Here is a 115,343-nt window from a genome sequence, read left to right on the forward strand (position 1 = left end):
AAAGCGAGCAGGACATCCATAATGCGCATAATGGCATTATCGATCCACTTACCGAAATAGCCGCTGATGATACCGAGAGCGGTACCGACAACTGCACCAATTAAAACAGAAGACAGTCCGACGGCTAATGATATTCTCGCTCCATGAAGAATCCGGCTGAAAATGTCTCGACCGAAATCGTCCGTTCCAGCAAGGTGATCCATGGACGGAGAAGACAACAGTTGATTATAATCCGGTTCATTGGGTTCATATGGAGCAATATACGGTCCTAAGATCGCAATAAGAAACAGGAATAAAAGGAAGATTCCCGCAAAAAAGGAAACCTTCTGTTTCTTAAATGATTTCCAAAACTGCCGGAAGGGCGTCACTCTTTGCTCCGTCTGCTGTTGTTCTGCTGATTCCACCATTACGACCCCTCCTCATAACGAATTTTCGGATTCAAGAAACCGTACAAGAGATCTACAAGCAGGTTGATCAATAGAAATTCAAGAGAGAATAATAGAATTTCCGATTGAATGACCGGGTAATCTCTAGCAGTAATAGAGTTGATCAGAAGTCTTCCAAGCCCCGGCCAGCTGAAGATCGTCTCGGTTATAATGGATCCACTGAGCAGGAATCCGAATTGGAGTCCAGACATGGTCACTACGGGAATTAAGGCGTTTCTAAGTGCATGCCCATTAATGACTTTGAACTCTGACAGTCCTTTGGAACGGCCGGTACGGATATAGTCTTCTTTTAAAACATCCATCAGCGAGGACCGCGTAAACCTGGCGATAATGGCCGCCACCCCTGCTCCGAGTGTAATCGATGGAAGAATGTAAGATTCCAACCCTCCGATGCCGCCTGTCGGAAACCATCCGAGCTGGACAGAGAAGACTTGGATCAACATAAGTCCCAGCCAAAAGGAAGGGATGGATACACCGGAAACGGCAAGGAACATGGTGAGATGATCCTGCCAGCGATTACGTTTGACTGCTGAAACTACTCCAATAAGAAGGCCGAATAAGAGCGCCCAGAACATGCTGGCAAGCGTAAGAGTAAGTGTTGGACCAAAACGCTCCTTCAGCATATCCAGAACAGGTTCACCGCTGACGATCGAGGTGCCTAAATCTCCTTGGAACAGATTTGCCATATAGTTCAAATATTGTTGATAAAGGGGCGCATCAAGACCATATTTCACACGGATATTCTCGATTTCTTCCAAAGTGGCGTCCGCTCCGGCTATCAATCTGGCGGGATCCCCCGGTATCAAATGCACGAACAGAAATGCAATGACGGAAATGATGAAAAGCAGCGGAATCATACTGAGAATCCGCTTGATACTGTATTTAAGCATATTCTCCCTCCTTCATTTTTCGTTTCCTTCTCTTAATCAGTAAAGAGGCTGAGCGCTGTCCGCGCTCAACCTCTGGAAGTTATTCTGATACGATTTCAGCGTTTTTCAAGTCCAGGACTCCGGAAGATAACATAGTAATCCCCTTCACGTAATCCTGATGAGCATAGAGCAGGTCAGGAACCGCAAGGAATACCCAAGGTGCATCGTTCCAGATCATTTCCTGCGCCTCTGCATAATACTCTGCACGCTTATCATCATCGGCTGTATTTAATGCCTTCTGCAACAGCTCGTCTACCTGATCGTTCTTATAATAGGAAGTGTTATAAGACTCCGGCGGGAAAGATTCTGAGCTGAATAACGGACGAAGTCCCCAATCTGCATCGGCTGTTGAAGGAGACCATCCTCCGTTGTAAAGCTCGAGTTCCGTATCTTCCGGCTTCTCGACACCCCAGATGTTGTCTCCAAGTGTACCGCCTTCCATAGGGACGACGTTCAGCTTAATACCGACTTGGCTCAACTGCTGTTTATAGAACTGCATCATCTTCGTCTTGTCAGAACTTGTACCGCCCCAGATCGTCGTTTCAAATCCGTCCGGATAACCGGCTTCTGCAAGCAGCTCTTTCGCTTTCTCCGGATCATATTCATAGACTTCCTGACCAGAGTAGTGTTGTGTATCAGGTGCAATGGAAGACTCGGCAACAGTCGCATAGCCGTCATAGATGACATTGACATACGCTTCTTTGTCGATTGCATAGTTGATGGCTTGACGAACTTTTGGATCGTCAAACGGTTTCTTCATGGTATTCATAGAGAAATACTTAACGACAAGAGACGGCTTGTTCTCCACCGTTACACCTGCTTGATTCTCTAATGTATCCACCTGGCTTGTAGAAACAGGGAAGACGAAATCCGCTTCGCCTGTCTGAAGCATTGCGGAACGAGAGCCGCTTTCAGGAACCGGTTTGAATACAAGCTGGTCCACTTTGGGAACTTCCGGATCCCGGTAATCATCAAACTTCTCTACAGTCAGGTGATCCCCGCTCTTCCATTCTTTGAATTGGAACGGGCCTGTTCCTACAGGATTGCGGGCAATCTCCTCTTCGCTTTCTGAAATCGATTCCGGACTGATCATTGCTGCAGCCGGATGGGCGAAGTTGTTCGGCATGGCGCCGAACGGCTCTTTCAATGTAACTTTCACTTCGTATTCTCCGAGAACTTCTGTGCTGTCGACAAGCTCGAATAGAGAGCTTCTCCGCAACTGACTGTCAGGGTCGGCAAGCCGGTCGATATTCGCTTTGACCGCTTCCGCATTGAAAGGCGTACCGTCATGGAAAGTGATGCCTTCTTTCAGTTGGAAGGTAAACTCCGTAGAGTTCTCATTTGCTTCATAGCTTTCTGCTAATACCGGCACGATGTTCAAATCTTCATCGAACCCGAGCAACCCTTCGTACACAGCGGACTGCGCCGAATAGGACTGGTTGTCGTTCGTATCATGCGGATCCATGCTCGTGAAGTTGCCGTCTACGGCAATGGTCAAACCTTCTTCCTTAGAAGGCGCCTCCGCTTTTTTACTGCTGTCTGCTGTTCCATTCCCGTCTCCTTCTCCGTTACCGCATCCGGCGATAACAAGGACAAGGAGAAGGGAGAGAACCGGTAAAAAACGTGATAATTTCAATTTCTTTTCCCCTTTTCTCCGTTTTTTCTCTTGAATTCCTACTAACATCTTCCGTATAATTCGATAGTATGGAATCCATACCAGAATACTAGGATTTTAGTACAGAAAAATCTTTATGTCAAAGAAAATTTTATATAAATAGGAAGACAAAGGAGAAAAAATTACAAATGAGACCACTCATAGGCATATCAGGAAGTATTATAATCGACCAGGGCGGGCGGTTTCCAGGCTATGACCGCGCCTATGTTAACAACGATTACGTCCAGTCTGTCCTCCGCGCAGAAGGTATTCCATTCATCCTTCCCGTGCTGGAAGATGACGAAGCGGTTAAAGCACAGGCGCAGGCAATGGACGGCCTTATCCTTTCCGGGGGACACGATGTCCAGTCTCTTCTTTATCAGGAAGAGCCGTTACCGAAGCAGGGATCTCCCTTCCCTGAGCGGGACCATTCAGAGGGAGTGCTGGCAGTAGAAATGATCCGGCAGGGTAAACCTGTATTTGCCATCTGCAGAGGCGTGCAGCTTTTAAACGCTGTGTATGGAGGAAGTATGTATCAGGATACCTCCTATATGAAGGGAAATATTCTCAAACACGACCAGGTCCATACGCCCGCACAAGCGACGCATACAATACAAACAGAGCCGGAGAGCTTTATGCGTGAACACTTCGGTACAACGACGTTGACGAACTCCTTCCATCATCAAGCGATCAAAACGGTGGCGCCGGGATTTAAAGCAACCGCTTATGCGGCGGATGGCGTTATCGAAGCAATTGAAATGGAAGACACCACCGCTTTTGTCATCGGTGTACAATGGCACCCGGAAATGATGACAAAAAAACACGAGCGGATGCAGCGACTATTCGATCATTTTGTAAACCAAGCCTCCCTCACTAAACAACCGACACCGTAAATAAACGAAAAAATCCATACGCCCGGGCGGCGTATGGATTTTTTTCATTATACTTTGACACGTTTAATGAAGAAGGAAAGAATCAAACCTACCCCTGCAATAATCGTACCGAACCAGAAAGCACCTTGAACCCCTGAGGTGAAACCAAGGACCTGGTTCATCGGATCAGCCGGATTGTCGACCGTATTCATAAAACGGGCGGTTCCGGATGATAGAATAGAAATAGCAACCGCTGTTCCAATCGCACCGGAAACCTGCTGGAGCGTATTCATGATAGCTGTTCCATCCGGGTATAAATCAGCCGGCAGCTGGTTCAAACCATTGGTCTGAGCCGGCATCATAACCATGGAGACACCAATCATCATGACGATATGGAGGCCGATAATCCAAGCGGATGTCGTTTCCATATCGACAGTCGTAAACCCAAGCATTGCTGCGAGAATGATGACGAACCCTGGAATGACAAGGAACTTAGGACCGAACCGGTCGAATAATCCACCCATGATCGGAGAAATCAAACCATTGATAATTCCCCCAGGAAGCAGAAGCAGCCCTGCCGCAAACGTCGTCAATGCAAGGGAAGTCTGCAAATACAACGGAAGAAGAATCATAGATGATAGAATGACCATCATTGTAATGACAATAATAATCAAACCGACGGTGAACATCGGATAACGGAACGCACGCAAATCAAGGATCGGTTGTTCCAGTTTCAGTTGACGATGAATGAAGAATGCAAGCCCGATCGCTCCGACGATGAGCGGCAGGACAACGACCAAATGTCCCCATCCTTCGCTCGTGCTGCTGAAGCCATAGACGATTCCGCCGAATCCGAATGTAGAATAAACGATGGACAGAGCGTCAATTTTTGGCTTCGTTGGTTCTGTCACGTTCTGCATATAAACAAAACCGAACAAGAGCGCTGCGATTAATAGCGGAAGGGAGAACCAGAAAATCCAATGCCACGTGAAATTGTTAAGAATCAGTCCGGATAACGTCGGACCGACAGCAGGCGCAAACATGATCACCAACCCGATGACTCCCATAACTTTTCCGCGATTCTTCGGTGGAATGATGACAAGGATCGTGTTGAACATAAGCGGAAGCAGCAACGCCGTTCCAGCTGCCTGAACAACCCGTGCGATCATAAGAACTCCGAATACCGGGGCCAGTGCCGCAATTAATGTTCCTATAATCGACAGGATAAGAGATGCTGTGAAAAGCTGTCTCGTCGTAAACCATTGCAGGATCAAACCTGATATAGGAACAAGAATTCCTAGTGTCAACAGGTATCCAGTCGTTAACCAATGGACGGTCGTTTCCTGGATCCCGAATGTGGTAATTAAACTATTGAGCGCCATGTTAAGCGCCGTTTCACTGAACAGCCCCACAAAGCCTGCGACCACTAGTGAAATAATGATCGGCATCGGCTTTATGGCCTGTTTTGATGTATTCATTTCTTCCGATGCTGCTGCATCCATCTGCATTGCTTATCTCTCCTCTTTTTCTTTACTCAACAAATACGGCATTTGTCTGGCGATTGCTCGGAGCGGTTCTCCGTTAACCATCGTCTTCGCCAAAATAAACGCACCCTCAATCATGGCGTGGATGCTTATTCCCAAGTCTTCCGCACGCTCTTTACTGTAACCCGACGCTTCCAAAGCCTGCACATAGAAACGATTCCAATGTTGATAGGTCTGCTTGCATGCGAGCCTTAGGTTCTCATTGCAAATAGAAGTCTCTGAGGCAATCAGGCCGATGGGAACGCCCTCTCCAGGTTCCCCTCTTTCGAACATGTCGGCGATGTCCAGTATGTGCTGCTTCAAAGCTTCGCCGACATCCATTCCAGGCCTGAGGCTCTTCTCCAAGTCTTCCGCGACCGCAGTCCGCATCCGGGCAATGGCTTCCAATGCGATTTCTTCCTTCCCACCAGGGAAATGGTAGTACAAAGAACCTCTTGGAGCCCCACTTTCTTTTATGATCTGACTCAAACCTGTACCGTTATATCCTTGTATATGGAAAAGGTTGGATGATGTATTCAGAATGATTTCTTTCGTATCTGCATGCTTGCTCATTCTTACTCCTCCCTCAATAATTATGACGAACGGTCTATATAAATTTAATCGTATTTGAAGGCAAAGTCAATAAAAAAAGACCGTAACAAACGGTCATTTTAATCGATGGCTCTCAACACATCCAACAGCTGCTTTTTAAACCTTTTCCTGTCTACCTGCTCACAGACACGCACGTTCGGTGCCTTTCCGGAACGATTGTTAATATCGACAAGGCTGTATCCCCTCGTGAGCTCTCCTTTTGTTTCTATATCCACAAAATATTTATGCGACTTCGTCATCAATTCTTCGTCGGCTGCAACCGCCATAAGCAACGTATCCGGATGAGTCGTTCCTGTTAATCGGTGCACTTCTTTATTGAATTTCTTGACGACTTCGTTTATCTGCACGAAGAAGTCCGCCCCCTTCGTACCAAGCGCCGCTATCTCCTCATGATCGGAATCATCCATGATAGAATACTCCAAGCACATATCCCAGCCGACCATTGTAATGGGTATGCCTGAGTGAAGAACAATGCGCGCAGCTTCAGGGTCCACCCAAAAATTATATTCTGCTGCTGCTGTAATATTCCCAAGAGAATTATTTGTTCCTCCCATTATGTACAAGTGCGGGATCGCTTTAATAATGCTCGGATCCTTCTTGATCGCCAACGCAATATTCGTTAACGGCGCAATCGCAAGCAGTTCAATCTCGCCGGGGGAACGCTTCACCCGCTCAATAATGAAATCGACGGCATGTCCTTCCTCCGGCCGCTGCTCCGCTTTCGGAAAGTGCGCCCCGCCCATTCCATCTTCGCCATGTACATCCTCTACGGTGCGGTGACCAGCCTCCCCGTTCATTAAAAGCGGCCTCTCGCATCCCTTATAAACAGGAACATAGCGTCCGCCTCCGGACACCTCGATCGTATACAACGCATTTTCCACTTCCTGATCGAAGTCTACATTTCCTCCTGTAATGGTGACCCCTTCCACTTGAAAATTGTGAAGAGCCGTAAGAATAGCAATCGTGTCGTCTCCGGCTGTGTCTGTATCAATAATTACTTTTCTCATGAACAGTCCCCCAAGGTTTTCTTCTATGTACAACCTTTATTGTACACCAAATCCCCCTGACTTTTTCCAAAAAGCCGGGGTTCTTATAGATAAATCGGTGTACAATAATGATCGTATCCGGGCATGTCATTGCGAACCACCGCTTCATACATACGCTGGACGGCCAATGTGATGGAACCGGGTTCCCCTGTCCCCACCCTTCGTCGATCCACTTCAACCACCGGCTTAATACCGATGGCTGTACCTGTAAAGAAAACTTCATCAGCCCGGTACAGCTCGGCTCTCGCCAAACTCTGCTCTTTTACCTTGATCCCCATCTCCTTCCATAAAATCTCCATAACCGTAGCACGTGTAATTCCCGGTAAGATGTCATCCGCAACAGGAGGCGTCCATACACAGTCCCCTTGAACCACAAATATATTCTCTGTCGCCCCTTCACTCACGTTTCCGTCTTTCGTCAAAAAAATCGCCTCATCATATCCTTCTGCCAACGCTTGACTGACAGCAAGGGCTGAATTCAAGTATCCGGCCGTCGGCTTCGCCTGAGGGGGGATCATATTACTTCCAATCCTGTTCCAGGAAGAAACACAAGCTCTTAAAACCGGCTTCGGCTCATATTCCAAATAGCTTGTGAACACAGCCACTCGGTTGTTGACACCAGCTATATCCGGACGTAACATATCCGCCCCGTGGAAACAGAGCGGACGAATATAAACATCCTGTTTTACGTGATTAAGCACAAGCAGCTTCCTGACAATCGCGATCATTTCTGGTACGGCATATGGAATGGGAAGGAAGAGCAGTTTCCCGGATTTGTAAAAACGATCGATATGATCTGCCAACCGAAAAACATACAACTGCCGATGCTCCTCATTCCAAAAAGCCCGGATACCGTCAATGCATCCTAAACCATAATTCAGTCCTTTATTCCTGACATTCACCGTGGGAAGTGTCTCCTCTACAAAACGACCTTGATCAAACATAAATAGCATCTATCTCCACACCTTTACTATCAGCTCAGCAAAAGCCTGAGAATTGAAGTTGACGGATTAGTTTCGAGACATACTCTTCTTATATCTATCCTTTCCGGTCCTTTTTCAGAACCAGCCCCCCGACGCCTGTTATAAAGTCAGGATCTTTTGTACACTTTTTCCTTGCTTTACTTCATACATCAAATTGTCTGCTTCATTAATAACGGACAAGAGATCCTGCTCGCCTGCAGTGAAGCTGCACAATCCTATACTGACGTTTATACGCAGTTCTTGTTCATGAAAAAGGAGCGGTTCTTCCAAAGCAAGGTGGACCTTGCTGCGAACGTCATTCGTATCGGCATTCCCTTCATAAATGAGAATGAATTCATCTCCGCCGTACCGGTAAAGTGTACCTGCTTCATCCATAGTTTCGTGAAGAACAGCTACAAAATGTTTAAGGGCAGCATCCCCCGCCAAATGACCATGACGATCGTTGATTTGTTTGAAGTCATCCAAATCAAGAAAGAACAGGTGCATCCGTTCTCCTTTCTTAAGCTCCAATACATCTCTTTGGAGCGCTGAACGATTCAGAAGTCCTGTTAAATCGTCGGTCGTGACGAAACGCTGCGTCGTTTGAAGCGTATCCAACGTATCATTCACCCCGTTTGTGAATAACGCCAGTGACCCGGAGGAACGCATATGGGACCGTACGGACAGATCCCCTTCCTTGATAGATCGGAAAAGTCGTTTATGGTAATTCAAAAACCAGTGAATGAAGAAGTAGAATACAAAGAAATTGATTAAACCGAGCAGAAGGCCTGCTGTGATGGATGAGAATGTGAAGAACCATTGCAAATCCTGTGGAATCGGAATGACTTTGGGCATAAACTGCACAAACAGCCCTCCGATGATACAGCCGAGCACTAAGTAAAAAGCAAACATGATCCATAAATAGTTCCACTTCATCCTTTTCACCACCATGTCTTTATTCCTATATCGGCATCTTCCGAATAATATTATATACCCATGCCGGTTACAGAAGAAAACAATAAAAAGCACCTCCAAGCATATGGAGGTGCTTCCTATATTTCCAACGGAATCAAAACTGCCCGTTTAATTTAGGAAATAAACGCATGGCATTATTATAAAAGACGTTTTCTACATGAGCAGAAGGAAGAAAGGAACCGATGAATTCTGCGTACGGCTTCATCGGAGCGAGCGGCCAATCCGATCCGAACAACAGTTTCTCATAATGACCACAGTACGTAAGGGCGTGACGGACGTGGTCGAAATAATTATCTACCTGTTTCCCTGCAAGTACCGCTTTCGTGCCTACCACCCAGCCCGACAAATCCGCATACAAATTCGGATTCTTATAAACCAGTTCTGCCCCGGTCAGTACCCACGGATCACCAAGGTGAGCCATCATGAACTGGACATCTCTTCTCTGCACGGCCGTTTCATCAAGAGTCAGCGGGTGTGAGTATTTTAATAATCCTCTCTCTGAATACGTATCTCCTGTATGAAAAACTACCGGAACATCATAAGCCGCGGCCAGGTCATACACAGGTTGATAGACAGCGTCGTATGCATAGAAAGGATAATAGCCCAAATAGATTTTTATGCCAACCACGCGTGGTTCTTTCAAACGTTGTTCCAACTGGTCAAGAGCGGACGCATCGAGATGATAAGGATTTATCCCTGGACACTCCAAAACATTCGGAGGAAGCACTGGTTCCAAATCCAATGACATCGGCGTCTTTGTCCTGTGATCGGGAAACCCACCGGATTCTGATTCCGTCACCCCCATACCTATCGCATAGAGAGCATCGGCTTCTGCCATCTCTTTCTGTAGGCCGAGACCGGAATAATCGACATGGGAAAGCTCTTTTGCCGTTTGTTCAAAGCTCCGGATCGCTGAAAAGTGGATATGCGCATCAATAATCTGCATCGGCATTGTCCCTGAACGCTATTTTCGGAAACGAAGAACGATCTTTCGCTGCTATCTCCCCAAACATAAGCACAGAAGGATCGGTGGTCACCCTGCCCTTATCCGCCGCCCTCCAGCTCCTTTTCGCTGCTAATAGAAGCACCTCTTTATTCATATAAATATCCGCCCCTGACGCATCTTCCGGTATAACCATCGTCATCGAATTTCCAGTATCTTTCGAACCGATCCGTGCAATATCGGATACAGAGAGATCGAATTCCTCGACGCCTGCATAAAAGGTCTGCGGCGGACCATTCGTATCTATGACAGCATAACAGGAGTCCAGATTGTCCGATGGTTTCCAAAAGGATTCCATTGTCAGCTCATCTTCCGTAAATGTCCGACCAGAGTCTTGTTCTATATCGGCGTAGGCGGCTACCACCGGGACTTCCGGCAGTGTCAGCATATATTGATGAAGGGTGGTGCCCTTTCGCTCCTTATGCACCTGAAACGTAGTGCTTAAACAGATCCCTTCCCAAATGGATCCCTCCTGGTCTGTCCTCTTCACCTGCGTGACCCTTGTCTCTTCCTTTAATATTGAGAAAAGATTGACACCACGCAGGCTGTAGCGCAGTCCCCCTCCCCATGGATTCCACCAGGACTTCGGCTCGGCTTGAGGATATTGGTGGTGAAGGAACTCCCGTCCATCCACAACCAAGGAGAAAATGCCTGGGAAATAAGCAGAAGATGCCTTATAAGCCAGGACACCATTCTGTACAGTCCACACGCCGTCCTTTTCCGACACTTCGACTTGCTTCGCTCCCTTGACCAGTTCCACTTTATGAAATTCCGTCTCCCTGCCTGACGCCTGATAGAATCCTTTCACCTCATAAATGCCCGCCTGACGTGTTTGAAAGGAGAGGTCAGCCTCGTGCCTCTGATCCGCTTTGTCTATGGGTCTGCTTGCTATCTCCTGCCGTCGCTCCACTCGGAACGTTCCATCCAAATAAGAGTTCATCCGGGACTGCAATGTATAAACGACGTCTCCTCCTACCATTGCTGTCGAGTCTGCCTTCATATCAAATAAAGGTACAATCGGGAGGATCTTCCCAGTGCTTCCTTCCGAATACCGGCGCCATTCAAGCCAATCCCGATCTGTCTGAATGCCTATTTGAAGAGGTCCGATCCGGCACGCCTCACCGGGATGCAGCACGTCCGTATAAGACTCCAAACTGAATTTCCAATCATCCTTTCTTCCCTTCCAATCATCGGACCAGGCATAGCCTGTCGTTTCTCCTGTCCGAGGAGAAGTGAACAACCAGTTCTCAGAAAGATCTTTTATCGGAAGGTCATCGACGAAAGGCACGAGAGAATCATCAGCGGTTAGGGCACCATCAGCTACCGGCATCACCAACCCTTCGAACTTTGGATACACAGGCTGGAGTAGAGAGACAGCCTCCTTGGCTTCCAGTCCTTCATTAATTAATTCGTGATAGACTTTCACCAATCCATCCCCATGTAAATGCATGTACACATTCATCCGCAGCCCTGTCATACTGTCGGATATCATCGTTGTTTTCAGGACGATGCATTCCGGAAGCTCAATGAACTCGACATCATGAATCATTTTTTTCGAGAATTCTTCTGTGTAAGGGAGTCCCAGCTTTGGCGTCATCAGGACGACCGGCTCATTATCAGCGCCTGTCTTTCCGATTTCTACAATATGATTCCTCTTTTCCACTTTAAGGAAAAAAGGGCCGTTGTAGGCATACATATGTGTATCCGATTCCCCGCCGAATTTTGCCCCTTTTCCGGGAAAAGAAGCGTGGAGAAAGGAAGTGAACTTTAGACTTTCCCCATCAGGAGCTTCCATCGTCACATGGATGTTTCCTTCAAGACAGCCATTTCTTACAAGTCGGACAGGTACAGGAACAGAACAGCGGCCGTTCGCTTCCACAAACGTGCGGATTACCTTCTCCTCCCAGTCGATCAACGGCTGGTTCGGAAGGTGGATTGTCCAGTGGGAAGGCTCTTTCCATTCACTCTCTAAATCGAGATAAACGGTCTCTTCTTCCCCCGGCAGCCAATGGTCCTTAAGCGTCCGGACACGCACCCGGCCTGCTTTCACCGGAAAGAACCCCATCCGAAGCGGTGTCATACACCCATTTAATTCTATATCCATTCCGGCGACAGGGTGCGCCTGCCACGGGTTGGGAGCAACACCGGCCGCCTCGACGTCGAGCGGGACCGTTTCTTTCCACTCATCACTCACCTGTACATCCTTCTGCCATCCTTGCCGGACAGAGGTATCCCCGGCTCCACGCAAATGAACGGTGAGAGGCTCCGGATCATAATTCCGAATCCGGTATGTAATCGAACTGTCTCCTCCCTCCAGAACTCGAAAATCAGAGGCAGTCATTTCCACCAGTAAACGCTCTGTTTCCACCAGTCTGATTTTTCGCCCCGTCCGCTCAAATTGGACCCGTACATACGAGCCGTCTGCTTCCCACTTATATTCATAGCACGTATGTTTTCCCTCTTCGATGCCATCAGGTCTTACCTCAATGAGACGACTGCTCGTTTCGTACCAATCGTTCTTCTCGAAAAAGGGCTTCAGCATCTCCAACTGGAGGATGGACGGGAGGAAGTTCATCAAGTGAGTCGTATCATCCCTGTCCTCCCAAAAGAAACCGCACTTCTTGTACAACGGGACAGCTTTCGTATTTCCGGGCCATGTAAATAAGTCCAGTCGAGGCCAGCCGTAGGCAACGGTTTGGTCGATAGCTTTCTTCAGCAGCATCTTACCGATCTTCTTCCCATGATAATCGGGATGGACATTCAAGAGTGGGATATAGAGCGCTCCTTTGTCTTCTCTGTACTCGGATAGTCCGCAGTAACCGACGACTTCTTCCTCAATCACGGCAAGAAAAAGGTTGAGGTTCGAAGATTTCCCCTCTTTCTCCATCACATCTTCTTCCGTCGTTACAGCCGAATCTCCTCCCCATTCGTCTCTACTCTCATTCCACATCTTCGCAATCCCTGCGGCATAACGATCTTCATACTCCACGACTTTCACCTGATTTAGCGTCTGCATAACAGCATCCTCCATTTGGGAAAATTTACTTTTCTACCTATCAGTGTAGAAGTATCTAATAATAAAGTAAAGAATATTCCGTCAAATACACTCTTTAAACTGAACGGTGATTCATTTTATGGTAGACTATAGAGAAAAGGAGGCGGTCTTATGAAGATTGGAGACACATTCAGGAAAGAAAGAAGCTTTACGAAGGAGGAAGTGCTGGCTTTTGGTGAATTATCTAAAGACCAGGGAAGGCATCATCTGGAAGAGAACGAACAAGGACAGCTGATGGTCCACGGTTTACTGACTGCCAGCATCGGAACAGAAATCGGCGGCGACCTGAACTACATAGCGAGGAATATGGACAGCGAATTTCTGCGGCCCGTTTTCACAGGAGATCTCATTACGTGCGAAGTCATGGTGACAGATGTCGAAGTGCTTGACCAAAAGACAAGAGTGGCGATGTCGTCCGTTTATCGTAATCAAAAAGGAAAAGAAGTACTCGTGGGTTCCAGTAATGGAGTCATACTGAATCAGGCATAAAAAATAACAGCACGATATACGTGCTGTTATCCCTCAATTTTAGCGGAAGCGACACCAAGCAGAATGCCGAGGACAGCTCCTCCAAGCACCTCGACCGGCTGATGACCGAGGAGTTCCTTCAATTCTTTATCCCGTTCGACGAATTCAAGACTTGGGAAATCCCCGGAAAGCTGGGCGACGTTATCCTCGAGGTCATTGACAAGCTGGGCAATCTCTCCGGTATGACGCCTGATCCCTTGAGCATCATACATGACGATGACACCGAAGATTGTCGCGAGCGCCGTCTCCGTATGTCTCGAACCGCGGTTGGATGCGATATAAGAAGCAAGTGCCGCCACTCCGGCAGAGTGGGAACTCGGCATCCCCCCTGTCGTAGCGACCTGTTTCCAATCCCACTTCCCTGTCAGGCGCTTATGTGTCAATATCTTCAACCCTTGAGCAATTCCAATAGCTGAAAGGGCTGTAACGATTCCCCTGTTCATTTTCTGCATGATCGTCCTCCTTCACAAATACCACTCTTCTTTTCATTACCCGAAGCACAAAGTTTTATGCAGCAGACTCCCACTTTTTCATTAGAAAAGCCTGCTCCGGGGAGCAGGCTCTTTTGTTTCAGTGAATCGTATTCATTTCATAAATCTGCATGGATTTAATGGTGACCTCTCCATCTTTACTGTACATTTCCAATCCGTTGCTTTCCATGAACGGGAAGATCCGGTTCGTCATAACCTGCCGTCCGCCATTTGCGAATAGTTCCACAGAGGAACGATCGACAAACAAATGAAGCTTCACTGTTCCATTCTCTGCAGAAGAAGGAGCACGGTACACCCCGGGGAAGTTTTCATGGAAGTCTGTTTTCCCTGAATCCGCACGGTCTGTGAATACAAGATCATTTTTCGCATCGTAACCGACGATAGTGCCTTCTTTCAAATCATCCGAGTTGCGGACCCGGAATCCAAACTCTCCAGCAGACCCGACTTCAAATTCCGCTACGATTTCATACGTCTGGGATTCTATATCAGACAGAGGTTTCGCTCCACCCAATGTCTCATCCGTCGTTTCGTATAAAAGATCCCCACGCAGCTGCTCCAATTCCGGAGCCGGCTGTTGGACAAGCTGCACCTCATCATTCTTATCTTTCGTAAGCGTCACTTCTCGAGGAATGGACATCGCTCCGCGCCACGGGTCGGTCGGAATATCTGCCGCATACTCCCAGTTGCTCATCCAGGCCATCCAAACGGTGCGGTCGTCCATGCCGTTAAAGGCTTGGGCAGCGTAAAAGTCCTTGCCGAAGTCAACCCAGTTAATGTCGTCCGTCTTCTCCTGACGAATGAACTCTTTCCCGTTAAAGTCACCGAGGAAGTACTGCCCTCCTGATCCACCGGCGATGCTGCCGGGATTCATATCCACCTGAAGGACCCAGCGGGTGTCCTCTTCGTTACCGTCGACGGGCAGCTCGAACAGTTCCGGGGTTTCCCAGACACCGTCCTGGGCGCCGACATTCCCGAACTCGCTCAGGTACTCCCAGTCCACCAGGTTTTTAGATCCATAGAACATCACTTTCTTGCCGGCGGCAAGCAGCATGATATACTGCTCTGATTCTTCGTGCCAAACGACCTTCGGATCACGGAAATCCTCTATACCAGGGTTCGGGACGACTGGATTCCCCTCGTACTTCGTCCATGTTCTGCCTTTATCCGTACTGTAGGCGATACGTTGATCCTGCACGTCTCCTGCACTGGTGTAAAAAGCGATTAAACCGCCTTCTCCATCCGGGAAAAGTCCACTCTTATTGTTTTCATCAGCGATAATACTGCCCGAGAAAATCATTCCATTCTCATCAGGCGTCATCGCCACTTCTTCTTCTTTCCAATGGACAAGGTCTTTACTTGTCGCATGGCCCCAGCTCATATTACCGAACTGGTCCCCTTCCGGATTGTACTGATAGAAAAGGTGGTATTCCCCTTCATAATAAACCATTCCATTCGGGTCATTCATCCAGTTCTCTGCCGGAGTATAATGGAATTGAGGGCGGAATGATTGATCATATTCAGCTGGTATCTCCTGATTTCCAACTGGATTTTCCTGATTTTCCGATAGATCCTTGTTCCCCTCAGAGGAGATGTTGGCGATGAGATAGATGAGAAGGGCAATCAATAGAAGGACGATTCCTCCAAGTAAGGTGAATCGCATTTGTTTCGACATGTTAAACCTCCTGCCTTATTGTCAGACGTAACTTTAAATAAAGCCTCTCCACCTTAGTGAAGAGGCTCTATTTATGCTTTCAGACTGTTATCCGTTATGCTTTGGACCTTTTCCTTTGTGCTTCCCATTTCCTTTTTCATCCGAGATGACTCCAGGATCAAGGATGTCTTTGATTTTCGTCTTCTTACCACTCAACTGCAGCTCTACGGTCGGTGCCAAAGTCCCGCCGAAGTGATCGAACTGGTAAGCTTCGGACTGGCTGCCGATTTCATCGATGGTCAAGCCGTCCAAGTCCGCGAAGTTTGCGAAGCTGATGACTTTCCCGTCCGGCATTACGGTCCAGGAGTATGTCTGGTAAGGTTCATCTGCCGGGTTGGTCAACACGAGTCCACTTTCATTAAGCGGTTCGTAATCCCCTTGCAGGTCTTTGGCATAAAAGCCGTACAGGCCATCTTCTCCGCTGATTCCCGGAGCGAACTTATTCGTATGAGTGCTTGTGAACAAGTAATATTTTCCGCCTTTAACAACGATGTGCGGACGTTCCAGCTCCTGGTTGACCTCTTCTGCCTCCAGAAGTGGATCCTGTGCCTTGAATTCCGTTAATTCGTCGTTTTGTGCTTTAGCAATTCCGATGCTTCCGTTATAAAGAGTCGATTCGGACTGCTCTTTTCCGTCTTTCTCAGCGCGCTCTGCAGGAGTTCCACCGGAGTTCGCTTCAAAGAGAATATACTCTTCCTCTGTCTTAGGATCCTGGAAGAACCATGGATCACGGAAAGTATAAGCGATGTCTCCCTCTTCGGACTGTTCCATCGTCTGGTACGTTTCGCCATCCGGCTCGAGAATGACTTCATGGTCGGACCAGTTATCGAAAGAAATCTTTCCATATCTGGACTTGATATCTGCGGAAGCCGTCGCCAGTCTTTGCTCATACGACAATTTCTCTTCGCCTTTGCGTCCTGTCGCTGTATAGAACATGTGAAGCTCTCCGTCATCTACCATAGCAGAGCCGGCCCATTGACGGGAACCCAGTGCTTCACCGTCTTCAAAGACTTTACCGCCAAGCTCCCAGTCTCCTCCATCTTCACGATAGAAGTAACGGATTTCAGCAATGTCATGGCGCTTGCCAGGAAGGACATCCGCCGGTGCAGTCAGGGAGAAAATAATTTCCTTTCCATCGATTTTCGCAATGGATCCGTCACGTTCTCTCAGCGGCCATGTGTCCCAAATATGAAGGTCCGGAGCGATTTTCTTTATTTCTTTCAAATCGATTTCGTCGACCGTGTTATCCTTGGTACGCTTGAATTTATCTGCGTCTTCAGCAGACCATTCCGGTGTCTGCTCTTTCTCTTCGTTCTCGTCTTCCTCTTTGTTATCCGGGTACTGGATCTGCCCGTCTTCCAATTCGCCAACGATCTTTGTTTCGTCACCATCCAGATCCAATTGCAATGTAGGAGCAAAGGATCCTCCTACTTGATCTTCTCCGTTCTCATCCTTGTATTCATTCACGAATGAAATGACGTTCTCATTCGGAAGAACGGCCCAGGAGTATGCTTGGAATGGGTCATCTTCCGGATTCGCTACAACCAAACCGTTGTCATTAAGCGGTTTGTAATCCCCACGCAGGGAGTCATTAACAAAACCGTAAAGTCCGTCCGGCCCTTCCAGTCCAGGAGCGAAGGTGAATTTGTGACTGATGGTAAACAAATAATAATTGCCGTCTTTATAAACTAAGTGTGGTCTTTCCAACTGTTGGTTTACACAATCTGCTTCCAACAGTGGAGGCAGCAGTTCAAAATCACTTAAATCTCCGTCATCAGCAACGGCGATTCCCACGTTCCCATTATAATCTTCCGCACCTTCCGGAACATCATGATTCTTCTGGAAGGATGTACTTCCGATATCTCCAGCTTCACATGCTTTTTCCGTACCTCCGGAATTTCCTTCGAACAACAGATATTCTTTGCCGGATTTCGGATCTTTGAAGAACCATGGATCACGGAAAGAGTAGATGATATCTCCTGTCTTCTGTTCCTGTGTTTCATAATACTTTCCATCTGCTTCCAGCAGAATTTCATGCTTTCCGGAAGGGTTCGCTTCCACCCCGTTCTCATCTGTGTCGAAAGTCAACGTCGTACGAGCCAACCTCTGCTCATATGTAGTTTCCTCATCAGACTTTCTTCCAGTTGCTGTGTAGAACAAGTTGACCTTTCCGTCTTTCTCCATCATTGCAGATCCAGCCCATTGGCGGGAGCCGTATGCTTTGTCAGGATCATAAGCAAGGCCGCCAAGTTTCCAATCCTTGCCGTCTTTAGAGTAGAAGTAACGGATCTTCGCAACATCGTGACGTCCGTTCCATGTATAATCTTTCGAAGCCGTCAAAGCAAAAATGATTTTGTAGCCGTCGATTTCAGCCAGTGAACCATCGCGGTTCCTCAACGGCCATGTATCCCAAATCCAATAATCTGGTGCTACGTCCTTGAAGTTATCAATATTTTCCGGTGTATTTTCAGGCGTATTCTTATAGTTTTGCGCCATTTCTCTTGTCCAGTTTGCTGTATCATCCTGCTCTTTGGCAGAGACCTCTGTCTGTAACCCCACGAACAGACCGAGAAGCATGGTCAAGATCACACCGACTTTCGAATATGTCATTCCTTGTGAATGCATTCGAACATCCCCTCCTCAACAATTCTCGAAAAAGTTTTTTTACGTCCTCATATTACGGATTGTAATATAGTTGCGCAAACCCATAATCAAGACAGTCCGTATGGATTATGTCCGTTGACAAACCAAGGATGAAACCCTTTACTTTTCAATTGCAAACGGTTTTATGACAAAGTGAAAAAATTACCTGCGATCTATAATTGTAAAAAATTTATAGGGAATCGTTCACACATCGCTGTAAGTTTGTGGATGTTATGTAACAAGAGGAGGATAAGCTCGTTACATTGCGTCAAAACACCTGTTACATGATTGTAAAAAAACAGTCGGTAAAGAGGTTTTCACTCCTCTTCCGACTGCTTGTATCAACTTTCCTTCAACTCTCTGCGAATGAGATATAAGAAATATGGGACACCGATAATTGCCGTCAAAATACCAGCAGGAATTTCAATCGGCGGACGTATGGTCCTGCCTGCCGTATCTGCGACAACCAAAAGGATCGAGCCTAGTATCATGGATCCGGGAAGAAGATATTGGTGTCTTGATCCGAAGATCCCTCGTGCCATATGGGGAGCGACCAGACCGATAAAACCGATGGCGCCGATCGTTGCAACGGCCGCCCCTGCCAATGCCACTGCAAGTGTTAACAATAATAAACGCGTAGATCGGACGTTCATACCCAAACCGATAGACGCTTCTTCGTTCAGGCTGAGAATATCGAGCCTGCGATAAAGAAGGAGACAGGTTGGCAGCAGGACGGTCATCCAGGGAAGGAGACCATATACATCATCCCACCCTTTCCCCCATAAACTCCCGGCCAGCCACACAAGGGATTCATTCGCTTCCATCGGGTATTTTGTCAGAATATACTCTGTCAATGCCTGGAATCCCGCACCCAGACCTATTCCAATCAATGCAAGCGTTGCTGGGTTCATCCCCGATTTCCTCGCTAACGCTACAAGCAGGACGGCAACGAGCGCAGCTCCGAAAAAAGCGGCTGCCGGCAGGAGACCGATCGGTGCCTGTGGGAGCAGTATAAGAACAATGACAGCGAATAAACCGGCACCATTTGTCAATCCGACGACGTCCGGCGAGATGAGCGGGTTGCGGATCACTCCTTGGAGAATTGCTCCGGAAACAGCAAGTCCTGCACCTCCCAAAACAGCGATAACCGTCCGAGGCATGCGAAGATTATTAATCAAAAAGGAGAGCTGTTGATTCTCTTCTGTCCAAATGGCCAACGTTTCTCCGGGTGTAACATATACCGTTCCGAATCCAAGAGATAAGAAGGCGATCCCTGCTAGAAGGATGGTAAGAAAGACAAGTATCGCCTTCGACTTATAATCCCGACTTCTTTGTTGTTTCCTATTCATTGTTCCTCTCCTTTCCCGGCATTGTTTCTTGCGAGATACAGGAAGAACGGAGTTCCGATCAGCGCTGTTACAATCCCTACGGGTGATTCATAAGGATACGCGACGTACCGTGAGACGACATCCGCATACAAAAGCAGCACCGCTCCGGCAAGCGCGGAAACCGGTATTAAAATCCGATGGTCCTCGCCAACCAGCTTCCTGGTAATGTGGGGAACCATCAGTCCGATGAATCCGATTGCGCCTGCCACCGCTACCGCAGATCCTGCGAGCAGGATGACGGCGATACTCGCTGTGATTCTAATCCGTTTCATTCCTTGTCCCAGCCCGATTGCCACTTCTTCTCCAAGTTGAAAGATCGACAGGGAGCGTGACAGAAGAAACGCTGCGACAAGACCGATGATCGACCATGGCAGGATCACGCGGACGTCTCCCCAGGATGCTCCGCTGATGGAACCGGACAGCCAGGAGAGTACATCGGATATCTCCTCATTGAAAATAATCAACCCTTTCGTCATGGAAGAGAACAGCAGGTGAACAGCCATACCTACAAGAGCAATCTTGACATTGGTCATCCCCCGGGAAGAAGAAAAGGAAAAGACGACGAAACCTCCGAACAAGGCACCTGCGAAGGCAAAATAAACGAGGTTTGTGCTTCCGATCGACGGAAGGAAAACGATGGAGGCCACAACGACAAGCGATGCTCCGGCGTTTACACCGAACACTTGTGGAGATGCCAGCGGATTTCTCGTAATCGCCTGCATAATGACACCTGCTACAGCCAGGTTCGCTCCGAGCACGACGCTGAGTACCGCTCTCGGAAACCTGAGCGTCTGGAAAACGAGCAGCTCTTTCGTTTCCTCCCCCTGCCACCATTGCTTTATTATCGTTCCGGCATCAATTTTCGTAAGTCCAGTGAATAAACTGAGCGCTACTCCTCCAATCAAAAGGACAAGCAATAGCCCTACCGTCAGGCTGACTCTCTTTCCGGACGGGCGGTCATGGATACCTTCCATGTTCCATTCCTCCAATCTATACAAAGAAAAAAGCCAGACACAACATCTGGCTTTCCTCCCGCTGCCTATTTGTCATACAGGATTTCCGTCGCTTCATCTACAATCCGTTCCGCTGACTTTAAGCCTCGATAGCGCGTCCATAAAGCACGATCGACTTCGTAGATTTCTCCGTTCTTCACGGCCGTGATGTTGTTCCATAGCGGGTTCTGCTTCCACTCTTCCAGAAGCGCTTCATCTGCTTCCACCAGGAAGATGACATCCGGATCCCATTCCACCATCTGTTCCAGAGTGATTTTCACTGTCGGTTCCTTGGCATCTTTGATGGCGTTCGGAATACCGACCTGACTCAAGAGCTGGCCGTCAAAGGATTCCGCCCCGTGCGCACTCAAAGAATCAGAACGGAAGACGCCGAGCATAATTTCCCTGTCTTCGTCCGGATCGACTTCTGATTTATAGCTCTCAATCGTCTTCTTATGCTCCTCGAGACGTTCCTCTGCTTCCTTCTCTTTGCCTACAGCTTTACCGATTGTTGAGAACGATTCCAGATTCTCTTCATATGTAGAGTTCCTGCTCTTTAACACAATCGTCGGTGCAATTTCCTGCAGCTGATCGTATATCGCGGAGTGACGATTCTCATCGGCGATAATCAAGTCCGGCTGCAGCGAAGCGATCACTTCCAAACTTGGCTGCTGTCTAGTTCCGACAGATGTATAGTCGATTTTCTCACCAAGCAAACCTTCCACATCGTCATCGTTCTCATGAGCGATTCCAACCGGTGTAATACCAAGCTCCCATAAGCTGTCGACGAAGGAAAATTCGAGAGCAACTACACGCTCTGGAGTTCCTTCTATCTCCGTCTTTCCCAGCTGATGTTCAATCGTTCTTGTGTCTTCCTTCGAATCTCCTTGATCTTCCTGATTTGCGGATTCAGCGCCGCATCCAGCAAGAACAAAACCGGCGATACATAAAATAGTAACTAACCAAAACTTCGTTGCTTTCACTTTGACTACCTCCAACTTCCAACATCTATAATGATAATCATTCTTAATTAACTTCGTTAATTGTAGCAGTAATTCCCACCGTTGAAAAGCTTCCTTAGGAAAATTTTCGAACAAAAAAGCGGCCGCTTTCTTAAAAGGCCGCTTAGAATAAATCAAAGGAAAGCTGCTCCGAATCCACCGTCTCTCTTTTCCTTACACCCTTGCGAGAACCATGTTTCCTAAGCTGTTTGCCAGCCTCGTCTTCAGCTGTTTGCGACTCCTTCACAGCCCATAAGGTATCCCGTGCTTTCTTCGTTGCTGCTTGGATATCGATCATGGGAGCCGGATATTCCAAGGAGGCAAACGAAGGAAGCTTCCATGGCTCGTGAATGAAAGACGCAGGAATGCCGCGAAGCTCCGGAATATAAGTCCGGATAAAAGCCCCGCCCGGGTCGTGGTCGAGTCCCTGTTTGACAGGATTATAGACTCGGATGGTATGGAAACCTGTCGTACCAGCCTGCATCTGCATTTGGCTGTAATGGATTCCCGGTTCATAATCGAGGAACAACCCCGCCAGTGCACGGGCTGGTTTTCGCCAATCCAGTCTTAATGTATGACAGGCAAAGGAAACGACCATCGCCCTGGAACGAAAATTGATCCAGCCAGTCTCATGAAGGGCACGCATGGCGGCATCGATCATCGGGAATCCGGTACTTCCTTGATACCAGCGGCGGAATGCTTCTTCATTCCATTCCTCGTACACTTGATCAAAAGCAGGATTCATCGACTCTTCCGCGATTTCGGGCTCATCCTCCAAACGCTGGATGAAATGGCAGTGCCAGTAAAGACGGGACAAGAAATTCTCCAGCTGCTTTCTTTCTCCCGCATCGCTGCATGCCCTGATCTTCATCCAAGTCTGCTGGACAACGAAGCGGAGGGATATGTTTCCCCAGGCAAGATATGGAGACAGACGACTTCCAGATCGTGCTGATTTCAGTGGTTTCGATATGTGATAAGAATAGGAATGGAAGCGTACCCTTAAAAAGCTGTCCAACGTCCGATGTGCTTCTTCCACTCCTCCCTTCTGTCCTTTATCAAGCGTCGAACCGCCGACATACAGCGAGTCCAATTGGTCCAGATTCAACGTCAACACGGATTCCTTTTCCGGGACGCAAGGGATTTTTTCCGGTACAGGAAAGACCGGATGCTTCATGAACTGTTCCCAGCGCTCAGAAAATCCGTCCCTTGAGTTCAAGCCACGGAAGACTCCGAATGGTTGATCTTCTTTCATGGTTAACCCCTTTTGCTTCATCCACGACCTTACTCTCTGATCTCTTGAAAACGTGACCGGTGTTCCATTTTCTTCATGCGCATGCAGAGAAAACGGACCATATGTCTCGTATATCTCTTCCAGCACTGTTTCCATCTCCCCCACAGCGACGAATAACCGACCGCCTCTCTGCTTTAACTCCTTCTGCAGATCATGGAGGCTCTCTTTCACAAATTGATAATGGCGGGCAGACAGCTCCTGCCCCTGCCAGATGGAAGGTTCTGCAACGTAAAGCGGAAGAACCATGTCTCCCGACTGTACCGCATTATATAATGGTGCATGATCATGGAGACGAAGGTCCCGCTTGAACCAGACGACACGCAACAAAATAACCAGCTCCCGAGTAGTAATACCCTACATTCTACCTTTTCGATAGATTTTTTTCACCCGTTGATACTCGCCCCTCTCCATCCTTTTTCTAGAAAAAATTGTAGAAGAGCGGATTGACACCCTATTTTTCTCATGCTAGTATGCTTGTAATCAATCCAATAGCAATCTCTTATTCAGAGTGGTGGAGGGACTGGCCCTACGAAACCCGGCAACCGATCGATATGATTGTGGTGCTAATTCCAGCAGAGCAGATGCTCTGAAAGATAAGAGAGGTCCGTACAATCAGAACCTCTCATACAAGAGGTTCTTTTTTTATTATTCAACTGAATAATCTGTTCCACAGGTGCCGGGGTGTCCCCCGGCTTAAAAGGGAAGACCGGTGAAAATCCGGCACGGTCCCGCCACTGTAATTGGGAGCGGAGCTGCAGCAGCCACTATCATAGTCGATGGGAAGGCGCAGCCCGCCGTGATCATAAGTCAGGAGACCTGCCTCTGGAACCCGCACTAGGTCCTACGAGGAATAGGCAGGTGTTGACAACGGGATTCGTCTACCCTTTTTTCGACGTATCCTTCCCATGTCACTCCGTCGTCTCTCTTTGTAGGTAAGAGAGATTTTTTTATTGGATTGAAAAACAACTGCAGGAGGAATGGGAAATGAAACAAGCACGAAGTTCAGCAATTGGGTACCCGCGTATCGGGGAGAAACGGGAATGGAAGAAAGCTCTGGAGCGCTATTGGAAGAAAGATACGACAGAACAGGAGCTTGTGGAAGAACTGACTGCCCTCCGACACAAGGATTGGAAGAAACAAAAAGAAGCAGGGCTCGATTTGATTCCGGTCGGTGACTTCAGCTATTACGACCACGTTCTGGATACATCCATCATGTTCGGGATCATTCCCAAGCGTTTTCAGGATACGGAACCTACTTCACTGGAAACGTATTTCAACATCGCCCGTGGCACAGAATCAGCGGTAGCCTCCTCCATGACAAAATGGTTTAATACCAACTATCACTATATCGTCCCGGAAATTGAAAAGGATACAAAACCGGTGCTTCTGGAGAACAGGCCTCTCCGCTATTATAAAGAGGCGAAGGAGCAGCTCGGCATTGATGGAAAACCGGTGCTGCTAGGGCCTGTGACCTACTTGAAGCTTGCCAAGGGTTTTGATAAGCAGCCGTTCGAACAAGTGCTGCAGACACTGGTACCGCTCTACATACAAGTGCTTCAAGAATTGGCCGCAGAAGGAGCAGCTTGGGTTCAAATCGATGAGCCGATTCTTGTTACTGACTTATCGGAAAAAGACCTCCGCTTCGTTCAATCGGTTTATGACACCATTTCTAAAGAAGTGAGCGGCATCAAGCTTTTGCTTCAAACATACTTTGAAGCGGTGGAAGCTTATGATTCCGTCATTCAACTTCCTGTAGATGGCATCGGCCTTGATTTCGTGGATAATAACGGCCAAACCCTGTCCCAGCTCGCTGAACACGGCTTTCCGAACGATAAAGTATTGGCGGCGGGAGTGATTAACGGCCGAAACATCTGGCGAAACGATTGGAAACACACATGGCAGATCACGGATGCTGTCAGAAAGATCGTGCCGGAAGACCGCTTGATTCTCCAGCCTTCCACCAGCCTGCTTCACGTGCCGGTGACGACCGAATCGGAAACGAAGCTGGCATCTGACCTGAAACAGGTCCTTGCCTTCGCTGATCAGAAACTGGAAGAAACGGTTCTTCTGACGAAGGGCGTCAATCAAGGAAAAGCAATCATCCTGCCGGAGGTGGAGAAACATTCCCGGAACTGGAGATCCTTTGCGGATTCCGAAGGCCGCTCGAACGAGAACGTACAGCAGGAAGTAAAACGTTGGAAAGACAAACATCCGTCCCGTGCCTCCGAATTTTCCAATCGAAAGAAGGTACAGGAGGAAAAGTTCGCTCTGCCTCTGCTCCCGACAACGACGATCGGCAGCCTGCCCCAGACAACAGAAATCAGAAAGGCCCGCGCCAACTTCCGAAAAGGTGCATGGAGCGAAGAAACATACGATGCATTCGTAAAGGAAAGGACGGCCGAATGGATCGCCAACCAGGAAGAGGTCGGCCTCGACGTCCTTGTTCACGGCGAATTCGAGCGGAATGACATGGTAGAATATTTCGGTGAGAAGCTGAACGGTTTCGCCTTTACGGAATACGCCTGGGTGCAGTCCTACGGCTCCCGCTGTGTGAAGCCTCCCATTATATTCGGAGATGTATCTCTACCGGCTCCTATGACGGTGAAAGAGAGCGCTTATGCACAGTCATTGACCAACAAACCGGTCAAAGGGATGCTGACTGGGCCGATTACCATCCTGAATTGGTCATTCGTGCGGGAGGATATCCCTTTTGCAGAGGTTACGGAACAAATTGCTCTTGCTCTCCAAAAGGAAATCCGTGCTTTAGAAGACGCAGGCATTGGAATGATTCAAGTAGACGAGCCGGCACTACGTGAGGGGCTGCCGCTGAAATCCAATAAACAAGCGACGTACCTTGACCAATCTGTCCGCGCCTTTTTACTTGCGACCGCTGCAGCGGCAGATGAAACGCAAATCCATACGCACATGTGTTATTCGGAATTCGGCAGAATCATTGCCACGATTGACAAACTGGATGCGGACGTCATTTCCATTGAAACTGCCCGCAGCCATGGGGAACTGATTGAAGCTTTCGAAACGTTCGCATACGATAAAGGTATCGGACTCGGCGTTTACGACATTCACAGCCCGCGGATTCCAAGTGTGGAAGAAATGGAACAAAGCATCCGTCGTGCTCTGAAAGTGCTCGATCCACGCCAGTTCTGGATCAATCCCGACTGCGGATTAAAGACACGCGGGATCAAGGAAACACTTGCTTCCCTTCATCACATGCAGCAAGCTGCTCAAAACATACGCGAGCAGCAAAAGACAACCATTCTCCAATAATATAGAAGAAACCAAACGGCACACCTTCCATCGGTGTGCCGTTTGGTTATGCCTCAAGCGTCCCTTTCGTCAGCTGCTGCTTAAGGGACGCTGCTTTCTTCTTAATTTCTTTTTTCTTCTCTTCCTCCCGCTTCTGCCATTGACTGTAGATCAATTTCATTCTTGGATTATCCTGCAGCTTATCGGCATGCCTGTCCAGGAAATCCCAATACATCGCGTTGAACGGACAGGCATCATCTTCTGTTTGATGCTTGACGTTAAACTCGCAATGCTTACAGTAATTACTCATTTTCTTAATGTAAGACCCTGAAGAAACATACGGCTTCGTCGACAGCAATCCTCCATCAGCATAAAGAGCCATGCCGAGCACATTCGGAAGGACAACCCAGTCATAGGCATCGACATACATTTCATTGAACCAATCCGATACCGCCTGCGGAGAGATACCGAACAAATTGGAGAAATTCCCGATGATCATCAACCGTTGGATATGATGGCCGTAACCTACATCGATCACAGGACGGATCGCTTGTTCCATGCATTTCATTTTCGGCTTTCCTGTATAAAAAAATGCCGGTAGTTCAGCCTCGTGACCGAGTTCGTTTACAGAAGCGTAGCCGGGCATTTTCTTCACGTACACAGCACGCATATATTCCCGCCACCCAAGTATCTGTCGGATGAAGCCCTCCACGGCGTTCAGCGGTGCTTCCCCTGCAGCATAGGCAGCTTCTGCCTTTTCAATTACTTCCTCAGGATTCAGAAACCCTATATTAATAGAAGAAGAAAGCAGTGAATGGGACATGAACGGATCATCCAACAGCATGGCATCCTGATACGTTCCGAATGTCGGGAGCCGCTCATCGATGAATTGATTCAGCTTCTTCAGCGCCTCCTTACGCGTCACCGGCCATGGAAATGCATCGAGATTCCCGGGGTTATCACCAAAATCCCGTTCCACTTCCTTTATCACCTGTTTCGTGATGTCATCCGGACGAAAGGTCCTTGGTTTCACAAAAGCCGTATCTTCATCCGCAGGCTTCCGATTATCCTGGTCAAACGACCACCTTCCGCCGACAGGATTCCCATCTTCCATCAATATGTCTCTTTCTTTTCTTAACCTTCTATAGAAAGCGTCCTGCTTCCACGGCCCTTCCCCTTTCAGCCGGTCGACTGCTTCCTCTTCTGAGAGCAGGAACAGCGGCTTCTCGGAATGGTAATGAACCGCTACCTCGCCGTTTAGATTGTTTTCCCATTTCTTCAGCGCCCGCTTCATCCTGTGATCGGTTACGGTTGTTACGTGTACTTCATCCGGGTGATAGCGCTCCCGGTGGCTTTCCCAAGCTTCCGTAAAAGATTCCGCTTTGCGGTAATCGACGGTGAAGCCTTTTTCCTCCAACTCTTCTGCGAAGTGGCGCATGCCGGAGAAGATCAGGACGAGCTTCTGTTTGTGGTAGGACTGCCAAAGGGAACGCGATTTCGCTTCAACCATCAGAATGACGTCGTTTTGCTTGTCCGCTTCGTTCAATAAAGGCAGCTGATGACACAGCTGATTTCCGAAAATCCACCTCGTCTTCATCTCATCACCTCTGAAAGATAAGTACCACAAAAGGTACGTTGTGAATCCTCCCATAAAAAAACCCCGTCACAACGACAGGGATTTCACTCTTTTTCCGACTGCATCCGCTCTGCAAGCAGCTGTTTCACTTCATTGTAGGACCGCCCGGATTCCGCATTAAGACGTTTGACTTTCTCGATGTCCGTTCCGGAGCTTGTTACAGATTTGTGTTCCTCCGACACCGCTCATCACCTCCTCCTGTTAATCTCCGCTGCTGTTCTCGATATTATACATGCAGAACAAAGACTATATGCCTGAATCTAAAGATCCAATGAAACAGATTAAAACCACTCACCCAAACAAAAATATGGTACTATACTCTTAAAAGTCTAATCAAAAAGGAGTCCGGGTAAATGAAGTGGAAAGCACTCCAATCAGAACGTGGTGTCACCCTTCTTGAAATCGTCGTCTCTATGACCATCCTATTCATCGTATTAATCGTTGCTTTCCCTTTGTTCACCCAATCTCAACGGTCCTCTTCCGTATCATCAAACATGCTAGATGCGACTTATATAGCACAGAAGAAGATGGAAGATGTTTATCACTTAAGTACATCGATTCCTTTCCAACAGGTAGAAACGGCGCTCGCCCCTATGAAGCGAATGGCGGAAACAGAAAAGACACTTCAAATGGAAGAAGCCGCTGACGGTTATTACATAGAGCTGACTTTGACGAAACCGGATGACGGGCTGTCCACCATAATCGTGAAGGTATTCCAGAATTCCGACAAGCAGGATTTGGAAGCGCAGATGGAGACGATCTACCGATGGGAGACAGAGGCATGAAGTCCTTTTTTCGGAAAGAAGACGGTGTCACGCTTGTAGAACTGCTTGCAGCCTTGAGTCTGGCAGGCATCCTCCTCCTCTTGATCAGTAACATCTTCTTCACAAGCCACCATCAATATGAGGTGCAGACAAAACAGATCGATCATGAGGCAGATGTACGCTATGCCATGAATGCCGTTACGAAGGCCGTTCGTAAAACCGACGAAGTGAGCATAGCCGATCAGCTTCTGAAAACGGATTCGTCCACTTTCGAACTCAGAGGATCCGAACTGTTACAGGATGATTCCCTCCTGGCACAGAACATCGACTCCTTCAAACTGGAGAAAAACGGAGACCAGATCCGTATCACAATTGAGAGCACATCCAATGGACAAGGAAGAACGACCTCTTTGACAACCGCTCTGTATATAAGGGAGTAACCATTATGAATGGGAAACGATTTACCAATGAACAAGGAATGATCTTCGTATTTGTCCTGATGGTTCTAATGATCCTTTCGATCCTTGGTTTGAGTCTGCTCGGCCTTGTTGCAGGCAACACCAAGATCAGCTCGACGGAGCGGGACCAGCAGTCTGTTTATTACATCGCGGAAGCAGGAGCGGTCCAGCGGCTGCAAGATATGGAGGAAGCCGTCGATTTATCGTACGCTGACGTTGATGACGAACGTTCTTTCTATCAAGTATTAGAAAAGAAGATGCTGGGGACCGTCGACATTCAATCGTTCACACCTGCTTTTGGGAAACAGCCGGAAGCGGAAGTCACGATAACCAGGGACCAGGAAAATAACCCTGGAAGTTACCAAATCACATCGACAGGGAGGATTGGGGCGCGGACGAGGACAGTCACCCAGTCGGTTCACATCCAATGGCAGGAAAAAGGCGGCATGACCGTACCGAACGCGATGGCCGTCTTCACAGAAGAAACGATTACCTTATCCGGCGGAGCTCTTGTTAAAGGGAATATCGGAACGAATTCAGAAGCGGCAAACACCGTGTCCTTTAATGGTGGAGCGAGCGTAACCGGAGACATTTACGTTCCATCAGGCGCAGAAGATCAAGCAGTCAATGCTCCTGCCTATATGAATATTCCACCACCGATTCCGACTAATACGCACGTTCCGTTCGAGCTGCCCCCCTTCCCGGTCTATCCGGACTATCCGGTTCCTGATGACGAACGTCTTCAAAAGACCGAATGGAACGGCTATGACGTCATCAAGGACGGGAAGCTGAAAATCGACAACTATATTTCTGATGGATACACGCTCCATCTAACAAACGATATCCACTTCAAGGAAATCATCCTTAACAGCAACTACACGTTGACCATTGATGTCGGGGACACGGACAAAGCTATCGTCGTCGACCACCTGAACGTAAAGAACGGACATATAAACATAACCGGCACAGGGAAACTGACTTTATATGTGAAAGATACGCTTACGATGGGTTCCGGCAGCACCATCAACGAAAATGGTTCCATTGAGCAGCTCGGTGTTTATGTCGCTGATTCCGACGAAGCCCGACGTATTAAACTGGCAGGAAGCCAGAAAATCTTCGGCTCTCTCTATGCGGAAACAGCGGATATAGAATTGACCGGAGGCGGCGGATTTCAGGGACATATTTTTACCGGAGGCGGAAGCTTCATCATTTCCGGGGGAGCGAGAGCTTACGCGTCCCTCCTCTATGCTCCTCATGCGGACTTCCGGATAACCGGCGGGGGTAAGGTCCTTGGTTCTATCTTATCGAAAACGTACCGTTCAGACGGAGGGGGGACGGTGGAATATCAACCGTTCGACATTCCCTCCATCCCATTCGTACCGGATGGAGACGGGAAGACACCGGACGATCTCCTCACTGCCGGCCCTGTAAGGGAAGCTTAATAAAAAGGAAAGAAGCAGAGATACTCCTCTCTGCTTCTTTCCTTTGCTGTCGAACGGTTAAGGTGAGTACAAGGAATCCTATTCTTTCTGCAGGAGCCCGTTCTCCAGACAGAAGGCAAGCATCAGCTCTTTATAACCAGCGCCATGAAACTCAATTCCGATCTGATCTCCTCCATAGGCCTTGATGATCCCTGTCCCGAATTTCTTATGAACAATCCGTCTGCCGATCTCGACCTCATCAAGCGTAAGCAGCCGTTCATCGGATAAGTCAACGTCCGCATGCTTCGGTCTCTTTTTAACAGTCGAACCCCCTGGCTGGATGATTCTGCGGACGTTCATGACGAAGAGCGATTCCGTCACGCGCTCGTTTCCTTTGTAGCTGTATGTCAGCAGTTGCAAGTCCTTCCGCGCTCTCGTCATCCCTACATAGAAGAGTCGGACCGCTTCTTCCATCGGCCCCTGATCCTGACTTCGGTACCGCTCCATGTCATCTTTGGAAGGCACGACCCCGTTGATCAAATCAATCATAAACACCTTGTCGAACTCCAGTCCCTTCGCGCTGTGAAAAGTTGTGAGCGTAAGCGGGCTTGTCCCTTTATTGAACTTGGACGTTTGAATCAGGTGCTCCAATTCTTTCAAGCGATCTGCGAAGCCCTTTAACGACCCGAGGCCCTGAGCAATTTCCTCCAGCGTATCAAGGATCCCGAACAACTGCTCCGCCTGGAACCCGAACTTCTCGACCATTTTTTGCAGGGCATGATCGTAGCCGAGCTTTTCGCGGATTGTCCGGATTGCTTTGTCCGGTTCCATTTCATTGATGGCGTGGAAATGTTTCTTCGCAAGCTTTAAATTCTTCTCCTGATAAGATGGAATATTGGTGTCAAGAAGCCTATCAAAGACAGAACCGCCCCCTGCCCTCTTTAAGTAAGCAACCTGCTTCTTCGATATATATCCGTTAAATTTCGTATGAATCCGATCCAACACATCGACGCGTCCATCGTTGTAAGAAAATCGCAGGAAATTAAGAATATCTTCGACGACCCAGTGTCTGAAGAACTTGGCGTCGATGTCCTTCATATAAAAGGAAACTCCCGCGCGGTCCAGCTTATCCGCCAGTGGGACGGCGGAAGCGTTATTCCGGTACAAGACCGCGACCTCTTCGGCAGAGCCGCTTTTCCTGATTTCTTCCGTCACATAATTCAACTGCTCCTCATAGTTTTTCAACGCTTTAATTTCTACTGGTTTCCCGGAAGGATTCTCTGTGAACATTTCTTTCTGGAAACGGTTCTTGTTGCGCTTGATGAATTGATTGGAAGCTTGGACAATTTCCTTGGAGGAACGATAATTCTGTGCCATCGTCATGACCGTTCCTTCCGGATACGCCTTCTCAAATTGCAGCAGCTTCGTCACGTCAGACCCGCGCCACATGAAGATGGACTGGTCATCATCTGCTACGACACACAGATTGTTCTGCGGTTTTGCCAGAAGTTCGATGATTTCATGCTGCACGACCGAATTGTCCTGACTCTCGTCTGTTAAAAGGTAAGAGAACCTCTGCTGGTATTTCTTCAAGATGTCGTTCTCTTCCAACAGCAGTTGATAGCCGTAAGTCAGCATATCATCAAAGTCGAGCAGCCGTTTCTCTGCACCTGTCTTCTTAAAACGTTCATACGCTAAGTAAATATCGGACGCATGCTTTACGGTACAGTCGACACTTTCCAGTTCCTTCCCTTCCACCATCCGGTTTTTAACGAAGCTGATATACGTCATAAGTTCATCCATTTCCTCCTCTGTAATCGCAGCCCCGTTCCGCTCTTCAAAGAGGCGCTTCAGAATGAATTTCTTATGAAGAGGAACGTCCGGGCCATCGAAGCCCTTCTTCCATTCTTCCTCACTGACGCTCCCTTCGATCAATTGAAAGTCCTCGCCCCGCTTCCTGAGAACTTCCCGAACCACCTGATACGCAAAGCTGTGAATGGTTGAGAAATGGACTTTCTGATCCGTCATCCCGGAAAAGAATCGATCGAAACGCTCCTCCATGTCCCTCGCAGATGCTTTACTGAAGGTGACAGCAAGAATTTGTTCCGGTCTCACCCGCTCCTCCAGTAGTAAATAACCGATTTTCATATTAAGGGTCGTCGTTTTCCCTGCCCCTGGGGACGCAAGCAGAAGAAGCGGTCCGTTTGTGTGGGTCACCGCCTGTTTCTGGACATCATTTAAGCGGACGCCCGTCTGTTCTTCCATTCGTGTAAAGAAGTCCATGATCGTGTTCCTTTCTTCTATATACTCAGCAAGAAAAAATAGATGGAAGAAGGCCGAAGTCCCCTCTTCCATCTATTCCTTTCCTCCGTAACAAAAAAGCCATCCTCCATTATAGCTTCTACAGCTCTATACATCCACCACGTATTTTCCTTTATTCGCTCCAAGCTTTATCGTATAGAAACGCTGTATCCCTCCATACTAACCATAATAATGTAAAAGAATGGGAGGGCTACCATGGGTAAAGGGCAACCATTAATTCCGGCAGACATCGCAAAGAAAGCGGTAGATAACTATGAGCTTTCCGGTGAATTATTGAAGGATATCCGTCAAATTGAACAATGCCTTGGAAACCCTCTTGACCTGGTCGTCAAAAAATATGCTTTTAAACATAATGCATTTGCTGTTCTTTATATTGATGGAATGATCAACATAGATGATTTGGATGTTACCGTCGTCCTGCCGCTGATGGAGTGGTTCAAAGAGAACAAGTCTCCGGAAGACTTTATGAAAAAGGACTTTCAGCAACACATACAGACGCCAAAGAATTTCAGTACGACAGCTGTTTTCTCCAACCTTATCGATCAGATTCTGGTTGGAAACGTCATTCTTCTTGTCGCGGGACGAAAGGATACCTATATCATCGCTGATCAACGAATGCAGACAAGGTCCATTGAAGAGCCAAGCTCACAGTTAATGGTTCGGGGGCCTCGGGAAGGGTTCGTTGAAACCTTGAATATAAACACGACATTGATACGGAGAAGAATTATGAACCCCGCCCTCCGTTTTATGACATTTAAAGTAGGAGAAGTTACGAAAACACCAGTTATTATCGCTTACGTAGAAGGGCTGGTGGATAAGAAAGCGTTGGAAATTGCAATTGAACGGATTTCCTCCGTTAAACCACCGGAAATATATGAATCAGGAATGCTGGAAGAATTGATTGATAACAACCATTACTCTCCCATTCCTACACTGACCAACACAGAACGGCCGGATGTCGTCTGCTCCGCCATCACCGAAGGCAGAGTAGCAATCCTTATGGAAGGGACCCCGTTTGCACTGATCGGGCCGGTTAACTTCATCTCCTTCTTCCAAACGGCTGAAGATTATTATAACCGGTTTGATATGGCTTCGTTTGTCCGGGTTATTCGCTTTTTAGCCTTTTGGGTCGCCTTCACTTTACCGGCCACATACATTGCTCTGACGACTTTTCACCAGGAATTAATCCCGACGGACCTGTTAATCAGTTTGACAGCACAACGGGAGGGTGTCCCTTTTCCGGCATTGCTGGAGGCATTAATTATGGAAACCGTTTTTGAGATCCTTCGCGAAGCAGGGTTGCGGATGCCCCGCCCGATCGGCCCTGCGGTATCTATCGTTGGAGCAATCGTTATTGGGGACGCTGCAGTATCGGCAGGGCTCGTATCTCCCGCTATCGTTATTGTCGTCTCTTTGACCGCCATATCAAGCTTCGTGAGCCCCTACTATTCTCTGGCCGGTTCTGTACGGATTTTACGTTTTGTATTGATGATCTTCGCTGCTACTACCGGAGTATTCGGTATGCTTATTTTCACCCTGGCTATGTGTATCCATCTCGTCTCTTTAAACTCTTTCGGAAGACCGTTCATGGCTCCTTTCGCGCCGCTTTCCGTCAGCGGATTGAAAGATACTTTTATTCGTTTCCCCTTATGGTGGTCCAGCCGTAAAAATAAATCCGGGGGTCAGAATCAATGAGGAAGAAACTTCTTCTCCTTTGCACGTTCTTCCTTCTCCTATGCGGATGCAATGCTCAAAACGAGTTGGATGAGCTGCTCGTCTTGACCGGTATTGGTATCGATGAATCAGAGGATGGAAATGTCAAACTTATCTTCCGTGCCGTCAACCCTCATGGAAGCAAAAGCGGGATGGAAGGAGGAAGCTCGAGTCAGAGTCCGAACTACACCTTCACCAGCGAAGGGAAAAATATCATAGAGGCATTTTCGAATATCCATTCCATTCTCGGCAGACAGCCGTTTTATTCTCATGTGACAGCACTAGTTATTGGAGAAGCGTTTGCGCGTAACAAAGGATTGAAGGATATCGTCAACTACCTGGAACGTCAGGATCAACTCAGGGACAGTTACTTACTATTCGTAGCCAAAGAAAGCTCGGCGGAGTCCATCATGAATGTGTTCACACCGATCGAGAATTCTTCCGTCTTTACCATGGAATCCATGTTTAATATTACCGGAGGGGCAAACACGATGGAGGACGGAATCAAGCTCGAAGATTTTATCAAGTGGGTGTACGGTGATGATCGCGCAGGCGCAGCCATGGGAGTCGAGAAGGTCGATACCCATTCATCATCGAATTTGGATACGCTGAATAATATTGATGGGAATATGAACGCCATTCGTTTGACAAGTCTGGGTATCTTTAATAAAAGCCGTTTGACAGAATGGTTGAGTATAAAGGATACGAGAACATTTGCCTTCTTGACGGATACTGCGAGTTCGCCTGCTCCCTATACGATTGCATGTCCGGAAGGGGAAGGATCCATCAGCTTTCTTTTGAAAGAAAGGAACATAAAAGCCGAACCAAAGTTGGAAGACGGCAGAATTGTTTATCACGTCGATTTGAAGGGCGGCGTCATTCTTGATGGTCTCACCTGCTCTCCATCTCTGGCCAGTCAAGATGGAATATCCAGCTTACAGAATTGGATTAAGGAATCGTTGAAACAAGACTTCCTTGAAGCCTTGGAAAACGCGAAAAAATCAAACCTGGATTACTATGGAATTAAGAACCACTTGTACCGTAACGACACGAGACAATGGGAACAAATGAAAGACAACTGGGAACAATTGTATGCGGAAATGGAAATCAAAGTGAACATCCGCGTCTTTATGGAATCCCCGGGTGCAAGGGTGGATAACAATGAAGATGAATCTTAAATCAAAGAAAACATGGTGGGTGGCAGGTCTTTGGGTTTTCACGAGTTATTACACCTTTGGATTTCTATCTGATAAACAGCTGTTCCCGATTACCGACTGGTTGAAAGCTGTCTATCTGCCCGTTTATCACACATGGTTCGGAGGTCCATGATGAATACACAAATCACTAAATACCAGCTTTTCAGCATTGTCACCAACTTCATCATCTTCAGCTCGATTCTGATGGCTCCGGCACTTACCGTAACAGCAGCTAAGCAAGATGGGTGGATCTCGATGCTTTTCGCTGTCATCATCGGTGTCCTGCTAAATGCGCTCTACTTGCAGCTGTTGAAAAAACACCAATACCCGACCCTTTTTTCTTTGATCGACCGGTCCATCGGGAAGTGGGTCGGCACCATCCTTAACCTGGTGCTGATCTTTTATGCTTTTCATTTAGCTGCTATGGTAGTCCGTAATTTAAGTAACTTCATGGTTGCAAGTGTCTTTCCGAATGCTCATCCATGGACGTTTCAACTATTAATTTTGTCCCTTTGTATGCTTACTGTCTTCTATGGGATGAACAACTTATTTTTAGTAAGCGAGTTGTTAACCCCTATCATTATCCTGACCGTACTCATATCAGTCTTCCTGGTAATCAAGGATTTTCAATTCATAGAACTCAAACCGATGTTCCACACACCGCCTGGCGACATTTTCGAAGGAACGTATGCCACCCTGGGATTTCCCTTCATCGAATCCCTGCTACTGGGCAATTTCATGCACTATGTCGCTGTAAAAAAAAGGGCCATGACCATTCATCTTGCAGCTATCGGCTCTGCCGGTTTAGTCCTTACAGCAGCTGTCTTCCTTATCGTCGGCAATGACGGTGCCTACATCGTCGCACGGGAAACGTACCCGACGTATTCGGTTCTTCGTGATGTCAAATTGTCGAGCATTATTGAAAGAGGAGAAATATTGATCGCTCTCGCCTGGCTTGTCGGACTGTTCTTTAAAATATCCATCTGTTTCCTTGTCATAATGGCCGGTTTTCAGCACTTGTCCGGCTCCAATAATTATAAGCCCTTCATTCTTCCAACAGCCATTCTCATTTGGGCAATGAGCAACCACCTTCATAAGACCGTTACGGATTTCACAGAATTCGTTACCAGCACCTGGACGTTGTACTGGTTTACTTTCTATTGTGTGTTGATCCTCGTCTTCACCATCGGTCTTTTTCGAACAAAGCCGCCTTCTCTGTCCACTAGTAAAGGAGGGAATTGACCAGTTTCAGCTGGTCTTTTTCCTGTACATCTTTCGTTACCCTGATTAGAACGCTGTGATAAAATAGAGAAATCACAGCCTGATTAGGAGTGGACAACGGATGGATAAAAAAGATATTGCCGGTATTCGCAGGCAGTTAAAAGTAGAAAATGACCTATTGAAAATATCCGATATTTTCAATGTATATATTATGAAGGAATCGACGGACATTTATCATCATCAAAGTCAGCCCTTTGATCTGCTCGATCAGGATCAGCAGGAGCTGTTCATGAACAATTTCAAGAAACTGCTGACAGGGCAGCTTGATGAGAAGCTGTTCGAATTGAAGTTTCAGCGCGAGGCGGAAGATCACACCCAGCTCCTTCTCCATAAAGGACTGCTGAGTACGGACGTAGAAGATTGGAAGGCGCAGATGCTGGCCATGACAGAGAAGATGATTCGCGACCGACCGAATGAAAAAGACACCGTCATCACCTTCATTCGAGCGGAATACCGAAAGCCGATGAAGGCAAGGAACGAAGAGGCGGAGGAAAGCGAACGGGATACCGTTTATTCGAACCCCTTCCTCCTCTGCAGCGTCAACCGGACGGAGGAACCGAAGAAAGCGATCCAATTCGACTACATAGAGAAGGAATTTAAATATAAAATCGAAGTGGACCCCGTCATCGATTTGAAGAATCCGATGACCGGCTTCTTGTTCCCATGCATTACAGACGGTGCTGCCGACGTTAATCACATCCTTTACGCAGCCGGTAAAGCCAACGAACCGGACTACACCTTCATCGAGGACGTGTTGAACGGAGAAGAGATTATGACGGCGAAGGAGGATAAAGCCGTATTCGAAGAAGTCATTAAAGATGTTGTCGGAAACCAGCTTAACCCTTCCACTCTTGCAAGCGTATACGGCGAGATCAACCGCGTCGTCGAAGAGAACGAAGAAGATGAGGCGCCGAAACTGGATTACAGAGACGTTGAGCGTGTCCTATCCCAGAGCGGGGAGCAGGTCGATTCCGAGAAGGTGAAAAGCGCCTTTGAACGAATTACCGACGATGGGGCTTATGAGCTGAAAGCAAGCAGCATCGTGCCACGCTACAAGTCAAAATCGATTAAGATCAACACAAAAGTCGCCAACATATCCATCAGCCCGCAGGACTTGGAATACGTCCGGCAGGTCAACTATAAAGGAAAACGGTGCATCATGATCGAAATTGAAGAAGATGCGGAAATCGAAGGTTTTAAAATGCTTCCGGAAGCATTCGGAGACCAATAAAAAAAAGCACGCCTGCCGTTTCTGCGGCAGGCGTGCTTTTTTCAATAAACATATAGAGGATGGAACAAACCTTTGCAGCATGCGCGAATCCTCGCTTCTTCCTTCTCTTTATATGTAACGACAAAGCACGTAGCAGGACCGCCTGACTTCTCGATATCCAAATCACAGTGGAAGGAGACATCCGACAAAAGGTTATTGTCCTCCAACAATCCCCTCGTCTCACCGGCAATTCCCTTGGACCCTACAGGAAGCACTTCATAGACCCCGTCCAACTGAAGCAGTTGATCGAACAAATGAAGCGGAGCAATGGATTCACGCTTCGTCCGTACCTCTTCTCCGACCAATGGCTCACCGATAACGGCAAATTTGGCGGTTTTCGGTGTCTTCCTCACTTTCTTACTTTCGGAATTCACCTGTCCAAGAATGGCAATAGCAAAGGCGGACTGAGGCAATGGAAAGTTCGATTCCGTACTCCCTGTAACCGGAAGATGATACCCCGTTTTCTTCCCCAGCTCTTCAATGGCGCCGGAAATCCTCCGCCACCCTTCTCCACCGGAGAAATCGTACAAAATCACCGATACAGGATCAGCACCGACCGCCCTGTTTTCCATATAAGCGACACGGAACAGCGCCTCGGCCACCACTTCATAAGGAGCTTTTACCTCATCCGCTTCCTTCTCACCGATAAACGCTGCATTATCCGAGCTGATCACAAGCTCCCGTCCTTCTCCTAAAGGAACAAAACTTACATCCCTCATGCTGCTTCCCCCTTTTATCCCTATCTTCCTAAGTGTACCTTACCACATCTCTGATTCCATCGTCCCTTGTTAGATAATCTTACAAGATTTATACTGGAATCTTTCCTATAGATTATGTCAACTATACAGGAGGTACAAATAACATGAACCATTTCACCTATCACAATCCTACGAAGCTGATTTTCGGAAAAAATCAGCTCGATGCATTGAAACAGGAAATACCTAAGTACGGCAAGAACATTCTCCTCGTCTATGGTGGCGGTAGTATCAAGCGGAACGGCTTATACGATCAAGTCGTGAAACAATTGAAGGAACTCGATGTCACCATTTCCGAATTGAGCGGAGTCGAACCGAACCCTCGTCTTTCCACGGTAAGAAAAGGAATCGAAATCTGCCATCAGGAGAACATCGACTTCCTGCTTGCCGTCGGCGGAGGAAGCGTCATCGACTGTACCAAAGCAATTGTTGCCGGCGCAGCGTATGACGGAGATGTTTGGGACATCATCAATAAGAAAGTGACAGCTGAGGAAGCCCTTCCGTTCGGAACGGTGCTTACCTTGGCTGCGACCGGTTCCGAAATGAACCCGGATTCTGTCATTACGAATTGGGAGACAAATGAAAAATACGTATGGGGAAGCCCCGGGGTCACCCACCCTGCCTTCTCTATTCTAGATCCCGTCCACACGATGTCCGTCCCGCGCGACCAAACGATCTACGGGATGGTCGACATGATGAGTCACGTGTTCGAGCAATACTTCCACAACGTCTCCAACACGAAGCTGCAGGACCGTATGTGCTTCTCTGTCCTGCAGACCGTCATCGAGACAGCTCCGAAGCTGTTGGAAGACTTGGAAAGCTACGAGCACCGGGAGACGATTCTTTACTCCGGTACCATCGCTTTGAACGGAACCCTGCAAATGGGCTATTTCGGAGACTGGGCTTCCCACACCATCGAGCATGCGGTATCCGCTGTCTATGACATTCCTCACGCCGGTGGACTCGCCATCCTGTTCCCGAACTGGATGCGCCACGTTGTCGACCATGATGCCGAACGGATGATGCGAGTGATGCTTGCGATGTTCGATATCGATACGACAGGTAAAACCGATAAAGAAATTGCACTGGAAGGAGTCGATAAGCTGAGCGCCTTCTGGTCCAGTCTCGGTGCCCCATCGCGCCTCGCCGACTATGAAATCGGCGAAGACCGTCTGGAAGAAATAGCAGAGATTGCAGCGAAAGAAATGCAGCACGGCGGATTCAGCAACTTCCGCAAGCTGAACAAAGAGGACATCCTTTCCATCCTGAAAGCATCGTTATAAAAATGCAGACAAAAGCCATGGCGGATCATTCTACCGCCATGGCTTTTTGTCACGAAAAAAAGGAGGACCAATGAATTGGTCCTCCCGTTCCTTCTTTATTTGTTCGAGCGTTTCAACACACTCTTATAATGAGTGAACGTATCAAAGCTCGCTTTTCCGTGGTACGCGCCCATGCCGCTGTCACCGACACCGCCGAACGGAAGATAGTGAGACGTCATATGGTTGATGGTATCATTGATCGCTCCGCCCCCGAAGGACAGATTGCCGAAGACGTCATCCTGAACCCCTTCATCATCAGAGAACAGGTAGAGAGCGAGCGGTTTGGGACGATCCATAATTTTCTCCACCGCTTCCGGAAGCTCGTCATAGGTCAGCACCGGAAGGATCGGTCCGAAGATTTCATCCTGCATGACCGCATCATCCCAGGAGACATTATCAAGAATCGTCGGCTCAATGAACAGCTGGGAACGGTCAGACCCGCCTCCTGCCGCTAACGTCCCGTTATCCAGGAACCCTTGCAGACGATCGAAGTGTCGTTCACTGACCACGTGAGGGAAAGTGTCCGCAGATACTTCCGTCCCGTAGTTGTTCGTGATCACTTGTTTGATTTTAGCAATGAGTTCATCCTTCACACGGCTGTGTGCAAGCACGTAATCCGGTGCGACACATGTCTGTCCGGCATTAGCATATTTGCCGCGTGCAATCCGTGCGGCCGTTTCATCAAGATCGGCATCCTCGTGCACGATCACAGGGCTCTTGCCGCCGAGCTCCAGTGTCACAGGAGTCAAATGCTTGGCTGCCGCCTCTGCAACGATGCGGCCGACACCGGTACTGCCAGTGAAGAAAATATAATCAAAGTTTTCTTTCAGAAGCGCCGTACTTGTCTCTACTTCCCCTTCCACGACACGAAGATAGTCCTCGTCAAAATGGTCGTTGATCAAGGCTGCAAGCAGATGCGACGTGTTCGGTGTCAGCTCGGATGGCTTCAAGACGGCTGTATTCCCTGCAGCGATCGCTCCCGCCAATGGGTTCAATGCAAGCTGGAACGGATAATTCCAAGGCGCAATGACAAGGGCCGCTCCATATGGATCAGCCATAATGAAGCTGGACGCTCCCTCATGTGTCGCAGGCGTAGGAACTTCCTCCGGCTTCGTCCAATCCGACAGGTGCTCGAGCATGAAGTCGATTTCCGATACAACGAGACCGATCTCCGCCCGTTTCCCCTCTACTTCCGGTTTATTAAGATCCGCTTTCAGCGCATCAAGAATGTTCTGCTCGTTCGCTGTGACGAGGTTCTTCAATTTATTCAACGCCTGTTTACGGAATTCAACGGACTTCGTCTGTCCTGTCCGGAAAAAGGCTTTCTGTTTTTCAAGCAGTGATTGATAGTTTTCCATGATGTATTCTCCTCTCATCATTCTATTCAAAGGCAGCCGGTTCCAGCCGCCTCGTTTTGTGTGAATGACCAACAGAGCGTGGTCTTTGGTGTGCGCCATTAAAGATACGCCTCCTCAGGTAAATGGTCAAACCATTTGTTTCGGAAGGCGAAAGAGTAAATACCAACCATATCTCAGTTGAGAACCATTCCATACCCAACCAAAGTAACGAGCAGCTTCATTAAAAAATGTAAAAGATACTTTCTTTTCTGATAGTTTGTTAGAATGATAGTAACAACACACACTGCATTTACTACACAAACCTTTCAACCGCCTTGATAAACCCTTCCCTTGTCTACCAATCCTGTTATACTCTCAATTTTTTTCTGAATGTCAGAGGTTCTTTCTTTTATTTCTATTCTCTTTTTATTATAATTATAATCTGAGATTAGTTTTAATTATGTTCCTATTATATAGAGGAGGAGATTTGAACATGGATAAGAACGAAATGCACGACAGCAAAGCTGGCAAGTGTCCGGTATCTCATGGCAAAACGCAGGAAGAAAACGCCGTTACAACGACGAAAGTCGGTACGACGAATAAAGACTGGTGGCCGAACCAGTTGAACCTGCACATCCTTCGTCAGCACGACACGAAGACGACACCGATGGGAGAAGACTTCGATTATACAGAAGAATTCCAAAAATTGGATTACGATGCACTCAAACAGGACCTTCATAACCTGATGACCGACAGCCAGGATTGGTGGCCGGCCGATTACGGTCACTACGGCCCCCTCTTCATCCGTATGTCCTGGCATGCGGCAGGAACATACCGTACCGGAGACGGCCGTGGTGGTGGAGCAACCGGGAACCAGCGCTTCGCACCGTTGAACAGCTGGCCTGATAACGCCAACCTCGATAAAGCCCGCCGCCTGCTCTGGCCGATCAAACAGAAGTACGGCAACAAAATTTCCTGGGCAGACCTGCTCGTCTTGACCGGTAATGTAGCTCTTGAATCCATGGGATTGAAAACGTTTGGGTTCGGCGGCGGTCGTGAAGACATCTACCATCCGGAAGAAGACATCTACTGGGGTACGGAAACGGAGTGGCTGGGGGACAACCGCTATTCCGGTGATCGTGAACTGGAGAACCCGCTCGCAGCTGTACAAATGGGACTGATCTATGTAAACCCGGAAGGACCGAACGGCAAGCCGGATCCGTTGGCAAGCGCCCGTGACATCCGCGAAACGTTCGCACGAATGGGAATGAATGACGAAGAAACTGTCGCTTTGACAGCAGGCGGACACACCTTCGGTAAAGCCCACGGTGCCGGTGATGCCGAAGCACACGTCGGCGCTTCCCCTGAAGCCGCAGACATCGAAGATCAAGGCTTAGGATGGAAGAGCACTCATGGCAGCGGAAAAGGCCGCGATACAATTACGAGCGGTGTCGATGGTGCCTGGACAGCAAACCCTACGCAGTGGGACAACGGCTATTATGACTTGCTGCTCGGATATGATTGGGAACTGACGAAGAGTGCAGCCGGTGCCTACCAATGGAAGCCGGTCAATCCCAAAGAGGAACACCTCGCCCCGGACGCGGAGGATGCTTCCATTAAGGTGAATACGATGATGACGACGGCTGATATGGCACTCCGGGAAGACCCTGAGTACTTGAAGATTTCCCGCCGATTCCATGAAGATCCGGAATATTTCGCTGACGTCTTTGCACGCGCATGGTTCAAACTTCTCCACCGTGACATGGGACCGAAAGCCAGATACCTCGGCCCAGAGGTACCTGATGAAGACTTGATCTGGCAGGATCCGGTACCGGAAGCCGACTATGAACTATCCAGTGCAGAAACAGCGGAGTTGAAAGAGAAAATTCTTCGATCCGGACTGACGACGAGCGAGCTCATTACGACGGCCTGGGCTTCTGCAAGCACCTTCCGTGGATCAGACAACCGCGGGGGCGCCAACGGAGCACGCATCCGGCTTGAGCCTCAGAAGAACTGGGAAGTGAACGAGCCCGAACAGCTGGACCACGTTCTCTCCGTTTACGAAGATATCCAAAAAGACTTGGATAAGAACGTCAGCCTTGCTGATTTGATCGTCCTCGGAGGAAGTGCGGCGGTAGAAAAAGCAGCCAAAGAAGCCGGCTTCGAAATCACCGTTCCGTTCGCCCCGGGGCGCGGCGATGCTTCCCAGGAACAGACAGATGTCGAAAGCTTCGATGTGCTGGAGCCGATGGCAGACGGGTTCCGTAACTATGAGAAGAAGCGCTATACGCTGAGCCCGGAAGAGCTGCTTGTCGACAAAGCCCAGCTCCTCGGACTTTCCGCACCGGAAATGACGGTTCTCGTCGGCGGCATGCGCGTCCTCGGCGCGAACCACGGCGGTACAGAGCACGGCGTATTCACCGACAACGTCGGCACACTGACGAACGACTTCTTCGTCAACCTGCTTGACATGGGCATCGAATGGAAGCCTGCCGGATACAATGAATACGAAGGACGCGACCGCATGACCGGTGAACTCGTTCGGACAGCGACCCGCGTCGATCTCGTCTTCGGATCCAACTCTGTTCTACGCTCTATTGCAGAAGTATATGCGCAGGATGACAGCAAAGAAAAATTTGTCCAGGACTTCGTGAACGCCTGGGTCAAAGTCATGAACGCCGACCGTTTCGATTTGAAGAAGAAGAAAAACCTCGCCTATAACTGATAGGATCCCCCCCTGAAAGCATCGCGCTTTCAGGGGTTTTTTCAATCATTTCCCCTATACGAAAGAACCATCCCCTTCTTTTTTGATATAATTCCATTAATAGTAAAAAGAGAGGAGTCCCGCTTTTGAAAGAAATCATCCGCTTTGAGAACGTCACAAAGAAATATAAAGAAACCACGGCCATCGAGCCGCTGAATTTCCATATCGATCGTCAGGATATCGTCGGCCTGCTTGGACCGAACGGTGCCGGTAAAACGACGATATTGAAAATGATCGCTACACTCACCTACCCGACGAGCGGCGATATTTACATAAATGGAAAACCCAACAGAAAGAAAAACCCAATCATATCCTGCATCATGGAGGGAAACAGGAACCTCTATTGGAAATTGACGGTCAAAGAAAACATCGAATTCCTTTTGACCTTGAAAGGAACCAATTATAAAACGAAGCAGGATCAGATTACTACGCTGATGGACGAGTTTGCCCTGACATCGAAGCGTAACGAACTCGTCCAAAACCTTTCAAGAGGGATGCAGCAGAAACTTTCCATCCTGATCGCCCTCGTCGAAGATACGCAGATCATTCTCCTTGATGAACCGACGCTCGGACTCGATGTGTCCACACTGAGAGATTTAGAGAAACTGCTTCCTTCCATCCCTCATCAAATGAATAAGTCCTTGTTAATCACTTCTCATGATATGAGATTCGTCGAGAAGGTCTGTAACAGAGTTATGATCCTTCAAGAGGGAAAGCTTGTTGCCGAAAAACACGCCGAAGAACTCAAGACAATGATGGATGCGAAAACGGGGACGGTCACCGTAAAAGACATGGGAGGCATGGAAGGTGCGCTTGAGCAGCAATGCCTTGCTTTTGTGAAGGATAACGATGGACTTCACATCACATTTCACAACATGGAAGAGTTCATGGGCATTCTTGAGCTCGCCGGAGACAAAGGGGAAATCATAGCATTCCATTATGGTCAGACGGCGCTTGAGGACTTATTCTTGGAAGCCATCCAATAAGGGGGACAGGTTCATGATGTTATGGAAAGCTTACATAAAGAAAGAAGCCATTCTCGCTAAACGGTACATCACCGATACCATCGGCGGTGGAATCACGATCTTCCTCGTGTTCCTGCTCATCTTCTATGGATACTCCGGCATCGTCGGCTTCAACCTCGGAAGTGATACGAAGGAAAGTTTGATCCTGAGCTTCATCATCTGGATACTGGCGATATCGATTTATCAGAATATCACCGATTCCATTGAGGATGAAACACGGATCGGCACGATTGAACAACTCTACTTATCTAAATACTCCTTCCTCACGGTCATTACGTTCAAGTCATTCGCCATGCTGTTGATCGACTTCATTCAGATCTTTGTACTCTTAATGCTTATGATGCTCGTCACCCAGACGTTTCTTGATTTCCACAACATCGGATCCATCCTTCTCCTCACCTTCTTTGTTTCACTGAGCTTCTGGGGCCTCGGCTATGCCCTCGCCGGCGGCGTGCTGCTGTTCAAGAAAATCGGAACTTTCCTGCAGATCATCCAGTTCGTGCTGCTTGGACTGATGTTCCTTCCTGCCGAGGCAAGTCCGTTTTTCAAGCTGATTCCATCGGTTTGGGGATTGAATCTGCTGCGCGATGTGATGGTGCACGGTACGCAGCTTTCCGCCTTTGGATGGACGGATTATCTGTATCTGACCCTCCCAAGCATCGCTGCCCTTCTCGTCGGGATACTCCTGTTCCGCAAGTGCCTGACGAAAGCGACGGAGCAGTCCATTCTCGGTTTTCATTGATCAGGCAGGGGTTAAAGAGAGAAAAATAGAAGAAAGTCGTTTTATTCCAATAGAATCAGGATAAATATCCTACACCGAATAAAATGACAAAGCTGGTGATCCTTTTGACTGCTTCCATTAAAAAAGTAGGGTTGGTCGCTGCACCAGGCTACCCCGATAAGCTTGGAGCGATTCTCGAGAACGAACTGCCTGACATGCTTGCATACTATGTAGATGAAACAGCCGATTGGCAGGTGGAATACAAGGTCCTTTCCCTCACCGGAGCAACGGAAGATCCCCGGGAAGTACTGGAGGCGACACTTGACGAAAAGCAGGAACAGGGATGGACGTTCGCCATTGCGCTGACCGACCTGCCCCTCTTCCATGATAAGAAAACCTTGATTGCAGAAACGCTCGCCCGGGGGTGCACCGCCCTGATCAGTCTTCCCGGGTTAGGAGCTGCGCCGATGGTCAAACGCGTAAGGGAAGCGATTCTACAGCTGATCAACGAAATGTATTACGGAAGCTCAGATAAAGACAGGGAAAAAGCCGAGGAGCGAATCCAATCCAAGGACAAGGACAAATACCCCGAATTAAAAAACAAGAGTTCGACAAAGCTGATGCGGCGAAGAGGTCTGGAACTGTTTTCCCCGATTCTGCGGGAGGCACCGGTCGAAATGGACAGCGACGTCGACGTCCGCTTTACGATCCGCTCCCGCGTGGTAGGCCTGCTCCGGCTGATCACGGGAATGGTCCGGGCGAACCGTCCGTGGTCGATGTTCCCGGCATTCATGAAGGTTATTGTGCTCGCCTTCACCACAGGTGCCTATGCTCTCGTCTTTCCGACCTTATGGAAGCTTAGCGACCACTACAGTACGTGGCGCATGCTCCTCTTATCTGTCTTGTCAATTCTTGCAATGATCATCTGGATCATCCTTGCCCACCATCTGTGGGAACGGAAAAAAGATAAAGAAAACAGCCATCTGCGCCGGCTCTACAACACGGTGACCTTCTTCACGCTCGCCGTCTCCGTGATGCTCTATTACGCACTCTTATTCCTGATTTTCCTCGTCACCGTCTTTCTTCTTATTCCGAAAAGCATGCTGGAATCCCAACTGTCCGCCGATGTGGGCTACATGCAGTTTTTCTATATCGCCTGGACCGCCACAAGCGTATCCACCATCATCGGAGCACTCGGTTCGGCATTGGAGAATGAAGAAGTCGTCCTTTCCGCTACGTATGGATACAGACAGCGCCAGCGCTATGAGCAGATGAAAGAGGCTGAGGAGAATGAAGACAAGGAGCGTTATTAAAGGAAAAGGAAGGACTCGACCAGGCGATTTATGAATCTCTGATTATTAGGTATAATAGCCGTACCGGGTGAGGAAAAAACGAGTCTCCCCGAATAAAGGAGGCATGTCGTGTGGACCGCAGCCGTGAAGAAGCCGTAATTCATAATTATCAAAAAGGCGAAAAGATGATGATTCTGCTTTTTGCCCAGTGGTGTATCAATCATGAATTGGACCCTGCCGCCATCTATACAGAGGCCTATCCGTACCAGGATAAAAATAAAGAATTAGTGGAAGCTTTGGAGCTTACGGTAACGAAAGAAGAGTCGGACTTCATTGATTCAGGGATGCTGCTTGAAGCGCTGTCTCTCTATGGAAACGATGATCTCGCTTTTGTTGTGTCGGAGTTGGTAAGTAAGAAGAATTTGTAAGGACGTTTAAATGGGAAGAGGGTATGCCTTTAAGCATACCCTCTTCCCACTTTTATTTTAAGTGATAGATCGAAGTAAGAACTACATTCCATAACGAGTAATGCAGGAACTACGCAAAAAAAAAGACCCAAACATCGAAGTTCAGGTCTTGTTAGAAAAAGTATATCTTTTACTGGGAAAGGTTTATTTTAGTTAGACACCTTCTTCTCCAGCCACGTCACACACTCCACATGTCCGGAGTGTATGTGGCAATACAATGGGATGTCGGTGGGGTTATTGATATTCATACGTATGAATGAAATCCACTTCGACTATTTTAGCAGAATAGATCATAAAGCTCTTATTATACCTTTAGCTTTTTTTAGTTAGTGCGTTTTAAGTATTTTACCTTCACTAAAGCCACCCTTTAGTTTAAGACAAAGAATTCAAAAGTTAAAAGTGCTAACACGGCATCAAAAGAACTTCCATACAACAAGCTGTTGCCACCAGCCAAATTTATAAGGACCTCGATGTCTTCCACTTCACGTTTAACTTTTATAATTTGGGCTTACTCTTTAAATAAAAAAGCAATCCTTTTTGGGATTGCTTTTTTATTTAAAGAATATCCGTAACACCACTCTCAAGTTTCTCTCTTACATCTGAATAAAATTTAGTGTAGTCCGTTTCCCTTACTGCTAGAATAGCAAGTTGTGTATTCGTGTTTAGAGGCTTCTCTTCATCTAGAAAACTAATCATTTGCTTATTATTTTTTACCTCATTGTACATTGATACAAACCAATAATTTAAGAGAACAACTCTCACAAATTCTTTAAGTTCCTCGTATAAGGCGTTTGTTATTCTATCAGTTCTTTGTCCGTGAATATACTTCGATCGTTCATCATACAATTTTTTTATTCTTGAATAGATTTCATCTTTCTTATCTTCATCAAAATTTAACCTACTTGTATAAGTTGAAACTTTTTCAGGAATTTTCTCTTTGTCGTAATTAAATAATGATTCAAGTGATGCGAATAGACATAAAAGTTTTACTGATGTGTTATTAACAGAAAAAGTCTATCAGATTGTAATTCCAAGTTATTTTTTGAAAACTGATAAGTAGGGTTCAAAGGTGAAAAATTTTGCATAAAAAAGAACCTTTCTTCTATAAAGTCCATTTCTTCATCGTAAACTTCAAGTTTTATTACTGGGATAAAAATATCAAGGTTTGTTACCAATCTAAGTACTTTTTCAAGGTATAGGAATTTATTAACTAATTCATTAAAGTTCTTTTCAACGTATTTTTTTATACAATTTTTTAATGCCCCAATTTTATTTGAAACCTCAATTTCAATTGGATTATCATTTTCAAAGCAACAATAATAATGTTTTTCATCGCCATTAAATTGCATACACCAAGAAAAGAGATTAGGATTCCTGTAAGTGTGGCGAATGGATAAAGGTGTGTATATTATATATTTGTCTCTCAAAGGACACCTTCTTGGCCTTACCTCAGTTGTTATATAGAAAAATTACCGTGTAGAAAATGCCCTCTTTATCTCATCATCACTTTTCTCATCTTCTTTTTTATCGGAGAAGTAGAAACTTAAATTGGGATCTGCAGAATATATTGAATAAAGTTCAGGACGAAGGATTTGTGCTTTATTACTATTACCTATACTTCGCTTATTTGGTTTGCCATCTTTTTTAGTTCCATTGCGACGCACATCGTAGCAGTAGATAGCATTGGGATTAGTTCCCTCTGCCCGACTTCCAACTAAACGTTTTTCAATTTCGCATTCCTTGTTAATTAATTTACTTTTTGGAATAAACTTTGAAAAGATTAGTGAAAAATCATCAAATAAATCTCTATTGGCATTTCCTATTTCAATATCAAAGAATGTACAAAATTCAGAGGCACTGTAAAATTTAACATTGTAAAAGTCTATATATCCCTTGATTGTTTTTGCTGTATTCTTCCATAATATAAATTCCACACTAGCTTTAGCATACTTGCTTGGCTTTCGCTCACTATTATTGTATAAAGTTAAAATCACTATATACTTTTTTCCTTTATATTGAAAAGGAAAAGAATCTATAACCCATCCTTTCTTTTTCATATCTTTCAGTAAAAAGGGTAGATTTTTAAAACGCAATTCAGTTTTATTATCATTCCCCACTAAAAACACTCTCCCCATTCAACAAAATAATTGCCATATGTAAATCTTACCATAAATAAAAAGCGTATTTTCCTCTATGGAAACTTCCATAAAAATTTTGCTTTGACATAAAACAACTTATTCATAAGATTAAAGTAGGTTGTAGAGTGTAAGTTCTCGAAATTTAGATATTATTACATTTAGAATCCAAAAAGGACGGCAAACCTATTATCAACTACCGGTTTACCGTCCTAACATTTATATATTTGCAATTTATTAAATTTCATTGAGTTTAACTCTTCTTGTAATACTAAATGGGTAACTATTTCCGTATGTCCGGAGTGTATATGAAAATACATGAGATGTTGGTGAGTTTACCTGTTATCAAACGTATGAATGTCTTCCATTAACTTCTCCTTTATATGAAGACTAGAAACCGAGATATCTAGAAGGAACGGTTACTTTATATCGAGGGTTCCATCCAAACATTCGTTCAATGCAGGCTTTTTTCCATCGATTCACTCCCAATTCATATACTCTTCCATTGAAATTGTTACAGCAGAGCTCACCAAGACTAAACATCTGCTTCAAAAAGACATCATCAACGCACAAGACGAATTAGTGGATCTGAAGAATAAAAAACAGGAATACGTAAATTTGTACACAAACAATGTGATATCTAAAGAAGAACTGTCAGAATATCGAGAGTTAACGGATAACAAACTAAAGGCGATACAACTCACCCAGGCTCAACTGGAGGAAAAATTGCAGGAATGCGAAAGTGAAAACTACGCTGTTCATATCGGTAAAAAACTTAAAGATGTTTTAACACTGAAGGAACTGACACCTAAAATCCTACACTCCCTAGTTGAGAAAATAACCTGCAGCCAAGATGGCACTGTTAATATCCAGTATAGCTTTGTTAATCCCATGCATCTCCAATAAAAAAGGCAACACCCAGAGGGTTAGTTGCCTTTTCTTTTAATGAGTTGCGAGACGCACTCCACATGACTCGTCTGCGGGAACATATCGACCGGCTGCACTTCCTTCGTTTCATAACCACCGTCTTCCAGCACCCGCAGATCACGCGCAAGCGTAGACGGATTACAGGATACATACACGATCCGCTCCGGCTCCATGTCGAGCATCGCTTTCAGAAGCTGCTCGTCACAGCCTTTACGCGGAGGGTCGACGACGATGACGTGCGGGCGAAGGCCTTGATTACGCCACCACGGCATGAGCTTCTCTGCTTCCCCGACGAAGAATTCGGCGTTGTCCATCTTGTTCAGACGGGCGTTCTTCTTCGCGTCTTCCACGGCTTCCGGAACGATTTCGACGCCGTACACCTTCTCTGCCTTCTGGGCGAGGAATAAGGAAATAGTTCCGATTCCACAGTAGGCATCGATGACCGTTTCTCCACCACGCAGGTCGGCATAAGAAAGTGCCTGGTCGTACAACGTCTTCGTCTGGGTCGGGTTGACCTGGTAAAACGATTTCGGGGAAATCATAAAACGGATATCTCCGATCGTATCGTAGATGTATTCTTCTCCCCATAGTACGTTCGTTTCTCTTCCTAAAATGACATTCGTCTTTGCACTGTTGATGTTGTGGACGATTGATTTTACATTCGGGAACGCATCGCGGATTTCGTCCATGATTTTTTCTTTATGGGGAAGTTTCTTCGTCTTCGTGACGATCACGATCATGATGTCCTTCGTCGTCTGTCCCGTCCGGACCATGATGTGACGAAGTACGCCGCGGTGCGTCTGTTCATCGTAGGCATCGATTCCGTATCTGGTAGCGATACGGCGTACCGTTTCAACCATCCGGTCATTCACTTCATCCTGAATCAGACATGTGTCCATATCGATGATGTTATGGCTTCGCTTCTGATAAAATCCTGTCATCAGTTCCCCGTCTTCCTTCTGGCCGACTGGAATCTGGACTTTGTTGCGGTAGCGCCACGGATCTTCCATACCGATCGTCGGATGTACCGGTACGTGCTCCAGGTGTCCGATCTTCTTCATGTTATCTTTGACCTGCTTCTGCTTCATGTCCAGCTGCATTTGATAACTCATGTGCTGAAGCTGGCACCCGCCGCACTGATAGAAAACATCACATGGAGGTTCCACTCTGTCTTCACTTGCTTCTTTCACTTCAAGAATCTTTCCGAATCCGAAGTTCTTTTTCACTTTGACGACCTTGACCGTTGCCGTCTCACCGGGAAGACCATAGGGAACAAACAGAGGATAGCCGTCCACTTTGCCGACCCCGTTCCCCTCATGCGTCAAATCCTCAAACGTAAGCTCGACTGTCTCATTCTTCTCAACCGGCGGTTTCACTTTCGCCATCATTCATCCGTCCTTTTTTTCTATATTCTATACGTAGTTTATCATATCTGACCACTAAGTGCGGAGTCGCCCTGATAGCTGCGACAAGCATAAGAACATTGATGGAGAAAAGCGCTCTTCCTTTTCGCCGTCGATGGACTTATGACCTCGAGCAGCTGGGCGACGCAGCCGGATAACACTAAGTGCGGAGTCGCCCCGGGAGCTGCGACAAGCATAAGAACATTGATGGAGAAAAGTGCTCTTCCTTTTCGCCGTCGATGGACTTATGCACCCATTCATGCCCCGGGAAATGCTCTCTCTTCCAACTGAAATTCCCAGAGATACACCGACCTTCATCCAACATGGAAAAAGCGCCACTGCTTTATACAGTAGCGCTTCCTATTATTCCTCCGTCTTGAAATGCTGTTCAGGCACGAAGAAATCCAAGTGACGGTATAAATTGACAAATTCCCCGGGCAATAATCCGCCAAATTCCCCGTCGATATTCAACTGCATCTTCTCGTCCGTCTTCACCTTCACGCGGCTGGCGGTGAGGTGGACAAACTTCGGATGGTTGAGGTGATTCCCTTGGATCGCAAGAGTTGCGAGCCGTACGAATTCTGCAATGTTCATTTTTTCAATGATCATCAGATCGAAAAGACCGTCATCCATACGGGCGGCCGGCGCAAGCTTCTCGAGCCCGCCGACGGAATTGGTGTTGCTGACGAGGAAGAGCATGATCTCGCCTTCGTACCATTTGCCGTCGTATTCCATCTCGACACGGGTCGGACGGATGGATGGCAGCATTTCGATCCCTTTCAAGTAGTAGGCGAGCTGACCGAGCATCGTCTTCAGCTTGCTTGGTACTTCATAGCTGATTTCGGTGATTTTTCCTCCACCGGCAATGTTCATGAAGTAATGATCGTTGACGCGTCCGATATCCAATGGATGGGTATAATCCTCCAAAATGATGTCGACCGCTTTATGAACGTTTCTAGGTATGTGCAGTGCACGTGCAAAATCGTTGGTCGTCCCGACTGGAATGATGCCGAGCTTCGGTTTATGTTCTTGTTCGGCTAGTCCATTGATGACTTCGTTGATGGTTCCGTCTCCACCCGCTGCCACGACTACATCGAATTTTTGTTCGACGCAGTACTTCGCGGCATTGATCGCGTCACCTGCACAGGTCGTCGCATGGGCGGAGGTTTCGTATCCGGCTTGTTCGAATCGTTGCAGGATGTCCGGGAGAACCTTGCGTATGACTTCTCTTCCAGAGGTCGGGTTATAAATTATTCGGGCACGTTTCATGTTTTGACCCCCTCATCCAGATTGCTCCAATTATCATCATAGCTTGTTTTCCTCTTTTTGCAAACTGTTTTTCTAGTATATGACTGGATGTCCCAAGTCATACGAAAGCACGCACTCGCCGTCCGGTGCGTGCTTTCTTCCTTCTATATGGCTTTAGCGCTTCTCCATTTCAGAAAGGATGATCTTGTTGACCATCGGCGGGTTCGCCTGTCCTTTTGTTTCTTTCATCACTTGACCGACAAGGAAGCCGAGGGCACGGTCTTTCCCGTTCTTGAAGTCTTCAATGGATTGAGGGTTGTTATCCAGAATCTTCACGATGATTTCCGTCAGTTGACCTTCATCGGAAATTTGGACAAGCCCTTTCTCTTTAACGATCTTCTCCGGCTCGCCGCCGTTTTCTACAAGTTCGTTGAAGACTTTCTTCGCAATCTTGGAAGAGATCGTACCGTCTTCGATCAGCTGGATCATCTTCGCAAGAGAATCCGGTGTCAAAGCAAGATCAGAAAGCTCTTTATAATGCTTGTTCATGTAGGCAGACACTTCACCCATCAACCAGTTGGAAGCCTGCTTGACGTCGGCTCCCTGAGCGATCGTTTCTTCGAAGAAATCGGAAAGCTCTTTGTTGTTCGTCAGGACCATCGCATCGTAGGCAGGAAGCTCCAGCTGCTCGATGTAGCGCTTCTTACGGGCATCCGGAAGTTCAGGGATTTCCGCGCGGATACGCTCTTTCCATGCTTCGTCGATGTGAAGAGGAACGAGGTCCGGCTCCGGGAAGTAGCGATAGTCGTCGGATCCTTCTTTGATACGCATCAGGATCGTTTCCTTCGTCTGCTCGTCATAGCGACGTGTTTCCTGAAGGATTTCTCCACCTGCCATCAGTTCCTTCTGCTGGCGCTTCTCTTCGAATTCCAAACCTTTTTGTACGAAGGAGAAGGAGTTCAGGTTCTTAAGCTCCGTTTTCGTACCGAATTGCTCCTGTCCGATCGGGCGGATGGACAAGTTGGCATCACAGCGAAGGGAACCTTCTTCCATCTTACAGTCGGAAACGCCTGTATATTGGATGATGTTCTTCAATGCTTCCAAGTAGGCGTACGCCTCTTTCGGAGAGCGGATGTCGGGCTCGGATACGATCTCGACAAGCGGTGTACCTTGACGGTTGTAGTCGACAAGGGAATATCCGTCGTCGCTGTGCGTCAGTTTACCGGCATCTTCCTCCATATGAAGGCGCGTGATTCCGATCCGCTTCTTCTTACCGTCTACTTCAATATCGATATACCCGTTCTCACCGATCGGCTTATCAAACTGAGAAATTTGGTAGGCTTTCGGGTTGTCCGGGTAGAAATAGTTTTTGCGGTCAAACTTCGTATCTGTTGCGATTTCACAGTTGAGTGCCATCGCTGCTTTCATAGCGAAGTTGACAGCTTCTTCGTTCAGTACCGGCAGAACACCCGGGTACCCGAGGTCGATCGGGTTGATGTTCGTATTCGGATCATCCCCGAACATGTTCGGAGACGGACTGAAGATTTTAGAGTTCGTTTTCAATTCTACGTGGACCTCTAGTCCAATAATCGTTTCAAAGTTCATTAGCGCGCACCTCCAAGGGACGGGCGTTGTTTATGGAATTCTGTCGCCTGCTCAAAGGCGTGGGCTGCACGGTAAACGGTGCTTTCGTCGAAGTGTTTCCCGATGATCTGCAGACCGATCGGAAGTCCCTCGCTGGAGAAGCCGCAAGGAATGGAGATTCCCGGTACGCCGGCAAGGTTGACAGGGATTGTCAGAATATCGTTGGCATACATCGTCATCGGGTCGTCGACTTTGTCCCCTACTTTAAAGGCAGGAGTCGGAGTCGTCGGTCCGACGATCACATCATATTCTTCGAACACTTTCTCAAAATCGTTTTTGATCAACGTACGGACTTGTTGGGCTTTCTTGTAATACGCATCATAGTAACCGGAGCTGAGCGCGAACGTTCCGAGCATGATCCGGCGCTTCACTTCGTCCCCGAAGCCTTCCGAGCGGGAGCGCATGAACATGTCAAGCATCGTTTCTGCGTCTTCTGCACGCTTACCGTAACGGACTCCGTCAAAGCGGGCCAGGTTGGCAGATGCTTCCGAAGAAGAAAGCAGGTAGTACGTAGACAAAGCATATTTCGAGTGTGGCAGGGAAACTTCCTCCCATGTCGCACCCATCTTTTCATACTCTTTCAAAGCAGCTTGGACCGCTTCCTTCACTTCCGGTGCTACACCTTCAGAAAGGTATTCTTTTGGAACAGCGATCTTCAGACCTTTGACATCGCCTGTCAAAGATTCGGTATATTTAGGAACGTCTACATTGGCAGACGTGGAGTCCATTTTGTCGTAGCCTGCAATAGTTTCCAGAAGGAAAGCATTGTCTTCGACGTTTCTGGTGATCGGACCGATTTGGTCAAGGGAAGACGCAAAAGCGATCAATCCGAAACGGGAAACACGGCCGTATGTCGGCTTAAGACCGACGACACCACAGTAAGCTGCCGGCTGACGGATGGATCCGCCGGTATCGGACCCTAGAGAATAGGGAACTTCTCCTGCCGCTACAGAGGCTGCAGATCCACCACTGGAACCACCCGGTACGTAATCCGTATTCCAAGGGTTACGAGCAGATGCGTAGCTGGAGTTCTCATTGGAAGAACCCATCGCGAATTCGTCCATGTTCAGTTTCCCAATGGTGACGGCTTTCGCATCGTTCAGTTTGTTGACGACCGTCGCATCATACAATGGGTCCTCAAAGTTAGAAAGGATCTGACTTCCCGCCGTCGTGCGCAGACCTTTCGTCACGATGTTGTCTTTCACACCGATCGGCAGACCGAAGAGAGCCGCGTCACTGTTCCCCTGCTCTTTGTCCAGTGCCGCCGCCTGCGCTTTCGCTGCTTCTTTATTCAACGTGATGAACGCCTGGACTTCCCCGTCCACTTCATCAATGCGCTTGTAGGATTCTTCTACTAGATCCGTGACTGTGATTTCCTTGTTATGTAGCTTCTCTTGAAGCTCACGTAGTGAAAACTCAAATAAAGACATCGTCGTACCTCCTTATTCCAATATGGATGGCACTTTGAACTGACCATCCTGGTGGTCCGGTGCGTTCTTCAGCGCTTCCTCTTGTGTAATCCATTTCTTCGGCTCGTCCTTGCGAAGTACGTTCTTCAGGTCAAGAACGTGCGTCGTCGGTTCTACACCGGTTGTATCTAATTCATTCAATTGCTCTGCATAGGTGATGATATCATCCAGCTGCTTAGAGAATGTCGTTGCTTCTTCATCCGTGATCGCCAGACGCGCAAGATTCGCGACGTGCTTCACTTCTTCTTTACTGATTCTAGACATAATGCGACCTCCATTTCGATCTCACATAATATATGATCATACCAAAGATTCGAATCAATTATCAACGTTCGTTGCACATCTTTCTTATCTTAACATACCGGCCCCATCCATGTCTTTTCTCCAATAAGGAAGACAGGAATAAAAAAACCCCCGGCACATTGCCGGGGACCTTTGGTTTTATTAATGCTTCTTCGCTTCTTCGAAGAATTCTTCTGCGTTGGCCGGCGGGGTTCCGAACATACTTACAACAATGGTTGCAAGAGCACTCAGGATGAATCCTGGTACAAGTTCGTAGAGGTCGAAAATACCGCCGTTCAGTACATCAGCCCAGACAACGACTACGACAGCACCGACGATCATACCGGTGAGCGCCCCGTTACGGGTGATGCCTTTCCAGAACAGAGACAGGATGATGATCGGACCGAAGGCGGCGCCGAATCCTGCCCATGCATAAGATACGAGATCAAGGACCGTGCTGTCCGGATTTCCGGCAAGCAGAATCGCAATAAGAGCGATACCCGCTACTGCGATACGACCGATCCAAACCAATTCTTTCTCCGTCGCGTTTGGACGGAACAGTGCTTTATAGAAGTCCTCCGCCAGTGCAGAAGAAGATACAAGCAGCTGAGAGTCAATGGTACTCATGATTGCAGACAAGATCGCTGCAAGCAGGATACCTGCAATGATCGGATGGAACAGAATTTGAGAGAAGGTGATGAAGATCTTCTCAGAGTCGGCAAGCATCTGAATGCCGCCTTCTGTCATAACTTCTGCATTAAAGGTGGATAGATCCGTAACATCTGCTGTATTAATGTAAGCAAGTCCGAACAGACCCGTGAAGATTGCTCCGTAAAGACCAAGGATCATCCAACCCATTCCGATGAAACGCGCTTTCGGAACGTCTTTCGGTGAACGAAGGGCCATAAAGCGGACAAGGATGTGCGGCTGACCGAAGTAGCCGAGTCCCCAGGCAAGAGAAGAAATAATAGCCATCGCGCCTACGCCTTGAACCATGTTCAAGTGTGTCGGATCAATTTGAGCGACAGCATCTGTCGCTTTATCCCAGCCGCCCAGTTCGGATACGGCTACGATCGGTACGGCAATCAATGCAAGGAACATCAAGATCCCTTGAACGAAGTCCGTCCAGCTGACGGCAAGGAAACCGCCTAAGAAGGTATAAGAGATGGTGACGACTGCACCGATCCATAGTGCTGTTGTGTAGTCAATGTTGAAGGAAGCTTCAAACAGCTTCGCCCCGGCAACCATACCGGAAGATGTGTAGAAGGTGAAGAATAAAAGGATAACAGCTGCGGAAATGACTCGTAATGTATGGGATTTATCCTGGAAACGATTCTCCAAATAGTCGGGAACCGTAATGGAATCGTCCGCCACCTCTGTGAAGACACGAAGTTTACGGGCAACGAATTGCCAGTTCAAATAGGCACCGATAGCAAGACCTACCCCGATCCACGCTTCCGATAAACCGGATGCATAAATAGCTCCAGGCAGACCCAGCAGCAGCCAGCCACTCATATCGGAGGCTCCGGCGGATAAGGCGGCAACTCCCGGCCCCAGACGACGACCACCTAACACGTAGTCGGATAAATCACTTGTTAGACGATATGCGGCGAAACCAATTCCGAGCATACCGATCAAATAGACGATGAATGTTATTAACGTAGCAGTACTCATGTTTTGTTATTCGCTCCTTTCAGTGAATAGTGTAATGATGGATAGAATGATTAGTAATGGCATTGGGACAAATAACCAGAACCACGTTGCCCCGGAAATTGTTACGGATGATGCTGCAGCGAGTTCCAACACGTCGATCACCTCCCAAAACTGTAATATACAACTCTATACAACCATACCGTTTGTCGGATTCTCCTGTTGAATTCCATCGAAAAATCCAAATGCAGGTACAACTATATCATATAACTTTTGTTTGAACATTGCAAAAATTGATATAATTTACCTATTGTGAATAAATATTCACTAAAGTCGAATAGATATACATATATAGGTGTTTGAAGTAATAAACATTCACAAAAGTTTTTTAATTATTTTTCATGTTTCTGTCACAAACGACATCAATCTGTAACAGGACATACGAATAGTATGTTCCTTTTTCGCAAAATAATGAAACCCCTTTTTCCTCCTGCATCAGGAAAAAGGGGTTTGTCTATTTAGAGCATTTCCGATGTCGTTTTACCCTGCATATGGTGGATTAAGTAGTCCGGTCCGCCTGCTTTGGAGTCGGTTCCGGACATGTTGAATCCGCCGAACGGATGATATCCGACAATCGCAGCGGTGCAGCCGCGGTTGAAGTACAGGTTTCCGACATGGAAATCCTCGCGTGCTTTTTCTATATGTTCCCGGTTATTGGAAATAACGGCGCCTGTAAGGCCATAGTCCGTATTGTTGGCAATATCGAGAGCTTCATCGAACGACGAAGCTTTGGTGAAACCGACGACAGGACCGAAGATTTCCTCCTGCATGATCCGGGAATCCGGTGCGAGATCGGCAAAGACGGTCGGTGCGACGAACCACCCTTTAGAATCGTCTCCCTTGCCTCCTGTCATCAGCTTTCCTTCCTCTTTCCCGATACCGATGTATTCCATGATCTTGTCGTAGGCTCCCTGATCAATGACCGGACCCATGTAGTTGCTGTTATCTGTCGGGTTGCCGTAATTCACTTCTTCCTTCGTCTTCTGAACGACTCTGTCCAAGAGTTCATCATATATTTCTTCATGTGCGACGACCCGGGAGCATGCGGAACATTTCTGTCCGGAGAACCCGAAGGCAGAATAAGTGATGGCATCAGCGGCAAGCTCAAGATCCGCCTCCTTATCCACAACGATCGTATCCTTGCCTCCCATTTCAATGATCGTACGCTTCAGCCACTGCTGACCGTCATGGACCTTGGCCGCTCGCTCAAATATCCGGGTACCGACTTCCCTGGAACCCGTGAAGCTGATAAAGCGTGTCCGTGGATGATCGACAAGGTAGTCCCCGACTTCTTTTCCGCTGCCCGGAACATAGTTGATCACGCCGTTCGGAAGTCCGGCCTCTTCAAGTACCTCCATCATCTTATAAGCGATGACCGGCGTCGCGCTGGCAGGCTTGAGAAGGACCGTATTCCCCGAAACCATCGCTGCGACCGTCGTCCCGCACATGATGGCGAACAGGAAGTTCCATGGAGAAATGACGACACCGACGCCGAGTGGTATGTAATGGAACCGGTTGTTCTCGATCGGTCGGGAGTTGATCTCCACGCCTTTATCAATTTCCAGCATTTGACGTCCGTAAAATTCGAGGAAGTCAATCGCTTCGGCCGTATCGGCATCCGCTTCTTTCCACGGTTTTCCGCCTTCTTTGACTAAGTGCGCCGTAAATTCATGCTTACGGCGGCGGACGATTGCCGCGGCACGGAACAGGATATCCGCACGGAACTGCGCTTTCGTCTTTCTCCACCACTGGAACGTTTCGTCCGCTGCTTTATGTGCTTTTTCTGCAAGTTCCTGGTTCGCCTTAGAAACATATCCGATGACTTCTTTCTTATCTGCCGGGTTCACGACTTTGATCTTGTCATCTGTCATGATCCGCTCGCCGCCGATAATCAGCGGATACTCTTTCCCAAGGTCCGCTTCTACCTGCTTGATGGCAGATTGCAGTGCTTTCCGATTTTCTTCCACCGTGAAATCCGTGAATGGTTCATGCTTGTACGGGACTACCATACTTAAACCGCCTCCTTGAGATTAAATAGGTCGCACGCTGTGTAATTGTTTGAAAATTAACACTTCAAGCGTTTCCATCCATATTTTAGCATAGTGTGTAGGGGTTTAAAAGGAACAGAAGGAACAAAAAAACCGCCCGGTACACCCGGACGGTTGCTCTCCTTTATTTGTAGACATGGACAAACGGCTCTTCGTCTCCTGCTTTCTTAACGATCAAGCTTTCCGGTTCGTCCAGGCTATGAATGTTCACCTGCACAGAGTAGTGGTCCGGGAACATCTCATTTACAAGACTATACACGTACTGCGTAAATCCGACCACTTCCGATTCGGATTGGAATTGAATCGGTATTTCGATGGTAATATCATGCAGTTCGCCGTCTTTGTAAAATCCATTTCCGATCATTCCAACGAAGTTAGGGAAGTAATTCGATACCTGTGTACGGAATTCAGAGAAAATCTGGGATTGATCGAAGTGCTCCTTCTCTGCCTCACTCGATGGGAAAAGGACATGTTCTTCGTCGATATTATCCCAGCTACCGACACTACCCGAAGAACCTTTGACATAGGTCTTCGCAAGGAACTTGCCGGGAACTTTCGAACTCGCTTCCTCTTCTTCGTAAATAGCGAAGACGACAGGAACATCCTTGAGCTCTTCTTTGGCACGTATGCGGGTCAAGATTTCATCGGCATATTCTTTCCCTTTTTGAAGCAGCTCTTCAGTGGAGTGATCCTCTTCGAAGTTCTTTCCTTCCGTTGTGAACTTATAAACGGTACGGAGAGAGATACCAATGGTGACACCCTGCAGTTCGACGATGTTGTCGTCTTTCTGAACTAAGTAGTCCTGCTCAATAATATTGGAAATGTACCGAGGGCTTTCACGGAAATCCTCTTCCGATGCTTCATCTTCGTTCAATTCCGGATTCAAGCCTTCTTCTTTATCAGCGGACTTCCTGCTGAGCCAATCTAACAATGTCTGATCAGTGAGGTACTGTCCCGGCTGGAAATAATAATCCTCCGGATCGTAATATTCCTTAGAATGACGGCGCAGTCCGCTCTCAAATTCATCGATATCGAGCCGGTTCCCCATCTGGTTCGTCGTGATTCCTCTTGCTGATGAAACTTTCGGGCTGCTTTCTGTCAGAATCATCCGGTAGTCCTCGTCGGACATCGAGTAGTTCGGGACAATTGCTGCCTGGTTGTTCGTTTCGTCTGTCGTCTCCTGAATGACTTCTTCCTGATTATCAAATACAGGTGTACACGCGCTCATAAACAGAACGGAACTCAACAATAGTGCGTGCATCTTCCTCATGTTTCCACTCCCTTATCTTTAACAAGCGACAGGCCCGGACACGGGCCATGACGTTCTTCCTTCAGGATAAAGCGCTGCGAAACTGTGCTTCATCCCAAATTTCAATCCCCAAATCGGATGCTTTTGTGTACTTGGAACCCGCATCTTCCCCTGCAATCAGCAGATCGGTTTTCTTACTGACACTTCCGGTGACACTGCCGCCGAGTTCTTCCACGAGCTTCTTCGCCTCAGATCTGCTGTAGTGCTCCATTTTTCCTGTCAGGACGATTGTTTTGCCCGCAAATGGTGAATCTGCCGGCTGATCGCTTTTCTTCGCGCCTAAGTATTCCATGTTCAAGCCTAATTCTTTCAAATCATCAATCAATTCGATGACGTGTGGTTCATGGAAATAGCTGGCAATCGAATCAGCCATCTTACTGCCGATCTCCGGCACTTGCTCCAGCGTTTCGACATCTGCTGCGATCAACGCATCGATGTGCTCGAAATGCTGGGCGAGGGTGCTTGCCGCTTTCGATCCTACATAACGGATTCCAAGTCCGAATAACAGCCGCTCCAAAGAGTTCTGTTTCGATGCTTCCAAAGCGTTCAATAGATTCTGTACCGACTTCTCCCCCATACGCTCCAACTGAAGGAGCTCTTCCTTGTCGAGTTTATATAGATCCGCGATATTGTGGATGAGGGACTCCTGGAAAAGCTGAGCGATCACCTTTTCCCCAAGGCCGTCGATATCCATAGCATTACGGGAAACGAAATGGATGAGTCCTTCACGAAGCTGAGCCGGGCAGTTCGGGTTGATGCAGCGCAGTGCCACTTCTTCATCCAGACGGACAAGCTCACTGCCGCACTCCGGGCATGTATCCGGCATCTGGTAAGGCTCTTCTTCCCCTGTTCTCTGCTCTGTCAATACACGCACCACTTCTGGAATAATGTCGCCGGCTTTCTTGATGACGACGGTGTCCCCGATCCGGATGTCTTTTTCCTTGATCAGGTCCTCGTTATGGAGCGAGGCACGCTGTACGGTCGTTCCTGCAACTTTGACAGGCTCAAGCACAGCCGTAGGTGTCACTGCGCCCGTGCGGCCGACGCTCAATTCGATATCTTTCAGCTTCGTAACCGCCTCTTCTGCCGGGAATTTATAAGCGGTGGCCCAACGCGGGCTTTTTGCTGTAAAGCCGAGGGTATCCTGCTGATCCAGACGGTCTACCTTGATGACGATGCCGTCAATTTCATAATCCAAATCAGGTCTCCGTTCGACCCAGCTGTGAACATAGTCGATTACTTCCTCGATATTGTTACATTTTTTCCATTCTGGATTCGTTTTAAGTCCATAGTCCTTCATTCTTTCCAGTCGTTCGCTGTGCGAGCTTGTCGGGTCTTCTTCCCAGACACCGACTCCGTAAAGGAAGACGTCCAAGTTCCGCTTGGCAGCAACCTTCGGATCAAGCTGACGGAGTGATCCTGCCGCTGCGTTCCTTGGATTGGCAAACGGTTCCTCACCATTTGCCTCTTTCGCTTCGTTCAGACGGATAAACGACTGCTTCGGCATATAGGCTTCTCCGCGAACCTCCAGTGTGACCGGCTCTTTCAAGCGAAGCGGAATGTTTTTGATCGTACGAAGGTTATTCGTTATATCTTCCCCTGTCGTACCATCCCCCCGGGTTGCCCCGCGGACGAACACTCCGTTTTCATACTTAAGGCTGACGGCAAGACCGTCTATTTTCAATTCACAGACATAGCTGACTTCTTCTTCTGTCCCGTTCCTTACACGACGATCGAAATCACGTAATTCCTGATCGTCGAATGCGTTCCCGAGGCTGAGCATCGGAATGTCGTGCTGCACCTTCCGGAAGGCGTCGAGAGGTTCGCCCCCGACACGTTGAGAAGGCGAATCCGGAGTCTTCAAATCGGGAAACTCCGCCTCTAAGTTCATCAACTCCCGCATCTTTTGATCATACACGGCATCCGGGACACTCGGTGTGTCCAACGTATGATACTCGTAGCTGTATGTTTCCAGTTCTTGTCTTAAAGCCTCTATGCGCTGCTGCGCTTCCGCTGCGTTCATGCTTTTCACTTCCTTAAGCTTTCGTTATCGGAGCAAACCGGGCTAACAATCGTTTAATGCCTGTCGGAGCAGGGAAAGCAATGTCCAGTTCCATGGAATCTCCTTCTCCCTGAACCTTCACAACTGTCCCTGTCCCCCACTTCTTATGCTCTGCTTTATCACCAGGCTGCCAGCCGATCTTCTCTCCACCAGTCGACCCTGGTTTCTTCTTCGCCGCCCGTTTCTTCGGTGCAGGCGCAGCCATCGGTTTCGAACCAAACGGCATACTTTCCCTCTTCTTGTTGAAGAACGGAAGCTCTTCCTTCTCTTCTTTTCCATCCAGAAGGTCATCTGGAATTTCGCCGATAAAGCGGCTGACCGGGTTCATATTCGTCCGGCCGTAAAGCGTCCGCATTTTCGCATGAGAGAGGTAAAGTTCCTTCTCTGCCCTTGTAATACCGACATACGCGAGACGGCGCTCTTCTTCCATCTCCGTTTCATCCATCAGCGCACGGCTGTGAGGGAAGACATTCTCCTCCATCCCGATCAGGAAGACGACAGGGAACTCCAGGCCTTTGGCAGAGTGGAGCGTCATCAGTGTGACCGTGTCATCACTATTAGGGTCTTCATTCATAGAATCAATATCCGCAATAAGCGCCAGGTCAGTCAGGAATGCGATCAGAGTCTTGTCCTCTGCACTCTCCTCGAAGTTCTTGGTAACGGATTTGAATTCTTCAATGTTCTCCAGGCGGCTCTGTGCTTCAATACTTTTCTCGTTCAGCAGCATCTCCTCGTACCCGGTTTTGTCGATTACTTCCTGAACCATATCGGTGGCGGACAGAAACTCCTGCTGACTCGTCCAGTTCTGGATCATCTTCCGGAAACCGATGATCGCTTTTGCCGCTTTTGCACTGACACCGACAAAGTCGACTTCCGCCGCCGCTTCATAAAGCGAAATGTCATGATCCGCTGCATAGGCAAGCATCTTATCCATACTCGTTTTCCCGACGCCGCGCTTCGGTTCGTTGACGACACGCTGGAAGCTGAGGTCATCATTCGGGTTCGCAATCAAACGGAGATAGGCGAGCATGTCTTTGATCTCTTTCCTGTCATAGAACTTCGTGCCGCCGACCATTTGGTAAGGGACGCCTGCTTTCACAAACGTTTCCTCGATGGTACGGGACTGGGCGTTCGTCCGGTAGAGGATGGCGATATCCTTGTAGCGGTATCTGCCTTGCCGGATCAGATCCTCGATCTTATCTGTGACGAACAGTCCTTCTTCCCGTTCCGTTCCAGCTTGATGGTAACGGATCTTCTCTCCACCTTTGTTGTCTGTCCACAAATGCTTCGGTTTGCGGCCGCTGTTGTTGTCGATTACATTGTTGGCAGCATTCAGGATCGTCTCTGTCGAACGGTAGTTCCGCTCCAGCAGAATGGTACGGGCTGTCGGATAATCCTGTTCGAAGTTCAGGATGTTCTGAATATCCGCTCCGCGCCATGCATAAATGGATTGGTCCGAGTCACCGACGACACAGAGGTTCTCATAACGGCTCGCCAACTGTTTGACGAGTTGATACTGCGCATGGTTCGTATCCTGATACTCATCGACGTGGATATATTGAAAACGGCGCTGGTAATATTCCAGCACTTCCGGTACTTCATCAAACAAACGAAGCGTCTGCATAATCAAGTCATCAAAATCGAGCGACTGGTTCTTTTTCAGTTTCTTCTCATAGCCTTTATAAATTTCAGCGATCTGCTCTTCATGGACGTTTCCTGCCTGTCGTGCATAATCAGCAGCCGTCATCAGCTCGTTCTTGCTGTTACTGATCGCACCAAGCATCGCCCGCGGGTCCCATTTCTTTGGATCAAGGTTGATTTCCTTCAGCACCTGTTTGATGACAGAAAGCTGGTCGCTGGAGTCAAGGATAGAGAAATTACGATCATAACCGATCCTGTCGATGTCCCTTCTCAACATCCGTACACACATCGAGTGGAACGTGGACATCAGTATCTTTTCTCCATCCTGACCGACAAGCGATTCCACACGTTCTTTCATTTCACGTGCTGCTTTATTAGTAAAAGTAATCGCCAGAATGTTTCTAGGCGCTACGTCTTTTTCGCTGAGTAAATAAGCAATGCGGTGTGTCAAAACACGCGTCTTTCCACTTCCGGCACCTGCCATGATTAAAAGCGGCCCTTCTGTGTGAGTAACCGCATTCCTTTGTTCTTCGTTCAAGCCTTGAATCAATGCGTTCAATGCCTGTGTCATAGGGGTCCACCATCCTTCAATGTATTGTTTTCACTGCTTCGACCGTCCCGATAGCAGATTCCATATCTTCATAAATCACATTACCGATGACGACGATATCGGCATGGGATGCCATCTCTCCGGCCTGTTCCGCCGAACGTATGCCCCCGCCGTATATCAGCGACGTCTTTTCCAATCGTTCTGATACTTGTCTAACCAGATCAGGATCGCCGTACATCCCGCTGTACTCCATATAAAAAAACGGCAGTCGGAACATATGCTCCGCCATCTCTGCGTAGGCAAGCACATCTCTGTCCTGCGGCATGGTGCAGTTAGTCCGCTGGAATACTTTGGCCTCCGGATTGAGAACACAATACCCTTCCGGCATCATATCCTCCCAAGCGATGGCATCCGCATATTCCACAATTGCCTGATGCTGCACGTCAATCATCCATTTCTTATCCTGGCTGTTCAACACCATCGGGATCAAGTATTTTTGAAAACCCGGCGCAATCGCTTCAATATCGGAAACTTCCAAATACACAGCTATATCATACTGCTGTACCCGGTCCTGAAGATCCGTTACATTCTCAAAAGTCACTCCATCCGTTCCGCCGATGATGATCCCATCCGTTCCCGACGTGCAGACCTTCCTCAACGCATCCTCCGACAAATCTTTGTTTGGGTCAAGCTTGAACATATGATGGCACGAGCGTTTTTTGTACATTTCCGTCCTCCAAAACAGTTATCCATTCACTCATTATAGCAAATTTTGAAGCGTGGGTTGAGTGTTTCCACAGGGAAAATTGTCGACTCCGTGACATCAGGACATACAAAAAGCCGCCCCTTAAAAGAAGAGGCGGCTGTAAAGGCTGTCGGGAAGCTCTATGTCATAAAAAAAGAAACCATCCCTTCCTTTTTGGATGGTTAAGTAAAAAGAAAGGAAACTATGTGAGCCTTCCCTTCATGGGAAGGTGGATTTACTTGATTACGTGTGGCAGCAGTCTGGATGACGTGAACAACATCGTGACGAGACCGACACTCATGATCGTCATAGCCGAAAGGAGCAGCGTTTCCAGGGAAAACAGGTAGCCGCTCGCCCCAATGATCAAGGCGTCCAGCAGAAGAATGATAAAGCCGACATTGACTTTAAACCAGTCTGCAATCATCTGCGCAAGGAGGTCGGTCCCTCCGGTACTGGTATGATGCCTGAGCATTAACCCGATTCCTCCCCCGACAAGAGCCCCGCCGATGATCGAACTGATCACCGGGTCGAGAGGCAGATGATAAAAGCGGAGACCGCTGAACAAATCAATGGAAAAAGAGGAGATTAACAATCCATGGAGGCTGTTATAGAAGTAGGGACGGTAAAAGAACCAGGCAAGCAGAAAGATGGGAATACTGCAGCAAATTATCGTCAGCCCGACCTGCAGTCCCCATATGTAGTTAAAAATCATACCAAGACCAATGATCCCCCCGTCCAGCACATGATCAGGGATGAGAAATAAGTTGATACCGACGGATAGAACCAAGCTCCCGATCACGATCATCATCCCTTTTACCCACATCTCTCTCATCTCCCCGTCCCCCTCCTCTAATACAGTCTATGCCTGTCCGGAATAGGTTAGAAGAACGAGAGAGAACCTTCCTACATCCTTTTTATCAGATTGTACCACGCGACTCCACCATGGACGGAATTTGACCTTCCACAATGGACATAACCAAGCTTCTCATAGAAAGATATCAGCTCTTCTTTGCACGTCAAGGTGACTCCCTCCCTTCCATTTTCCTTCGCCAGCCGCTCTATCTCATGGAAAAGGGAAGCAGCGATCCCCTGCCTTCTTGCTTGTTCAGAAACGGCGACACCGAGAATTGCCTGATACCCTCCGCGCGATGGATTCGTTGTAATTCTTTCAAACAAATCATCTGTAATGAACGGTTTGTCTATGACAGGGCCGTTGATGTAGCCTAGAACGACTCCTCCTTTTTCTGCTACCAAAAAGGTATCCGCAATTAAGTGGATCCGTTCCAGCATTGCCTGCTTCGTTGCAGCTTCTCCCTCTGTAAACCCTTCTCTTTCAATCGTCATAAGCGAATCCAAGTCCGTCTTCCGGACATTACGTATTTCCATGACTGATCCCTGCTCCTTTTGAATAAAAAAAGCTGCCGGGTTGTCGGCAGCCTTTCTCCTTTATTCTACATGTTTCGCCTGAACACGGTCGAGTGCCTTCGTGTAGGCATCGTTCCCATAGTTCAAGCAGCGCTTCACGCGAGAAATCGTCGCTGTGGAAGCTCCTGTTTGTGTTTCAATTTTATGATACGTGTACCCTTCTCTCAGCATGCGGGCAACTTCCAGCCGTTGTGCCAGGGACTGGACTTCATTCATTGTTGCAAGATCATCAAAAAATTCATAGCATTCTTCGAGGTTCTGCAGGGACAGCACCGCTTCAAACAGCTGATCAAGCGTCTTCCCTCTCAGTTTATCGATCTGCATTCCCGTTTCCCTCCTTAATCAAAACGGACCTCCACCGATGACGGGATGATGTTCACCCACGTTTTCCCCGGCAGGAAAGCAAGTGCTTTGCCGTCCGCAAAGGGGAGGAGGCGTCCGTCGATATTTCTCCATTGTATTTCTTTCCGGATTCCTTTTTGCAGAAGCCAGCCGTCTCCACCGGACTTCAAATCGACTGCACGCCGCCCTTTCGTATCTATTACTTTATGGCCGGCACGGATGACCAGGACATTTTCGACCCCGATGGCAGTTCCATCCGCCGCATCTATCGTCGTTTCTCCATCACTTGAGCGCTGGAATAAGCCGGATCGCTCTTTCCAATTAAATAGAACCTGCTGCGTCTCCGCATATCTAATGGCCATTCGATTTACCGGCTTCCCGTCCAGTTCCTGCTCAGAATCAAACGGCAGCGGTTCGTGTCTCTTGAAGGAGGTATATCCTTTATTTGAGGCAGCTTGCAGTATCCCATCTGTGATTAGATAGGAGTTGTGGGGCGCTTTCCTATCTGAAGTACGCTGGAAGAGCCAGCCGTTGTTATCGTAGATGGAACCGTTCAAGTAGGACACACCGCTCGCCGTCACTTGCTTCTGGATGGCAGTGGATGCCCCGTGATAGATATAGAGAGCATTCCACCCATCCGCAAGTTCAAGAAAGTAAGGCCTTGCACTTCGGACCGGACCTATTGTATCAGGAATATCACTGTGGAACAAAGCTAGGAAGCGAGTGATCGACCCTTCCGCCAGCGCTTCATAGACGACATCCGCCTTACTGAGCCCTGCTTGGGGTCTTGCATTCTGATGGTTGTTAATCATGACAGCTACAATTGGATCGTTCTGTTGATCCGGATTGATTTCTCCTGTCAACGGGAAAACGGTCTGCTCTCCTTCATTGATAATCACTCGTTCATCGTCCGCCGTCTGGTCTGTCACGGACCCTTCCTCTCGATCAACTCCGAACCAGCCGCAGGCAGCCAGCAGCGTGAGCACAAGTAAGAAGGTAAGTTTTCTCATGGAAGCACTTCCCTTTGTCCTATATTCCCTCTTCTATTTTAACGCATTATAGAAGGAAAGAGTACCTCTTTCTTTTTCACATCCATAATTCCAAGCGGTGTAATGCGGATATACGGCAGGTGCATGGATGATAGGAAAAGCAATGTGTACACCGGGTCCGAAAAGGAAAACCCGTGTTCGTTCAAGCATTGTTTCATCCGTCTCTCCTCCTTCATTAAGTGCTGCAAAGGAAGATCAGACATCACCCCGCCCAACGGCAGTGAAAGCTCGAACAGAACTTCTCCTTCATTAACAAATACGATACCGCCGCCGATTTCATTCATCCGTTGGAATGCTTTTTTCATATCGGTCCTTGATTTACCAATTACGAGGATATCCCCGGTATTGCTGAACGAGCTGACCAACCCGCCAAGGGACTGTGTGAATCCTTTCAGCAGAGTGTTGACCATCCATTCGCCATCTCTGTCCATCAACATGATGAATGCTTCCTTATTCTCATCAGACAAACGCTCCACGGAAGCATCCGTATCTATCGCATATGGTTTCATAATAACGTCATTTACCAGTTCAAGCCCGATCGGCATGGAGAACTGCATGTCCTTATCCGCGAGCTCCCAGTCGAGGGAAAGCTTCTCTATCCCGTTCTTTTCCCACGGAATCTCGATGCCTGTCGGGACAACCTCTCCCTCTTTCTTCACCCACTCCCCTTTGGCGATGACGGAGTGAGGGGTCGGATCTTTAGGATCTCTAAGGAAATTAAGGTGGGCGGCACGTCCTGCATTAAGACTGCCGACCCTGCTTTCGATTCCGAAGTGCCTCGCAGCCTGATACGTAGCCATCATATAGGCATCAATTTCAGGAACGCCCGCTTCTATAGCAATTCGAATGCACATGTTAATGATCCCCTCCTCATAAAAGCCGGGGGTGGATCCATCCGTCGTAAACATCATGTGGTCATACTGGGTATGCCCCATTTTCTCAAGTCCCTGTAAAATGTCAGGAAGATCCGGACGTATCGAAGAATAACGCAGCCCCGTATGGTAGCCGATCGACAGCCGGGTAATGACGTCCTCCGCCGTCATGGATTCATGCTCAGAATCCATCCCAAGGAGACGCATCTTCACTAACGTACGCTCCGATGCACCTGGAAGATGGGCTTCCAGCGGCTTCCGTGATCGTTTCGTTTCCTGCATCCAGTGCAGAATCTGCTCATTTCTTTCATATAGCACATCCGGCCAGGCCGTCAATTCCCCGCCCTGAATGACCGCATCATGCTCAATCCAATCCAGCACCTGTTCGTCGAAAGACTCTCTGTCTTCCTCCCTTAAAACCGTCTGAGGATCGAAGCGCGCCCACCAGTACATGGTTGCAGGAAGATGCATGAACTCTTCCAATAAAGAAAACGCTTTCTTCTTTTCAGTTAAAAAAAGCCACATAAGGTTATCATTGATCAGCGTGGTCGTACCCGTCTCCGCTGCATATTCAGCAAGGGTCTGGGGATTATATAATTGAAACGGATGGGCATGCGGCTCGATATAGCCCGGGACGATATAACTGTCCTTCCCATCGATGACTTCCGTATTTTCCATATTGGAAGGGAGCTCCTTACCCGTATAAATGATTCGGTCTTCGTAAATCCATATATGACCTGTCATCCATTGCTTTAAATAGACGTTCAGGTACGTAGTATTTTTTATCAATTTCGTCGGTGCCGCGTCACCGTCCAAGACAGATGCATGTACTCGCAACTGGCGGTTCCGCCACCGGAATCGTGCTTCATTCATGGAGGATCCCTCCCTTAATCAGATTATCTATTATCGTAACACAGCAGAAGCCATACTTGTAAGGAGGAGCTTATATGAGACAAAATATCGGCACAATTAACAGCATGATACGTATTGCGACAGGGTTGAGCATGCTCACCCTTCTCACAATTCGCGGATCCAGAGGTCATGGATCTTCCCATCCTTTTCTAATCGCTCTCGCATCCATGAAAGTAGCAGAAGGCATCGTGCGTTACTGCCCGATGGTTGAAGCAATCGAGAAGATGACCGTCGAAACAGACGGCAAAGAAGAAGGCTGGCAGCAAAACTTCCCTAAATAATCAACAAAAATGAAGAGCGGAAGCATAAGCTCCGCTCTTATAAGTAAAGGATGAGAATAATGGACTTCATGGAATACTTTACAGACGTAGGTTTCGTCATCGTAACCGTCATCGGCACAATTGCAGCCCTCTTACTCGTCGCTTCCAGAAGAAGACGTGATCGATGATCTGCCAATATCACGGCGATAGAAAAAATCTTCATTTGCATGTAACGGACGCAGCGCTTCATAAGCACAATCAAGCGCACGTGAAAGGTCATTCCCCTTGCTGCCAACAAGCAGGACACGTCCTCCGTCCGATACATAGGTTCCGTTCTCAAGTGCTGTACCTGCATGGACAAGGAAGGCTGAATCTGACGTTTCGAGTGCAGGAAGCGGGCGCCCTTTCACATATCCCCCCGGATATCCGCTCGATGCGACGACAACTCCTGCACACGATTCTTCCGACCATTGAAGTTCGGGGTCTTTTCCGTCCATGACATCCAAAAACACCTGCTCCAGGTCATTCTTCAGCAAAGGCAGGACCACCTGGGTCTCTGGATCTCCGAAACGAGCGTTAAATTCAATTACTTTCGGTCCTTTGTCTGTTTCAATCAGTCCGGCATAAAGAATTCCCGTAAACGGACGTTCTTCCTGGACCATCGCTTCAGCGACCGGACGTACAATCGATTCCACAGCTGTATCATAGGAAGACGAGGCCAGTCCCGGGACGGGAGCGAATGCCCCCATACCTCCTGTATTCGGTCCTTCATCCCCGTCGAATGCCCGCTTATGATCCTTTGCAGGAATCATTGGATAGACGTTCGGACCGTGGACGAAGGCCATCAAGGAGAATTCATCCCCTGCTAAAAACTCTTCCACAACGATTTCGCTGCTTGCTTCTCCGAACTGCCCTTCGCCGAGCATGGAATCGGCCGCTTCCAACGCTTGTTCCAGCGTTTCGGCGACAACGACACCTTTTCCAGCAGCCAGGCCGTCTGCCTTGATGACGATCGGAGCGCCTTTTCCTTTAATGTACGCTTTCGCTTCCACCAGGTCGGAGAAAGCCTGATATTCCGCTGTGGGAATATCATATTTGTCCATCATCTGTTTCGCGAAATGTTTACTTCCCTCGATCAGCGCCGCATCCTTGGTGGGTCCGAATACTTTCAGGTCATTCGCTTGAAAATGGTCGACGATCCCTTCAAGCAAAGGAACTTCCGGACCTACGACTGTCAGATGAATGTCGTTTTCCTTCGCAAAAGAAACGAGGGCATCATGATCCCCTTCTTCAATCGCCACGCAGACGGCTTCTTTCATACCGGCGTTACCGGGAGCTGCGTAAATTTTCTCTGTCTGTTTACTTGCTGCTAATTTTTGAACAAGGCTGTGTTCACGGCCGCCCCGTCCGATTACCATGATATTCATCGTCGTCCATCCTCCCTTGTTCTTAGTGCTTGAAATGACGCATGCTTGTGAAGACCATTGCGATGCCGTGTTTATTGCAGGCATCGATCGAGTCCTGGTCACGCTTCGATCCACCCGGCTGGATGATAGCAGTAACGCCTGCTTCAGCTGCCGCTTCTACCGTATCCGGCATAGGGAAGAACGCATCAGAGGCGAGAATACTGCCTTTTGCTTTTTCACCCGCTTGTTCAAAAGCGATTTTGGCTGCGCCTACACGATTCATTTGTCCGGCACCTACTCCAAGGGTACGATCCCCTTTCGCTACTACGATGGCATTCGACTTCACGTGCTTCACGACCTTCCAGCCGAGCTTCAAGTCTTCCAGCTCCTGTGCAGATGGTTCCCGTTCCGTCGCTACAGTCAAATCCACCCCGTCAAGATTCCCTTCATCCGTATCTTGAACAAGCAGTCCACCGTTGACGCTCGTCAGCTTGTGCGCAGGACGATCGGATTTCTTCAGATCGATTTTCAAGAGGCGAAGGTTTTTCTTCTTCGTAAGGATTTCGAGCGCTTCCTCACTGAAAGAAGGAGCGAGAATGATCTCCAGGAAAATCTCTTTCAGCTTCGCTGCTGTATCAGCATCGACTTCACGGTTCAAGGCGACGATTCCACCAAAAATGGAAACCGGATCCCCTTCGTATGCTTTGGTGAAAGCATCGTATAGATTCTCCCCTACTCCGACGCCGCAAGGATTCATATGTTTGACAGCTACTGCAGCCGGCTGGCCGAATTCAAGAACCACTTCCAATGCAGCATTAGCATCCTGAATGTTGTTATAAGAGAGCTCTTTTCCATTCAGCTGTTCCGCATTCGCAAGCGACGTCCCTTCCGCATTAGCCTGCTTATAGAACGAAGCGGTCTGGTGCGGGTTCTCTCCGTAACGCAGGGATTGTACTTTCTCATATGTTACGGTGTATGTCTCCGGATAAGCTTCCTCTGTAAGTTCCGAGAAGTAACCGGCAATCATCGCGTCATAATTCGCCGTATGGCGGTACACTTTCGCAGCAAGCCTGCGACGTGCTTCATAAGAAAGGCTGTCTGCTTTAAAGCCTTCGATCACCGCATCGTAATCGGAAGGATCGACAACGACAGCGACGTCTGCAAAGTTCTTCGCCGCCGCGCGGAGCATGGTCGGGCCCCCGATATCGATATTTTCGATAGCATCCGCCTCGGTCACTCCCTCTTTAGCGATCGTTTCCTTGAAAGGATACAGGTTGACTGCGACGAGATCGATCGTTTGGATATCCAGCCCATCCAACTGTTCCATGTGGTCGGCGTTGCCGCGCTTGGCAAGGAGGCCTCCATGGACCGCCGGATGAAGCGTCTTGACACGTCCATCCATAATTTCCGGGAAATTCGTCACTTCAGAAATAGACAGGACAGGAACCCCTGCTTCTTCGATCGCGCGCTTCGTTCCACCTGTGGAAACAAGCTCGTAATCTAGTTCGTGGAGTTGTTTAGCGAAATCAGCCAAACCTTCTTTATTGGATACGCTGAGTAGGGCACGTTTTTTCATTTGGATTCCTCCTTGGTGAATAATGACTCGATGACTTGCGGGTATAAGCGGTGTTCGACCGCCTGAATTTTCCGTTTCACTTCTTCCGGTGTATCGTTGTCTTCGATCGTCACCGCCTCCTGGGCGATGATCGGGCCTGTATCCATTCCGTCATCAACGAAATGGACGGTCACACCAGTCACTTTTACCTTTTTATCTATCGCCTGTCCAATGGCATCCTTACCGGGAAAAGCAGGAAGCAGGGACGGGTGGATATTGATGATCCGTTTCTCATATGGCTGAAGCAGCGTCGGGCCGACGAGACGCATATAACCAGCAAGAATGATGTAGTCAACGCCGCGCGAACGACAGTCTTCCAGCAAGGCGGCTTCATAGGCTGCTTTATTTTCGTAGACTTTTGGGTTGAAAACAATGGTATCCACGTCGTGACGCTGCGCTTTCTCAATGACAGGAGCGCCTACTTTGTCACAGACAAGCAGCTTGATGTCTGCATGGAGGGTTCCATTTTCGACGGCTTCGACAATGGCATCGAAGTTCGATCCTGTTCCGGAAGCAAAGACGGCAAGGTTGATCATGTCCACTGCACTCCCTCTTCGCCTGTCACTCGTCCAATGATGACACCATGTCCGATAGCTTCCGCTGCCTTCTCTGCGTCCGCTTCCGAAACGATGGCAATCATACCGATTCCCATATTGAAGACCCCGTACATTTCATCGGCAGGAATGTCTCCTTGTGCTTGAAGGAACGGGAAAATCGCCGGCACGTTCCAGCTTCCTTGGTTGATTGCCACACCCAGGCCTTCCGGAAGCGCTCTTGGAATATTCTCATAGAAACCGCCGCCGGTAATATGGGCAAGTCCTTTGATGCTCACCGCTTCCTTCAGCTGTTTGACAGCTTCGACGTAAATGACGGTAGGAGTTAGTAATACTTCCCCAAGCGGGCGGTCGAATCCTTCATAAGTTTCCTGGAGACTCAGCCCCTGATTATCGATAATTCGGCGGACAAGCGAGAAACCGTTGGAATGAACCCCAGAGGAAGGAAGGCCGATGATGACATCCCCTGCTTCTATTCCTTCTCCGGTGATCAGCTTCCGTTTATCTGCCATTCCTACAACAAAGCCGGCAAGGTCATATTCTTCTTCCTCATACATGCCGGGCATTTCTGCCGTTTCCCCGCCGACGAGCGCAGCGTGCGACTGCTGGCAGCCATCCGCGATGCCCTTGACGATTTGTTCGATGCGGGCAGGCTCATTCTTTCCACAAGCGATATAATCAAGGAACAAAAGCGGATCTGCTCCTTGTGCCGCGATATCGTTCACACACATAGCCACGACATCGACACCGATCGTATCATGCTTGTCCATTTCAAAAGCGAGCCGAAGCTTCGTCCCGACACCGTCCGTTCCAGTGACAAGGACGGGCTCTTCATAACTCATTCCGCTGATATCGAACAACCCGGCAAAAGAACCGAGACCGCCGATCACTTCCTTGCGCATCGTTCTGGCTACGTGCTTCTTCATCCGTTCGACCGCTTCATAACCAGCTTCGACGTCGACTCCTGCCTGTTTATAGGATTCACTCATCATTCTGCCTCCTCATCGTCACGCTTTCTCATACGGGTGGACCGTATTAGGATATATTTCTGTAGGATAATTGCCTGTAAAGCAGGCCATACAGCCGCCATGCTCCAGCGATTCATCCCCCTGATAGATGCTGTCGTTCAAACCATCCACGGATAGAAAAGCGAGACTGTCAGCCCCGATCAATTTCTCCATTTCTTCTACAGAGTGGTTTGCCGCAATCAACTCTCCACTGTTCGAGGTGTCGATTCCGTAGTAACATGGGTTCTCAATCGGCGGAGATGCAATACGGACATGCACTTCCTTCGCTCCTGCTTCTTTCAGCATTTTTACGATCCGCCGGCTTGTCGTACCCCGGACGATGGAATCATCGACCATGACGACACGTTTCCCTTCGACAATACCTCTTACAGCAGACAGCTTCATCTTGACCCCTTGTTCCCGCAGTTCCTGAGTCGGCTGGATGAACGTACGACCGACATAGCGGTTCTTGATCATACCAAGCTCATAAGGAATGCCGGACGCCTCTGCATATCCGATGGCAGCAGAAATACTGGAATCCGGTACTCCTGTTACGACATCCGCTTCGATGGGTGCTTCCTCCGCCAAGGCTTTCCCCATTCGTTTCCGTGATGCATGGACGTTTTTACCGTCCAGATTACTGTCCGGACGAGAGAAGTACACATATTCCATGGAACACAATGTACGTTGAATCGGGGCAGAGAAACGCTTCGTCTCTACTCCTTCATCAGAGATGATCAGCAGTTCACCAGGCTTAACTTCCCTGTCGTATTGGGCTCCGATCACATCAAACGCACACGTTTCCGAAGATACGACCCAAGCATCACCAAGGTGTCCAAGGCTGAGAGGGCGAAGGCCACGCGGGTCATTGGCAACGAACATCTTGTCTTCCGTCATCACAAGGAACGCGTAAGCTCCCTTGATCATGGACAATGCCTCTCCAATAGCCTGGTCAAGCGGGAGATGGCGCGCTCTCTTGATCAAGTGGGCAACTACTTCTGTATCGGAATTGGTCTGCAGAATGCTCCCTTGTGCTTCCAGCTGGCTCTTCAACGCGTGGGCGTTGACCAGGTTTCCGTTATGGGCAAGCGCAAGCCCCCCTGTCTGAGAACGGAACATCAGAGGTTGGATATTCTCATATGCACCGTCCCCTGCAGTTGCGTAACGGACGTGCCCGATGGAGGCGTGTCCTTGCAAGTCTTCCAGCTGATTTTCGGAAAAAACTTCATTGATCAATCCGTGTCCTTTAGCAAGCTTCAGATGGTCTCCGTCTGTTGTGACGATTCCGGCGCCCTCCTGCCCGCGGTGCTGCAGAGCGTGCAAACCATAATACGTCAGTTGGGCGGAGTCCGGGTGGCCCCAGACTCCGAAAATGCCACATTCCTCATTTAAGCCTTTGATTTCACCAAGCATGGAATAGCTCCTTTCCAAGTATCCTTCAACGTTGTTGTCTGCTCTTCCACTACGATTCGATCCTTATTGCTTACACGGTAGATGCCGTCCTCCGTCACTTTTCCGATCCGGACTGCGTCATTCACCGCTTGTTCGAACGCATCTTGCTGCTCAGGACTTACAGTTACAAGGAAACGGGACTGCGTTTCTGAGAACAAGGCTGCAAGGACATCCCCTTCTACCTGGACATCACAACCGAGTTCCTGATCGAAAAGCTTCTCTGCAAGAGCGACCGCAAGACCACCTTCTGCCAAATCATGAGCAGATTCGATCAGACCTTGTTGAATAGCGGATAGAAGAGCGTTCTGGCGCTTCGCTTCCACTTCCAGATCAAGCGCAGGCGCTTTGCCGAAGTGCTTTCCTTCCAACATCCCCTGCAGTTCACTTCCACCGAATTCCGGCTTCGTCTCCCCGATGACATAAAGGAGATCGCCTGCTTTCTTAGCGTGGGACTGGGTGATGTGAGCTACATCCTCAATCAGGCCGACCATGCCGACGATCGGTGTCGGATAGATCGCTTTGCCACCGAATGATTCGTTATACAAGGAAACGTTCCCTCCGATGACCGGTGCGTTCAGGACGCGGCACGCTTCACTCATGCCGTCGACGCTTTTCTCCATCTGCCAGAAGATTTCCGGATTTTCCGGAGAACCGAAGTTCAATCCGTCTGTGATTCCCAACGGACGACCACCGGAGCAGATAATGTTACGGGCTGCTTCAGCAACAGCGATTTGTCCGCCGACTTCCGGATCGACATAGATATAGCGGGAATTACAATCCGTCGTCATTGCAAGAGCCTTCTCTGTTCCACGTACACGCAATACGGCTGCATCAGACCCTGGAGCGACGACCGTGTTTGTCTGTACCATCGAGTCATACTGATCGTAAACCCATTCCTTGCTTGCGATCGTCGGCTGTTTCAACAGACTTTTCAGCGTTGCCGCATAATCGTCGACGACAGGCGCGTAATCGTCCATTGCCTGAAATTCTTCGTAATACGTCGGTTTCTTCGACGGCTTATGATAGACTGGAGCGTCTTCGGCAAGAGAATCGACAGGCACGTCAGCGACGACTTCTCCTTTATGTTCCAGGCGGAAGCGCTTCGTATCCGTGACTTCTCCGACAGCGACAGCTTCCAGATCATACTTACGGAATACTTCCGCTATCTCGTCTTCCCGGCCTTTTTCTACGACAAGAAGCATGCGTTCCTGTGACTCGGACAGCATCATTTCATAGGCTGTCATGTTCTGTTCCCGCTGCGGGATAAGGTCAAGGTTCATCGTCATTCCCGTACCTGCTTTACTCGCCATTTCACTGGCAGAGGAAGTGAGACCGGCTGCTCCCATATCCTGAATCCCGACAAGCGCGTCATGGTGAATGACGTCAAGGCAGGCTTCGATCAGCAATTTTTCCATGAATGGGTCGCCTACTTGGACAGAAGGGCGTTTTTCTTCGGACTCTTCCGACAATTCTTCTGATGCGAATGTCGCTCCGTGGATCCCGTCCCGGCCGGTCTTCGCACCGACATACATGACCGTGTTACCGATTCCGGCTGCAATCCCTTTTTGAATATCTTTATGATCAATTAAACCAACACACATGGCGTTCACAAGTGGATTGCCGTTATAGGCATCGTCGAACTGGACTTCTCCACCAATGGTCGGTACACCGACACAGTTTCCGTAGCCCGCGATTCCGCGTACGACTTCTTCAAACAAGTATTTCACACGAGGCTGTTCCAATGAACCGAAGCGCAAAGAGTTCAGAAGCGCAACCGGACGGGCACCCATGGAAAAGACGTCCCGAAGAATCCCTCCGACACCTGTTGCAGCGCCCTGATACGGCTCGACTGCAGAAGGGTGGTTGTGGCTTTCAATTTTGAAAACGACGGCCTGATCGTCACCGATATCGATGATGCCGGCTCCTTCCCCGGGACCTTGCAGCACGTGAGGGCCTTCTGTCGGGAATTTCCTTAGAAGCGGTTTTGAATTCTTATAACTGCAGTGTTCGGACCACATGACCGAGAACAAACCGATTTCTGTATAATTCGGACGGCGTCCCAGGATGGTTTTGACCGATTCATATTCTTCATCCGTCAGACCCATTTCCGCATAGACGCGCTGTTCTTCAATCGTTTCCGGGGTGATCTCAAGCATTGATGGCATGGTGTTCCCTCCAGTGTGTAAGAATGGATTCAAATAAGCGCAGACCGTCATCGCTGCCAAGCAGCGCTTCCACTGCCCGTTCCGGGTGCGGCATCATACCGAGGACATTCCCCTGCTCATTCATAATGCCTGCGATATCCCCTACAGAGCCGTTCGGGTTCTCTTCATAAGTAAAGACAATCTGATTATTTTCGCGCAGCTTCGCATATGTTTCTTCATCACAATAATAGTTTCCTTCGCCATGAGCGATCGGAATCTGGATTTTTGCTTTCTCTTCATAGTGGTGGGTGAAAAGGGTATCTGCATTTTCCACAGTCAGTGTTTCATAATGGCACATGAACTTCAGGCGTTCGTTCGCGAGCATCGCACCTGGAAGCAGCCCCATCTCAAGCAGGACCTGGAATCCATTACATACACCGAGAATCGGCTTTCCTGCTTCGGCAGCTTCACGGATTTGTTCGACAATCGGAGCCGTAGAAGCAATCGCTCCGGAGCGAAGGTAATCCCCGTATGAGAATCCTCCTGGCAGAAGGATGGCATCATAGTCTGCTAGATTCGCTTCCTGGTACCAAACCAAGTCCGCTTCCTGCCCCAAACCGTCCTTGACAGCGTGGTACATGTCACGGTCACAGTTGGAACCTGGAAAAACAACGACAGCAAATTTCACGTCAGCCTACCTCCTCGATCGTGTACGTATAGTTCTCGATGACAGGGTTGGCAAGTAGTTGATCACACATCTGATCGACCTGCTGATCCAGATTCTCCGAGTCTTCTAAAAGGACCTCCATGTATTTACCGACGCGTACGTCCTGGACATTGTTATATTCCAAAGACTTCAATGAGTTCTGAACAGCCTTTCCTTGTGGATCTAAAACGCCCTCTTTGAGTGTGATGTGGATCTTTACTTTGCGCATACGTTCTCCTCCAGTCGTTGTAGTATGTTCTCATAAACTTCGATCAGGCTGCCGATTTCTTCCCGGAATACGTCTTTGTCCATTTTCTGACCTGTTTTGATATCCCATAAGCGGCATGTATCCGGTGAAACTTCGTCCGACAATACGATTGTCCCGTCCGGCAGACGGCCGAATTCCAATTTGAAATCAGCGAGTTCCAAGCCTGCGGATTGGAATAATGCAATCAATTGTTCATTAATAATCATGGCTTGTTCTTTGATGAATGTGAGTTCTTGTTCTTTGACGTCTGTCAGATGATAGGCATGAACGTCGTTGATTAGTGGATCATTCAATTCGTCCTTTTTGTAGAACAGTTCGATGATCGGCGGGTGGAAGCGCGTCTTCTCTTCAATACCGAGCCTTTTCGTAATACTTCCGGCTGCTTTGTTCCGGACCACGACTTCCAGTGGAATGATCGTCGTGCGCTTTACCAACTGCTCTGTATCGTTCAGCGCTTCAATAAAGTGGGTGGGAATTCCTTGCTTATGCAAGTATTGAAAGACTTTAGAGGTGATCAAGTTATTAAGGCGGCCTTTGCCTGCAAACTCGCTTTTCTTTTTACCGTTGAATGCTGTCGCATCATCTTTATAGGATAAAACCAGACGCTCCTGGTCATCAGTCGTCACATACACACGTTTCGCTTTACCTTCATACAATAAGGAACCTTTCATGAAGAACACCTCACTCATGGGGATTGGCCGGGGATGTCCTCGACATCCCCGGATAAAACAGTTTACTTACAGACCGATACGGTCGAAAATACGATCCACTTGCTTCAGGTGATGCTTGTAATCGAAGCAGGCATCAAGCTGGGATTCAGACAGGGCAGCCGTAATCTTCTCATCTGCCTCAATCAGCTCACGGAACGGCACTCCACGCTCCCATGCTTCCATCGCTTTCGGCTGGACAAGGTCGTATGCTTCTTCGCGTACCATGCCTTCATCAATTAATGTAAGCAGAACACGCTGGGAGAAAATCAAGCCGTACGTTTTCTCCATATTTTCCTGCATACGATCAGGGAATACCGTCAAATTCTTCACGATATTTCCAAAGCGGTTCAACATGTAGTTCAAAGCAATCGTGGCATCCGGCAGAATAACGCGCTCTGCAGAGGAGTGGGAAATGTCCCGTTCATGCCAAAGAGGAACGTTCTCAAATGCTGTCAACATGTGTCCGCGGATCACACGTGCCATCCCTGTCATGTTTTCGGATCCGATTGGGTTACGTTTGTGAGGCATAGCAGAAGAACCTTTCTGTCCCTTGGCAAAGTACTCTTCCACTTCCCTTGTTTCCGTCTTCTGGAGACCACGGATCTCTACAGCGATCTTCTCGATGGATGTTGCAATCAAGCTCAGTGTGGAAACGTAATGAGCGTGACGGTCGCGCTGAAGTGTCTGTGTAGAAACAGATGCCGAATCAAGGCCCAGCTTCTCACATACATAAGCTTCTACGAAAGGATCGATGTTCGCATACGTTCCTACAGCGCCGGAAAGCTTTCCGACTTGAATATGCTTGATTGCAAGATCCAGGCGCTCCAGGTTTCGTTTCATTTCTTCATAGTAAAGGGCAAGCTTCAACCCGAACGTCGTCGGTTCTGCGTGGACCCCGTGCGTCCGACCCATCATGACCGTGTGCTTATGTTCCTTCGCTTTCTCACCAAGGATTTCAATGAAGTTGACAAGGTCTTTACGAATGATCTCATTCGCCTGCTTCAACTGGTAAGAGAGTGCCGTATCTACCACGTCTGTAGATGTAAGCCCGTAGTGCACCCATTTCCGCTCATCGCCGACCGTCTCGGACACAGCACGTGTGAACGCTACGACATCGTGACGTGTTTCCAATTCAATTTCATGAATACGCGCGATATCAAAGGAAGCTTTCTCACGCAGTTTCTCTACATCTTCTTTCGGGATGACTCCAAGCTCACTCCAAGCTTCACAGGCAAGCAGCTCGACTTCCAGCCATGCTTGATAGCGGTTTTCCTCTGTCCAAATGGCGCCCATTTCCGGTCTTGTATAACGTTCTATCATCGTCTTCCTCCTTGGTTTCTACCATAAATGTATCTGGTTGGTTTCCATGTATGTTGCAATTTCTTTTAGATCATTACCGATAAAAGTCAGGTGCCCCATCTTACGGTTGGTCCTTGCTTCTCCTTTACCGTAATCGTGAAAATGACAACCCTCATATTGCTCGATCTTGTCAATTAGTATCCCGCGGTGCTTGCCTAGGACATTGACCATCACTGCCGCTCCGAATGTATGCACCGGAAGAAGCGGAAGACCGCAGATTGCACGGACATGTTGTTCAAACTGGGATACGTTGCAAGCCTCGATCGTGAAGTGACCGGAGTTATGCGGCCTTGGTGCCATTTCGTTGATATAGATGTCGTCTCCTTTGACGAACATCTCCACTGCGAACGTTCCGACGACTCCGATCTCATCTGCCAGCACTCGAACCGCCTCGTCCGCTTTCTGACGGACGGCCTCTGATACGTTGGCAGGGACTCTTGTTTCATGAAGGATATGATTCTTATGGATATTTTCTGCAAGCGGGAAGGTCCGGATGATTCCGTCCATTCCTCTAGTGAATACTTGAGAGATTTCTAAATCAAATAGCAGCCACTGTTCGACAATATAGATGCCGCCCTCTTTAATGAAAGGAGATAGCTCGTCCAGGCTGCTCTCATCTTCCAGCTTCAGCTGTCCCTTACCATCGTACCCCCCGCTGATCGTCTTAACGACGGCAGGGTAACCGATGCTTTCCAATGCTTCTTTGCATTGGTCATAGGATTCGATAATCCGGTATTCCGGAACAGACAAGCCTGCGTCGACCGCTGCCTGCTTTTCTTTGGAACGGTTCTGCGTAACGGCGAGGGCCAGAGATCCTTGAGGCAGTTTGCCGGCTTCTTCAAACAGCTTGGCGACTTCAAGGTCGACATTTTCGAATTCGTACGTAATGACGTCACTGACTTCACTCAGTTTTTGAGCAGCTTCTTTATCGTCATAAGCAGCGATGATCTGCTCATCTGCAAGCGGTGCACACGGACAATCTTCCGCCGGGTCCATGACGGCGATTTTGTATCCCATGTGTCTGGCAGCGACCGCCATCATTCTTCCGAGCTGGCCGCCTCCAAGAATTCCGATCGTCTGACCTGGTCGAATAACCTTAGGACTCACGCAAATCCCTCCTCATTCCTTCTACTTTCTCCACCATCTGTTCTCTGTACACCGACAATCTGCCGGCCACCTCTTCATCGAAAGCTCCGATGATTTCTGCAGCAAGAAGACCTGCATTCTTTGCACCGGCACTTCCGATCGCTACAGTCGCCACAGGAACTCCTCCAGGCATCTGTACTATAGATAGAAGGGAATCCATTCCTTTCAATGCTTTTGATTCAACAGGGACTCCGATGACAGGCAGGGTCGTTTTAGAAGCAACCATTCCCGGAAGGTGGGCTGCCCCTCCCGCTCCGGCAATGATGACCTTCAACCCTCGTCCGCGCGCATCTTCTGCGTAAGTGAACATATCCTCCGGTGTCCGGTGAGCTGATATGATTTCCTTCTCGTATCCGATCCCAAGTTCATCAAGGACGGCACATGCCCCCTGCATTGTCTCCCAATCGGAAATGCTGCCCATGATTACGCCAACACTAGCCATTCATATTCATCCCTTTCTTCATAAAAAAACCTGCTCGACGCTCTCAACTAATGAGAGGAGTCGAGCAGGCACACGTGTCCCACTTGAAAGCATCCAAGCTTAAACTCCCCTCATAGTCCGGGAATTTACGGTTCCCAGGTAGAGACGAACGGGCCTTATTCCCGTCTTATATGAGGTCGCCTATGCAATTCTGCTTTCATCATATCAGGAGAAACTTGTCGATGTCAACGCAAAGTCGAACATTAAAGAAAATAAAAATACTAATCGTTCGGTTTTATTCTTTCACTGCGTGAAAAACAATCCTTTTCTCTATCGGTTCCATTACTTTTTCCCCATTTCGGGTTTCCTCCCGAAAAATCGGCTCCTCCGCCCGGCGGATCGGCGTGTAGCCTTCCCGCTTCATCCGATCGAGGCACTGGCCGATGGTTTCATTCTCCTGCACTTCAAAGCGCTTCTTGCTGTTCTTGCTGGGCATGACGTATCTTTCCTTTCTTAACGGATTTCACCCAGAACCCGCCATGGATCTGTTTCGGTTCATAAGCGACGATAAACGCTTTCGGATCGATATGACGAATCGTTTCATATAAGGAAAGCTCGTATTTCCTTGGAGTCAGAATCTGCATGGCCAGCCGATCCCCTTCCATTCCATAAGCATACCAACTCGTCACGCCGTACCCCTTATCCCGGAGCTTCCGCGTGAATTCGATATCCGGATCGGACGATATCACGTTCACTGTAATATAACCGAGAGCCAATTTCTCTTCAATCTTCATACCAACGATAACACCAAGACCATAACCAAGAGCATAGGCAAGGACATTCTCTATCTGATCCAGACGATCAAGGACGAGCCCAAGACCAAAGACGTAGGTAACTATTTCAAATGTACTGATGAACGCGGCAATATAACGACGGCCTTTCAACGTAAAAATCATCCGTAATGTAAAGAACGAAACATAGACAATGTTAACGGCTAAAATGATCACAATGAGCAATAATGGGTTTTCTAACATGGATGCATCCCCCTACTTATGTTGCAAATATAGACCCAAGAAATTCTTCTCGTCAATATTCATGCATACACTATAAACCATGGGAATGTCCATACACAATCTTTTTTTACCGCAATTAATGACAATTTACGGAGGCTGATGACATGAACCAATTCAAGGATTGGAAAACCAACATGGACCGCTTCTTCGGCCATGAATTCTGGGATGATTTCGACGGGATGATGAAGCCCCCCATTCCAGCTGTCAACATCTATCAATATGACCAGGAGCTCTTATGCTATGTGAATATTCCCGGAATGGATAAACCAAAGAACATCGACGTGCTTGTCGATCATACGACACTAACCTTAAAAGGGAAAATTTCGTTCAACAAGCGCGGCGGCAAGCAGGTCAAATCCGAAATTCCGGATGGCATGTTTGAAAGGACGATCGATCTCCCGTTCCCTGTTCGTCATGATAAAATCGACGCGACTTATCAGCACGGGCTGCTGATTATCAAGCTGCAACGTTATATCACAGATGCCACCAACCAGCGCCCTATCCAGATCCGCCACCTGGAAGAAAAGGAATAAAAGGAGAGAAGAGTATGCGGCAGCTCTCCGGATCTCCCCCTATATACTTGTCCGTATCGGGAAGGAACGAAAACCGTCTCACGGGAGCCCGCCATCACCTTTCAAAAGAAACCGCCAGCCTGCGGCTGACGGTTTCCCTCATCCTTTCTGCCTTACGCAAGGAAGATGAAGTACAAAATAAAGATAACGAACAAGAAGTACATGATCGGATGAATCTCTTTTGTTCTCCCTTTTAGAAGCATCGTAATCGGATAGAAGATAAACCCGATTGCAATCCCCGTCGCAATACTGTACGTCAACGGCATCGCTACGATTGTGAAGAAGGCCGGAACAGCAACTTCGAACTCGTCCCAATCGATGCTCTTCAAAGCAGAAGCCATCAATACACCGACGATGATCAAGGCAGGAGCCGTCACTTCAGCAGTCACGATGGACAAGAGAGGCGAGAAGAACAATGCAAGAATAAAGCACAAAGCCGTCACAACAGAAGTGAATCCGGTACGCCCGCCGGCCCCGACACCTGCAGTCGATTCGATGTAAGAAGTCGTCGTAGACGTTCCTACAATAGCACCTGCTACAGTCGCTGTAGAATCAGCAAATAGAGCTCTATCCGCTCTTGGGAGCTTGTTATCCTTCATAAATCCAGCCTGGGTCGCCACTGCTACGAGCGTTCCAGCTGTATCAAAGAAGTCAACGAACAAGAAAGTCAAAATGACGACAAGCATCTCCATCGTGAAGATATCTCCGAAATGCTCCAATGCTGCCCCAAACGTCGGCGCAACCGAAGGTGCAGAACCGACGATATCGCTCAACCCGGAAGGCGGTGCAATCAGTCCGGAAACCATACCCGCTACAGCTGTCAGCACCATACCGTAGAAAATACCGCCCTTCATCCCCAACGCCATCAAGATGACGCTGATGACAATTCCGAAGACAGCAAGCAGTACAGGGCCTGAAGTAAGATCCCCCATTTGAACAAGAGTCGCATCACTGTTCACGACAATTCCTGCATTCTGAAAGCCGATAAAAGCGATGTAGAGGCCGATTCCGGCACCTACAGCGAGCTTAAGGTTTCCAGGAATGGCATCGATGATTAATTGGCGTAGTCCTGTAAGAGTTAAAACGATAAAAATAAGTCCGGAAGCCAATACACCGGCAAGTGCCGTTTCCCAAGGAATTCCATAGCCAAGAACAACCGTATAGGCGAAGAAGGCGTTCAAGCCCATACCCGGAGCGAGAGCAATCGGATATTTCGCGAATACCCCCATGATTAATGTTCCGATAGCAGCTGCGATCGCAGTAGCTGTAAAGATAGCCCCTTTATCCATCCGCGTAACACCTTCAGGAAGCTGATCGATTCCATCCAACGCAAGCGTCGATGGATTGACGAACAAAATATATGCCATAGCCAGGAAGGTCGTTAGTCCTGCTATGATTTCACGACGATAGGTCGTGCCGTTCTCCTTGAATTTAAAATAATTGCGCACGTTCTTTTTCCTCCCTTTTCTTTCCCTGATCCTTCTTGAAATGCCCGGCATTCCAAGAACATGGTTGAACAAATAAAAAAGACACCCCGGGAGATTCCCGAGAGTGTCTACGAAAACGAAGGAGATGGACGAGGGCCCTGAAGTAAATTCACATAACCACAACATCCATCCACCAACGTAGTCAGACCAATTTACGGCGGTCTGGTAGAAACTCATGGGCCCTATCCCCAAAATTATACGACGGTGATACTTTATTATTTGATTCTATCTTACTAGGTCAGAAGAAGAGAGTCAAGCCTATTTCCGAACATTACACTTAATAAAATTAAAATCGTTCGCTTATTCCCATTCAATGGTTGCCGGCGGCTTGCTCGTTACATCATACACAACGCGGTTAATATGATCGACTTCGTTGACGATACGCGTGGAGATCCTCTCCAGCACATCCCATGGGATACGCGCCCAATCAGATGTCATACCGTCAATGGATGTTACGGCACGAATGCCGATCGTGTGATCATACGTCCGTTCATCTCCCATGACACCGACGGACTTGATGTTAGGAAGAACTGTGAAGTACTGCCAAATGTCGCGGTCAAGCCCTGCCTTCTTGATTTCGTCACGAAGAACAGCGTCCGACTCGCGAACGATTTCCAGCTTCTCTTCCGTCACTTCACCGAGGACACGGATGGCAAGGCCGGGACCAGGGAACGGCTGGCGCCAAACGATATGTTCCGGCACACCAAGTTCAAGCCCGAGCGCACGGACTTCGTCTTTAAACAACGTATTCAAAGGCTCAATTAATTCAAATTCCATATCTTCAGGCAGACCCCCAACATTGTGGTGGGATTTAATCGTCTGCGCTGTTTCCGTACCACTTTCGATAATGTCCGTATAAAGTGTTCCTTGAGCAAGGAAATCGATGTCTTTCAGCTTGGCTGCTTCATCATCGAAGACATAGATGAACTCGTTACCAATGATCTTACGTTTCTTTTCCGGGTCGGAAACGCCTGCCAACTTACTCATGAAACGTTCTTTAGCATCAATTTTGATAATGTTCATTTGGAATCCTTCTCCAAGGAAACGCATGACATCATCCGCTTCGTTTTTTCTAAGAAGACCGTGGTCAACGAAGATACAGGTTAATTGGTCTCCGATCGCGCGGTGAATCAAAGCGGCGACGACAGAAGAATCGACTCCTCCGCTTAATGCACAGAGCACTTTACGATCTCCTACCTGCTCACGGATTTTCTCCACTTCCATCTCAATGACGTGTTCCATCGTCCAGTCATCCGTCGCTTCACAAACGTCGAAAACGAAGCTGCGCAGAATATCGTTTCCATATTCAGAGTGACGCACTTCCGGGTGGAACTGGACGCCGTACATACGTGCATCATCATTGCTGATCGCTGCTACAGGACAGGAAGGACTTGTCGCGTCGACGCGGAAACCTTCCGGCGCTTCAATTACCTTATCACTGTGACTCATCCAAACGGTCTGCTCTTTAGGAGTTTTACGGAAGATGACCGGGCTCTCTTTAACAGTGATATCCGCTTTGCCGTATTCCCGTTCTTTCGCACGCTCTACTTTGCCGCCGAAGTGGTGCGTCATCAGCTGCATGCCGTAGCAGATTCCCAGTACTGGAATGCCTAATTCAAAGATCTGCTCATCGCAACGGAAGCTGTTTTCCCCGTATACACTGTTCGGTCCACCGGACAGGATGATCCCGCTGGGATTCAATTCCTTGATTTCTTCAATAGTCATTTTATGAGAATGAAGTTCACTGTACACTCCGAATTCACGGATTCTCCGGGTGATCAACTGGTTGTATTGACTTCCGAAGTCAAGCACTAGAATCATGCCTTTCACTTGTTCCATACTCTTCCACTCCTTATTTATGTTCGACTGCCTTCTTTCCTGCCGGCAATAAAAAAATGGATTCCCGCCTCGTCTAATATAAACGAAGGCAGAAATCCATCCCATGCCGAGACATGTCACGTGATTTCCACCTTCATAGTCAGGAAATTTACGGTATCCCGGTAGAGACTCTCGAGCCATATTCTCGAGGATATACGAAGGAAGAACGCATCTAATTGCCATTCATTCTATCAACCGCAACAAAAGTAATCAAGACAATGTCCTTTTAATTAAATTTTCCCATAATTCAGTGACTTCCGGCCAGCGCTTCATAGAGTCCCCTCCTCCATAGAGGAGACGTTCATAATGATTCGTCAGTCGGCGCATCTCGTTCGACTGATAACGCCGGTCCACCTCTTCCGCGTATTCCCGGAGGGTTTGATCCTGTTTGCGCTTCAGACCCTTATGGTGCAGCGCTTTTAACAGAAACGCATAGGCCTTCTCAAACGTATCTTCCTTATTCGTCTGACGAAGCCTGCGGATATAGAAAAAGGCAAGCAAACGATATCTCATCAAGAAAACGAGGACAGCGGCCAGAATCACAAGGACAAACAGTATGATCCAACCCCACATTCCGTTCTGCTCGGAAGATGTACCTTCCAGCGCAGCAGAATCCGAGCTGTTCTCTTCCTCTTCCATCTCCTGAGGATTGCCGGCTCCTTCTTCAGGAGTCGTCTCCTGCTCACGAGCATCGCTTTCTTCCGTCTCCGTATCCTGCTCGATATCTGTATAAAAATCGGCGTTATTGGAAAACCCTTGCGTCGGTTCGAATGGAACCCACCCAATTTCAGGGAAATAAACCTCCACCCAGGAATGGGCATTGGCACTTGTCACTTCATAAACGTTCTGGACTTCGTTTTCTGCGAAAGGATTCTCCTCCGCACCGAGACGCTCCCCACCAGTGAACCCTTTCACCCAACGGGCAGGAATCCCTTCCGACCTCAGCAGCACCACCATCGAAGTGGAGTAGTTATCACAATACCCTACTTGTGATTCAAACAGGAATTGATCGACATAGTCCTGATTATCTCTCGGAACGGCAACATCCGTCGTCGAATATTCGAACCCGTTTGCTGCAAAGTAGGACTCTACCGCTTTGGCACGATCATACCTGTTGTCTTCCCCTTCGACAATTTGGGAGGCAAGATTCCTGACTCTGTTCGGAAGATTATCCGGAAGCTGCAGGTAATGGTCCTGAATCTCTTCCGGATCTTCCCCGTCTGCTTCCCGCAGCTGGTTGTATTCAAAGGAAGGATAGTCATAATTGAGCACATACGTATTCATCTTCGCTTCCGACCCGTTGTAAATCGTATCCATTTCCCCGGTATTTTCATGGACTGCAAGGTTATATTGCTCCGGATACTCTACAAGTCCGGTAATTCCGTATGGATAGACGAGCTTACGGAAAGGAGCATCCTCCGTCATTTGCACGAGAGCACTCTGTTCTTCGGATTCCACGGCGTTCGTGAACGTTTCAAAAGGAATCGAGGATGGGTTTACCGTGTCCACAGGCTCAGCGAGTGTATCTTCCCAGCCTTTTCCTGTGTAAGTATCCTTCGATTCGATTCGCCAATAACGATCTCCGTCCACCGTAGCACGGAACATCGGTGTATCATCCTGGACGAAGGAACCACCAAGCGAGCTGTCATCTTCCCCGTACCCTACTTTCCGGACCGTTCCACTGCCACCCTCACCGCCTGTCGCACTCTGCAGGTATGGAAGTGGATCGGGCCACTGAGGGGAAAGTTTCGGAGCTGCGTATCCTATTGCGGAAGACAGGAGGATAATTCCGATCAGGGGAAGGATCCAGACATTCGCACGCCTGAAATCCTTGAAAGGAATCTCTTCCCTGTCCATCTCTCTGGAGAAACTCGAGACACCGAGTGCCGCCATTCCAAGAATGAAGGTTCGTATGATAGCCCAATCAGCTTCATACGTTGTAAACGTATCGGTTACGGTTATAAACACTAAGGTAAGAACAACGAAAAAGAACATACGTCTTGCAATAACGAACCAGTAATACAATAAGTAACTCATTAACCACAGAAGAATAAGGAACAACAAGCTGCGAAACAGCGGCGTCATCTGCCACCATTCCTGGGAAAGCATCATCTCAAAATTGAAAACGGTTTGATCATAGAGGACCAAAAACCACTCCGGCGAGAAAATTCGTTCCGCTATATACATCCCGTCGAGAATAAAGGCAAGTCCCAATCCTTTCAGCGGGACTGAAATCCACCAAGGCACCTGCAGAAAAGAGAGGAAGAAGCAGAATCCCGCATAGAGGAAGAAGATCCTCGTATCATTCGTTTCCGAAATTTCTTCCAACGGCCGCAACCACTCACAAAACAGTAAAAAACCAATTACATATAAAGCCAGCCGATAGTAGAACGTCTGCCGGTCCTGCATCATGTACTCACCTCAAATCCAGGCTTCACAAGCTGCTCTTCCGTCAGCAGTTCCACCGTCACACCTTCTCTTTTCAACTGCTTTAACGTCTGGTGCTCCTGAAGTCCGATTCGATTGTATGGATGTACGTAGTAAAAGAGGAGGCGCTTGCTCTTCTTAGCCAGTTTGACAAGAGCTACCTGCAGATCTTTATCCAGATGATGGCTGATAATCATCATCATAATTCCAGCCGGCACCTGTTTCTGTCCCCGCTCCAGTTGTTCAGCAAAAGAAGCACTCTCCATCGGACGGACTTTCGCCAAATGTGCCTGTATCTGGCTGTGATGGGAATGGTCCTGGTGAAACGGAAAGTACTTCCTCTCTCCCCCGAGAGTCATAAAAGCGAGGGGAGCGGCTTTTTTGTGGAAGGTATTCAACAGAGATGCTGTAAACTCTACAGCTCCTTCAAAGCTCAGCTCGTTCATTCCTTCTTCCCGGACCGTATTCAGAATGAGCACCATGTCGACGCTCTTCTCCTGTTCAAATTCTTTTGTCATCATTTCATTTTTTCTGGCTGTCGTCTTCCAATCGACCCAGGCAAATCTGTCTCCGGGCATGTATTCCCTTACTCCTGTTACCATGTTCGTATGCTTCTCATTCAATTTGAAAGAGGGACTTGCTCCTTGTTCAAAGCTGTACACGCGCTCCTTCATTTTGACCGGACGAATAAAAGGAAAGACCAAAAGAGCGCTCGCTTCCCTGTACACGTGTTCTTTTGTGACGAAACCAAAGAAGTCCCCGGTTTTAATCCGGACGGCTTTCCATTGATGCTCGCCCCGGGGAAGCTTGTCTAATTCATATCGATAGCTGATTTTCCTTCTAAACCAGGGAAAAACGACACGCTTTACCTTTCTGTCTTCCAGAAGTGCCTCGTCCCGCTCCAAATCTTTGAACTTATCAAGATGCTGATCCATTCGTTTCAAAGATTCCGGCAGGTATTCCTCGATGACGCAGTAATAGATCGGATAAGCAAACCGACGCGTCATCGTCACTTCTACTTCCACCGTTTCTCCTCCCATCGCCGTTCGTTTGGACAGGCGGCGGTCGATCTTCCAGTTGTTAATCGGATAAAGCAGGACGCCCAGCATATAAAGAAGAAAAGGAAGAAAGGCATAGAAGAGAAACCAGCTGACAAAGCCGCCTTGAAACATTGCATAGGAAAACAGGACACCAAAGAGCAGGAGGACGATCGCGAGTTTTACAGTGAAGGACACCGTTTGTCTCATTCACCTACGTTCCTGTTCACTGGAATGGATGTAGCCGTCAACAGCTGATCAATGATCGACTCGGCGCTCGCTCCTTCGAATTGTGCTTCGGAAGTAAGGATCATCCGATGGGAAAGGACATACGGAGCCAGGTACTGTATATCGTCCGGAATGACATAATCCCGGTCATGGATGAATGCATAGGCCTTCGCCGCCCGCATAAGGGCGATCGAACCACGCGGACTTACCCCGAGATACACCCCTTCATGGCTTCTCGTCCCTGTCACCAAATCTACGATATATCGGTTGACTGTCCGATCGACATAAACACGGTCGACATCTTCCTGAAGCATAACGAGCTCCTCGCGGTTGAGTACAGAAGTAATCTCCTCGATCGGATGTCCTTCCGATGTCCTTGCCAGCATTTCCATCTCCTGTTTGGCAGATGGATACCCCATTTTCATCTTGAGCAGGAAGCGGTCAAGCTGTGCTTCCGGCAGCGGATAGGTCCCTTCATATTCGATCGGGTTCTGTGTTGCCATGACAAAAAACGGATCGCTGAGCGGCACCGTATTGCCATCCACCGTAATACTCGTTTCTTCCATACCTTCCAATAAGGCGGACTGTGTCTTCGGGGATGTCCGGTTGATTTCATCTGCCAGGACGATATTACCGAGAATCGGACCGGGACGGAATTCGAACTCTAATGTTTTCGGATTATAAATGGATACACCCGTCACATCGCTCGGCAGAAGATCCGGAGTGAACTGGATCCTTTTGAACTGGCAGTCGAGCGACTTCGCCAACGTCTTTACAAGCATCGTTTTCCCTACACCGGGAACGTCCTCCAGAAGCACATGGCCTCTGGCAAGCAGAGCTACAACACTCAACAGTGCCGCCTCTTCTTTCCCAATCATGACCCGTCTCATATTTTTAAGTACTTCCGATATTTTCGGTTGATACAGAAATGTCTGCTGCGTCATTCGGTGTACCCCTTTCAAACGAACTATTTTTCTGAATTATCACGCTTATCTTTAACTATACTATATTGATTCTTAATGGACAAAAGATGCGAACATCTGGATATTATCGACAAAAAGGTCGCCCCAGCCGTCCTATGCTTCATTGGTAAAATTTATTAAATCTATTAACATTATTTACCCAATATGGTATCTTTGATTCAAGCCATCGCAAATAGAAATAAAAAAGTACGCCGCAGAAATAAGAGACGAAGGTTATAGACATATAAATAAGGTGGCAAAACAGCCCCGGCCAAAATGGCCGGGGCTGTCTGTATAGTCAGGACGATCCTGGGTCCTTCTGTTCGATATGACGGTTGATATCCTCCCAATCCGGGTGATCAGCGATGACTTTAAGGACATCTTCCATTGAAAACCCCGGGTTGCTTGGGTAAAGGTGTTCGATAATTCTTTTCACAAGCTCGAAATCTTCGCTTGTATCCACCGTCCACCGATGAGAACTGGCATTCCGCTTATATGTCACGTGGAAACTCGAGTACCGTTCAGAATGGCGGATGATGAACGGCGTGACATGTTCCCGTTCCGCCGGCTGCACCGCTTCCTTGTATGCTTCCTCCAGCGCTTGGAAAGAGAACACGCTTGTATCCATCCCCCGCGGATAAGTCCGCACCTCCGTGTTCGAACCATACTGAAACGCAGGTGCGCGGCGGACGTAAGCAGCGACGACATCGTCTATCACGTTGGGGTCGATCAGCGGGCAGTCCGCTGTCAGCCTGACGACAGCGTCTGCATCGAAAGCCGCTGCCGTTTCATAGTATCTCTCCAGCACATCATCCTCCGACCCTCTGTAACAAGCCACTCCGACAGATCGGCACAGCTCGACGATCGGGTCATCCCTGACATGCTCGGTCGTAGCGATGACCAGTTGATCGATCAGCTTCGAACGCTGCATCCGCTCGATTTGATAGACAAGCATTGGTTTTCCCAGAATCGGCTTTAATACTTTACCGGGCAGACGAGTCGATCCCATCCGCGCCTGCACGATGGCGACGACTTTCACGTGACTCCTCCCTTCATCCAATCCACTTCCAGGACATCGGTGTCCCTTTTACCAGATCGGCATTGATTTTCTTCCCGAGCAGCACTTCCATATATTTCACCGGCATGCCGAATCCTGGGCGGATAGCCCGGAGATTCGACTCTGTCAACACATCACCGGCTTTCATATCTTCTGTAATATAGAGAGAGCGCCGGTATTTGCCCGATCCTTTTTCGCTGTCTGTCGGTCCGTAACGAACAGATCCGAGCGCTTCCCATGCCCGTTCCGTTTCCGTGACGAGTGCTTTCATCTCCTCCGGTTCCAGGGAGAATTGAGAATCCACGCCTCCGTCCTTACGATTTAAGGTGAAATGCTTTTCGATGACGGACGCACCTAAAGCGACACTTGCAACCGCCGCCCCTGTACCGAGGGTGTGGTCCGATAGACCGACTTGACAACGGAACACTTCTTTCATATTAGGTATGGTTCGGATATTGGAATTCTCCGGAGTTGCCGGGTAGCTGCTGGTGCACTTCAGAAGCACTAAATCCCGACAGCCGGCTCCCCGCGCAGCAGCCGTCATTTCTGCTATTTCGGCGACTGTCGCAAGCCCCGTCGATATGATGACCGGTTTCCCTGTGGCAGCGACCTTCTCGATCAATGGCAGATCCGTATTTTCAAAGGATGCAATCTTATACATAGAGACATGAAGCGATTCGAGGAAATCGACCGATGAGGCGTCGAACGGGGTACTGAACCCAATGATACCTCGTTCTCTGCAGCGCTCGAATATCTTTTCATGCCACTCCCACGGTGTATAAGCTTCCTTATAAAGATCATACAGGCGCTTGCCCTTCCACAAACTGTCCTGCTGGTTAATTTCAAAGTCTGCCCCTTTATGATCCAGTGTCATCGTATCTGCCGTGTATGTCTGGATTTTCAATGCATCAGCACCGCTGTCCGCCGCGCGATCAACGATTTCAAGGGCACGCGTCAGCGATTGATTGTGGTTCCCGGACATTTCTGCGATGATGAACGGCCGATGGGCTTCACCGATATACCGATCGCCCACTTTCATCTCCATTCCTTCCCCTCCCAATCTTCCTTGAATAGTGCCAGAAGTATCACGTCAAGAAACACTCCCCCTCTGTTCCAATGGCTGCAAAGTCTTCCTTCCTGCACGAAACCAAGCTTCTCATGATAACGAACGCTGCCTGTATTCGAAGACAGAACCTCTGCACATACTTTTTGGACAGGTTCCTGCTTGAAAATGTAATCAAGGGCAAGCTTCCCCATCTCTGTCCCTGCTCCTTTAGGCGCGGCCGGGTCTCCGATATAGAAACCCCAAAGACACCGCTTATGCACACGATCGATATCGGAAAATCGAACAAATCCAAGCGGACGTTTGCCGGAGACGAAGATCTTCGCATGAGCCTGGGTATTTTTCTGCTCTTTCTTCATCCATTCGAGATGACTATCCCACTCAATGGGTTGATTGTTATACATATGTCGGCGGATTTCCTCTCTGTTCCGCCACGTCCAAATCTGCCTCCAGTCCTTCTCTTCCACATCTCTAAGCGTGTACTCAGTCATCAGGAGACCTTCCTGTCAAAAAGTCTGCAACGGCATGCGGTCGATGCTTCTCCATTAAAGCCCCCGCCGCTCTTGACAGATTCACGAGAAGGGACGGATCGTTCTTCAACAGGGCAAGCTGTTCATAGATTTGATCGGTCGTCACCTGCTCACTCCTCCCTAAGTATAAAACCGCTCCCCTCTCTTTAAGGGCCGATAGTACACCCGTCTGATTATCAGCAGCTTCGATGACAACAGTCGGGAGTTTCATATAACACCGCTCCCACACAGAACTCCCACCTGCACCGAAAGCTACATCTGCCTGCTGCATCAGCCGAGCCATCCGTTTCGTCTGGACGTGCAGGGACATTTTCTCCTGTTGGCAGAATTTGCGGAGCTCCTGTTTATAAGGATAAGCGCCTCCTACCACGACATCGACTTTCGGTGTTTCCGCAAGCCGCTTCAACGCCTGCACAACTTTCCAAGTATCGTTATTCGGATCACTGCCACCGAAGGAAACAAGCACTCGATCAAGACGCCCCAAGCGTTCTTTACGCTTCTTGTCATAATGGTAGAATTCTTCACGAAGCAAGGCATACGCAGGACCGAAAAGGCAGGTGGCGCCTTGTGGAAGGAGATTGGCATACCCCGCTTCCCCAGCCTTGTGCAAATTCTGATCGAGCAGCACACCACACCTATGAGGCCTGTCAGCCAAATCATCGATGACCATCACCCCGCCGACACGGGCAGACAAGACTTCCTCCCACCGGGCATCCAGCAGATAATGATCGACAACGAGCCAATCCACCGTTCCTATATTATCCAAAACCTGCACGCATCTAGCCGCGTCCTCCTCCCAGGACACCGGGTCTGCACCTGTGATCATATGAACATCCATACCGGCTTCCATCAGCCAATCCACAAGGTCCCCGGGACGTTTTCTGCACATAAAAAAAACATCCACCCCCTGCTTCTTTAACTGTTCGGCGAGCGTGGCACAACGCATCACATGCCCGGTCCCCAAGGAACGGGACGCATCAGCCCGGAAACCGACCCTCATGGTTTCCCTGCTTTCCCGCTGAAGTGACCGGCGACTTTTCGGACGGCTGTAATGACATCCTTCACGTCCGCCTCTGACATTCCAGGAAATAGAGGCAGAGTGAGAATGTGTTCGTACAGTTCCTCCGCAACAGGGCACTGGTTCGGCCCATATCCAAGTCGTTGGTAATGAGGTTGAAGATGGACAGGCATGTAGTGGACATTCACTCCGATATTTTCCGCCCGCAGGGATTCGAACACTTCCGTCCTCAACGGAGCAAGCTTCCCACTTAAACGAAGAACATATAAATGCCAGCTTGATTTCGTATCTTTCAGCTGGCATGGGATTTCGACTCCTTCCAAGTTGCGGAAAGCCTCGTCATATTTCGCCGCATACGCCCTTCGCAAAGTAAGGAAGCGTTCTAATTTATTCAGCTGACTGCTTCCTAAAGCTGCCTGGATATCCGTCATGCGGTAGTGATAGCCGAGGAACTGCATTTCATATTCCCAGGACTTCCGATTTTGTTCGAGCTGATGTGTGTCACGAGTGATGCCATGGGTCCGGAACAACTTCAATTTCTCATAGAAAACCGGGTTATCCGTCGTGATCACACCACCTTCTCCCGTCGTAATATGTTTGACAGGATGGAAGCTGAACATCGTCATATCACTGAACGAACCGACTTTCTTCCCTTCGTATTCCGCACCGAGGGCATGGGCACCATCCTCGATGATCACCAGCCCGTTCTCGTCGGCGATTCTTCGAAGCTCTTTATAGTCTGCCGGCTGTCCCGTAAAGTCGACAGGTATGATGGCTTTCGTTTTCTCCGTCACCAGCTTTTCCACGGATACTGGATCGATATTGTAATGAATCGGATCGACGTCCGCAAATACAGGTGTCCCACCGCTGTAAAGGACACAGTTGGCACTTGCGACAAAAGTGATCGGCGTCGTGATCACCTCCGCCCCCTCTGTCACACCGGCAGCGAAGCATGCAGCGTGCAGGGCAGCCGTTCCGCTTGAGAAAGTAACGGCATACGAAGAGCCGACATATTCCGAGAGTTCCTTTTCGAAGCGCTCGATGGTCGGCCCAGTCGTTAAATAATCACTTTTCAAGACGTTCACGACAGCGTCGATATCGTCATCATCAATAAACTGCCTGCCGTAGGCAAGCATCGAATCACGGACAGGCTTCCCCCCTACTATCGCTAACTTTCCCAATGGACCGTTCCCCTTTAAATGAGTTTAGTCGTCTTGATCCACTCTTCCGTACGACGGATGCCTTCCTCTAATGTAACGGCAGGCTCCCAATCCAGAAGTCTCTTCGCCTTCCTGTAATCACAGAGAAGTTTCGGAATCTCGCTTTGTGGATGGATATGCTCGATATGTTCAATACGCGATTCATCTTCTACGATCAATGCGGCCAGATCATTAACGGAAATGTCCCTTCCTAAACCGGCATTGACAATTTCGCCGTCCACTTCACTCTGGTACCCCGCCTCCACGACGAAACCGGCACAGTCTTCTACATACAATAAATCGCGTGTCTGACGTCCATCTCCATAAATTTGCAGCGGCAGACCATGGAGTTTGTTCTTAATGAAGATGGCCACTACGCCGCCTTCTCCTCCCGTCTTCTGAAAAGGCCCATACGTGTTGAACGGCCGGACGACTGTTACAGGGAGATCGTAAGCGTAATAATACGACAACACCATATTTTCCGCTGCAATTTTAGCGCCTGCGTACGGGGATGCCGGCTTGATCGGATCGCTTTCAGCAATCCCTTTGTCGTCCACAGCCCTGTCATAAACCATACAGGTACTCATGAATACCATTTTCACGTTACGTTTACGGCATTCTTCAAGCAGATAGAATGTACCGATAGTATCGTTATGGAACGTCGTCACCGGATCATCGATGCTATCCTGGACATTGATGCTTGCAGCCAGATGATAACAAAGGTCGATCCCCGGATAAAACAAGGCTTGCACGGTTGCTTCGTCTTTGATATCGCCATGGATGAACGCTCGAAAGTTCTTATGGGACAATAATTCTTCCATATTCTCAATACGTCCATTTGATAAATCATCCAGCACCCATACTTGGTGCCCGTCTTCCAGCAGTTTTCGGACGACCCATCTGCCGATGAAACCGGCGCCGCCTGTCACAAGAATGTTCAAAATGCACACCCCTCCCTTATATTGTCCATACATATTTCTAAGAAAAGGGCTTTATTCATAGAAAGAAGCATCTTAATTAGTCATATGATGAATGAGACCAGCCAGCCGCTTGCCGGCAGGGTGTTTTTGATTATAAGAACGGTCAAGAAACGCTTTCTCTTTGTTACGAACATATACTTTCATATCGTTCGTATGAAAGTAGGACGTGACGAGATCCGCCAGCCGCACCGGGTTGCTTTGGACTAATTTCCCAAGAATCGTATAGTATCCCGAATAGCCGGGAAATGGTTCATTCAGAATGAATACCGGTTTCTTTGCAAGCATCGCTTCCAATCCGACCGTCGAGGAGTAGGACACAACAGCATCGGATAAATGAAGGAGGTCATAAAGTTGAAGACCTTGCGCGGAGAATATATAGGGGTTGGATTTGACGAGACGCTGGGACTTGGAACTCGGATAGTCCTTCACGATGATATTCACTTTACTCTTCCCGTGCAGACGATCGAGGAACTTCCGCCAGCTTTTCACCTGGGAACCGCCGCGTACGATAACAAGTACCGTCTTCTTCTTCGGATCCAGCCCCAGCTGACGGACCAGCTTCGCTTTGGAGCTTTTTGCCGGCTTATGAATCAAATCGAAGCGAGGATGACCGATAATGGCAACGCCCTTCGGTTTCACCCCTTTCGATATATACCAATCCACTTCGAATCTGCCGTAAACAGCATCCACATCTGCAATTTTCGGAAGGTATCCGAATTCACCGGAAACGATGCCGTGCTGCATACAAATGGTCGGCACTCCATGTTTGGCAGCGACCATAACGAACGTTCTGCTTTCCGGATAGTGCGTAGAAGGAACGACGATGGCGGATACAGATAAAGAGCGGAACAGCTGAGTCGCTTCTTCCACACGTAAAATGATTTTACTGATTTGAATCCAAAGTACTTTTCTAAAATTGGCATCTTGATATATTGGATGGTTTGGAAATTTCTTCAGCAATTTCGTTGCATGCAGTTTCGCCTGACTGATCGCAGATGTCCGGGGATGCTTCTGGTACGCATCGAAATATTGAACCGGTGGCGAAGCACTCTTCACCGTCTTCGAAGGTGCTTTCTTCTTCATCCGCGCACCTTTTTTCATGGCGCTCTTCTGTTTCAACTTCTCTTCTTTTAATTTGCTTGCCTTCTCTTTTACTATAAGCGTTCGATGCTTTTGGAAATATTTCGTGTACGTTTCATTCGGAATTCTCATCAAGTTGTACACGTCATGAAAGATGATCTTGCCATTCGGTTTCTTATTCACAGGTACTTGATGACTCGCTTTAAAGTGGTTGAAAACTGCCTGCACCTGCGTAGAGTCTGTCACTCTATTACGCAGCACTTTCCTGAATGTTGCTTTCTCAAGAGCCGCCAGCACTTTAGCATTCTTGCCGATGAGACTCCGGAAGTGACAAAGATGGGCAATGGTGTACCCTTTATATTGAAGACTTTGAAAATCTTCCAAAAAATCTAGATAAGCAGACCAATAATTGCTTTCAAATATATTCATACGAACCTCCTCTCTTTCCTGTTTACAGTAATCCCTCTTCTTTTAATAAGCGATATAATTCCTCTATGGTAATGGGAGGAAGACCGGAGGAGCTGTACGTACCCGGCTTCGCCTTCCTGGCGCTGCGATATGCTTGTTCTTTCTTGATCGGGTGCGGGATGACATACATCCCCGGGAGCTCCCATGCCGTCACCGACTCTTCCTCTGTCATCAGCTCTTCATACATTTTCTCGCCCGGACGAAGTCCGATTTCCTCAATTTGAATGTCTGTAGTCTTCCATTGATACTTCCGACACATTTCCTTAATAACGAGCGTGTAGAGATCTTCCAGGGCAATGATCGGCATCTTGAGCACAAACACTTCGCCGCCCTTCGCTTCCTTCAACGCCTGTATCGTCAAATTTGTCGCTTGATCGAGCGTCATCATAAACCGGGTCATCCGCCGATCCGTCACCGTAATTTTCTTCTTATCGACTACTTGTTTCTTAAACAGCGGAATGACGGATCCTCTGGAACCCATGACATTCCCGAAGCGTACACTGGCAAAAACCGTACGGCTGCTCCCTTTGCTGTATTCCGCCGATGTGATCAGACGTTCTGCGGTCAGCTTGGTCGCCCCATACGTATTCGTCGGGGAAATCGCCTTATCTGTACTTGTAAATACGACTTTCTCTACATCCTTTGCCAGTGCTGCCTTAATGACATTATGAGTCCCTTCCACATTCGTAAGCACCGCTTCATATGGATTGTATTCACAGGCAGGAACATGCTTCATCGCTGCCAGGTGAAACACATAATCGACATCATGCATAGCGGTATGAACTCGGTCATAATTTCTTACATCCCCGATAAGAAACCGGAGATTCTGCCTTGGACCCAGTTCATTATGCAGCTCATGCTGTTTATGTTCATCACGGCTGAATACCCGGATGACAGCAGGAGACTCCTGCAGCAACTGCCGCACGATACTGGAACCAATTGTTCCGGTACCTCCAATGATTAAAATCTTCTTTCCTTTAAAAAACATTCCATCCCTTCTTCCTTCCATCAAATCAAACTAGTGAATCATTCGGGAAATAAGGCATACTTTTATATCTCTTGACTACTATATATATTCCAAAGGAAGGACTCGGTGAAAATAATAGATTGCAGCCTACCAAAGAATTAGAAAAAGCGCTCAACCCTTGAGGTTCAACGCTTTCAACTTCAGGATGGTGACAGAAGAAAGAGGCGGTCGGCAAGCATCTGTGTCTTTCCAGGAATCGGATCACCTTCCTGAAAACTGATTTTGTAAAGAAACGCATCCAGCTCACGCTTCGTCAATGAAGGAAAAACATGCCGTATTTTCTCTCGGTTATCCGGCACGAAGCGAAGACGGCGTATATTAGGCACTGCAGCCTTGGGAGGAGATATACGCTTTATGATATCGAGCACATACGGCCAGGATACATCCCCTTTCGTCAGCCCGTAATACCGGGAAAAGATTCGTTCTGCTTCTTTCGAAGGAGGTGGTTTCTCATCCAGACACTTCTGCAGCTCTTTGATCGTTGCTGTACGCGTACTGATATCATTCGGGAAGTCAACATCGAATGGGGAAGAAAAAGGAACATATGCCAGCACCAATTTGTCGAGCAGGAAAGCCTCTATTCCCGTCGTACATCCATTATGAATAACAGCCTCCGCTCCGAGCAGCCAATGAATCACATTACCATCACTGATGACTCGCACGTTGGGCAGATGGTTGAAAAGCCGCTCATATGTCGTGCTGTTCTCTCCAGGGTGAGGTCGGACAATAACCGTTCGGTCGCTGCATTCTTTGCTCATCTGCCTGACCAAGGAAACAAAGGCATGAAATAAGTCCTTCATATAGGCAGTCTCCGCCGAGAGATCTCCTTCTTTTATTCCTTTATTTCCGTTATATAAGGGGAATCTAGTGTTTATTAATAGATAGTTTCCGTGTGTCTTCTTCAGCAAATCAGCCTCTTCCTGATAAATACCCCGATATCCCGGACTAAGAAGATCGAAGCGGGGATTGCCCGTGATGGTGCAGGGAACAGAAAGATTCGGATAAGCCCGTTCAATGGTATGTTTTTGATACGGACCCCAACAGCAGATATAATCAAGGTTTTTCAACTGCCCGGCACTCATCCGCTGCCTTATATACCTGGAAGCATCAGAGAAAATCAAACCTTCTTCATCCAGTTCCATAACACCGTGACCATTGGCCTTTGCAGAAGTCAACACTTTCTTCCGGTAACCCGGAGTACATCCTTTTGCAAGAAAAACGCCCGGCGGAAGCTGCATGGACGCTTCTTCCACTTTTCTATGTTCACCGATCAGCACGGAGTACCCTTCCTTCAAGGCATGATAGCCTAATAGAAGCTTGGCGTGCAGTTCCCGGGCTTTCATTTCTACAGGCAGATACAACCAATGTGTGCGTACCACATGCCTTCCCTCCCCGACCGTTTACTCCAACCGTATGAGATTGGGAATAAAAATATCCCTGATGCGGGATGCATCAGGGATATCTTCTTATTCCTGTTCTTTTTCCAATACCTTGGTACTGCGGACCGTATCGATCGGTCGGACATAATTTTCTATTTCTTCCCGCTTCGGCTCCAGCTTCGGTGGCAGAGAAAGCTTCTCGCCAAGCGTTTCATACGGCTCGTCCCCCATGAACCCAGGACCGTCCGTCGCGAATTCAAACAGAATCTGTGGTGCAACATTAGCGTACAGCGATCCGAAGTAATGGCGGTCCACAAATCCGGAGGTGCGGAATCCGAACTTCGGCAGACGGTCGATCCATTCCTGCAGCGCCTCTCTGTCCTCGACACGAAAAGCGGCATGGTGAACCGTACCGAAGCCTTGTCTCGCCGGAGGGAGAATCGTATTGTACTCAACGATCACGGCAGCACCGTTCCCACCCTCTCCCACTTCAAACAAGTGGAACGCTCCTTCTTGATCGACTTCGCGGAACAGCAGTACCTTCTCCAGCATTTCTTTGAAATAGGTAACATTATCTACCCGCACGTGCAGAGGGCCAAGGCCGCGGATGGCATATTCCAGTGGAATCGGTCCTTTCTTCCAAGGCTGCCCCGGAGCGACGCCGTTATCCTTCTCGTCGGACACAAGCTCATACGACTGATCATCGAAATCTACGAACGGGAGCACCCTGCGCCCGAATCTCTCTTTAATGCCGCTGTGTTTCACATCCAGACGATCGAATCGTTTCACCCAGTATTCCAGCGCCTCATCATCAGGCACACGGAAGGAAGTCCTCGCTATTTCATTCGTTCCATGTGTTCCTTTCGGTATGCCCGGAAAGTCAAAGAAGGTCATATCCGTTCCGGGATTCCCTTCATCGTCGGCAAAGAACAAATGATACGTCTCAATATCGTCCTGGTTCACCGTTTTCTTCACAAGACGCATACCAAGTACGTACGTGAAGAACTCATAATTCTTTTCTGCACTACTCGTGATCGCAGTTACGTGGTGAATCCCTTTTAATTCGTTCATTTCATTCCCTCCTGTATAGTAAAACGCCCTTATTTATCTCAGTTTCAAGATAAATATATTACATGTGGCCTCTCTTGTCAATCAAACGTCTTTCATACCCTGATTTACCGTAACATATCTTTTTATACAGATATGCTGAATACATGGTTGACAAGGACTGGTTCATCCTGTAAGTTTAAATCCTGACAAAGTTGATAAGGATTAAAGGTTTTAAAAAGTAAAAGGAGGTCAAAAATATGGATACATTTTTTCTTCTATTGAATATTGCCATTTTATTAGGTTTTATTTTCGTACTTATCCGTATGCAGCAAAAACACGTATCGTTCAGTAAACGCGTGTTTACAGGTTTAGGATTAGGAGTACTGCTCGGCGTGTATCTGCAGCTCGTCTTCGGAGCTGATTCCAACGTCGTTTCCCAAACATCTGATTGGTATAACATCGCAGGGCGCGGGTATGTCCGCCTCTTAATGATGATCGTCATCCCACTCGTTATGGTTTCGATCATCCAATCGATCATTAACTTGGAAAAATCTTCGGAACTCGGCAAGATTTCCTTGTGGATCATCGGGATCCTTGTAGGTACGACAGCAGTCGCAGCACTCGTCGGTATCGGAAGCTCTCTACTCTTCGGTCTGGATGCAGGCGAAATCGAAGCCGGTCAAGCCGAACAGGATCGCGGTCTTTACTTAGAAGACACGCTAACAGAAGTTGCTGACTTGAGCACGCCGCAGAAAATTTTGGAATTCCTTCCTGCGAACCCGTTCCTTGATATGACGGGAGACCGTGCAACATCTACGATTGCAGTGGTTATCTTCTCTGCTATCGTCGGGATCGCCGTCCTCGGCGTCCGTCGGAAACAGCCGGAACAGGCAGCAATCTTTATTAAAGGGATCAACGCTGTCTACGCAGTGGTCATGCGTATCGTTACCCTCGTCCTTCGTCTGACGCCGATTGGTATTCTCGGTCTTATGGCAACGACCGTTGCACAGACGGACGTCGCCGGAATATTGGAATTAGGTAAATTCGTGTTAGCTTCTTACGTTGCATTAGGTGTCATGTTTGTTATCCACCTGATCTTGATCGGAGCATTCGGATTAAATCCGATGACCTATTTGAAGAAAGTCATCCCTGTACTCGGGTTCGCCTTTACTTCCCGCTCCAGTGCCGGAACGATTCCGCTTAACATCTCTGCCCAGAAGAACAGCCTCGGTGTAGATGAAGGAGTCGCCAATATGTCTGCTTCCTTCGGTGCCACGATCGGCCAGAACGGCTGTGCAGGGATTTATCCGGCCATGCTCGCTGTCATGATCGCACCGAGCGTCGGTATCGATCCACTCAGCCCCGGATTCCTGATCCAGCTGGTACTGATTGTCGCCATTAGCTCCTTCGGTGTCGCAGGTGTCGGCGGCGGGGCAACATTTGCAGCCTTGATTGTCCTTTCTTCCATGAACCTGCCGGTCGCGCTTGCCGGACTATTGATTTCCGTGGAGCCGCTGATCGACATGGGACGTACAGCACTTAACGTCAATGGATCCATGACGTCAGGGACCCTTACTTCCCGCGTATTGAAAAAACTGAACACCGAACGGTTTAACGATAAGAACGCCGTTGAAAAAGATATTGCAGTCTAACACCAAAGAAGCACGGTCCCCTATAAGGAACCGTGCTTCTTTTCTATTTACACAATAACACTCAAAAATAAAACCGCCGTGCATACAAGCCCTGCGGGTCTCTAGTTGTCTACAAACTTAAGCGTTTAAGAATCTATATGGAATTCAATACGACCTTTTCTTCCTCAAGTGTAAACTCACCTTACCTGTAACTAAGTAAAGGAGGTCCATTTCGGTAGAGGGTGGTGGGAAATGGGCAGACTTCGAAGGGCTCACCGGCCGCCCCGTGGAAAGCGTCCCATTCCCCGGAGCCCGATCTCTCCTCCACCCTTAAAATAAAACCGCAGTGCATACAAGCACTGCGGTTTTTATACTTTCCTTATTTCTTAATAAGCAAGTCCGAAAAGACCTTTGATGTGGGAAAGATAGCGGACGTTACTCGCTTCTTTCATAACAGAAGCAGGAAGTCCTTTCAGTGGTGTTGCGTTGCCACCTACAGAAGCTACCGCATCTTTACGGCCAAGACTTGCAAGCGTACCTGAGTTAACAGGGCTGAACTCTTCGAAGTCTTTCTTGTTCAAGTAAGCGTATAGGTTGTAGCCGATCAGCTCACCCATCTGCCAAGCGATTTGGGCAGTTGGCGGTTGAGGACGCTCCTCACCCGGTTTGAAGTAAACAGCGCTGTCTCCGGCAACGAATACGTCTTCGTGAGAAGTAGACTGAAGGTAGTTGTTGACCGTTGCACGGCCGCGGTTGACTTCCAAGCCTGATTCTCCGACAAGCGGATTCCCTTGGACTCCACCAGTCCATACGAATGTGTTTGTAACGATCTTCTGACCATCTTTCAATTCGACAACGTTTCCTTCTACGTTCGTGACAGGAAGGTTCGTCAGGAATTCCACGCCGCGCTTCTCAAGGCTTTCCGTTGCACGCTGGATCAAGTTGTCCGGAAGCATCGGAAGGATCTTAGGCATAGCTTCAACAAGCTTAAGCTTGATGTCAGACGGGTTCACACCGTATTTACGGGCAAGTTTCGGAGTTTCGTCAGCAAGTTCACCAACAAGCTCGACACCTGTAAGTCCGCCGCCGCCGATAAGGATCGTTGCATCAGCTTCGTCCTTCGTTTGCGCATACGTACGAATACGATCTTCTACGTGGTTACGAATACGGTTGGCTTCTTCCGCAGACTTCAATACCATGCTGTTCTCTTCCAGACCAGGAATACCGAAGTAAGCTGTCTTACTTCCAAGTGCTACAACAAGTGCATCGTAAGTAAGCTCGGAGCCATCATCCAGTTTGATTTGCTTGTTATCTACAGAGAAGGACTCTACTGTAGCGATCTTGATATCAACAGACTTATCTTTAAGCAGTTTCTCAAGTGGAAGAGCTGCTGCTTTTTCAGAGATGTTACCCGCTGCAAGACGGTGCAGTTCCGTAATGATTTGGTGAGTAGAGAATTTGTTGATCAGCGTGATGGACGCTTCTGATTCACTCATATATTTGCGGACATTTTGAGCAGCCAGCAATCCGCCGTATCCGCCGCCTAGAATGACTATGTTTTTTGACATGTTGGTTCCCCCATTTCCAGAATTTATTTGTGGTTACGTTCTGCTGAAACTTTCAAGTACGCATTAACGAAACGGAAAAGCTTCTGAGCCTGTGGATCCTTCAGCATCTTAAGAAGACCGAATAGTCCGATGACTTCGTTGCTCTTCTCTGCCTGATCCTTCGCTTCGATGGCTGTAGCAGCTACATCTTTCACAGAAGTTTTCACAGGTTCTACGATTTCAGAAAGGAATCCTGCCGTATCTTCTTTCAACACTTCATCTGTCGCAAAAGACTGCACCGTGTCATAAGAAGCTGAAAGGATCGTTACCAATTCTGTAAGCTTAGGAAGTTCTTTCACCAAAGTGGTCAAAGATTCCTGGACCTCTGGATTGGAAAGTTGATCCAACAGTTCACGTTCATCTTGAGTGACGGCTTTCTGTTCGCCTTGTTCTCTAGTCAATTCTGACATATCCACTTCTCCTTTTTTTAGCATATAGCTAATTTATAATTAGATAATTTATATCTCGTAAAATATTTTCTCCGACTATAATAGAGTAAAATATAATTATGTGAATTACAACACATACAAGCAAAATAAGTCATTTTATGTTAGAATGCTGGGTTAACAAAATGTTATAAATGTATTTTTTTTACTTTTTAGTTCTTTTCTGTACGGCTGCACCGGTTCTCCTTGTACTTCTATTCCCTGTCACGCCTCCATGCAAGCGCCCTTCTTTCCAATTGCGCAACGTATTTCTTTTTTGCGGGACTGTATCCGCTCGTGCTTTCATGAATGGCAGCCAGTTTTTCCTTGAACCGGCTGTACGCCTCCACTTCCTCCGGGTGTTGAAGCAGGTAATCTCTTAGAATTAAATGTCTGTCAATCTGGGAATTATCCTGCTGGTAGAAATGAAGGTGATGGGTTCGCTGATGGCCGCCCTTCCGGAACAGCCTTCTTCCTTCAATCCCCCATTCCCCTGCTGCTTCATATCCCTCTGCTTCCAACAACGATGCATAGCCATCGACCGTTTCTATCCTGCGTACAAGCCCCATCATATCGATGACCGGTTTAGCTTTCATGCCAGGAACGGCGGTACTCCCGAAATGCTCGATGGAGATGATCTCTTTACCGAATATCCGCGTTAACAGCCGGGCCTCTGCCTCAAATCTTGTTTGCCACTCTTTCTGATAATCGGTCAGACGCACTTTCAACGTCTTTCCCCCCTTTTTTAATATGTTCCGCAAAAAAGCCCGCATATGGATAACCACATGCGGACGTAACTGCTTTTAAGAGGACTGCTCGAATACTTTTTTCACTTTGGGAACGACTTCCGCACTTCCTTTATCAACATCCTCGATCATCATCGAAACGAGGAGATCCCGGGATTCCGTATCCCAAGCGACAAACCAACCGTTTTCTTGACCATTCTCATCTTCCAGTGACTGTTTCAACTCGGCTGTACCTGTCTTACCGGCAAGCGACAAGCCCTCTGTCACAGGTTTATGGGCAGTCCCTTCTTCATCAGCGACAACCGCACGCAGGTCTTCTTTAATGGTTGCTGCCGTCTCTTCCGATAGCACGTTCTCATGCCACGGTTCTCCTGCTCCTTCGTCTTTTATCAACGTCGGTTTCAGAAGCGTACCGTCCGTTATAAACGGCGTGTAGGTCATCGCCAGATGCAGCGTGCTCATCTGAACCTGCCCCTGCCCATAGCCGGTATCGGCAAGCAGCGGCTCCTGCTCCTTGAATGCATCAGCATTCAGAATCTGAGAGGACTCGACTGGATAAGGGAAAGGAATATCTTCTCCGAAGCCGAACGGTTCTGCCCCTTTAAGGAACGCTTCGCCTCCGATTTCCAGGATGGACCGAGCAAAATAAATATTGTCGGAGCGGACGAGTGCATCACGCAGATTCACTTGTGTATCGACGGCAGCTCCAGGAACCCGGGTGACAGAGTATCCTCCCCAGCCGTCCTGTGTGTATGTGCGATCAGAAATGGAAAGCTCTTCTGCCGGATCAATGGCTCCCGTTTCAAGACCGATTGCTGCGGTAATTGGTTTGAACGTAGATCCTGGTGAATAGGTCCGCGTGAACTTGTTCAGCAATGGACTTCCCGGTGCCTCCTGAAGCTTCTGACGCTCTTCAGCCCCCATGCCGAGTATGAATTGGTTGGGGTCATAGGCAGGTGCGCTGACCATTGCCAGCACTTCCCCTGTCGTAGGGTTGACGGCAGAAGCGGAGCCGGAGTCATCCTTCATTTGGTTATAGACATTCTTCTGGACATCGGATGAGATGGTCAACGTAACATCTTCTCCAGCTACCGGCTCTGTTTCAGCCAATACCTCTTCTTCGTTGCCTTTCTCGTCTCTGATGGCGACCTTTCCTCCCGGTGTCCCGCGCAGTCGATCTTCGAAAACAGCTTCCAGTCCTGCCTGACCGATCCTGCTCGTACTGGAGTACCCTTCGCCTTTTCTATCCTCCAGCTGCTCCGCGGTAATCGCTCCTACGTACCCCGTCAAATGAGCGGCAGCTTCTTTCAGTGGATAGACTCTTGCTCCTTCTGCCTTGAATATGAACCCTTTCGGAAGTTTTTTCAACGCCTCGATTTTCGCTTCGTCATCCGCTGCAACTGCTCCAATCGGCACGAAGGAACTAGGCTCGACCCAGGACTGATCGAGTTTCGCGTCAATCGCCTCGACCGTCATGCCAAGCTCTTCCGAAAGCCCTTCCTTCAATGCTTCTTCCTGTCCTTCTTCGATCTGCTCCGGTACCAAACCGACGCGTTGGACTTCTCCATTAACGGCAAGTCCCTGACCATCCGCATCAAATATTTCCCCACGCTCGGAAGAAAGCGAATCGGCATAGACCGTATAGCCTTCCTTCATTCCAGGAAAGATCATGGAAGAGTCCCAATCGATTGCCCAGCGTTCTTCTTCGCCTTCTTCAAACACGAGATTTGCTGCATGAGTGAAATCAATCTCTCCACCGATCGATCCCATCTTCACTCCAAAATCGAAGGAAGGTTCCTCTCCCTCTCCATTGTCTTCCGACTCCTCGGGCAGATCATATGTAACCGCCAAGTCCTCCATGGAGATTCCGTCATAGATGGTTTCATAGCGATCCACAAATTCTTCTTCTGTCATCAAACCCTGGGAACTTTCACTTAACAATCCGTACATTTTGTCGTACTCTCCGTTTTCCCAGGCATCCATATAGGCCGTGAACGTATCTTCAGGCTTCGGCTGCTGACTGCAGGCAACAAGGCTTAAAAACACCAGGACTGCAGCCCATAGCTTCCAACTCCTCATAAACTCTCCCCTTCTTCTGTCATCTTCTGACAAAACTCTAGTATCTCTTACATAGTATATCAAAATATTCTGTATCAAAAAGAATCCAGCTCGTAAAAGAGCACGCGGCCCTTTTTCCTGGTCCACGTGCTTTCTGTTTATCGATTGAATTCAATAAGATTGCCGTCGGGGTCGGAGATAAACACTTGATGCCACTCTGTTTTGTTGTGCGGCTTATTCAGCATGGCCACATCATTCGCTTCCATCTTCTCTATGAATGCTTCCACATTATGTACACGTACAGCAAAGTGGGCATCGCGGGAGTCAATTTCCGTCGTATCTCTCCTCGCTTGTCCTGCCTCGTGCTGAATCAAATGGATTTGGGTCTCTCCTAATTGATACCAGGCACCGGGGAAGCCGAAGTCCGGGCGTTCCTTACTTTCTTGAAATCCCAATACTTCCCCGTAAAAATGTTTCGCCCTATCCAGATCCGTTATTAATATAGATACATGATGAATCCCTTCATACATTTCCAAACACTCCTTCTTTCTCTTACGTCTACCCTTTTTACATTCCATATATCCATACTAAATCCCTTTTAGATATTTGCTATACTAAATAATGGAATGGATGAAGGAGGAGGAACCGAATGAAACGACTATATTTCCTGCACGGGTTCATGGGGACAGCAGAAACGCACTTCCAAAGCCAGCTTATTCATTTAAAAGAAGAGTTTGAACTTGTTCCCCTCGATTTACCAGGACATGGATCCTGCTCAACAGATGCCGGTGATCCATACTTCCCGTCAGCCCTCCAATGGGTAATAGAACGGATACAGGAAGAAGGAAAGGGCTTCCTATGGGGATTGTCCCTCGGAGCTTCGCTTGCTGTTCATACCGCGATCAAACTTCCACAGTATGTAGAAGGAATCATCCTGACAGGCTACACTCCCAGGGTCCCCGAGTCGCTGACAGAGGTGATGAACAAGCAATATGACTACTTCCTTCACATCGAAGAACACGAGAGAAGCCTCGCCGACCAGTTCAAAGCCCTGCATGGGGACAGGTGGAAATCCACATTGAGAAACGTACTTCACGGGATGACCTTCCACTACCCTGCATTAGATGATGAAGCAATCGAGCAATTAACCGTTCCGACGCTCGTATTAAACGGAAGCACAGAGAAGCACGAACGGGAAGCTGCCATACATATGAAAGCACGTAACGCTGCCATCCAGATCGGTCTGCTTCCGAACGCCGGCCATACTGCAAATATGGACCAACCGGAAGCATGCAGTAAATTGGCATCGTCCTTCCTGCAAGGCTTGTAGACTAGCGAAACCATTCGACAAGGCCGATCATACTTAACAGTCCAATAAGAAAGGAAAAGGTCGCCAGGCGCTCGTATCCATGACCGTGTGTTTCCGGAATTAATTCTTTATATACGATGAACAACATGGCACCGGCGGCGAACGCGAGCCCGTATGGAACGATCCATAGCGCTGCACCAACGGCGAAGAAACCGAAGACGCCCGCAAAGAACTCAATACAGCCGGTAAGTGTCGCAAATAAAAATGCCCGCAGCTTGGACACTTCCTGATTCATAAGAAAGAGCGCGACAAGAAAACCTTCCGGAGCGTTCTGTAAAGCCATCGACAAAGCGACCACAAGCCCGAGATTGTCGACATCACTGGCAAGGCTGGCTCCGACTGACAGTCCCTCCGGAATATTATGAAGCGTCATGGCAACGACCAGCATCATCCCCTGAAACGGAAGCATCCGCCCATGCCTTTCATGGTCTGCATCGATGTGGGGAAGGACGTATTCCAAGGCATTTAATAGAAGCGCCCCCAGCAGGACTCCGAAACAGAGGACATATAAATTCGTCAGTTTAAGCGATGCCGGGATCAGTCCGTATGTAGAAGCAGCTACCATGACCCCAGCTGTGTAAGCAAGAATTGTATCCATACCCCTGTGGGAAATCTGCCTGATGGCAAGAACCGGCAGTGCCCCGGCCGCCGTTGCGAAAGCAGATATCAACATAACTCCGATATTCCAATCCATGCCGCTCCCCCCACATTCGTCCTGCTTCCACTATACGTAACAGCATGTCCGGATAGAAGCTCTTTTCTTTCACACAAAAAAGCCCCCTTTAAGGGAGCCTTTTTCGCAGACTGTCTAGAAACTCCGAGAAAGGGATCAAAGGGAGAAAAACCTTCCTCTCATGAAAATTTCAAAGCAACCATCGATAACTATAGAATACAGGAATGAAACGAAAGATAGACATGTATAACAAAGGGTGGAGGGGAATAAAGCAGACTCCTGTGGGAATAGTGGCACAGGTGAGACCCCGGAAGAGCGCAGCGATGAGCAGGCTCGCCGGCCACCCCACGAACAGCGCTCTATTCCCCGGAGCCCGATTTCTCCCTCTGAAAAGTACTTCTTCTACAAGTTGAAAAAAGGCTCCCTGTAAGGAAGCCTCATCGTCATTCACCCAGCTGCTGAATTTCTTCGATTTGATCAACGATCTGCGACAGCTCACTCATTGTCTGAAACAGTTCTGTGTTTTCAATGACGGACGGGTCGAGTGTTCCGTTCTCCACGTTATCCAAGTAAACTTGGATGCCCTCCAATGCCTTGTCATTCTGTGAAACGACCTGTTGATGCAGATCTTCCGCAACAGAAGGCGCATCCAGCTCATTGAATTCTTCTATATCCGCCTTCATTTCTTCCAGCTTTGTCTCCAGCTCACCAGCGGCATCCGGATCTTGAACTGCCTGTTCCGCAAGAGACGGTGCTTCTTGTGCAAAAGAACTGGCTTCATTGGCATATTCCGTCGCTTCATTGACGTACGACAGGGAATTATTCACTCCCTCCAGCATCGAACAACCGCCGAGCACGCCGATTGCTCCTACTAAAGCTGCCGATAATTTCTTCATGTCATCCCTACTTTTTTCTTTTAGTATAGCACGAACCCCATAAAAATAGACCCTCCATCCGAGGGCCTTCCTGCTATTATCAATAGACTCCCTGGCGGTTGCCAGGAAGCAGAAATTTCCGGTATTCATAGTGTGATTTGGGTGATCAAAGCTTTCAGTTTCGTAATCGACAGCGGTGGTGCGACAGGATAATGCTTCTGGATAAAAGCATCCTTCTTCTTATTCCAAGCCTCCGGACCGACCTTTCCATCAAGAACGGCCATCATCTTCCCAATCAAGAGATTCGGATCCTGAAAAATGTATTCGCTCAGGTCGCTGTAGTAATTCGTAGTGCTCGACGCTAATGCTTTCAACTTCCAAATGAATGCTGGTTTACCAGCAAGCAGTGCTTCCATCACGATCGTCGATTCGTAACTGACGACCGCATCCACATTTTGCAGCAGATCATATAAGTGCACACCATTTGCGAACT

The 115,343-nt window shown here is 48.2% G+C and carries 100 protein-coding genes and 5 riboswitches (2 of these 105 cut by a window edge); of the genes, 23 read left to right on the top strand and 77 right to left on the bottom strand.

Translation table 11 applies throughout. The features are described 5' to 3' along the window. The 3 genes from AXG56_RS16210 to AXG56_RS16220 form a co-directional block, all read right to left on the bottom strand. A protein-coding gene (locus AXG56_RS16210; RefSeq protein WP_008633954.1) for an ABC transporter permease subunit crosses the window boundary here: on the bottom strand, positions 1–407 show its start. Its footprint begins 472 nt before the window's first position; the window shows 407 of its 879 coding nt (coding positions 1–407); the start codon lies at positions 405–407; its stop codon lies beyond the left edge, outside the window. After that, on the bottom strand, positions 407–1,336 hold the full coding sequence (gene nikB / locus AXG56_RS16215) for a nickel ABC transporter permease (RefSeq protein ID WP_008633956.1): 930 nt from the start codon (positions 1,334–1,336) through the stop codon (positions 407–409). Before nikB ends, AXG56_RS16210 begins: the two co-directional genes overlap by 1 nt. 79 nt (positions 1,337–1,415) lie before the next feature. Further along, on the bottom strand, positions 1,416–3,011 hold the full coding sequence (locus AXG56_RS16220; RefSeq protein WP_026578700.1) for a glutathione ABC transporter substrate-binding protein: 1,596 nt from the start codon (positions 3,009–3,011) through the stop codon (positions 1,416–1,418). 167 nt (positions 3,012–3,178) lie between these two features. Between AXG56_RS16220 and AXG56_RS16225 the strand changes: the two genes are divergently transcribed. Next, positions 3,179–3,922 (top strand): gamma-glutamyl-gamma-aminobutyrate hydrolase family protein, encoded by a 744-nt coding sequence (locus AXG56_RS16225; protein WP_026578701.1) that lies wholly within the window; start codon positions 3,179–3,181, stop codon positions 3,920–3,922. Between the two features lie 47 nt (positions 3,923–3,969). On the opposite strand, the gene AXG56_RS16230 is transcribed toward AXG56_RS16225, so the two are convergent. The 7 genes from AXG56_RS16230 to AXG56_RS16260 form a co-directional block, all read right to left on the bottom strand. Further along, entirely contained in the window at positions 3,970–5,379 is a 1,410-nt protein-coding gene (locus AXG56_RS16230) for a DHA2 family efflux MFS transporter permease subunit (RefSeq protein WP_026578702.1), read from the bottom strand. A gap of 33 nt (positions 5,380–5,412) precedes the next feature. Continuing rightward, positions 5,413–5,997: a TetR/AcrR family transcriptional regulator gene (locus AXG56_RS16235; protein WP_008633966.1), complete on the bottom strand. Its 585-nt coding sequence runs from the start codon at positions 5,995–5,997 to the stop codon at positions 5,413–5,415. Between the two features lie 98 nt (positions 5,998–6,095). Then, positions 6,096–7,043, bottom strand: a complete 948-nt coding sequence (locus AXG56_RS16240) for a nucleoside hydrolase (RefSeq protein ID WP_062515460.1) — start codon at positions 7,041–7,043, stop codon at positions 6,096–6,098. An 83-nt stretch (positions 7,044–7,126) separates the two neighbouring features. Beyond that, the gene (locus tag AXG56_RS16245; RefSeq protein ID WP_062515462.1) at positions 7,127–8,035 is read right to left on the bottom strand and encodes a branched-chain amino acid transaminase; all 909 of its coding nucleotides are present in this window, start codon (positions 8,033–8,035) and stop codon (positions 7,127–7,129) included. A gap of 129 nt (positions 8,036–8,164) precedes the next feature. Then, positions 8,165–8,980: a GGDEF domain-containing protein gene (locus AXG56_RS16250; RefSeq protein WP_008633973.1), complete on the bottom strand. Its 816-nt coding sequence runs from the start codon at positions 8,978–8,980 to the stop codon at positions 8,165–8,167. Positions 8,981–9,113: 133 nt separating this feature from the next. After that, positions 9,114–9,965 (bottom strand): amidohydrolase family protein, encoded by an 852-nt coding sequence (locus tag AXG56_RS16255; protein WP_008633974.1) that lies wholly within the window; start codon positions 9,963–9,965, stop codon positions 9,114–9,116. Next, a complete protein-coding gene (locus AXG56_RS16260) occupies positions 9,952–13,038 on the bottom strand; it encodes a GNAT family N-acetyltransferase (RefSeq protein ID WP_062515465.1) in 3,087 nt (1,028 codons plus the stop codon). The genes AXG56_RS16255 and AXG56_RS16260 overlap by 14 nt, the downstream gene beginning before the upstream one ends. Before the next feature lie 150 nt (positions 13,039–13,188). On the opposite strand from AXG56_RS16260, the gene AXG56_RS16265 reads away from it, so the two are divergent. Beyond that, the gene (locus tag AXG56_RS16265) at positions 13,189–13,566 is read left to right on the top strand and encodes a MaoC domain-containing protein dehydratase (RefSeq protein WP_008633978.1); all 378 of its coding nucleotides are present in this window, start codon (positions 13,189–13,191) and stop codon (positions 13,564–13,566) included. Positions 13,567–13,592: 26 nt separating this feature from the next. Here the strand turns inward: AXG56_RS16265 and AXG56_RS16270 are convergent, their stop codons facing one another. The 7 genes from AXG56_RS16270 to AXG56_RS16300 form a co-directional block, all read right to left on the bottom strand. Further along, positions 13,593–14,057, bottom strand: a complete 465-nt coding sequence (locus AXG56_RS16270) for a divergent PAP2 family protein (protein ID WP_008633981.1) — start codon at positions 14,055–14,057, stop codon at positions 13,593–13,595. A 118-nt stretch (positions 14,058–14,175) separates the two neighbouring features. Then, complete coding sequence (locus AXG56_RS16275) at positions 14,176–15,768, bottom strand: glycoside hydrolase family 32 protein (RefSeq protein WP_062515467.1); 1,593 nt, start codon at positions 15,766–15,768, stop codon at positions 14,176–14,178. Positions 15,769–15,855: 87 nt separating this feature from the next. Then, entirely contained in the window at positions 15,856–18,432 is a 2,577-nt protein-coding gene (locus AXG56_RS19795; protein ID WP_008633986.1) for a glycoside hydrolase family 68 protein, read from the bottom strand. A 359-nt stretch (positions 18,433–18,791) separates the two neighbouring features. Beyond that, positions 18,792–19,799 carry an iron ABC transporter permease gene (locus AXG56_RS16285; protein ID WP_062515469.1) on the bottom strand — a complete coding sequence of 336 codons (1,008 nt, stop codon included), beginning with the start codon at positions 19,797–19,799 and terminating at the stop codon, positions 18,792–18,794. Beyond that, positions 19,796–20,812: an iron ABC transporter permease gene (locus AXG56_RS16290; protein ID WP_026578708.1), complete on the bottom strand. Its 1,017-nt coding sequence runs from the start codon at positions 20,810–20,812 to the stop codon at positions 19,796–19,798. Before AXG56_RS16290 ends, AXG56_RS16285 begins: the two co-directional genes overlap by 4 nt. Before the next feature lie 65 nt (positions 20,813–20,877). Then, a complete protein-coding gene (locus AXG56_RS16295) occupies positions 20,878–21,813 on the bottom strand; it encodes a Fe(3+) dicitrate ABC transporter substrate-binding protein (RefSeq protein WP_235601519.1) in 936 nt (311 codons plus the stop codon). Positions 21,814–21,955: 142 nt separating this feature from the next. After that, complete coding sequence (locus AXG56_RS16300) at positions 21,956–23,449, bottom strand: deoxyribodipyrimidine photo-lyase (protein ID WP_062515472.1); 1,494 nt, start codon at positions 23,447–23,449, stop codon at positions 21,956–21,958. Between the two features lie 169 nt (positions 23,450–23,618). Further along, positions 23,619–23,722: riboswitch (SAM riboswitch) on the top strand. 54 nt (positions 23,723–23,776) lie between these two features. After that, positions 23,777–23,961, top strand: a riboswitch (cobalamin riboswitch). A gap of 145 nt (positions 23,962–24,106) precedes the next feature. On the opposite strand from AXG56_RS16300, the gene metE reads away from it, so the two are divergent. After that, a complete protein-coding gene (gene metE / locus AXG56_RS16305; protein ID WP_062515473.1) occupies positions 24,107–26,407 on the top strand; it encodes a 5-methyltetrahydropteroyltriglutamate--homocysteine S-methyltransferase in 2,301 nt (766 codons plus the stop codon). A 46-nt stretch (positions 26,408–26,453) separates the two neighbouring features. On the opposite strand, the gene AXG56_RS16310 is transcribed toward metE, so the two are convergent. After that, positions 26,454–27,983, bottom strand: a complete 1,530-nt coding sequence (locus AXG56_RS16310; protein ID WP_062515707.1) for a cryptochrome/photolyase family protein — start codon at positions 27,981–27,983, stop codon at positions 26,454–26,456. An 83-nt stretch (positions 27,984–28,066) separates the two neighbouring features. Further along, a complete protein-coding gene (locus tag AXG56_RS19695; protein WP_008633998.1) occupies positions 28,067–28,204 on the bottom strand; it encodes a hypothetical protein in 138 nt (45 codons plus the stop codon). Positions 28,205–28,375: 171 nt separating this feature from the next. Here AXG56_RS19695 and AXG56_RS16315 point away from each other — a divergent pair, with 171 nt between their 5' ends. The 3 genes from AXG56_RS16315 to AXG56_RS16325 are packed head-to-tail and all read left to right on the top strand — an operon-like array spanning position 28,376 to position 30,686. After that, a complete protein-coding gene (locus AXG56_RS16315; RefSeq protein ID WP_062515475.1) occupies positions 28,376–28,807 on the top strand; it encodes a prepilin-type N-terminal cleavage/methylation domain-containing protein in 432 nt (143 codons plus the stop codon). After that, positions 28,804–29,226, top strand: coding sequence for a prepilin-type N-terminal cleavage/methylation domain-containing protein (locus AXG56_RS16320; protein WP_062515477.1), 423 nt, complete (start codon positions 28,804–28,806; stop codon positions 29,224–29,226). Before AXG56_RS16315 ends, AXG56_RS16320 begins: the two co-directional genes overlap by 4 nt. A gap of 5 nt (positions 29,227–29,231) precedes the next feature. Continuing rightward, positions 29,232–30,686: a PilX N-terminal domain-containing pilus assembly protein gene (locus AXG56_RS16325; protein ID WP_062515479.1), complete on the top strand. Its 1,455-nt coding sequence runs from the start codon at positions 29,232–29,234 to the stop codon at positions 30,684–30,686. Positions 30,687–30,764: 78 nt separating this feature from the next. Here AXG56_RS16325 and AXG56_RS16330 read toward each other — a convergent pair whose 3' ends face one another. Continuing rightward, positions 30,765–33,020 carry an ATP-dependent helicase gene (locus AXG56_RS16330; RefSeq protein WP_062515481.1) on the bottom strand — a complete coding sequence of 752 codons (2,256 nt, stop codon included), beginning with the start codon at positions 33,018–33,020 and terminating at the stop codon, positions 30,765–30,767. A 162-nt stretch (positions 33,021–33,182) separates the two neighbouring features. Here AXG56_RS16330 and AXG56_RS16335 point away from each other — a divergent pair, with 162 nt between their 5' ends. From AXG56_RS16335 to AXG56_RS16350, 5 genes are all read left to right on the top strand, one after another. Continuing rightward, positions 33,183–34,682, top strand: coding sequence for a spore germination protein (locus AXG56_RS16335; RefSeq protein ID WP_062515483.1), 1,500 nt, complete (start codon positions 33,183–33,185; stop codon positions 34,680–34,682). After that, entirely contained in the window at positions 34,679–35,878 is a 1,200-nt protein-coding gene (locus AXG56_RS16340; RefSeq protein WP_062515485.1) for a Ger(x)C family spore germination protein, read from the top strand. The genes AXG56_RS16335 and AXG56_RS16340 overlap by 4 nt, the downstream gene beginning before the upstream one ends. Next, positions 35,862–36,029, top strand: coding sequence for a hypothetical protein (locus tag AXG56_RS19565; RefSeq protein WP_161484932.1), 168 nt, complete (start codon positions 35,862–35,864; stop codon positions 36,027–36,029). Before AXG56_RS16340 ends, AXG56_RS19565 begins: the two co-directional genes overlap by 17 nt. Further along, positions 36,029–37,138: an endospore germination permease gene (locus tag AXG56_RS16345; protein ID WP_062515487.1), complete on the top strand. Its 1,110-nt coding sequence runs from the start codon at positions 36,029–36,031 to the stop codon at positions 37,136–37,138. Before AXG56_RS19565 ends, AXG56_RS16345 begins: the two co-directional genes overlap by 1 nt. Positions 37,139–37,238: 100 nt before the next feature. Then, the gene (locus AXG56_RS16350; RefSeq protein WP_062515488.1) at positions 37,239–38,408 is read left to right on the top strand and encodes a DUF4317 domain-containing protein; all 1,170 of its coding nucleotides are present in this window, start codon (positions 37,239–37,241) and stop codon (positions 38,406–38,408) included. Between the two features lie 41 nt (positions 38,409–38,449). Here the strand turns inward: AXG56_RS16350 and AXG56_RS16355 are convergent, their stop codons facing one another. Then, positions 38,450–39,166 carry a hypothetical protein gene (locus AXG56_RS16355; RefSeq protein WP_062515490.1) on the bottom strand — a complete coding sequence of 239 codons (717 nt, stop codon included), beginning with the start codon at positions 39,164–39,166 and terminating at the stop codon, positions 38,450–38,452. A gap of 143 nt (positions 39,167–39,309) precedes the next feature. Here AXG56_RS16355 and AXG56_RS16360 point away from each other — a divergent pair, with 143 nt between their 5' ends. Next, on the top strand, positions 39,310–40,485 hold the full coding sequence (locus AXG56_RS16360; protein WP_008634020.1) for an iron-containing alcohol dehydrogenase: 1,176 nt from the start codon (positions 39,310–39,312) through the stop codon (positions 40,483–40,485). A 95-nt stretch (positions 40,486–40,580) separates the two neighbouring features. Here the strand turns inward: AXG56_RS16360 and AXG56_RS16365 are convergent, their stop codons facing one another. Next, on the bottom strand, positions 40,581–41,882 hold the full coding sequence (locus AXG56_RS16365) for an aldehyde dehydrogenase (protein ID WP_062515708.1): 1,302 nt from the start codon (positions 41,880–41,882) through the stop codon (positions 40,581–40,583). Between the two features lie 472 nt (positions 41,883–42,354). Between AXG56_RS16365 and katG the strand changes: the two genes are divergently transcribed. The 5 genes from katG to AXG56_RS16390 all read left to right on the top strand — a co-directional run bounded on the left by katG (position 42,355) and on the right by AXG56_RS16390 (position 48,091). Further along, positions 42,355–44,586 carry a catalase/peroxidase HPI gene (gene katG, locus AXG56_RS16370; RefSeq protein WP_062515495.1) on the top strand — a complete coding sequence of 744 codons (2,232 nt, stop codon included), beginning with the start codon at positions 42,355–42,357 and terminating at the stop codon, positions 44,584–44,586. Positions 44,587–44,711: 125 nt separating this feature from the next. Next, entirely contained in the window at positions 44,712–45,611 is a 900-nt protein-coding gene (locus AXG56_RS16375; protein ID WP_062515498.1) for an ABC transporter ATP-binding protein, read from the top strand. 13 nt (positions 45,612–45,624) lie between these two features. Further along, positions 45,625–46,392, top strand: coding sequence for an ABC transporter permease (locus tag AXG56_RS16380; RefSeq protein WP_008637704.1), 768 nt, complete (start codon positions 45,625–45,627; stop codon positions 46,390–46,392). A gap of 95 nt (positions 46,393–46,487) precedes the next feature. Next, positions 46,488–47,684 carry a hypothetical protein gene (locus AXG56_RS16385; RefSeq protein ID WP_369815275.1) on the top strand — a complete coding sequence of 399 codons (1,197 nt, stop codon included), beginning with the start codon at positions 46,488–46,490 and terminating at the stop codon, positions 47,682–47,684. Between the two features lie 164 nt (positions 47,685–47,848). Beyond that, positions 47,849–48,091, top strand: coding sequence for a hypothetical protein (locus AXG56_RS16390; protein WP_369815276.1), 243 nt, complete (start codon positions 47,849–47,851; stop codon positions 48,089–48,091). A 1,025-nt stretch (positions 48,092–49,116) separates the two neighbouring features. On the opposite strand, the gene AXG56_RS16400 is transcribed toward AXG56_RS16390, so the two are convergent. Next, the gene (locus AXG56_RS16400; RefSeq protein ID WP_062515506.1) at positions 49,117–49,557 is read right to left on the bottom strand and encodes a hypothetical protein; all 441 of its coding nucleotides are present in this window, start codon (positions 49,555–49,557) and stop codon (positions 49,117–49,119) included. Between the two features lie 42 nt (positions 49,558–49,599). Then, positions 49,600–50,247, bottom strand: a complete 648-nt coding sequence (locus AXG56_RS16405; protein WP_201029325.1) for a DUF6037 family protein — start codon at positions 50,245–50,247, stop codon at positions 49,600–49,602. A 636-nt stretch (positions 50,248–50,883) separates the two neighbouring features. On the opposite strand from AXG56_RS16405, the gene AXG56_RS16410 reads away from it, so the two are divergent. Further along, positions 50,884–51,171: a hypothetical protein gene (locus tag AXG56_RS16410; protein ID WP_062515510.1), complete on the top strand. Its 288-nt coding sequence runs from the start codon at positions 50,884–50,886 to the stop codon at positions 51,169–51,171. 20 nt (positions 51,172–51,191) lie between these two features. On the opposite strand, the gene rlmD is transcribed toward AXG56_RS16410, so the two are convergent. From rlmD to AXG56_RS16490, 16 genes are all read right to left on the bottom strand, one after another. After that, on the bottom strand, positions 51,192–52,577 hold the full coding sequence (gene rlmD / locus AXG56_RS16415) for a 23S rRNA (uracil(1939)-C(5))-methyltransferase RlmD (protein ID WP_062515709.1): 1,386 nt from the start codon (positions 52,575–52,577) through the stop codon (positions 51,192–51,194). Positions 52,578–52,958: 381 nt separating this feature from the next. Then, the gene (locus tag AXG56_RS16420) at positions 52,959–53,864 is read right to left on the bottom strand and encodes a diacylglycerol kinase (protein WP_008640224.1); all 906 of its coding nucleotides are present in this window, start codon (positions 53,862–53,864) and stop codon (positions 52,959–52,961) included. 153 nt (positions 53,865–54,017) lie between these two features. Beyond that, positions 54,018–55,448 (bottom strand): Asp-tRNA(Asn)/Glu-tRNA(Gln) amidotransferase subunit GatB, encoded by a 1,431-nt coding sequence (gatB, locus tag AXG56_RS16425; protein ID WP_008640227.1) that lies wholly within the window; start codon positions 55,446–55,448, stop codon positions 54,018–54,020. After that, positions 55,448–56,917, bottom strand: coding sequence for an Asp-tRNA(Asn)/Glu-tRNA(Gln) amidotransferase subunit GatA (gatA, locus tag AXG56_RS16430; RefSeq protein ID WP_008640228.1), 1,470 nt, complete (start codon positions 56,915–56,917; stop codon positions 55,448–55,450). Before gatA ends, gatB begins: the two co-directional genes overlap by 1 nt. A gap of 12 nt (positions 56,918–56,929) precedes the next feature. Further along, entirely contained in the window at positions 56,930–57,220 is a 291-nt protein-coding gene (gene gatC / locus AXG56_RS16435; RefSeq protein ID WP_008640230.1) for an Asp-tRNA(Asn)/Glu-tRNA(Gln) amidotransferase subunit GatC, read from the bottom strand. A gap of 180 nt (positions 57,221–57,400) precedes the next feature. After that, entirely contained in the window at positions 57,401–58,912 is a 1,512-nt protein-coding gene (putP, locus tag AXG56_RS16440) for a sodium/proline symporter PutP (protein WP_062515512.1), read from the bottom strand. A gap of 494 nt (positions 58,913–59,406) precedes the next feature. Next, positions 59,407–60,957, bottom strand: coding sequence for an L-glutamate gamma-semialdehyde dehydrogenase (gene pruA / locus AXG56_RS16445; protein ID WP_008636355.1), 1,551 nt, complete (start codon positions 60,955–60,957; stop codon positions 59,407–59,409). Between the two features lie 163 nt (positions 60,958–61,120). Continuing rightward, positions 61,121–62,266 carry a CamS family sex pheromone protein gene (locus AXG56_RS16450; protein ID WP_062515514.1) on the bottom strand — a complete coding sequence of 382 codons (1,146 nt, stop codon included), beginning with the start codon at positions 62,264–62,266 and terminating at the stop codon, positions 61,121–61,123. A gap of 61 nt (positions 62,267–62,327) precedes the next feature. Next, complete coding sequence (ligA, locus tag AXG56_RS16455) at positions 62,328–64,328, bottom strand: NAD-dependent DNA ligase LigA (RefSeq protein ID WP_062515516.1); 2,001 nt, start codon at positions 64,326–64,328, stop codon at positions 62,328–62,330. A 13-nt stretch (positions 64,329–64,341) separates the two neighbouring features. Further along, the gene (pcrA, locus tag AXG56_RS16460) at positions 64,342–66,579 is read right to left on the bottom strand and encodes a DNA helicase PcrA (RefSeq protein ID WP_039871238.1); all 2,238 of its coding nucleotides are present in this window, start codon (positions 66,577–66,579) and stop codon (positions 64,342–64,344) included. A gap of 16 nt (positions 66,580–66,595) precedes the next feature. Beyond that, entirely contained in the window at positions 66,596–67,285 is a 690-nt protein-coding gene (locus tag AXG56_RS16465) for a heptaprenylglyceryl phosphate synthase (RefSeq protein ID WP_062515518.1), read from the bottom strand. Between the two features lie 253 nt (positions 67,286–67,538). Then, positions 67,539–68,135: a YitT family protein gene (locus AXG56_RS16470; protein ID WP_153017444.1), complete on the bottom strand. Its 597-nt coding sequence runs from the start codon at positions 68,133–68,135 to the stop codon at positions 67,539–67,541. A 71-nt stretch (positions 68,136–68,206) separates the two neighbouring features. Then, positions 68,207–68,689, bottom strand: coding sequence for a GNAT family N-acetyltransferase (locus tag AXG56_RS16475; RefSeq protein WP_062515519.1), 483 nt, complete (start codon positions 68,687–68,689; stop codon positions 68,207–68,209). Between the two features lie 60 nt (positions 68,690–68,749). Then, positions 68,750–69,052, bottom strand: a complete 303-nt coding sequence (locus tag AXG56_RS16480) for a YerC/YecD family TrpR-related protein (protein WP_008636379.1) — start codon at positions 69,050–69,052, stop codon at positions 68,750–68,752. Between the two features lie 14 nt (positions 69,053–69,066). Continuing rightward, the gene (locus tag AXG56_RS16485; RefSeq protein WP_062515521.1) at positions 69,067–70,080 is read right to left on the bottom strand and encodes a DUF3048 domain-containing protein; all 1,014 of its coding nucleotides are present in this window, start codon (positions 70,078–70,080) and stop codon (positions 69,067–69,069) included. Positions 70,081–70,118: 38 nt separating this feature from the next. Then, entirely contained in the window at positions 70,119–71,864 is a 1,746-nt protein-coding gene (locus AXG56_RS16490) for an adenine deaminase C-terminal domain-containing protein (RefSeq protein WP_062515524.1), read from the bottom strand. Between the two features lie 74 nt (positions 71,865–71,938). Between AXG56_RS16490 and AXG56_RS16495 the strand changes: the two genes are divergently transcribed. Then, a complete protein-coding gene (locus AXG56_RS16495) occupies positions 71,939–72,184 on the top strand; it encodes a DUF2892 domain-containing protein (RefSeq protein ID WP_026578741.1) in 246 nt (81 codons plus the stop codon). 59 nt (positions 72,185–72,243) lie between these two features. Then, positions 72,244–72,351: an EYxxD motif small membrane protein gene (locus AXG56_RS19870; protein WP_328700171.1), complete on the top strand. Its 108-nt coding sequence runs from the start codon at positions 72,244–72,246 to the stop codon at positions 72,349–72,351. Here AXG56_RS19870 and purD read toward each other — a convergent pair. The 14 genes from purD to AXG56_RS16565 form a co-directional block, all read right to left on the bottom strand. Then, positions 72,316–73,590: a phosphoribosylamine--glycine ligase gene (purD, locus tag AXG56_RS16500; protein WP_062515526.1), complete on the bottom strand. Its 1,275-nt coding sequence runs from the start codon at positions 73,588–73,590 to the stop codon at positions 72,316–72,318. The genes AXG56_RS19870 and purD overlap by 36 nt on opposite strands. A 22-nt stretch (positions 73,591–73,612) precedes the next feature. Next, the gene (purH, locus tag AXG56_RS16505) at positions 73,613–75,145 is read right to left on the bottom strand and encodes a bifunctional phosphoribosylaminoimidazolecarboxamide formyltransferase/IMP cyclohydrolase (protein WP_062515527.1); all 1,533 of its coding nucleotides are present in this window, start codon (positions 75,143–75,145) and stop codon (positions 73,613–73,615) included. Next, the gene (gene purN / locus AXG56_RS16510) at positions 75,142–75,720 is read right to left on the bottom strand and encodes a phosphoribosylglycinamide formyltransferase (RefSeq protein WP_008633546.1); all 579 of its coding nucleotides are present in this window, start codon (positions 75,718–75,720) and stop codon (positions 75,142–75,144) included. The genes purH and purN overlap by 4 nt, the downstream gene beginning before the upstream one ends. Next, the gene (purM, locus tag AXG56_RS16515) at positions 75,717–76,727 is read right to left on the bottom strand and encodes a phosphoribosylformylglycinamidine cyclo-ligase (RefSeq protein ID WP_062515529.1); all 1,011 of its coding nucleotides are present in this window, start codon (positions 76,725–76,727) and stop codon (positions 75,717–75,719) included. The genes purN and purM overlap by 4 nt, the downstream gene beginning before the upstream one ends. 18 nt (positions 76,728–76,745) lie before the next feature. After that, on the bottom strand, positions 76,746–78,158 hold the full coding sequence (gene purF, locus AXG56_RS16520) for an amidophosphoribosyltransferase (protein WP_008633552.1): 1,413 nt from the start codon (positions 78,156–78,158) through the stop codon (positions 76,746–76,748). Continuing rightward, positions 78,134–80,362 carry a phosphoribosylformylglycinamidine synthase subunit PurL gene (gene purL / locus AXG56_RS16525; protein ID WP_062515531.1) on the bottom strand — a complete coding sequence of 743 codons (2,229 nt, stop codon included), beginning with the start codon at positions 80,360–80,362 and terminating at the stop codon, positions 78,134–78,136. Before purL ends, purF begins: the two co-directional genes overlap by 25 nt. After that, positions 80,346–81,029 (bottom strand): phosphoribosylformylglycinamidine synthase subunit PurQ, encoded by a 684-nt coding sequence (purQ, locus tag AXG56_RS16530; protein WP_008633556.1) that lies wholly within the window; start codon positions 81,027–81,029, stop codon positions 80,346–80,348. Before purQ ends, purL begins: the two co-directional genes overlap by 17 nt. 1 nt (position 81,030) lies before the next feature. Further along, on the bottom strand, positions 81,031–81,276 hold the full coding sequence (gene purS, locus AXG56_RS16535) for a phosphoribosylformylglycinamidine synthase subunit PurS (RefSeq protein ID WP_008633557.1): 246 nt from the start codon (positions 81,274–81,276) through the stop codon (positions 81,031–81,033). After that, positions 81,264–81,986 carry a phosphoribosylaminoimidazolesuccinocarboxamide synthase gene (purC, locus tag AXG56_RS16540; RefSeq protein WP_062515534.1) on the bottom strand — a complete coding sequence of 241 codons (723 nt, stop codon included), beginning with the start codon at positions 81,984–81,986 and terminating at the stop codon, positions 81,264–81,266. Before purC ends, purS begins: the two co-directional genes overlap by 13 nt. Positions 81,987–82,052: 66 nt before the next feature. Next, the gene (purB, locus tag AXG56_RS16545) at positions 82,053–83,345 is read right to left on the bottom strand and encodes an adenylosuccinate lyase (protein WP_008633561.1); all 1,293 of its coding nucleotides are present in this window, start codon (positions 83,343–83,345) and stop codon (positions 82,053–82,055) included. A gap of 18 nt (positions 83,346–83,363) precedes the next feature. Then, positions 83,364–84,491, bottom strand: coding sequence for a 5-(carboxyamino)imidazole ribonucleotide synthase (purK, locus tag AXG56_RS16550; RefSeq protein ID WP_062515536.1), 1,128 nt, complete (start codon positions 84,489–84,491; stop codon positions 83,364–83,366). Continuing rightward, on the bottom strand, positions 84,481–84,972 hold the full coding sequence (gene purE / locus AXG56_RS16555; RefSeq protein ID WP_008633564.1) for a 5-(carboxyamino)imidazole ribonucleotide mutase: 492 nt from the start codon (positions 84,970–84,972) through the stop codon (positions 84,481–84,483). The genes purK and purE overlap by 11 nt, the downstream gene beginning before the upstream one ends. 93 nt (positions 84,973–85,065) lie before the next feature. Beyond that, a riboswitch (purine riboswitch) is annotated at positions 85,066–85,166 on the bottom strand. An 80-nt stretch (positions 85,167–85,246) separates the two neighbouring features. Further along, positions 85,247–85,447, bottom strand: coding sequence for an NETI motif-containing protein (locus AXG56_RS16560; protein WP_062515537.1), 201 nt, complete (start codon positions 85,445–85,447; stop codon positions 85,247–85,249). Further along, positions 85,416–85,985 carry a DUF2179 domain-containing protein gene (locus AXG56_RS16565; protein ID WP_008633569.1) on the bottom strand — a complete coding sequence of 190 codons (570 nt, stop codon included), beginning with the start codon at positions 85,983–85,985 and terminating at the stop codon, positions 85,416–85,418. The genes AXG56_RS16560 and AXG56_RS16565 overlap by 32 nt, the downstream gene beginning before the upstream one ends. A 143-nt stretch (positions 85,986–86,128) precedes the next feature. Here AXG56_RS16565 and AXG56_RS16570 point away from each other — a divergent pair, with 143 nt between their 5' ends. Beyond that, positions 86,129–86,557: an Hsp20/alpha crystallin family protein gene (locus tag AXG56_RS16570; protein WP_008633570.1), complete on the top strand. Its 429-nt coding sequence runs from the start codon at positions 86,129–86,131 to the stop codon at positions 86,555–86,557. A 152-nt stretch (positions 86,558–86,709) separates the two neighbouring features. Here the strand turns inward: AXG56_RS16570 and AXG56_RS16575 are convergent, their stop codons facing one another. The 15 genes from AXG56_RS16575 to AXG56_RS16645 all read right to left on the bottom strand — a co-directional run bounded on the left by AXG56_RS16575 (position 86,710) and on the right by AXG56_RS16645 (position 105,487). Further along, complete coding sequence (locus AXG56_RS16575) at positions 86,710–88,044, bottom strand: NCS2 family permease (protein ID WP_026578750.1); 1,335 nt, start codon at positions 88,042–88,044, stop codon at positions 86,710–86,712. A gap of 158 nt (positions 88,045–88,202) precedes the next feature. After that, positions 88,203–88,305, bottom strand: a riboswitch (purine riboswitch). A 78-nt stretch (positions 88,306–88,383) separates the two neighbouring features. After that, positions 88,384–89,922, bottom strand: a complete 1,539-nt coding sequence (gene guaA / locus AXG56_RS16580) for a glutamine-hydrolyzing GMP synthase (protein WP_008633576.1) — start codon at positions 89,920–89,922, stop codon at positions 88,384–88,386. Positions 89,923–90,038: 116 nt separating this feature from the next. Further along, a riboswitch (purine riboswitch) is annotated at positions 90,039–90,140 on the bottom strand. A gap of 31 nt (positions 90,141–90,171) precedes the next feature. After that, positions 90,172–92,370 carry a transglutaminaseTgpA domain-containing protein gene (locus AXG56_RS16585; protein ID WP_062515539.1) on the bottom strand — a complete coding sequence of 733 codons (2,199 nt, stop codon included), beginning with the start codon at positions 92,368–92,370 and terminating at the stop codon, positions 90,172–90,174. Beyond that, a complete protein-coding gene (locus tag AXG56_RS16590) occupies positions 92,370–93,635 on the bottom strand; it encodes a DUF58 domain-containing protein (protein ID WP_026578751.1) in 1,266 nt (421 codons plus the stop codon). The genes AXG56_RS16585 and AXG56_RS16590 overlap by 1 nt, the downstream gene beginning before the upstream one ends. Beyond that, positions 93,632–94,597, bottom strand: a complete 966-nt coding sequence (locus AXG56_RS16595) for a MoxR family ATPase (RefSeq protein WP_008633584.1) — start codon at positions 94,595–94,597, stop codon at positions 93,632–93,634. The genes AXG56_RS16590 and AXG56_RS16595 overlap by 4 nt, the downstream gene beginning before the upstream one ends. Positions 94,598–94,913: 316 nt before the next feature. Beyond that, the gene (locus tag AXG56_RS16600) at positions 94,914–95,654 is read right to left on the bottom strand and encodes a cytidylyltransferase domain-containing protein (RefSeq protein WP_026578752.1); all 741 of its coding nucleotides are present in this window, start codon (positions 95,652–95,654) and stop codon (positions 94,914–94,916) included. A gap of 13 nt (positions 95,655–95,667) precedes the next feature. Next, on the bottom strand, positions 95,668–96,717 hold the full coding sequence (pseI, locus tag AXG56_RS16605; RefSeq protein ID WP_062515541.1) for a pseudaminic acid synthase: 1,050 nt from the start codon (positions 96,715–96,717) through the stop codon (positions 95,668–95,670). Next, positions 96,708–97,226 carry a UDP-4-amino-4,6-dideoxy-N-acetyl-beta-L-altrosamine N-acetyltransferase gene (pseH, locus tag AXG56_RS16610; RefSeq protein WP_008633591.1) on the bottom strand — a complete coding sequence of 173 codons (519 nt, stop codon included), beginning with the start codon at positions 97,224–97,226 and terminating at the stop codon, positions 96,708–96,710. The genes pseI and pseH overlap by 10 nt, the downstream gene beginning before the upstream one ends. Continuing rightward, positions 97,219–98,265 (bottom strand): UDP-2,4-diacetamido-2,4,6-trideoxy-beta-L-altropyranose hydrolase, encoded by a 1,047-nt coding sequence (gene pseG, locus AXG56_RS16615; RefSeq protein ID WP_062515543.1) that lies wholly within the window; start codon positions 98,263–98,265, stop codon positions 97,219–97,221. The genes pseH and pseG overlap by 8 nt, the downstream gene beginning before the upstream one ends. Further along, the gene (gene pseC / locus AXG56_RS16620) at positions 98,262–99,419 is read right to left on the bottom strand and encodes a UDP-4-amino-4,6-dideoxy-N-acetyl-beta-L-altrosamine transaminase (RefSeq protein ID WP_153017449.1); all 1,158 of its coding nucleotides are present in this window, start codon (positions 99,417–99,419) and stop codon (positions 98,262–98,264) included. The genes pseG and pseC overlap by 4 nt, the downstream gene beginning before the upstream one ends. Positions 99,420–99,478: 59 nt before the next feature. After that, positions 99,479–100,423: a dTDP-glucose 4,6-dehydratase gene (locus AXG56_RS16625; RefSeq protein ID WP_008633594.1), complete on the bottom strand. Its 945-nt coding sequence runs from the start codon at positions 100,421–100,423 to the stop codon at positions 99,479–99,481. 72 nt (positions 100,424–100,495) lie between these two features. Then, positions 100,496–101,971 carry a spore coat polysaccharide biosynthesis protein gene (locus tag AXG56_RS16630; protein WP_008633595.1) on the bottom strand — a complete coding sequence of 492 codons (1,476 nt, stop codon included), beginning with the start codon at positions 101,969–101,971 and terminating at the stop codon, positions 100,496–100,498. Between the two features lie 22 nt (positions 101,972–101,993). After that, positions 101,994–102,998, bottom strand: a complete 1,005-nt coding sequence (locus tag AXG56_RS16635; protein ID WP_008633596.1) for a UDP-N-acetylglucosamine 4,6-dehydratase family protein — start codon at positions 102,996–102,998, stop codon at positions 101,994–101,996. Positions 102,999–103,177: 179 nt separating this feature from the next. Then, positions 103,178–104,416, bottom strand: a complete 1,239-nt coding sequence (locus tag AXG56_RS16640; RefSeq protein ID WP_062515548.1) for a surface carbohydrate biosynthesis protein — start codon at positions 104,414–104,416, stop codon at positions 103,178–103,180. An 87-nt stretch (positions 104,417–104,503) separates the two neighbouring features. After that, positions 104,504–105,487, bottom strand: coding sequence for a ring-cleaving dioxygenase (locus AXG56_RS16645; RefSeq protein ID WP_062515550.1), 984 nt, complete (start codon positions 105,485–105,487; stop codon positions 104,504–104,506). A gap of 236 nt (positions 105,488–105,723) precedes the next feature. On the opposite strand from AXG56_RS16645, the gene AXG56_RS16650 reads away from it, so the two are divergent. Next, positions 105,724–107,118, top strand: coding sequence for an L-cystine transporter (locus AXG56_RS16650; protein ID WP_026578758.1), 1,395 nt, complete (start codon positions 105,724–105,726; stop codon positions 107,116–107,118). 365 nt (positions 107,119–107,483) lie between these two features. On the opposite strand, the gene AXG56_RS16655 is transcribed toward AXG56_RS16650, so the two are convergent. The 5 genes from AXG56_RS16655 to AXG56_RS16675 form a co-directional block, all read right to left on the bottom strand. Continuing rightward, positions 107,484–108,665 (bottom strand): NAD(P)/FAD-dependent oxidoreductase, encoded by a 1,182-nt coding sequence (locus AXG56_RS16655; protein WP_008640430.1) that lies wholly within the window; start codon positions 108,663–108,665, stop codon positions 107,484–107,486. A gap of 23 nt (positions 108,666–108,688) precedes the next feature. Further along, a complete protein-coding gene (locus AXG56_RS16660) occupies positions 108,689–109,114 on the bottom strand; it encodes a DUF1641 domain-containing protein (RefSeq protein ID WP_008640429.1) in 426 nt (141 codons plus the stop codon). 230 nt (positions 109,115–109,344) lie between these two features. Beyond that, the gene (locus tag AXG56_RS16665; protein WP_062515553.1) at positions 109,345–109,857 is read right to left on the bottom strand and encodes a GrpB family protein; all 513 of its coding nucleotides are present in this window, start codon (positions 109,855–109,857) and stop codon (positions 109,345–109,347) included. A gap of 75 nt (positions 109,858–109,932) precedes the next feature. Next, positions 109,933–111,954 (bottom strand): penicillin-binding transpeptidase domain-containing protein, encoded by a 2,022-nt coding sequence (locus AXG56_RS16670; RefSeq protein WP_062515555.1) that lies wholly within the window; start codon positions 111,952–111,954, stop codon positions 109,933–109,935. Between the two features lie 137 nt (positions 111,955–112,091). Further along, on the bottom strand, positions 112,092–112,463 hold the full coding sequence (locus AXG56_RS16675; protein ID WP_008636440.1) for a VOC family protein: 372 nt from the start codon (positions 112,461–112,463) through the stop codon (positions 112,092–112,094). Positions 112,464–112,582: 119 nt separating this feature from the next. Here AXG56_RS16675 and AXG56_RS16680 point away from each other — a divergent pair, with 119 nt between their 5' ends. Then, on the top strand, positions 112,583–113,263 hold the full coding sequence (locus tag AXG56_RS16680; protein ID WP_062515557.1) for an alpha/beta fold hydrolase: 681 nt from the start codon (positions 112,583–112,585) through the stop codon (positions 113,261–113,263). A 1-nt stretch (position 113,264) separates the two neighbouring features. Here the strand turns inward: AXG56_RS16680 and AXG56_RS16685 are convergent, their stop codons facing one another. The 3 genes from AXG56_RS16685 to AXG56_RS16695 all read right to left on the bottom strand — a co-directional run. Then, the gene (locus tag AXG56_RS16685) at positions 113,265–113,996 is read right to left on the bottom strand and encodes a ZIP family metal transporter (RefSeq protein ID WP_026578761.1); all 732 of its coding nucleotides are present in this window, start codon (positions 113,994–113,996) and stop codon (positions 113,265–113,267) included. Positions 113,997–114,418: 422 nt separating this feature from the next. Further along, positions 114,419–114,871, bottom strand: a complete 453-nt coding sequence (locus AXG56_RS16690) for a DUF6376 family protein (RefSeq protein ID WP_008636432.1) — start codon at positions 114,869–114,871, stop codon at positions 114,419–114,421. A 125-nt stretch (positions 114,872–114,996) separates the two neighbouring features. Next, positions 114,997–115,343: the end of a hypothetical protein gene (locus tag AXG56_RS16695; protein WP_062515559.1), read on the bottom strand. Its footprint extends 1,051 nt past the window's final position; only the last 347 of its 1,398 coding nucleotides appear in the window; its start codon lies beyond the right edge, outside the window; it ends in the stop codon at positions 114,997–114,999.

The sequence above is a fragment of the Halobacillus sp. KGW1 genome, assembly GCF_001592845.1.
Classification (GTDB): Bacteria; Bacillota; Bacilli; order Bacillales; family Halobacillaceae; genus Halobacillus.

What these genes read in the sequence shown, in the direction of transcription:
- nikB (WP_008633956.1), bottom strand. Translation starts at nt 1,336, where the DNA reads ATGCTTAAATACAGTATCAAGCGGATTCTCAGTATGATTCCGCTGCTT.
- AXG56_RS16225 (WP_026578701.1), top strand. Translation starts at nt 3,179, where the DNA reads ATGAGACCACTCATAGGCATATCAGGAAGTATTATAATCGACCAGGGC.
- AXG56_RS16230 (WP_026578702.1), bottom strand. Translation starts at nt 5,379, where the DNA reads ATGAATACATCAAAACAGGCCATAAAGCCGATGCCGATCATTATTTCA.
- AXG56_RS16235 (WP_008633966.1), bottom strand. Translation starts at nt 5,997, where the DNA reads ATGAGCAAGCATGCAGATACGAAAGAAATCATTCTGAATACATCATCC.
- AXG56_RS16240 (WP_062515460.1), bottom strand. Translation starts at nt 7,043, where the DNA reads ATGAGAAAAGTAATTATTGATACAGACACAGCCGGAGACGACACGATT.
- AXG56_RS16245 (WP_062515462.1), bottom strand. Translation starts at nt 8,035, where the DNA reads ATGCTATTTATGTTTGATCAAGGTCGTTTTGTAGAGGAGACACTTCCC.
- AXG56_RS16250 (WP_008633973.1), bottom strand. Translation starts at nt 8,980, where the DNA reads ATGAAGTGGAACTATTTATGGATCATGTTTGCTTTTTACTTAGTGCTC.
- AXG56_RS16255 (WP_008633974.1), bottom strand. Translation starts at nt 9,965, where the DNA reads ATGCAGATTATTGATGCGCATATCCACTTTTCAGCGATCCGGAGCTTT.
- AXG56_RS16260 (WP_062515465.1), bottom strand. Translation starts at nt 13,038, where the DNA reads ATGCAGACGCTAAATCAGGTGAAAGTCGTGGAGTATGAAGATCGTTAT.
- AXG56_RS16265 (WP_008633978.1), top strand. Translation starts at nt 13,189, where the DNA reads ATGAAGATTGGAGACACATTCAGGAAAGAAAGAAGCTTTACGAAGGAG.
- AXG56_RS16270 (WP_008633981.1), bottom strand. Translation starts at nt 14,057, where the DNA reads ATGCAGAAAATGAACAGGGGAATCGTTACAGCCCTTTCAGCTATTGGA.
- AXG56_RS16275 (WP_062515467.1), bottom strand. Translation starts at nt 15,768, where the DNA reads ATGTCGAAACAAATGCGATTCACCTTACTTGGAGGAATCGTCCTTCTA.
- AXG56_RS19795 (WP_008633986.1), bottom strand. Translation starts at nt 18,432, where the DNA reads ATGCATTCACAAGGAATGACATATTCGAAAGTCGGTGTGATCTTGACC.
- AXG56_RS16285 (WP_062515469.1), bottom strand. Translation starts at nt 19,799, where the DNA reads ATGAATAGGAAACAACAAAGAAGTCGGGATTATAAGTCGAAGGCGATA.
- AXG56_RS16290 (WP_026578708.1), bottom strand. Translation starts at nt 20,812, where the DNA reads ATGGAAGGTATCCATGACCGCCCGTCCGGAAAGAGAGTCAGCCTGACG.
- metE (WP_062515473.1), top strand. Translation starts at nt 24,107, where the DNA reads ATGAAACAAGCACGAAGTTCAGCAATTGGGTACCCGCGTATCGGGGAG.
- AXG56_RS16310 (WP_062515707.1), bottom strand. Translation starts at nt 27,983, where the DNA reads ATGAAGACGAGGTGGATTTTCGGAAATCAGCTGTGTCATCAGCTGCCT.
- AXG56_RS16315 (WP_062515475.1), top strand. Translation starts at nt 28,376, where the DNA reads ATGAAGTGGAAAGCACTCCAATCAGAACGTGGTGTCACCCTTCTTGAA.
- AXG56_RS16320 (WP_062515477.1), top strand. Translation starts at nt 28,804, where the DNA reads ATGAAGTCCTTTTTTCGGAAAGAAGACGGTGTCACGCTTGTAGAACTG.
- AXG56_RS16325 (WP_062515479.1), top strand. Translation starts at nt 29,232, where the DNA reads ATGAATGGGAAACGATTTACCAATGAACAAGGAATGATCTTCGTATTT.
- AXG56_RS16330 (WP_062515481.1), bottom strand. Translation starts at nt 33,020, where the DNA reads ATGGAAGAGGGGACTTCGGCCTTCTTCCATCTATTTTTTCTTGCTGAG.
- AXG56_RS16335 (WP_062515483.1), top strand. Translation starts at nt 33,183, where the DNA reads ATGGGTAAAGGGCAACCATTAATTCCGGCAGACATCGCAAAGAAAGCG.
- AXG56_RS16340 (WP_062515485.1), top strand. Translation starts at nt 34,679, where the DNA reads ATGAGGAAGAAACTTCTTCTCCTTTGCACGTTCTTCCTTCTCCTATGC.
- AXG56_RS19565 (WP_161484932.1), top strand. Translation starts at nt 35,862, where the DNA reads ATGAAGATGAATCTTAAATCAAAGAAAACATGGTGGGTGGCAGGTCTT.
- AXG56_RS16345 (WP_062515487.1), top strand. Translation starts at nt 36,029, where the DNA reads ATGAATACACAAATCACTAAATACCAGCTTTTCAGCATTGTCACCAAC.
- AXG56_RS16350 (WP_062515488.1), top strand. Translation starts at nt 37,239, where the DNA reads ATGGATAAAAAAGATATTGCCGGTATTCGCAGGCAGTTAAAAGTAGAA.
- AXG56_RS16355 (WP_062515490.1), bottom strand. Translation starts at nt 39,166, where the DNA reads ATGAGGGATGTAAGTTTTGTTCCTTTAGGAGAAGGACGGGAGCTTGTG.
- AXG56_RS16360 (WP_008634020.1), top strand. Translation starts at nt 39,310, where the DNA reads ATGAACCATTTCACCTATCACAATCCTACGAAGCTGATTTTCGGAAAA.
- AXG56_RS16365 (WP_062515708.1), bottom strand. Translation starts at nt 41,882, where the DNA reads ATGGAAAACTATCAATCACTGCTTGAAAAACAGAAAGCCTTTTTCCGG.
- katG (WP_062515495.1), top strand. Translation starts at nt 42,355, where the DNA reads ATGGATAAGAACGAAATGCACGACAGCAAAGCTGGCAAGTGTCCGGTA.
- AXG56_RS16380 (WP_008637704.1), top strand. Translation starts at nt 45,625, where the DNA reads ATGATGTTATGGAAAGCTTACATAAAGAAAGAAGCCATTCTCGCTAAA.
- AXG56_RS16390 (WP_369815276.1), top strand. Translation starts at nt 47,849, where the DNA reads ATGATGATTCTGCTTTTTGCCCAGTGGTGTATCAATCATGAATTGGAC.
- rlmD (WP_062515709.1), bottom strand. Translation starts at nt 52,577, where the DNA reads ATGGCGAAAGTGAAACCGCCGGTTGAGAAGAATGAGACAGTCGAGCTT.
- AXG56_RS16420 (WP_008640224.1), bottom strand. Translation starts at nt 53,864, where the DNA reads ATGAAACGTGCCCGAATAATTTATAACCCGACCTCTGGAAGAGAAGTC.
- gatB (WP_008640227.1), bottom strand. Translation starts at nt 55,448, where the DNA reads ATGAACTTTGAAACGATTATTGGACTAGAGGTCCACGTAGAATTGAAA.
- gatA (WP_008640228.1), bottom strand. Translation starts at nt 56,917, where the DNA reads ATGTCTTTATTTGAGTTTTCACTACGTGAGCTTCAAGAGAAGCTACAT.
- gatC (WP_008640230.1), bottom strand. Translation starts at nt 57,220, where the DNA reads ATGTCTAGAATCAGTAAAGAAGAAGTGAAGCACGTCGCGAATCTTGCG.
- putP (WP_062515512.1), bottom strand. Translation starts at nt 58,912, where the DNA reads ATGAGTACTGCTACGTTAATAACATTCATCGTCTATTTGATCGGTATG.
- pruA (WP_008636355.1), bottom strand. Translation starts at nt 60,957, where the DNA reads ATGGTAGTCCCGTACAAGCATGAACCATTCACGGATTTCACGGTGGAA.
- AXG56_RS16450 (WP_062515514.1), bottom strand. Translation starts at nt 62,266, where the DNA reads ATGAGGAAGATGCACGCACTATTGTTGAGTTCCGTTCTGTTTATGAGC.
- ligA (WP_062515516.1), bottom strand. Translation starts at nt 64,328, where the DNA reads ATGAACGCAGCGGAAGCGCAGCAGCGCATAGAGGCTTTAAGACAAGAA.
- pcrA (WP_039871238.1), bottom strand. Translation starts at nt 66,579, where the DNA reads ATGACACAGGCATTGAACGCATTGATTCAAGGCTTGAACGAAGAACAA.
- AXG56_RS16465 (WP_062515518.1), bottom strand. Translation starts at nt 67,285, where the DNA reads ATGTACAAAAAACGCTCGTGCCATCATATGTTCAAGCTTGACCCAAAC.
- AXG56_RS16470 (WP_153017444.1), bottom strand. Translation starts at nt 68,135, where the DNA reads ATGAGAGAGATGTGGGTAAAAGGGATGATGATCGTGATCGGGAGCTTG.
- AXG56_RS16475 (WP_062515519.1), bottom strand. Translation starts at nt 68,689, where the DNA reads ATGGAAATACGTAATGTCCGGAAGACGGACTTGGATTCGCTTATGACG.
- AXG56_RS16480 (WP_008636379.1), bottom strand. Translation starts at nt 69,052, where the DNA reads ATGCAGATCGATAAACTGAGAGGGAAGACGCTTGATCAGCTGTTTGAA.
- AXG56_RS16485 (WP_062515521.1), bottom strand. Translation starts at nt 70,080, where the DNA reads ATGAGAAAACTTACCTTCTTACTTGTGCTCACGCTGCTGGCTGCCTGC.
- AXG56_RS16490 (WP_062515524.1), bottom strand. Translation starts at nt 71,864, where the DNA reads ATGAATGAAGCACGATTCCGGTGGCGGAACCGCCAGTTGCGAGTACAT.
- AXG56_RS16495 (WP_026578741.1), top strand. Translation starts at nt 71,939, where the DNA reads ATGAGACAAAATATCGGCACAATTAACAGCATGATACGTATTGCGACA.
- AXG56_RS19870 (WP_328700171.1), top strand. Translation starts at nt 72,244, where the DNA reads ATGGACTTCATGGAATACTTTACAGACGTAGGTTTCGTCATCGTAACC.
- purD (WP_062515526.1), bottom strand. Translation starts at nt 73,590, where the DNA reads ATGAATATCATGGTAATCGGACGGGGCGGCCGTGAACACAGCCTTGTT.
- purH (WP_062515527.1), bottom strand. Translation starts at nt 75,145, where the DNA reads ATGAAAAAACGTGCCCTACTCAGCGTATCCAATAAAGAAGGTTTGGCT.
- purN (WP_008633546.1), bottom strand. Translation starts at nt 75,720, where the DNA reads ATGATCAACCTTGCCGTCTTTGCTTCCGGAACAGGATCGAACTTCGAT.
- purM (WP_062515529.1), bottom strand. Translation starts at nt 76,727, where the DNA reads ATGAGTGAATCCTATAAACAGGCAGGAGTCGACGTCGAAGCTGGTTAT.
- purF (WP_008633552.1), bottom strand. Translation starts at nt 78,158, where the DNA reads ATGCTTGGTGAAATCAAAGGCTTAAATGAGGAATGTGGCATTTTCGGA.
- purL (WP_062515531.1), bottom strand. Translation starts at nt 80,362, where the DNA reads ATGCCATCAATGCTTGAGATCACCCCGGAAACGATTGAAGAACAGCGC.
- purS (WP_008633557.1), bottom strand. Translation starts at nt 81,276, where the DNA reads ATGCGCAAAGTAAAGATCCACATCACACTCAAAGAGGGCGTTTTAGAT.
- purC (WP_062515534.1), bottom strand. Translation starts at nt 81,986, where the DNA reads ATGAAAGGTTCCTTATTGTATGAAGGTAAAGCGAAACGTGTGTATGTG.
- purB (WP_008633561.1), bottom strand. Translation starts at nt 83,345, where the DNA reads ATGATAGAACGTTATACAAGACCGGAAATGGGCGCCATTTGGACAGAG.
- purE (WP_008633564.1), bottom strand. Translation starts at nt 84,972, where the DNA reads ATGGCTAGTGTTGGCGTAATCATGGGCAGCATTTCCGATTGGGAGACA.
- AXG56_RS16560 (WP_062515537.1), bottom strand. Translation starts at nt 85,447, where the DNA reads ATGCCCAGCAAGAACAGCAAGAAGCGCTTTGAAGTGCAGGAGAATGAA.
- AXG56_RS16565 (WP_008633569.1), bottom strand. Translation starts at nt 85,985, where the DNA reads ATGTTAGAAAACCCATTATTGCTCATTGTGATCATTTTAGCCGTTAAC.
- AXG56_RS16570 (WP_008633570.1), top strand. Translation starts at nt 86,129, where the DNA reads ATGAACCAATTCAAGGATTGGAAAACCAACATGGACCGCTTCTTCGGC.
- guaA (WP_008633576.1), bottom strand. Translation starts at nt 89,922, where the DNA reads ATGGAACAAGTGAAAGGCATGATTCTAGTGCTTGACTTCGGAAGTCAA.
- AXG56_RS16585 (WP_062515539.1), bottom strand. Translation starts at nt 92,370, where the DNA reads ATGCAGGACCGGCAGACGTTCTACTATCGGCTGGCTTTATATGTAATT.
- AXG56_RS16590 (WP_026578751.1), bottom strand. Translation starts at nt 93,635, where the DNA reads ATGAGACAAACGGTGTCCTTCACTGTAAAACTCGCGATCGTCCTCCTG.
- AXG56_RS16595 (WP_008633584.1), bottom strand. Translation starts at nt 94,597, where the DNA reads ATGACGCAGCAGACATTTCTGTATCAACCGAAAATATCGGAAGTACTT.
- pseI (WP_062515541.1), bottom strand. Translation starts at nt 96,717, where the DNA reads ATGGAGATGAAAGTGGGCGATCGGTATATCGGTGAAGCCCATCGGCCG.
- pseH (WP_008633591.1), bottom strand. Translation starts at nt 97,226, where the DNA reads ATGACTGAGTACACGCTTAGAGATGTGGAAGAGAAGGACTGGAGGCAG.
- pseG (WP_062515543.1), bottom strand. Translation starts at nt 98,265, where the DNA reads ATGAGGGTCGGTTTCCGGGCTGATGCGTCCCGTTCCTTGGGGACCGGG.
- pseC (WP_153017449.1), bottom strand. Translation starts at nt 99,419, where the DNA reads ATGCTTGCCTACGGCAGGCAGTTTATTGATGATGACGATATCGACGCT.
- AXG56_RS16630 (WP_008633595.1), bottom strand. Translation starts at nt 101,971, where the DNA reads ATGAATATATTTGAAAGCAATTATTGGTCTGCTTATCTAGATTTTTTG.
- AXG56_RS16635 (WP_008633596.1), bottom strand. Translation starts at nt 102,998, where the DNA reads ATGTTTTTTAAAGGAAAGAAGATTTTAATCATTGGAGGTACCGGAACA.
- AXG56_RS16645 (WP_062515550.1), bottom strand. Translation starts at nt 105,487, where the DNA reads ATGAACGAATTAAAAGGGATTCACCACGTAACTGCGATCACGAGTAGT.
- AXG56_RS16650 (WP_026578758.1), top strand. Translation starts at nt 105,724, where the DNA reads ATGGATACATTTTTTCTTCTATTGAATATTGCCATTTTATTAGGTTTT.
- AXG56_RS16655 (WP_008640430.1), bottom strand. Translation starts at nt 108,665, where the DNA reads ATGTCAAAAAACATAGTCATTCTAGGCGGCGGATACGGCGGATTGCTG.
- AXG56_RS16660 (WP_008640429.1), bottom strand. Translation starts at nt 109,114, where the DNA reads ATGTCAGAATTGACTAGAGAACAAGGCGAACAGAAAGCCGTCACTCAA.
- AXG56_RS16670 (WP_062515555.1), bottom strand. Translation starts at nt 111,954, where the DNA reads ATGAGGAGTTGGAAGCTATGGGCTGCAGTCCTGGTGTTTTTAAGCCTT.
- AXG56_RS16675 (WP_008636440.1), bottom strand. Translation starts at nt 112,463, where the DNA reads ATGTATGAAGGGATTCATCATGTATCTATATTAATAACGGATCTGGAT.
- AXG56_RS16680 (WP_062515557.1), top strand. Translation starts at nt 112,583, where the DNA reads ATGAAACGACTATATTTCCTGCACGGGTTCATGGGGACAGCAGAAACG.
- AXG56_RS16685 (WP_026578761.1), bottom strand. Translation starts at nt 113,996, where the DNA reads ATGGATTGGAATATCGGAGTTATGTTGATATCTGCTTTCGCAACGGCG.
- AXG56_RS16690 (WP_008636432.1), bottom strand. Translation starts at nt 114,871, where the DNA reads ATGAAGAAATTATCGGCAGCTTTAGTAGGAGCAATCGGCGTGCTCGGC.